At 62.4% G+C, this 113334-nt stretch carries 113 protein-coding genes, 1 tRNA gene and 4 pseudogenes (1 of these 118 cut by a window edge); 56 read left to right on the top strand and 62 right to left on the bottom strand.

Annotated elements, in window-relative coordinates; translation table 11 throughout:
- The 8 genes from EB230_RS02625 to EB230_RS02660 all read right to left on the bottom strand — a co-directional run.
- On the bottom strand, positions 1–704 hold the start of the coding sequence (locus EB230_RS02625; RefSeq protein WP_246738900.1) for a sugar ABC transporter ATP-binding protein. Its footprint begins 799 nt before the window's first position; the window shows 704 of its 1503 coding nt (coding positions 1–704); it begins with the start codon at positions 702–704; the stop codon falls past the left edge of the window.
- Positions 705–772: 68 nt separating this feature from the next.
- Entirely contained in the window at positions 773–1840 is a 1068-nt protein-coding gene (locus tag EB230_RS02630; RefSeq protein WP_172347449.1) for a substrate-binding domain-containing protein, read from the bottom strand.
- Positions 1841–1906: 66 nt separating this feature from the next.
- Entirely contained in the window at positions 1907–2971 is a 1065-nt protein-coding gene (locus tag EB230_RS02635) for a substrate-binding domain-containing protein (RefSeq protein ID WP_246738901.1), read from the bottom strand.
- A gap of 261 nt (positions 2972–3232) precedes the next feature.
- Positions 3233–4003, bottom strand: coding sequence for a GntR family transcriptional regulator (locus tag EB230_RS02640; RefSeq protein WP_172371235.1), 771 nt, complete (start codon positions 4001–4003; stop codon positions 3233–3235).
- Positions 4004–4085: 82 nt separating this feature from the next.
- Positions 4086–4814 (bottom strand): E3 binding domain-containing protein, encoded by a 729-nt coding sequence (locus EB230_RS02645; RefSeq protein WP_172371237.1) that lies wholly within the window; start codon positions 4812–4814, stop codon positions 4086–4088.
- Entirely contained in the window at positions 4811–5821 is a 1011-nt protein-coding gene (locus EB230_RS02650) for a C-terminal binding protein (protein WP_172371239.1), read from the bottom strand. The genes EB230_RS02645 and EB230_RS02650 overlap by 4 nt, the downstream gene beginning before the upstream one ends.
- A 35-nt stretch (positions 5822–5856) precedes the next feature.
- On the bottom strand, positions 5857–8250 hold the full coding sequence (locus EB230_RS02655) for a thiamine pyrophosphate-dependent enzyme (RefSeq protein WP_246738902.1): 2394 nt from the start codon (positions 8248–8250) through the stop codon (positions 5857–5859).
- 138 nt (positions 8251–8388) lie between these two features.
- Positions 8389–9609, bottom strand: coding sequence for a mandelate racemase/muconate lactonizing enzyme family protein (locus tag EB230_RS02660; protein WP_172371242.1), 1221 nt, complete (start codon positions 9607–9609; stop codon positions 8389–8391).
- 117 nt (positions 9610–9726) lie between these two features.
- Between EB230_RS02660 and EB230_RS02665 the strand changes: the two genes are divergently transcribed.
- The 4 genes from EB230_RS02665 to EB230_RS02680 are packed head-to-tail and all read left to right on the top strand — an operon-like array spanning position 9727 to position 13557.
- Positions 9727–10521: an SDR family oxidoreductase gene (locus EB230_RS02665; RefSeq protein WP_172371244.1), complete on the top strand. Its 795-nt coding sequence runs from the start codon at positions 9727–9729 to the stop codon at positions 10519–10521.
- A 4-nt stretch (positions 10522–10525) separates the two neighbouring features.
- Positions 10526–11374, top strand: coding sequence for a transketolase (locus EB230_RS02670; protein ID WP_172371246.1), 849 nt, complete (start codon positions 10526–10528; stop codon positions 11372–11374).
- On the top strand, positions 11371–12360 hold the full coding sequence (locus EB230_RS02675) for a transketolase C-terminal domain-containing protein (protein ID WP_172371248.1): 990 nt from the start codon (positions 11371–11373) through the stop codon (positions 12358–12360). The genes EB230_RS02670 and EB230_RS02675 overlap by 4 nt, the downstream gene beginning before the upstream one ends.
- Before the next feature lie 9 nt (positions 12361–12369).
- Entirely contained in the window at positions 12370–13557 is a 1188-nt protein-coding gene (locus tag EB230_RS02680) for a mandelate racemase/muconate lactonizing enzyme family protein (protein ID WP_172371250.1), read from the top strand.
- Here the strand turns inward: EB230_RS02680 and EB230_RS02685 are convergent, their stop codons facing one another.
- The 6 genes from EB230_RS02685 to EB230_RS02710 all read right to left on the bottom strand — a co-directional run bounded on the left by EB230_RS02685 (position 13558) and on the right by EB230_RS02710 (position 19896).
- Complete coding sequence (locus EB230_RS02685; RefSeq protein ID WP_056570285.1) at positions 13558–14589, bottom strand: LacI family DNA-binding transcriptional regulator; 1032 nt, start codon at positions 14587–14589, stop codon at positions 13558–13560.
- Positions 14590–14718: 129 nt separating this feature from the next.
- Positions 14719–15330, bottom strand: coding sequence for an SDR family oxidoreductase (locus EB230_RS02690; RefSeq protein ID WP_244494013.1), 612 nt, complete (start codon positions 15328–15330; stop codon positions 14719–14721).
- The gene (locus EB230_RS02695) at positions 15327–16106 is read right to left on the bottom strand and encodes an SDR family NAD(P)-dependent oxidoreductase (protein ID WP_056568737.1); all 780 of its coding nucleotides are present in this window, start codon (positions 16104–16106) and stop codon (positions 15327–15329) included. The genes EB230_RS02690 and EB230_RS02695 overlap by 4 nt, the downstream gene beginning before the upstream one ends.
- A gap of 84 nt (positions 16107–16190) precedes the next feature.
- Positions 16191–17186 carry an ABC transporter permease gene (locus tag EB230_RS02700; RefSeq protein WP_056568735.1) on the bottom strand — a complete coding sequence of 332 codons (996 nt, stop codon included), beginning with the start codon at positions 17184–17186 and terminating at the stop codon, positions 16191–16193.
- 92 nt (positions 17187–17278) lie between these two features.
- Entirely contained in the window at positions 17279–18817 is a 1539-nt protein-coding gene (locus EB230_RS02705) for a sugar ABC transporter ATP-binding protein (RefSeq protein ID WP_056570283.1), read from the bottom strand.
- 116 nt (positions 18818–18933) lie between these two features.
- Complete coding sequence (locus tag EB230_RS02710; RefSeq protein WP_056568732.1) at positions 18934–19896, bottom strand: sugar-binding protein; 963 nt, start codon at positions 19894–19896, stop codon at positions 18934–18936.
- A gap of 607 nt (positions 19897–20503) precedes the next feature.
- Here EB230_RS02710 and EB230_RS02715 point away from each other — a divergent pair.
- Entirely contained in the window at positions 20504–21607 is a 1104-nt protein-coding gene (locus EB230_RS02715; protein ID WP_056568730.1) for a LacI family DNA-binding transcriptional regulator, read from the top strand.
- Between the two features lie 15 nt (positions 21608–21622).
- Here EB230_RS02715 and EB230_RS02720 read toward each other — a convergent pair whose 3' ends face one another.
- The 9 genes from EB230_RS02720 to EB230_RS02760 all read right to left on the bottom strand — a co-directional run bounded on the left by EB230_RS02720 (position 21623) and on the right by EB230_RS02760 (position 30778).
- Positions 21623–22705 carry an amino acid ABC transporter permease gene (locus EB230_RS02720; protein WP_056568726.1) on the bottom strand — a complete coding sequence of 361 codons (1083 nt, stop codon included), beginning with the start codon at positions 22703–22705 and terminating at the stop codon, positions 21623–21625.
- Positions 22702–23892, bottom strand: coding sequence for an ABC transporter permease subunit (locus tag EB230_RS02725; protein ID WP_056568723.1), 1191 nt, complete (start codon positions 23890–23892; stop codon positions 22702–22704). The genes EB230_RS02720 and EB230_RS02725 overlap by 4 nt, the downstream gene beginning before the upstream one ends.
- A 15-nt stretch (positions 23893–23907) precedes the next feature.
- Positions 23908–24942 (bottom strand): amino acid ABC transporter substrate-binding protein, encoded by a 1035-nt coding sequence (locus EB230_RS02730; RefSeq protein ID WP_056568720.1) that lies wholly within the window; start codon positions 24940–24942, stop codon positions 23908–23910.
- A gap of 222 nt (positions 24943–25164) precedes the next feature.
- Positions 25165–25488 carry a hypothetical protein gene (locus EB230_RS02735; protein WP_056568717.1) on the bottom strand — a complete coding sequence of 108 codons (324 nt, stop codon included), beginning with the start codon at positions 25486–25488 and terminating at the stop codon, positions 25165–25167.
- Positions 25485–26276 carry an ABC transporter ATP-binding protein gene (locus EB230_RS02740; protein WP_056568714.1) on the bottom strand — a complete coding sequence of 264 codons (792 nt, stop codon included), beginning with the start codon at positions 26274–26276 and terminating at the stop codon, positions 25485–25487. The genes EB230_RS02735 and EB230_RS02740 overlap by 4 nt, the downstream gene beginning before the upstream one ends.
- Positions 26270–27271 (bottom strand): ABC transporter permease subunit, encoded by a 1002-nt coding sequence (locus tag EB230_RS02745; protein WP_056568711.1) that lies wholly within the window; start codon positions 27269–27271, stop codon positions 26270–26272. The genes EB230_RS02740 and EB230_RS02745 overlap by 7 nt, the downstream gene beginning before the upstream one ends.
- 13 nt (positions 27272–27284) lie before the next feature.
- Positions 27285–28313, bottom strand: a complete 1029-nt coding sequence (locus EB230_RS02750) for an ABC transporter substrate-binding protein (protein ID WP_056568708.1) — start codon at positions 28311–28313, stop codon at positions 27285–27287.
- A gap of 57 nt (positions 28314–28370) precedes the next feature.
- The gene (locus tag EB230_RS02755) at positions 28371–29696 is read right to left on the bottom strand and encodes a PLP-dependent transferase (protein ID WP_172371252.1); all 1326 of its coding nucleotides are present in this window, start codon (positions 29694–29696) and stop codon (positions 28371–28373) included.
- A gap of 29 nt (positions 29697–29725) precedes the next feature.
- Positions 29726–30778 carry a 2-oxoglutarate and iron-dependent oxygenase domain-containing protein gene (locus EB230_RS02760; RefSeq protein ID WP_056568702.1) on the bottom strand — a complete coding sequence of 351 codons (1053 nt, stop codon included), beginning with the start codon at positions 30776–30778 and terminating at the stop codon, positions 29726–29728.
- Positions 30779–31088: 310 nt separating this feature from the next.
- On the opposite strand from EB230_RS02760, the gene EB230_RS02765 reads away from it, so the two are divergent.
- Positions 31089–31691: a hypothetical protein gene (locus EB230_RS02765; RefSeq protein WP_172371254.1), complete on the top strand. Its 603-nt coding sequence runs from the start codon at positions 31089–31091 to the stop codon at positions 31689–31691.
- A gap of 105 nt (positions 31692–31796) precedes the next feature.
- On the opposite strand, the pseudogene EB230_RS32530 reads toward EB230_RS02765, so the two are convergent.
- The 3 genes and pseudogenes from EB230_RS32530 to EB230_RS02775 all read right to left on the bottom strand — a co-directional run.
- Positions 31797–31949: pseudogene (locus tag EB230_RS32530) on the bottom strand (AraC family transcriptional regulator N-terminal domain-containing protein); the annotation flags it as partial.
- Entirely contained in the window at positions 31950–32162 is a 213-nt protein-coding gene (locus EB230_RS02770; RefSeq protein WP_056568696.1) for an alkylphosphonate utilization protein, read from the bottom strand.
- Entirely contained in the window at positions 32159–32368 is a 210-nt protein-coding gene (locus tag EB230_RS02775; protein WP_081294961.1) for a hypothetical protein, read from the bottom strand. Before EB230_RS02775 ends, EB230_RS02770 begins: the two co-directional genes overlap by 4 nt.
- Before the next feature lie 97 nt (positions 32369–32465).
- Here EB230_RS02775 and EB230_RS02780 point away from each other — a divergent pair, with 97 nt between their 5' ends.
- Together EB230_RS02780 and EB230_RS02785 are read left to right on the top strand one after the other, a co-directional pair.
- Entirely contained in the window at positions 32466–32738 is a 273-nt protein-coding gene (locus tag EB230_RS02780; protein WP_056568693.1) for a helix-turn-helix transcriptional regulator, read from the top strand.
- Positions 32739–32874: 136 nt separating this feature from the next.
- Positions 32875–33615: pseudogene (locus tag EB230_RS02785) on the top strand (YoaK family protein); the annotation flags it as partial.
- 100 nt (positions 33616–33715) lie between these two features.
- On the opposite strand, the gene EB230_RS02790 reads toward EB230_RS02785, so the two are convergent.
- Positions 33716–34459 (bottom strand): fused MFS/spermidine synthase, encoded by a 744-nt coding sequence (locus tag EB230_RS02790; protein WP_056568690.1) that lies wholly within the window; start codon positions 34457–34459, stop codon positions 33716–33718.
- 289 nt (positions 34460–34748) lie between these two features.
- Between EB230_RS02790 and EB230_RS02795 the strand changes: the two genes are divergently transcribed.
- Genes EB230_RS02795 through EB230_RS02825 form a run of 7 tightly spaced genes read left to right on the top strand, consistent with a single transcriptional unit; the run spans position 34749 to position 42234 of the window.
- On the top strand, positions 34749–35063 hold the full coding sequence (locus EB230_RS02795; RefSeq protein ID WP_056568687.1) for a helix-turn-helix transcriptional regulator: 315 nt from the start codon (positions 34749–34751) through the stop codon (positions 35061–35063).
- Entirely contained in the window at positions 35063–37081 is a 2019-nt protein-coding gene (gene hyfB, locus EB230_RS02800) for a hydrogenase 4 subunit B (RefSeq protein ID WP_172374969.1), read from the top strand. Before EB230_RS02795 ends, hyfB begins: the two co-directional genes overlap by 1 nt.
- A complete protein-coding gene (locus EB230_RS02805) occupies positions 37072–38028 on the top strand; it encodes an NADH-quinone oxidoreductase subunit H (RefSeq protein WP_056568683.1) in 957 nt (318 codons plus the stop codon). The genes hyfB and EB230_RS02805 overlap by 10 nt, the downstream gene beginning before the upstream one ends.
- Positions 38028–38690, top strand: coding sequence for a hypothetical protein (locus EB230_RS02810; protein WP_056568680.1), 663 nt, complete (start codon positions 38028–38030; stop codon positions 38688–38690). Before EB230_RS02805 ends, EB230_RS02810 begins: the two co-directional genes overlap by 1 nt.
- Positions 38687–40138, top strand: a complete 1452-nt coding sequence (locus EB230_RS02815) for a hydrogenase 4 subunit F (protein WP_172371256.1) — start codon at positions 38687–38689, stop codon at positions 40136–40138. Before EB230_RS02810 ends, EB230_RS02815 begins: the two co-directional genes overlap by 4 nt.
- 19 nt (positions 40139–40157) lie before the next feature.
- Positions 40158–41675, top strand: coding sequence for an NADH-quinone oxidoreductase subunit C (locus EB230_RS02820; RefSeq protein WP_172371258.1), 1518 nt, complete (start codon positions 40158–40160; stop codon positions 41673–41675).
- A 19-nt stretch (positions 41676–41694) separates the two neighbouring features.
- Entirely contained in the window at positions 41695–42234 is a 540-nt protein-coding gene (locus tag EB230_RS02825; protein WP_056568671.1) for an NADH-quinone oxidoreductase subunit B family protein, read from the top strand.
- 146 nt (positions 42235–42380) lie between these two features.
- Here EB230_RS02825 and EB230_RS02830 read toward each other — a convergent pair whose 3' ends face one another.
- From EB230_RS02830 to EB230_RS02860, 7 genes and pseudogenes are all read right to left on the bottom strand, one after another.
- Positions 42381–42842 carry a nuclear transport factor 2 family protein gene (locus EB230_RS02830; RefSeq protein WP_172371260.1) on the bottom strand — a complete coding sequence of 154 codons (462 nt, stop codon included), beginning with the start codon at positions 42840–42842 and terminating at the stop codon, positions 42381–42383.
- A 120-nt stretch (positions 42843–42962) separates the two neighbouring features.
- A pseudogene (locus tag EB230_RS02835) lies at positions 42963–43232 on the bottom strand (hypothetical protein); the annotation flags it as partial.
- Positions 43198–43425, bottom strand: a complete 228-nt coding sequence (locus EB230_RS32535) for a LysR family transcriptional regulator (RefSeq protein WP_172371262.1) — start codon at positions 43423–43425, stop codon at positions 43198–43200. The pseudogene EB230_RS02835 and the gene EB230_RS32535, both read right to left, overlap by 35 nt.
- A 227-nt stretch (positions 43426–43652) precedes the next feature.
- The gene (locus tag EB230_RS02845; protein ID WP_172371264.1) at positions 43653–44498 is read right to left on the bottom strand and encodes a DUF3313 domain-containing protein; all 846 of its coding nucleotides are present in this window, start codon (positions 44496–44498) and stop codon (positions 43653–43655) included.
- Between the two features lie 165 nt (positions 44499–44663).
- Positions 44664–45293 carry an isoprenylcysteine carboxylmethyltransferase family protein gene (locus tag EB230_RS02850; RefSeq protein WP_172371266.1) on the bottom strand — a complete coding sequence of 210 codons (630 nt, stop codon included), beginning with the start codon at positions 45291–45293 and terminating at the stop codon, positions 44664–44666.
- Positions 45294–45396: 103 nt separating this feature from the next.
- Positions 45397–46686, bottom strand: coding sequence for an ATP-binding protein (locus EB230_RS02855; protein WP_056568655.1), 1290 nt, complete (start codon positions 46684–46686; stop codon positions 45397–45399).
- 1 nt (position 46687) lies between these two features.
- Positions 46688–47374 carry a response regulator gene (locus tag EB230_RS02860; protein ID WP_172371268.1) on the bottom strand — a complete coding sequence of 229 codons (687 nt, stop codon included), beginning with the start codon at positions 47372–47374 and terminating at the stop codon, positions 46688–46690.
- A 920-nt stretch (positions 47375–48294) separates the two neighbouring features.
- On the opposite strand from EB230_RS02860, the gene EB230_RS02865 reads away from it, so the two are divergent.
- The 3 genes and pseudogenes from EB230_RS02865 to EB230_RS02875 all read left to right on the top strand — a co-directional run.
- Positions 48295–49308: a phosphatase PAP2 family protein gene (locus tag EB230_RS02865; protein ID WP_244494012.1), complete on the top strand. Its 1014-nt coding sequence runs from the start codon at positions 48295–48297 to the stop codon at positions 49306–49308.
- Positions 49309–49390: 82 nt separating this feature from the next.
- Positions 49391–50476 (top strand): phosphatase PAP2 family protein, encoded by a 1086-nt coding sequence (locus EB230_RS02870; RefSeq protein ID WP_172371279.1) that lies wholly within the window; start codon positions 49391–49393, stop codon positions 50474–50476.
- 556 nt (positions 50477–51032) lie between these two features.
- Positions 51033–51768 (top strand): annotated as a pseudogene (locus EB230_RS02875) (integrase arm-type DNA-binding domain-containing protein); the annotation flags it as partial.
- A gap of 208 nt (positions 51769–51976) precedes the next feature.
- Here the strand turns inward: EB230_RS02875 and EB230_RS02880 are convergent.
- Genes EB230_RS02880 through EB230_RS02895 form a run of 4 tightly spaced genes read right to left on the bottom strand, consistent with a single transcriptional unit; the run spans position 51977 to position 54581 of the window.
- Positions 51977–52396, bottom strand: coding sequence for a hypothetical protein (locus EB230_RS02880; protein ID WP_172371281.1), 420 nt, complete (start codon positions 52394–52396; stop codon positions 51977–51979).
- Positions 52397–52452: 56 nt separating this feature from the next.
- On the bottom strand, positions 52453–53448 hold the full coding sequence (locus EB230_RS02885; protein WP_246738903.1) for an HAD family hydrolase: 996 nt from the start codon (positions 53446–53448) through the stop codon (positions 52453–52455).
- Between the two features lie 12 nt (positions 53449–53460).
- Positions 53461–53793 (bottom strand): hypothetical protein, encoded by a 333-nt coding sequence (locus EB230_RS02890; protein ID WP_155772471.1) that lies wholly within the window; start codon positions 53791–53793, stop codon positions 53461–53463.
- Positions 53790–54581, bottom strand: a complete 792-nt coding sequence (locus EB230_RS02895) for a DUF2092 domain-containing protein (RefSeq protein WP_172371285.1) — start codon at positions 54579–54581, stop codon at positions 53790–53792. The genes EB230_RS02890 and EB230_RS02895 overlap by 4 nt, the downstream gene beginning before the upstream one ends.
- A 504-nt stretch (positions 54582–55085) precedes the next feature.
- Here EB230_RS02895 and EB230_RS02900 point away from each other — a divergent pair.
- The 9 genes from EB230_RS02900 to EB230_RS02940 all read left to right on the top strand — a co-directional run bounded on the left by EB230_RS02900 (position 55086) and on the right by EB230_RS02940 (position 63126).
- Positions 55086–55295, top strand: coding sequence for a hypothetical protein (locus EB230_RS02900; RefSeq protein ID WP_244494010.1), 210 nt, complete (start codon positions 55086–55088; stop codon positions 55293–55295).
- Positions 55296–55430: 135 nt separating this feature from the next.
- Positions 55431–56291, top strand: a complete 861-nt coding sequence (locus EB230_RS02905) for a hypothetical protein (protein ID WP_172371287.1) — start codon at positions 55431–55433, stop codon at positions 56289–56291.
- A gap of 85 nt (positions 56292–56376) precedes the next feature.
- Positions 56377–57285: a transporter gene (locus EB230_RS02910; RefSeq protein WP_056568633.1), complete on the top strand. Its 909-nt coding sequence runs from the start codon at positions 56377–56379 to the stop codon at positions 57283–57285.
- 27 nt (positions 57286–57312) lie between these two features.
- On the top strand, positions 57313–58524 hold the full coding sequence (locus EB230_RS02915; protein ID WP_056568631.1) for an alpha/beta hydrolase: 1212 nt from the start codon (positions 57313–57315) through the stop codon (positions 58522–58524).
- Between the two features lie 138 nt (positions 58525–58662).
- Entirely contained in the window at positions 58663–59142 is a 480-nt protein-coding gene (locus EB230_RS02920) for a DUF202 domain-containing protein (RefSeq protein WP_246738905.1), read from the top strand.
- Positions 59143–59209: 67 nt separating this feature from the next.
- Positions 59210–60739, top strand: coding sequence for an arylsulfatase (locus EB230_RS02925; RefSeq protein WP_056568625.1), 1530 nt, complete (start codon positions 59210–59212; stop codon positions 60737–60739).
- 87 nt (positions 60740–60826) lie between these two features.
- Entirely contained in the window at positions 60827–61696 is an 870-nt protein-coding gene (locus EB230_RS02930; protein WP_056568622.1) for a hypothetical protein, read from the top strand.
- Between the two features lie 132 nt (positions 61697–61828).
- On the top strand, positions 61829–62752 hold the full coding sequence (locus EB230_RS02935) for a formylglycine-generating enzyme family protein (protein ID WP_172374973.1): 924 nt from the start codon (positions 61829–61831) through the stop codon (positions 62750–62752).
- Positions 62749–63126, top strand: coding sequence for a DUF1622 domain-containing protein (locus tag EB230_RS02940; protein ID WP_065005423.1), 378 nt, complete (start codon positions 62749–62751; stop codon positions 63124–63126). Before EB230_RS02935 ends, EB230_RS02940 begins: the two co-directional genes overlap by 4 nt.
- Positions 63127–63139: 13 nt before the next feature.
- Here the strand turns inward: EB230_RS02940 and EB230_RS02945 are convergent, their stop codons facing one another.
- A complete protein-coding gene (locus tag EB230_RS02945) occupies positions 63140–64876 on the bottom strand; it encodes a hypothetical protein (RefSeq protein ID WP_172371289.1) in 1737 nt (578 codons plus the stop codon).
- 311 nt (positions 64877–65187) lie between these two features.
- Between EB230_RS02945 and EB230_RS02950 the strand changes: the two genes are divergently transcribed.
- The gene (locus tag EB230_RS02950; protein WP_172371291.1) at positions 65188–66246 is read left to right on the top strand and encodes a helix-turn-helix transcriptional regulator; all 1059 of its coding nucleotides are present in this window, start codon (positions 65188–65190) and stop codon (positions 66244–66246) included.
- A gap of 411 nt (positions 66247–66657) precedes the next feature.
- On the opposite strand, the gene EB230_RS02955 is transcribed toward EB230_RS02950, so the two are convergent.
- From EB230_RS02955 to EB230_RS02965, 3 genes are all read right to left on the bottom strand, one after another.
- Positions 66658–66734 (bottom strand) — tRNA-Arg (locus EB230_RS02955).
- Between the two features lie 276 nt (positions 66735–67010).
- On the bottom strand, positions 67011–67940 hold the full coding sequence (locus tag EB230_RS02960) for a DUF1003 domain-containing protein (protein ID WP_172371293.1): 930 nt from the start codon (positions 67938–67940) through the stop codon (positions 67011–67013).
- 410 nt (positions 67941–68350) lie between these two features.
- On the bottom strand, positions 68351–69244 hold the full coding sequence (locus tag EB230_RS02965; RefSeq protein ID WP_172371295.1) for a D-alanyl-D-alanine carboxypeptidase family protein: 894 nt from the start codon (positions 69242–69244) through the stop codon (positions 68351–68353).
- A gap of 321 nt (positions 69245–69565) precedes the next feature.
- On the opposite strand from EB230_RS02965, the gene EB230_RS02970 reads away from it, so the two are divergent.
- The 3 genes from EB230_RS02970 (at position 69566) to EB230_RS33045 (ending at position 71776) form a co-directional block, all read left to right on the top strand.
- On the top strand, positions 69566–70666 hold the full coding sequence (locus tag EB230_RS02970; protein WP_172371297.1) for a hypothetical protein: 1101 nt from the start codon (positions 69566–69568) through the stop codon (positions 70664–70666).
- Positions 70667–70762: 96 nt separating this feature from the next.
- A complete protein-coding gene (locus tag EB230_RS02975) occupies positions 70763–71374 on the top strand; it encodes a nucleoside triphosphate hydrolase (RefSeq protein WP_056568602.1) in 612 nt (203 codons plus the stop codon).
- A gap of 93 nt (positions 71375–71467) precedes the next feature.
- A complete protein-coding gene (locus EB230_RS33045) occupies positions 71468–71776 on the top strand; it encodes a hypothetical protein (RefSeq protein WP_056568599.1) in 309 nt (102 codons plus the stop codon).
- Between the two features lie 67 nt (positions 71777–71843).
- On the opposite strand, the gene EB230_RS02985 is transcribed toward EB230_RS33045, so the two are convergent.
- The 3 genes from EB230_RS02985 to EB230_RS02995 form a co-directional block, all read right to left on the bottom strand.
- Positions 71844–72548 (bottom strand): glutathione S-transferase N-terminal domain-containing protein, encoded by a 705-nt coding sequence (locus EB230_RS02985; RefSeq protein WP_056568596.1) that lies wholly within the window; start codon positions 72546–72548, stop codon positions 71844–71846.
- Positions 72549–72748: 200 nt separating this feature from the next.
- Complete coding sequence (locus tag EB230_RS02990) at positions 72749–73957, bottom strand: beta-ketoacyl-[acyl-carrier-protein] synthase family protein (protein ID WP_056568593.1); 1209 nt, start codon at positions 73955–73957, stop codon at positions 72749–72751.
- A gap of 4 nt (positions 73958–73961) precedes the next feature.
- Entirely contained in the window at positions 73962–74216 is a 255-nt protein-coding gene (locus EB230_RS02995) for an acyl carrier protein (protein ID WP_056568590.1), read from the bottom strand.
- 202 nt (positions 74217–74418) lie between these two features.
- On the opposite strand from EB230_RS02995, the gene EB230_RS03000 reads away from it, so the two are divergent.
- From EB230_RS03000 to EB230_RS03020, 5 genes are read left to right on the top strand one after another with little or no spacing between them, the layout of a single operon-like run.
- Positions 74419–75261, top strand: coding sequence for an urease accessory protein UreD (locus EB230_RS03000; protein ID WP_056568587.1), 843 nt, complete (start codon positions 74419–74421; stop codon positions 75259–75261).
- A 13-nt stretch (positions 75262–75274) separates the two neighbouring features.
- Positions 75275–75577 (top strand): urease subunit gamma, encoded by a 303-nt coding sequence (locus tag EB230_RS03005; protein WP_056568583.1) that lies wholly within the window; start codon positions 75275–75277, stop codon positions 75575–75577.
- Between the two features lie 14 nt (positions 75578–75591).
- On the top strand, positions 75592–75846 hold the full coding sequence (locus tag EB230_RS03010) for a DUF1272 domain-containing protein (RefSeq protein ID WP_056568580.1): 255 nt from the start codon (positions 75592–75594) through the stop codon (positions 75844–75846).
- A 34-nt stretch (positions 75847–75880) separates the two neighbouring features.
- Entirely contained in the window at positions 75881–76468 is a 588-nt protein-coding gene (locus EB230_RS03015; protein WP_065005425.1) for a HupE/UreJ family protein, read from the top strand.
- 5 nt (positions 76469–76473) lie between these two features.
- Positions 76474–76779, top strand: coding sequence for an urease subunit beta (locus EB230_RS03020; protein WP_056568575.1), 306 nt, complete (start codon positions 76474–76476; stop codon positions 76777–76779).
- A gap of 98 nt (positions 76780–76877) precedes the next feature.
- Here the strand turns inward: EB230_RS03020 and EB230_RS03025 are convergent, their stop codons facing one another.
- On the bottom strand, positions 76878–77372 hold the full coding sequence (locus EB230_RS03025) for a hypothetical protein (RefSeq protein WP_056568572.1): 495 nt from the start codon (positions 77370–77372) through the stop codon (positions 76878–76880).
- A 114-nt stretch (positions 77373–77486) separates the two neighbouring features.
- Positions 77487–77876, bottom strand: coding sequence for a hypothetical protein (locus tag EB230_RS03030; protein ID WP_081295057.1), 390 nt, complete (start codon positions 77874–77876; stop codon positions 77487–77489).
- A 164-nt stretch (positions 77877–78040) separates the two neighbouring features.
- Between EB230_RS03030 and ureC the strand changes: the two genes are divergently transcribed.
- From ureC to EB230_RS03070, 8 genes are all read left to right on the top strand, one after another.
- On the top strand, positions 78041–79756 hold the full coding sequence (gene ureC, locus EB230_RS03035) for an urease subunit alpha (protein WP_162258913.1): 1716 nt from the start codon (positions 78041–78043) through the stop codon (positions 79754–79756).
- Between the two features lie 95 nt (positions 79757–79851).
- Positions 79852–80445 (top strand): hypothetical protein, encoded by a 594-nt coding sequence (locus tag EB230_RS03040; protein ID WP_056568563.1) that lies wholly within the window; start codon positions 79852–79854, stop codon positions 80443–80445.
- 44 nt (positions 80446–80489) lie between these two features.
- A complete protein-coding gene (locus EB230_RS03045; RefSeq protein WP_056568558.1) occupies positions 80490–81125 on the top strand; it encodes a glutathione S-transferase family protein in 636 nt (211 codons plus the stop codon).
- 69 nt (positions 81126–81194) lie between these two features.
- Positions 81195–81791 (top strand): urease accessory protein UreE, encoded by a 597-nt coding sequence (gene ureE / locus EB230_RS03050; protein ID WP_065005426.1) that lies wholly within the window; start codon positions 81195–81197, stop codon positions 81789–81791.
- On the top strand, positions 81784–82455 hold the full coding sequence (locus EB230_RS03055; protein ID WP_056568549.1) for an urease accessory protein UreF: 672 nt from the start codon (positions 81784–81786) through the stop codon (positions 82453–82455). Before ureE ends, EB230_RS03055 begins: the two co-directional genes overlap by 8 nt.
- Positions 82452–82892, top strand: coding sequence for a DUF3995 domain-containing protein (locus tag EB230_RS03060; protein ID WP_056568546.1), 441 nt, complete (start codon positions 82452–82454; stop codon positions 82890–82892). Before EB230_RS03055 ends, EB230_RS03060 begins: the two co-directional genes overlap by 4 nt.
- Positions 82889–83530: an urease accessory protein UreG gene (gene ureG / locus EB230_RS03065; RefSeq protein ID WP_056568543.1), complete on the top strand. Its 642-nt coding sequence runs from the start codon at positions 82889–82891 to the stop codon at positions 83528–83530. Before EB230_RS03060 ends, ureG begins: the two co-directional genes overlap by 4 nt.
- 86 nt (positions 83531–83616) lie before the next feature.
- Positions 83617–84384: a class II aldolase and adducin N-terminal domain-containing protein gene (locus EB230_RS03070; RefSeq protein WP_056568541.1), complete on the top strand. Its 768-nt coding sequence runs from the start codon at positions 83617–83619 to the stop codon at positions 84382–84384.
- Here the strand turns inward: EB230_RS03070 and EB230_RS03075 are convergent.
- Positions 84381–85013 (bottom strand): HAD family phosphatase, encoded by a 633-nt coding sequence (locus EB230_RS03075; protein ID WP_056568538.1) that lies wholly within the window; start codon positions 85011–85013, stop codon positions 84381–84383. The genes EB230_RS03070 and EB230_RS03075 overlap by 4 nt on opposite strands.
- A gap of 245 nt (positions 85014–85258) precedes the next feature.
- Here EB230_RS03075 and EB230_RS03080 point away from each other — a divergent pair, with 245 nt between their 5' ends.
- Positions 85259–86218: a sugar-binding transcriptional regulator gene (locus tag EB230_RS03080; RefSeq protein WP_056568536.1), complete on the top strand. Its 960-nt coding sequence runs from the start codon at positions 85259–85261 to the stop codon at positions 86216–86218.
- 69 nt (positions 86219–86287) lie between these two features.
- Here the strand turns inward: EB230_RS03080 and EB230_RS03085 are convergent, their stop codons facing one another.
- Positions 86288–86473 carry a hypothetical protein gene (locus tag EB230_RS03085; RefSeq protein WP_172374975.1) on the bottom strand — a complete coding sequence of 62 codons (186 nt, stop codon included), beginning with the start codon at positions 86471–86473 and terminating at the stop codon, positions 86288–86290.
- 110 nt (positions 86474–86583) lie between these two features.
- Here EB230_RS03085 and gcvA point away from each other — a divergent pair, with 110 nt between their 5' ends.
- The 9 genes from gcvA (at position 86584) to EB230_RS03130 (ending at position 96609) form a co-directional block, all read left to right on the top strand.
- The gene (gcvA, locus tag EB230_RS03090) at positions 86584–87489 is read left to right on the top strand and encodes a transcriptional regulator GcvA (RefSeq protein ID WP_172371301.1); all 906 of its coding nucleotides are present in this window, start codon (positions 86584–86586) and stop codon (positions 87487–87489) included.
- Positions 87490–87710: 221 nt separating this feature from the next.
- The gene (locus EB230_RS03095) at positions 87711–89021 is read left to right on the top strand and encodes a sugar ABC transporter substrate-binding protein (protein WP_056568529.1); all 1311 of its coding nucleotides are present in this window, start codon (positions 87711–87713) and stop codon (positions 89019–89021) included.
- A gap of 123 nt (positions 89022–89144) precedes the next feature.
- A complete protein-coding gene (locus EB230_RS03100) occupies positions 89145–90017 on the top strand; it encodes a sugar ABC transporter permease (RefSeq protein ID WP_056568526.1) in 873 nt (290 codons plus the stop codon).
- An 11-nt stretch (positions 90018–90028) separates the two neighbouring features.
- The gene (locus EB230_RS03105) at positions 90029–90853 is read left to right on the top strand and encodes a carbohydrate ABC transporter permease (protein ID WP_172371303.1); all 825 of its coding nucleotides are present in this window, start codon (positions 90029–90031) and stop codon (positions 90851–90853) included.
- A gap of 70 nt (positions 90854–90923) precedes the next feature.
- Positions 90924–91928, top strand: a complete 1005-nt coding sequence (locus EB230_RS03110; RefSeq protein ID WP_056568520.1) for an ABC transporter ATP-binding protein — start codon at positions 90924–90926, stop codon at positions 91926–91928.
- Positions 91925–92695, top strand: coding sequence for an L-iditol 2-dehydrogenase (locus EB230_RS03115; protein WP_172371305.1), 771 nt, complete (start codon positions 91925–91927; stop codon positions 92693–92695). Before EB230_RS03110 ends, EB230_RS03115 begins: the two co-directional genes overlap by 4 nt.
- A gap of 153 nt (positions 92696–92848) precedes the next feature.
- The gene (locus tag EB230_RS03120) at positions 92849–94327 is read left to right on the top strand and encodes a mannitol dehydrogenase family protein (RefSeq protein WP_056568514.1); all 1479 of its coding nucleotides are present in this window, start codon (positions 92849–92851) and stop codon (positions 94325–94327) included.
- Positions 94328–94342: 15 nt separating this feature from the next.
- The gene (locus EB230_RS03125; protein WP_056568510.1) at positions 94343–95026 is read left to right on the top strand and encodes an HAD-IA family hydrolase; all 684 of its coding nucleotides are present in this window, start codon (positions 94343–94345) and stop codon (positions 95024–95026) included.
- Positions 95023–96609: an FGGY-family carbohydrate kinase gene (locus EB230_RS03130; RefSeq protein ID WP_056568507.1), complete on the top strand. Its 1587-nt coding sequence runs from the start codon at positions 95023–95025 to the stop codon at positions 96607–96609. The genes EB230_RS03125 and EB230_RS03130 overlap by 4 nt, the downstream gene beginning before the upstream one ends.
- Before the next feature lie 8 nt (positions 96610–96617).
- On the opposite strand, the gene ugpC is transcribed toward EB230_RS03130, so the two are convergent.
- The 7 genes from ugpC to EB230_RS03165 all read right to left on the bottom strand — a co-directional run bounded on the left by ugpC (position 96618) and on the right by EB230_RS03165 (position 104331).
- Entirely contained in the window at positions 96618–97703 is a 1086-nt protein-coding gene (gene ugpC, locus EB230_RS03135) for a sn-glycerol-3-phosphate ABC transporter ATP-binding protein UgpC (RefSeq protein WP_056568504.1), read from the bottom strand.
- 2 nt (positions 97704–97705) lie between these two features.
- A complete protein-coding gene (locus EB230_RS03140) occupies positions 97706–98752 on the bottom strand; it encodes an NAD(P)-dependent alcohol dehydrogenase (protein ID WP_056568502.1) in 1047 nt (348 codons plus the stop codon).
- 16 nt (positions 98753–98768) lie between these two features.
- The gene (locus EB230_RS03145) at positions 98769–99581 is read right to left on the bottom strand and encodes a carbohydrate ABC transporter permease (protein ID WP_056568500.1); all 813 of its coding nucleotides are present in this window, start codon (positions 99579–99581) and stop codon (positions 98769–98771) included.
- Positions 99578–100444, bottom strand: coding sequence for a sugar ABC transporter permease (locus tag EB230_RS03150; RefSeq protein ID WP_056568498.1), 867 nt, complete (start codon positions 100442–100444; stop codon positions 99578–99580). Before EB230_RS03150 ends, EB230_RS03145 begins: the two co-directional genes overlap by 4 nt.
- A 130-nt stretch (positions 100445–100574) precedes the next feature.
- Complete coding sequence (locus EB230_RS03155; RefSeq protein WP_246738906.1) at positions 100575–101807, bottom strand: extracellular solute-binding protein; 1233 nt, start codon at positions 101805–101807, stop codon at positions 100575–100577.
- Positions 101808–102090: 283 nt separating this feature from the next.
- Positions 102091–103008, bottom strand: coding sequence for an AraC family transcriptional regulator (locus EB230_RS03160; protein ID WP_056568493.1), 918 nt, complete (start codon positions 103006–103008; stop codon positions 102091–102093).
- 129 nt (positions 103009–103137) lie between these two features.
- Positions 103138–104331 (bottom strand): M48 family metalloprotease, encoded by a 1194-nt coding sequence (locus EB230_RS03165; RefSeq protein WP_155772476.1) that lies wholly within the window; start codon positions 104329–104331, stop codon positions 103138–103140.
- Positions 104332–104612: 281 nt separating this feature from the next.
- Between EB230_RS03165 and EB230_RS03170 the strand changes: the two genes are divergently transcribed.
- Positions 104613–106016 (top strand): MATE family efflux transporter, encoded by a 1404-nt coding sequence (locus tag EB230_RS03170; protein ID WP_056568490.1) that lies wholly within the window; start codon positions 104613–104615, stop codon positions 106014–106016.
- A 294-nt stretch (positions 106017–106310) separates the two neighbouring features.
- Here the strand turns inward: EB230_RS03170 and EB230_RS03175 are convergent, their stop codons facing one another.
- Both EB230_RS03175 and EB230_RS03180 read right to left on the bottom strand, forming a co-directional pair.
- Entirely contained in the window at positions 106311–106697 is a 387-nt protein-coding gene (locus EB230_RS03175) for a response regulator (RefSeq protein ID WP_056568488.1), read from the bottom strand.
- A 161-nt stretch (positions 106698–106858) separates the two neighbouring features.
- On the bottom strand, positions 106859–108577 hold the full coding sequence (locus EB230_RS03180; protein ID WP_056568486.1) for a GGDEF domain-containing phosphodiesterase: 1719 nt from the start codon (positions 108575–108577) through the stop codon (positions 106859–106861).
- 185 nt (positions 108578–108762) lie between these two features.
- On the opposite strand from EB230_RS03180, the gene EB230_RS32450 reads away from it, so the two are divergent.
- Positions 108763–109614 carry an MEDS domain-containing protein gene (locus EB230_RS32450; protein ID WP_056568484.1) on the top strand — a complete coding sequence of 284 codons (852 nt, stop codon included), beginning with the start codon at positions 108763–108765 and terminating at the stop codon, positions 109612–109614.
- 354 nt (positions 109615–109968) lie between these two features.
- Here EB230_RS32450 and EB230_RS03190 read toward each other — a convergent pair whose 3' ends face one another.
- The 4 genes from EB230_RS03190 to speB form a co-directional block, all read right to left on the bottom strand.
- Complete coding sequence (locus EB230_RS03190; RefSeq protein ID WP_056568482.1) at positions 109969–110613, bottom strand: amino acid ABC transporter permease; 645 nt, start codon at positions 110611–110613, stop codon at positions 109969–109971.
- Complete coding sequence (locus EB230_RS03195; RefSeq protein ID WP_056568479.1) at positions 110610–111266, bottom strand: amino acid ABC transporter permease; 657 nt, start codon at positions 111264–111266, stop codon at positions 110610–110612. The genes EB230_RS03190 and EB230_RS03195 overlap by 4 nt, the downstream gene beginning before the upstream one ends.
- A gap of 6 nt (positions 111267–111272) precedes the next feature.
- A complete protein-coding gene (locus EB230_RS03200) occupies positions 111273–112082 on the bottom strand; it encodes a transporter substrate-binding domain-containing protein (RefSeq protein ID WP_056570265.1) in 810 nt (269 codons plus the stop codon).
- Between the two features lie 82 nt (positions 112083–112164).
- Entirely contained in the window at positions 112165–113226 is a 1062-nt protein-coding gene (gene speB, locus EB230_RS03205) for an agmatinase (RefSeq protein ID WP_056568477.1), read from the bottom strand.
- Positions 113227–113334 lie beyond the last annotated feature (108 nt).

Genomic DNA, 113334 nt, shown 5'->3' on the forward strand with positions numbered 1-113334 from the left:
GTGACGATCTCGTTGTCGGAGACGGCATTGGCTTCATGCGCGGCCACTGTGCTGCCATTGCGGAAGATGGTCAGCCGGTCGGCGATGGCGCGCACCTCGGCCATGCGATGCGAGATGAAGATAACCAACCGGCCTTCGGCGGCCAGTTGCCGGGTGAGCTTCAGCAGCCATTCGGCTTCACGCGCCGGCAAAGCCGAGGTCGCCTCGTCGAGGATCAGGATGCGCGGCGCCTTGGCCAGGCCCTTGGCGATCTCGACGATCTGCCTTTCGGCCAGCGTCAGCCGCCGCAGTTCCTGGTCGGGGCGGAGTGCCGGGAAATTGTATTTTTCCAGCAGCGCCAACGTCTTGCGGCGCATCTCCGCGCGGTTGACCGTGCGCAGCAGCGTCCTTGGCTCGTGGCGGAACCAGATGTTCTGTTCCACGCTGAGATCGGGGATCAGCGACAATTCCTGGAAGACCGCGGCAATGCCAAGGGCCTGCGCGGCGTCCGGATCGGCCGGGCGATAATCCTGGCCATCGACCAGGATCGAGCCGCCATCGTGCCGTACGGCGCCCGACAGGATCTGGATGAAGGTGCTTTTGCCCGCGCCGTTCTCGCCGAGCAGCGCGTGCACCTCGCCGGCGCGGGCGCTGAATGTCGCCTCGCTCAGCGCGACGATGCCGCCATAGCGTTTGGACAGGCCGTTGACGGTGACGAGGTCCATGAATGCGCCTTCGAAAAGCTCTCCCGACATCTTGCGATGCCGGGAGACAGGGTCGTGGTCACGGGATGTTACTTGGTACCGGCAGCTTCCGCAGCGGTGATCTCGACCCAGTCGGGCGTAATCGGCAGCGTCAGGCCGGGCGCCTGGTCGGGGAACGCATTTTCGCCAATCGCGATCTTGATCATCTTGGTGCCGGGATAGAGCTTGGACTCGAAGGGATCGGTGGTGACGAAGTCTCCCTTGACCGAGACGGAGCGCTCGGCCGGCTTCTTGCCGGTGTCGAGAATGTCGACCGCGAGCTTGATCGCTTCCGAAGAGAGATAGGCCGGGTTGGAACCCAGGATGCACTTGGCGCCTTGCGTCTGCGCGCAGGTGACGGCAGCGACATTGTAGGAGAAGCCGACGACCGGGACGATCGGCCGGCCGGCATCCTTCAACGCCTGGATGGCACCGGAGCCATAGCCTTGCGTCATGATGCCGTCGATCTTCGGATTGGCGGCAAGCAGGGCCGCGACACCGGACTGTTCCGGTCCGAGCGCATAATTGCCGTTGTAATAGCCGACGACCTTGATGTCGGGATATTTGGCCAGAACCTTCTCATAGCCCTGCTGGAGCTGCGCCGAGATAGGCGCACCGGCGAGGCCGCGGTCGAGGATGATGTTGCCCTTGCCGCCAAGCTGCGCGGCCATCCATTCGGCCATGACGGAGGGGATGCGATCCCAGTCGGAAGCGACGGCGAGCGCGCAAGGCTCGGTCACCACCTGGTCGAAGGAGATGACGACGATGCCGGCATCGCAGGCCTTCTTGATGGTCGGGTTCAAGGCCGAGTCCGAACCGGCGTCGACGAGGATGGCGTCCGGCTTCTGGCGGATGATGTTGTTCAGCGAATTGATCTGCGCCTGGACGGTGTTCTCGACATTCTCGATCTTGAGGTCGACGCGGCCCTTGAGCGGCCCCTTGTTGACCGACACTGTAGCGACACGCTCCATTTGCTGGCGCCAATCATTGCCGACGAAATTGTTGGAGAGATAGATGGTATAGGGCTTCTTGTCCTCGGCGTGGCCGGCCTGTGTGCCCGCAGCCATCATGGTGACGGCAAGCGCTGCAAGGCCGATGTTACGGCTTGGTGATTTCATGATTTTCTCCTCCCATTTTTCGTTGCGAAATCGCGACGCCCAAAGTGGCGCCTTGCATCCACCAAATCAGGTTCCCGAAGCCTCCTTGGGCGTGATCTCGACCCAGTTCGGCGACACCGGCAAGGAAAGTCCCGGCGCAAGATCCGGAAATACGGTCTTGCCGAGCTCGATCTTCACCGCCGAGGAGTTCGGGGCGTATTTGGCATCGACCATATCCGTGGTCAGGCCGGGTGAATTGAACAGTACGGTGGTGTCGGCCGGCTTCTTGCCGGTGTCGAGAATGTCGACCGCGAGCTTGATCGCCTCGGCCGATAGCGACGGAGGATTGGCACCCAGCCAGCATTTGGCGCCCTTGGTCTGGGCGCACGTCACGCCGGTACCGTTGAAGGCGGCGGCGACGATCGGCACCATCGGCCGGTCGGCATTCTGCAGCGCCTTGATCGCACCGGTGCCGTAGCCCTGCGAAAAGATGCCGTCGACTTCCGGATGGGCGGCGAGCAGGCTGGCGACGCCCTCCTGTTCGGGCCCCGCGGCATAATTGCCGTTGAAATAACCGACGATCTCGATGCCGGGATACTTCTTCAGCACGGCACCAAAATTCTTCTCGAACTGTTCCGAGATCGGCGCGCCGGCGAGGCCGCGATCCATGAAAACCTTGCCCTTGCCGCCGAGGATGGAGGCCATCCATTCGGCCTGGTTGTTGGCCATGATATCGAAATCGGAATGCAGCTTGTAGGCGCATTCGGCCGAAACGGTCTGGTCGAAGCTGACAACGATGATGCCGGCGTCGCAGGCCTTCTTGATGGTCGGATTGAGCGCCTCGGCCGAGGACGCATCGATGAGGATGGCGGCCGGTTTCTGGCGGATAATGTTGTTCAGCGAATTGATCTGCGCCTGAACGGTGTTCTCGGCGTTTTCGATCTTGAGGTCGACGCGGCCCTTCAACGGCCCCTTGTCGACGGCGACATTGGCGACGCGCTCCATCTGCTGGCGCCAGTCATTGCCGACGAAATTGTTCGAGAGATAGATGACGTAAGGCTTTTGGGTTGCGGTATGGCCGGGCATGGCGCCCATCGAGACTGCGAACCCGGCCAGCGCCACGAAACAGGCGCTCAAGCTCCTTAAATTCATGGTCTTCCTCCCAGTGTTTCCTGTCCAGCCGGTGATGGACTGCGCCATCTTGATCGGATGAAGATGAAAATTGATACCGGTACCAATTGCGAATGTCAATTTGACCGACCTTCCCCGAGGCTGCGTCCGCGAGCCGAATTCGCCAGATTTCCTCCCTTGCGACTTCTCCCGTGGCCGGCACTTCAGCCTAGCTATCATGCTATTATAATTTTATGAGCCTGTCTATGCGAACTCGGCGGAAAATACGGCTTCCGGCGCACTTCAGGACAGGTCGTTGGGCGCGTCGTAGGTGATGCTGAAAATGTCGGCGGGATGGCGGGCAACGGAGAATTCGATGCTGCGCTGGTCCGCCGACTGGTAAAGCATCTCCACCGTCAGCACCGGGCTGCCGAGCGTGATGCCGAGGTCGGCGGCAACCACCTCGTCGGCGATCTCGGCGCGCACCGTGACATGCGCCACGTCGAGCCGCAGGCCGAGATGTTTCTGCACCGAACGGAAGATCAGCACGTCGGAAAAGTCTTCCCGCTTCAGGCGCGCGCCAATGTCGGGCGGGAAAAAGGTGGTGATCTGCGCCTTGCGCTGTTCGCCGATCGACAGCACGCTGCGCAGACAGTAGCCCGCCTCGTCCTTGCCCATGCCGAAATGGCGCTGGAGCACGGGCGAGACCTCCTTGCGATAGGATTTCACCGTCAGTTGCGCATCCTTGGTGAAGGCCGCCATGTCGGCGAAGTTCTTGAACTTCCAGCTCAGATTGACCGACGGATTGCGGGCCGCGACCACCGCCGGCTTGGCTGAGCGTTTCCGGATCAGCCCGTCGGCCTCGAGATCGCGCAGCGCCTGGCGAACCGTGATCAGGCTGACGCCGAAATGCTCGGCAATGGTCGCTTCCTTCGGCAGTTCGCCGCCGACCGGGAAGGTGCCGTTGCCGATCGGTTCGCGCAATATATCGGCAAGCTGGCGGTAGAGCGGCCCATTGGCGCGGCCGAGTGTCCGCCTGGGAAGACTGTCGATGGTGGGAGCGGAATGATCCATGAGCCTCGTCGCGCCTGTGTCGAAGCTTTTATAATAGCTTCCTTATCCGGAGGCTAGGCAAGGCTGTTGACGATCACCCGCCTCAGACAAAGAGCCGAAGCGGCTGTTCGATCGCCGATTTCAGGGTCGCGAGCCAGGTGGCGGCGGTGGGCTCATCAACGCTTGCCGCATCCACCATCAGCAGGCATTCGGCATGATCGCTCGCCGTGTCGAGCGAGACGGCCAGCCGCATCGCGCGGCCTGGCAGGAGCGGCATCACGACCGGCCTTATGTCGCTGGTGGGCAGCAGCCGCAGGGATAGCACCGCCGGTTTGTCCGCCTCATCATGAGTGCCGGCCAATGCTGCAAGCCGCATTGCACGCAGAGATGTCAGGGACATTTCGGGGGCCATGGCGAACACGGTTTGCCGGCCTGCCAGCTCCAGCGCCACGGATACGTCGTCGATCTTGGCGGCGTCCGGTATCTCGGCAAACATTCGGCCGGCGGCGCGCAGCAGCACGTCGTCGACATCGAATGTACGTCCCGAATTCTTCAGCGCCGCCAACAGGTCCCGCAGGGCGCCGAGCGCAATGGAGGTTGCGAAAGCAGCGACACGAGGCGCGGCGACTGGAGGCGCTGCCGCGGGTGCGGCGACCCCGGGCGAAGCGGCCGGGGCGCCTGCCGAAACGAAGCCAAGCACATCGGCCGCCAGGATGCGTCCACCCGGCCCGCTGCCGCGGAGCGTTTCCAGCGGCAGGCTTCGCTCGCGCGCCAGCCGGCGCGCATAGGGCGAAACAGCCAGACGTGCGGATTGCGCCACCGCGATGTTCATTTCAGATACTCTGAATTCACGCAGTTGGTCAGCCGTCCCTCGGCGAGATAGGCGTGCACCACCTCGATCGATTTCAGCCGGAGGTCGCGCATCGATGCCGGACTGTAGAAGGCGGCATGCGGAGTGACGATGAGGCGATTGGCGATCCACGCTTCGCGGCGACGCCATGCCGCCAGCAGCGGATGGTCGAGATCGCCGGGTTCGTTCGGCAGGACGTCGAGTCCCGCGCCGGCGACGGTGCCCTTGCGCATGGCGGCCTCCAGCGCGTCGAGATCGACGATCGGGCCGCGCGCCGTGTTGACCAGGACAAGGCCGGGCTTGGCGGCGGCGAATGCGGCCGCGCCGAGCAGCTTGCGGGTTTCCTCGCTCAGCGGCGCGTGGACGCTCACCACATCCGCGCGCGCCATCAGTTCGGCCAGCGAGTTGACCCGCTCGTAACCGGTCGAGAGGTCGACGCCGGACAGGAGATGCGGGTCGTAAAACACCACCTTCATGTCGAAGGCGGCGGCGCGGCGCGCGGTGGCGAGCCCGATGCGGCCGAGACCGACAATGCCGAAGGTGGCGCCCTTGTGCCGGCGCACCAGCGGCGCCTTGGAGAAATGCCAGCCCTCGGCACCATTGCCGGACAGCTCGGCGCCATAGGCAGAGGTGCCGCGCGTCAGCGCCAGCATCAGGCCGATGGCGTGATCGGCGACCTCGGTCGTGCCATAGTCCGGCACATTGCAGGCCGGGATCTTGCACGTCCCCCAGCCCACCGTGTCGATGTTGTCGAAGCCGACGCCGGAGCGCACCGCGATCCGCGCCTTGGGAAAGGCCGATGGCGCGGCGGCGACATTGTGGGTCGGCGAATAGTTGATGACGGCATCGACCGTCTGGCAGACGGCCGGATCCAGCGTGGCCGCCTTGTCGTTGGTCGAGCGGGCGAGGATGAACTCGATGTCGGGATAATGCTCGCGCTCGAGTTCGGCTTCGTCGGCGGCTTGCCAGTTGGCGCACAGGATCTTCATGCTGGCCCTTCGGGTTTCATGTTTGGGTAGAGGTTCTATTTCTTGATGCCGCCGATGCGGCCGCCCATCGGCACCACGGCGCCGACCGGCTGATCGATTGCGGCAAGCGTTCCGCTGATCGGTGCCTCGATCTCGACCACGGCCTTGTCGGTCTCGATCTCGGCGATCAGTTCGCCCTCCTTGACCGTTTCGCCAACCGCCTTCAGCCATTTGATGACCGTGCCCTCGCTGACGGTGAGGTCGCCGAACGGCATCGTTATCGGTTCGTCGTCGCCGAGGGCAGCGGCCGTCCGGGTCGGTGGCGCGGGCGATGCGGCCTTGACCGGAGCCGGCGCGGATCTAGCCGGCGCGGCACTCTTCAGGCCGACCGTGTACCAATGATCGGGAACCGGCGGCCTGCCTGCGATGACGTCACGTGCGCCCTGGACGATGCGGGCGCTGTCCACCAGCATGGCGCGCTCCAGCACCGGGGCGAAGGGGTGCGAGGTCGGCGCGGTGTGCAGCCTTCCCGGCGGGGCGTCGAGTTCGTCGAAGGCGAGCTCGTTGATCGCCTGGGCGATCTCGCCGCCAAGGCCGCACATCGCCCAGGCCTCGTCGACGATGAGCAGGCGGTGGGTCTTGCGGACACTGGCCACGATCGTGTCGATGTCGAGCGGCATGATGGTGCGCGGGTCGATCACCTCGGCCTCGATGCCTTCGGCGGCCAGCGCTTCCGCTGCCTCGAGCGCGCGCTGCACCATCTGGCCGGCGGCAACGATGGTGATGTCGGTGCCGCCCAGGGCGATGCGCGCGACGCCGAACGGGACAAAATGCTCGCCGACCGGCACCTCGCCCTTTGAGGCGAACAGCGCCTTGGGTTCCAGCATGATGACCGGGTCGCCAGCCCTGAGCGCCGTCTTCATCAGGCCCTTGGCGTCGGCCGGTGTCGAGGGCACGCACACGATGAGGCCCGGCATATGGGCGAAGACCGGATGATAGATGCCGCTGTGATGCGGGCCGGAACTGCGCAGCGCGCCCGCGCCGACGCGCACCACCATCGGCGCACTCATCACGCCGCTGGTCATGTAGCGCAGCTTCGCCGCTTGCAGGAAAATCTGGCCGGCGGTCTCGAAAGCGAAGTCGGCGAACATCAGGTCCGACACGGTACGCGCGCCGGTGGCCGAGGCGCCGACTGCGGCGGCGGTGAAACCCTGTTCGGAAATCGGCGTGTCGACCATGCGATCAGCGCCGAATTCATGCCAGAGGTTTTTGGTGTGGGCAAAACTGCCGCCACGCTCGCCGGTGCCTTCGCCGAAATAGAGGATCGCCGGATTGGCGCGCATCTCCTCGGCAATGCCGTCGCGCACCGCTTCCAGCCAGCCTTGCGTGCGGGTCTCGCCGACGGCGCGCGGCTGCAGGGCGGCGGGCGGGTTGATCGGATCGGCGAAGACATGCAGGCGCACCGTCGCCGGATCGGGCTCGGGCGAGTTGCGGGCGAAGTTCAGCGCCTCTTCGACCACCTTCTCGATCCGCGCTTCGATGGCGGCCAGCGCCTCGGCATCGGCGATGCCGTAGTCCTCGACCAGTTTCTTGCGGAACATGTCGATCGGATCGCGCTTGATCCAGGCGTCGAGCTCCTCTTGCGTGCGATACGTGCCGATGACCGGATCGCCTTCGTGATGGCCGACGGTGCGGTAGGTCTTGGCCTCGATCAGCGTCGGACCCTTGCCGGAACGGGCGCGCTCGGTGGCCTCCTTCATCGCCAGCCAGACGGCGAAGACATCGTTGCCGTCGACAGCCACGCCGGGCATGCCATAGGAAGCGGCCTTGGTGGCGATCTCGGGATTGAGCGTGATGGAGTTGAGGGGCGTCGCGGTGGCGTAGAGATTGTTCTCGCAGATGAAGACAGCCGGCGCCCGCTGCACGGCGGCAAAATTGAGCGCCTCGTGGAAGCCGCCATGGTTGGCGGCGCCGTCGCCGAAGAAGGCGACGCCGATATCGTCGCGGCCTTGCTGGCGAGCGCTCATGCCGATGCCGACGGCATGGCCGATGCCGGCGGCGACGATGCCGTTGGTGCCGAACAGGCCGACCGAACGATCGTAGAGATGCATTGTGCCGCCGCGGCCACCGCAAATACCGTCGGCCTTGCCGAACAGTTCGGCCATGACGCGGCCGGGATCGGCGCCCTTGGCCAGGGCATGACCATGGCCGCGATGGGTCGATGTGACCCAGTCGGTTGGCCTGAGGTGGGCGCAGACGCCGACGCCGGTCGCCTCTTCGCCGATGTAGAGATGCAGGAAGCCAGGTGTTTCGCCTTTGCGGCAAGCGATCTGGGCGATGCTTTCGAAACGGCGCAACAGCACCATGCGTTCGAACAGATCGAGCAGGATCTTCCGGTCGGGGAGGTTTGGCGCACCCCTCGACTCCTCGCGTGCGCGCGCCGCAGACATTGCCACCAAAGCCTCCCTGAATCCATCTGACGCCGGGCGGCATAGCGCCGGCGGCGGGCTTGTTCGCCGCCCGCTTCGGTGCATCATAGATTATAATAGCATAATGTCTACTGGCTCCAGGCTGAGCCGTGTGGAGTGCTAGATTCTTGTCATGCGCACCGTGGCGTCCGGGCGTTGGAACAGCTCCGGGCGCAGGCTGAGACCGAGCCCAGGCCCATCGAGCGGCGCGACATGGCCGTCCTTGACCGGCGGAATGTCGGCGACGATTTCGGTGTACCAGCCGGTGAAATAGGCGCGCACCGCTTCCTGGTAGTTGACGTTCGGCAAGGTGGCCGACAGCGCGCAGCTGGCGGCATAGACGATCGGCCCGGTGCAATCGTGCAAGGTGACAGGCAGTTCGCTGGCTTCGGCCATGTTGGCGATCTTGCGCGCTTCGGAGAGGCCGCCGCACCAGGCGAGGTCGATCATGATCACGCTGGCCGCGCGCTTGTCGATCAGCTGCTTGAACATCTGCCGCGAGGCGAGCCGCTCGCTGGCGGCAATGGGAATCGAGGTGTGGCGGGCAAGCTCGGCCATGGCGTCGAGTTCGTTGTAGCGGATCGGCTCCTCCAGCCAGGCGACGTCATAGGCTTTCAGCGCCTCCGCGATGCGCAGCACGGGCGGCAAGGTCCACAGCCCATGCAGCTCGACCATGATTTCCATGTCGCGGCCGACAGCGTCGCGGATTTTCTGGAACGGCTCCAGCGCCTTGTCGAGATCGGCAAGCGAGATGCGGGTGCCGTTCGACGCCTCCGCGGCGATGTCGAACGGCCATATCTTCATCGCGCCAATGCCTTCGGATTTCAGGCTTCTGGCGAGATCGCCGGCATTGTAGCGCCAGGCCAGCAGGTCCTCGTACGGGCCCTCGTTCGAATCGCCTGATTTGAGCGACCAGTCCTCGCCGCGCTCGAACAAGGCGTTCTTCTTCGTGGCGCGGACATGTTTGTAGCCGGCGCAAGTGTTGTAGATGGGCACGTTTCTGTGGGTGCGGCCGCCAAGCAGCCGCCAGACCGGTTCGCCAAGCGCCTGGCCATAAATGTCCCAGAGCGCGATGTTGACGGCGGAATTGCCGCGCACCTCGGCGCCGGAATCCCGTGCGCCGACATAGACGCTGCCGAGCGTGCGGTCGTGCAGTTCGATGTCGCGCGGATCCTTGCCCAGCAGATAGGATGCAACATTGTCGTGGATGTAGGACGCGACGGGCCCCGGCGCCCAGAAGGTCTCTCCGGTGCCAATGAGACCGGCATCGGTGTGGACGCGCAGCCAGAACAGGAATGGAAACTCGGCCAGCTGCAGCGTTTCGAGCGCGACGACTTTCATCTTTTCCTCCCATTGCGGCGGACCATGCGGTCGACGGGACAATAGCACATCGCCGTTGACAGCCATTTATGGTACCGGTATCAATCCCGTCAAGATGGCCACTGGGAGGGGGTTCGTTTGCCTGCCAAAGATCAAGACACGGCGCGGCGCAGAGCACTGGTCACCGGTGCCGCAGGCGGCCTCGGCCGCGAGGTGGCGATCCAGTTGGCCCGGCGAAACTGTGTGGTCGCGGTCACCGACATCAATGGCGAGGGACTGGCCGAGACCATCGGGCGGATCGGCGAAACAGGCTCGGAAAGCGAAAGCATTGTCAGCGATTTCACCAGGGAGGGCGCACCGGAGGCCGCGGTCGAAAAAGTGGTCGCGCGCTGGGGCGGCATCGACATCCTCGTCAACAATGCCGGCTATGGCGTGATCGAGCCGTTCCTCGATGCCACCTACAGGGCCTGGACGCGCACGCTGGCGCTCAACGTCACGGCACTCGCCATGGCCTGCAAGGCGGCGGGGCGGGTGATGCGCGAGCAGCGCTCGGGGCGCATCATCAACATCACCTCGCCGGGCTCGCGCATGGCGCTGCCCGATTACACGGCCTACACGGCGAGCAAGGCCGGCGTCGATTCCATCACCCGGGCCGCGGCCGTGGCGCTGGCGCCCTATGGTGTGTTGGTCAACAGCCTGGCGCCGGGCATGATGGACACGGAAATGCAGCGCTCGACCGAGGTGGATCTCGCCCGCGCCAATGGCCGCAACGATCTGCAGGCCTTCCTCGACGAGCGCACCCGCCGCATTCCGCTCGGCCGCCGCGCCGAGATCTCGGAGGTCGCTGAGGCCGTCGTCTGGCTCTGCCTCGATGCACCCCGATACATGACCGCCGAGCGGCTCAACATGTCGGGCGGGCTCGACAAGGACTGATCACATGCTGCGAAACTCCCCTCCCGACAGCGCCGATATCGGCGCGCTAGAACGCAAGGCGACACGGCTGCGCCGGCACATGCTGACCATGGCGCGCGGCCAGGGCCAGGGCTATATCGGCCAGGGTCTCGGCATCGCCGATATGCTGGCCGCGCTGTATTTCCACGAACTGCGCTACGATCCGCATAATCCGGCATGGCCCGATCGCGACCGCTTCCTGCTCTCGACCGGGCATTATTCCATCGCGCTGTGGGCCGCATTGGCCGAGGCCGGCATCATCCCGGTCGAGGAGTTGATCACCTACGGCGCCGACAACAGCCGGCTGGAAATGTCGACGCTCGACACCACGCCCGGTGTCGAAGTGATCGGCGGCTCGCTCGGCCATGGCCTGGGACAAGGGGTCGGCCAGGCGCTGGGTTTGCGCGTCGACCGCTCCGACGCACGCGTCTTCGTCGAGCTTTCCGACGGCGAGATGCAGGAAGGCTCGACCTGGGAGGCGGCGATGTCGGCCAGCCATTTCAGGCTCGACGGGCTGGTGGCGCTGGTCGATTGCAACGGCATCCAGGCCGACGGGCCCGTGGTGCTCGACATGGAGCCGGTGGCCGACAAATGGCGCGCCTTCGGCTGGCAGACATCGGAGATCGACGGCAACGACATGAGGATGATGGTCGGTGCGCTGGCGGATGCGAGGAATCGCAACGGCAAGCCGAAGGCGATCGTGTTGCGCACGCTTCCGGGGAAGGGGGTGCCGCGCATCGAAACCTCGGAGAAATCGCACTTCTTCCGCATCGACGTGGCGCAATGGGACGGCATCATCGCCGAGTTCGAAAAGACCGTGGGGGCAGCCCAATGAGCGGCGCGGCGACGGAGGCCGGACGTACGCTGGCCATGGGCCAGGACGAAGCCGTTGGCGGCGGCCGACGGAGCGTGGAGGCGCCTTTCGGCAAGGCTTTGGCGCGGCTTGGCCAGAGTCGTCCAGACATTGTCGGACTGACCGCCGATCTCGGTAAGTATACCGACATCTTGCCGTTCCGCGACGCCTTCCCGGACCGCTTCTTCAATGTCGGCATGGCCGAGCAAAACCTGGTCGCGGTGGCCGCCGGGCTGGCCCGCACCGGCAAGGTGCCGTTCGCCACCACCTATGGCGTGTTCGCGACGCGGCGCGCCTATGATTTCGTTGCCATCGCGCTCGCCCACTCCAACCTCGACGTCAAGATCGTCGCGGGCCTCCCGGGGCTGACCACCGGCTATGGCGGCACGCATCAGGCGATCGAGGACCTGGCCTTGATGCGCATGATCCCCGGCCTGACCATCATCGACCCCTGCGACGCGACCGAGATCGAAGCAGCGACCGAGGCGATCGCGGAGCATGGGGGTCCGGTCTACATGCGGCTGTTGCGTGGCAGCGTGCCGGTGGTGTTCGAGCCTGGCTACATCTTCGAGATCGGCAAGGCGCGCCGCCTTCGCCAAGGTTCCGATGTCGGCATCATCTCGACCGGCTTCATGACCGAGCGGGCGCTGGATGCGGCGGATGCGTTGGGCAAACAAGGCATCTCGGCCGGCGTGCTGCATGTGCCGACGATCAAGCCATTCGATGCCGGGGCAGTGGCCGAATTTGCCGCTGGTTTCAACCATATCGTCACGGCGGAAAACCATGTCGTGGTCGGCGGCCTGGCGAGCCTTGTCGTCGAGACCTTGTTCGATGCCGGCATTGCGAAGAAAGTCACCCGCATCGGCCTACCCGACCGCTATATCGAATGCGGCGCGGTGCCGACCTTGCAGGCGAAATACGGGCTGACGACCGGCGCCATCGTCACAACAATTGCCGCGTTGAACTAGGACTGCCGCATGAAGATCACCGAGATCGAGACCTTTGCCGTCGGCGCCGGCTGGAAGAACTGGCTCTTCGTCAAGGTGCACACGGACAAGGGCATTCATGGCATCGGCGAAGGCACGCTGAACGGCTTCATCAAGACCACCGAGGCCGGTGTGCACGAACTCAAGCACCTCGCCATCGGCCAGGATCCGCGCCGCATCAACGCGCTGGCCAAGCGCATGCTGGATAGCGTCTCGCTAGACGGCGGCCATATCCACCGCACGGTGATCGCGGCGGTCGAGGTCGCCTGCTGGGACATTCTGGGCAAGAGCCTCGGCGTGCCGATCCACCAGTTGCTCGGCGGCCAGGTGCGCGACAGCGTGCTCGGCTACGCCAATGGCTGGTACCGAACCGAGCGCACGCCCGAGGCCTTTCTGGAAGCCGCCAAGGCGGTTCTGGCCAAGGGCTTCAAAGCGTTCAAGCTCGACCCGTTCGGCACCGCGCAAGGCTTTATCTCGCGCGAGGAACTGGACCTCTCTTACGACATTTGCCGAACGCTGCGTGATCGCTTGCCCAAGGACACTGGAATTCTGATCGACGTGCATGCCCGCTTCACCGAGATCGCGGCGCTGCAGGCAGCGCGGAAGTTTGCTGACCTCGACATCTACTGGTGGGAGGAGCCGACCTCGCGCGACCGGCAGGAGACCGTGCACGAAGTGGCGCATCGCTCGCCGATCCCGGTTGCGACCGGCGAGATGTACGACACGGTCGGGCAGTTCTACACGCTGGCCGCCGGCGGCGGCGTCAACATCTTCCAGCCCGAGCCGATGTCGCTCGGCGGCATTGCGCCATCGATGCAGGTGGCCAATCTGGCGCTCGCGCATGGCAGCCACATCGCGCCGCACCAGAGCGGTGGGCCGGTGGCGACGGTGGTGTGTCTGCAACTGGCGGCGGCGGTGCCGAACTTCCTCATCCAGGAGCATTTCGACGCCTTCAACGACCCGTGGACGCGCGACCTCGTGACCTGGCACCCGACCGTCAATCCGGACAATGGCCACCTTTCGCTGCCGGACGCACCGGGGCTCGGCATCGATCTCAACATCGATGCTATCGAGGATCACCCCTACGATCCGAATGCCTATCTCAACGTCCATGCCGAGGGCTGGGAGAAGCGGCTCGGGCGACGGGAAGAGACGGGGAAACCGAAGCGAAAAGGCTGATCAAGCGCTTTCGCGGTCGACGATCTCGAAGCCGAGGCTGGTGATGGTCGGCACCTTGGTGTCTCCGCCAAGCCTCGCCAGCAATTGCCGCACCGCGCGGCGGCCCATCTCGTAGCGGTTGACCTTGACCGTGGTCAGAGGTGGATAAAGCTGCGCGGCCAGATCCATGTCGCCATAGCCGGCGATCGCGATCCTGCCCGGCACCGCCCAGCGCCGGCGGTGACATTCCTGGACGGCGCCGACAGCCAGCGTGTCGCTGGAAAAGAAGATGGCATCGATATCCCTGTGCCTGGAGGTCAGCGTCACCAATGCCTCGGCACCGCCCTGCGCGGTGATCGGCACTTCGACCTCCATATCGGCATGGTTCTTGAAACCGAGTTCGGTGAGTGCGGCGTGATAGCCGGTGCGGCGCTGCTGCAAACGGTCATTGCCATGGATCGGCGTCGAGACGAAGCCGATGCGCTTGTAGCCCTTGGCCGCCAGATGCATGGTCATGGCATAGGCGGTCTCGAAGTTGGAGACGCCGACCACCATGTCTATCGGCTTGCGGCCCTTGATCTCGGATATCTCGACCACCGGTGCGCCGCTGCTCTTCAGAAGCGCCCGTGCCGCCTCGCTTTGCACGAAGCTTTGCAGGATCATGCCGACCGGGCGCCAGCCGAGCAGATTGCGGATCGATTTTTCCTCCGCCTCCTGCGTGAATTCACCCTGCACCAGAAGCATCGAGTAGCCGCTCTCATGGCATTCGTCGGACATGCCTTGCACCTGTTCGGCAATGCCTGAATTGATCAGCGCCGGCACCACCGTGCCGATCATGCGGCCATTGCCGCGCATGCTTGAGGCCAGCCGGTTGGGCACGAAGCCGGCCTGCTCGATCGCTTCGAGCACTCTGATGCGTGTCTCCGGCGACACCATGTCGGGATTGGACAGCGCGCGCGACACCGTCATCGGCGCGACGCCGACACGCTTGGCGATCTCACGGACGCCAAGGCGTTGCGGTTTTTTTCCGCCCGCCGGCGGCTTGTCGACCATCACCATGCTCCAAAAGAGCGCGACCCACCAAGGCAATGTCCTATGGATCACACCGTAGGCGCCTTTCATAGCGGGTGTGGTGGACGGTTTCCAGCAGCGGGTCCGGCGAGGACGGCAAGCATCAGCAATTCAGAAATTGCGGCCATAGCCTGCCGTCCACCCTCCGTCGACGCCCAGCATCTGGCCCGTCGTGTAGGTGTTGAGCGGATCGCAGAAGAACAGCACGGCCGCGACCGCCTCCTCGATGCGGCCGGCGCGGCCGACCGGTGTGTGGCTGAGCATCGCCTTGTCGCCCGAGACCATGGTTTCAGCCTCGACCGCGCCGAAGCCGACGGCATTGACCAGCACCTTCGGCCCGAACTCCATGGCCAGCGTACGCATGCCGGCCAGGATCGAGGCATTCTCCATGGAGAAGCGCGGATGGCGACGCATCGGCATGCCGGCGGTGGCCGAGATCAGGAAGACAATGCGCCCGCTGCCGCGCTCGGTCATGGCCACGGCCGCCTTGCGGGCATCGGCATACAAGGTGGGGGGATCTTCGGCCGTCGTTCCCGGACGCAGCGGGCATGAAACAAGAAGGATGTCGGGGGGCAGCATGCCAACGGGCCGTGCCCGCACCCCTTCGACAATGCGGCCGCCATTGGCACGCAAGGTGGCAAGTGCCGCTTCGACAAGCGGATTGCCTGGGCCTTCCAGCGCTATGGTCGCGCCGGCGAGATCGATTTCCATCGCGTCACTCACATCATGTATCCCGCCGTCCAGCCGCCATCGACGGCCAGGACCTGGCCGTTGACGTAGCTCGCGGCGGGCGAGGCCAGGAACAGCACCGCCTCGGCGATCTCTTGCGGTTCAGCCGGGCGCCCGAGCGGGACATGGGCGAGGAACTCCTGCGTGCGGCCGGCGAACTTGCCGTCGTCGCCGTAAAACAGCTTGGCCGTCAGCGCCGTCATCACCGAGCCCGGTGCGATGGCGTTGGTCAGGATGCCCTTGCCTCCGAGTTCGATCGCCATCGACCGCGTCAGGTGGATGATGCCGGCCTTGGCGGCGACGAACGGGCTCTGCAGGCGCATGGCGGCAAGGCCGACGACCGAGGCGATGTTGACGATACGCCCGCCGTTGCCGGCGGCGAGCATCGGCGCAAGTGCCGCCCGGCTCATGATATAGAGGCCGTCAAGATCGATGCCGGTGATGCGGTCCCATTCCTCGGGCGGGAATTCATCCAGGGTGACGCGGTGCGCCAGCGTGTTGACGCCGGCATTGTTGATGAGGATGTCGAGGCGGCCGTAGCGCTGCATGATCGCGGCGATCGCACTGTCGACCGAGGCGGCATCACGGATGTCCGTGACGCAGGCCATGGCGTTGCTCAAACCGGCCGCTACCTGGCTTGCGCCCTCGCCGTTGATGTCGGCGACGACGACGGCGGCGCCGTTGTCGGACAGGCGTCCGGCGATGGAACCGCCGATGGCGCCCGCGGCCCCGGTGACCAGCGCTACCTTGCCTCGCAAATCGCAGCGCATGTCCCGTCCGCCCCCGAGCAATATCGGGTTATGCTATTATAATATTTGCAGGGCGTGGACAAGCAGTTGAGTCATGGCAAGTGCTTATTCCGCCGGCGCACCGGCGACATTCTTGCGAGCGGCCTCCACCATCAGCCGCCGGGCGCGGAACACGCCCCATTGCTGATCGACCAGCACGCCGATGAGAATGACCCCGCCCATCACCGCGAAGTTGAGGGAAGACGGGATGCCGAGCAGATTGACAAGGTTCTGCAGCTCCTGCAGCAGCACGGTGCCCAGCACGACGCCGATCAGCGAGCCCTCGCCGCCACGCAGCGAGAAACCGCCAAGCACAGCCGCGGCGATGGCGTAGAGTTCGTAGAACTGGCCATGGCTGGCGGGTGAAATCGAGCGCGTGTACATGGCGAAGTAGATCGCCGACAAGGCGGTCAGCACGCCGCAGATGACATAGGCGGCCATCACGATCCGGCCGGTGCGGATGCCTGAATATTTCGCCGCCTCCTCGTTCTTGCCGATGGCATAGAGATAGCGGCCGAACACCGAGCGGTGCAGCACCACCCACATGACGATGGCGATGATGACCAGGGCGAAGAAGGAGTTCGGCACGCCCCAGGAGCGGCCGGCGGTGAGAAATTCGAGGTCAGGGAAATTCTGGCCGAAGGCGAAGCCGGCCGTGCCGTCGGCGGTGTAGAAGCGCGCGACGCCGCGATAGATCAGCAAGCCGCACAGCGTCACGACAAAGGGTTGCAATTTCAGCCGCGTAATCAGCCAGCCATGCGCCAAGCCGATGATCGCGCCGAGCACAAGGATGAGCACGAAGGCAACAGGCCATCCCATGCCGCGCACGGCGATGAAGTCGATGAACAGCGTGCCCAGCAGCGCGACCAGCGAGCCGACCGACAGCTCGATGCCGCCGGTGATGATGACGAAGGCCTGGCCGATCGAAAGGATGCCGAACAGACCGATCAGGTTCGAGGTGTTGGCAAGGTTGATCGGCAACAGGAAGCGCGGATTGATGATGGCGACGATCGCCCCGACCACCAGGATCAGGATCAGCAGGCCGAGATCTTTCTTGCTCATCGTCGTCTCCGCTTACGGCCAGAGCGCGTCGCGCGCTCCGGCTCCTTGGTCTATGCGTGTCGTTGCCGCAAACTCGCTTCTGCGCGACAGCATTAGTTTGCCGGCTTCCCCACAGCCAGCAGCAGCACGTTTTCCTGGCTGAACTGGTCCTTGTCGAGAATGCCAGAGATCTGGCCCTCATGCATGACGGCGATGCGGTCGGACACGCCGATCACCTCCTCCATGTCGCTGGAGATCATCAGCACGGCGACGCCGGCATCGGCGAGCGCCCGCATCAGCCCGTAGATTTCCGCCTTCGCGCCGATGTCGATGCCCCGCGTCGGCTCATCGAGGATCATCACCTTCGGGTTCATGGCCAGCCACTTGCCGAGCACCACCTTCTGCTGATTGCCGCCCGACAGCGTGCCGGTGCGCGTCTGCACCGAGGGCGCCTTGATGCCGAGATCCTTCTTCTGCTTCTCGGCGGTGGCGTGCTCCGCACTGGCCGACACCAGCGAGCGCCTGGCATGCGCCGGCAGATTGGGCAGCGAGATGTTCTGCGCGATCGACAGGTCGAGCAGGATACCGGTCAGCTTGCGGTCTTCCGGCACCAGGAAGATGCCGTGCGCGACGGCGTCGGCCGCGGAGCCGAGCACAAGCGGCTTTCCGTCGAGCTCCAGCGTGCCGCCAAGGCTGCCGTCAATGCCGAAGAATACGCGTGCCAGCTCGGTGCGGCCGGAGCCGACCAGGCCGGCAAGGCCGAGGATCTCGCCGCGCCTGACATCGAGGTCGACCGGACGGCCGGGATAGGTGGGCGTGCGGACGGCCTTGGCAGCGAGGGCGACGGCGCCGGGGGCACGCGCGGCCTCGGAAGCTTTCTCGCGCTCCTTCAGCATGCGGCCGATCATCAGCTTGACCATCTGGTCGTGGTTGATGTCGCGCTTGCCCAGCGTGCCGGCCAGCATGCCGTCGCGCAACACGACGACGCGGTCGGCGACGCGCTCGACCTCGTGCAGGCGGTGCGAAATGAAGATGACGCTGATGCCGTCGGCCTTCAGCGCCTTGATGACGTCGAGCAATTTGTCGGTTTCGGCGATCGGCAGGCTCGATGTCGGCTCGTCCAGGATGACCAGCCTTGCCTTGATCGAGAGCGCCTTGGCGATCTCGACCATTTGCTGTTGCGCGAGCGACAGGTCGGCGACCTGCGTGTCGGCGGAAAAATTGGCGCCGACGCGCTTGAGCAACGGCGCCACCATGGCGCGCAACCTGGCGCGGTCGACGAGCTTGAGCGGTCCGGCGCGCAGCGGTTCGCGGCCAAAGAAGATGTTGGCGGCGACATCGAGGTTGTCGAACAGGTTGAGTTCCTGGTGGACGAAGGCGATGCCCGAGCCAAGGCTGCCTTCGACGCTGAGCCCCTTGTGGGCGGTGCCATCGACCGTGATCGTGCCGGTGTCCGGCGTGGTGACGCCGCCGAGGATCTTCATCAAGGTCGACTTGCCGGCGCCGTTCTCGCCGACGAGGCCGATAACCTCGCCCGGCCTGACCTCCATCGAGAAGCCATCGAGCGCGACGACGCCCGGATAGGTCTTGCGCACGTTCTCGAGACTGAGGAACGGGGTGATTGCCGCGATGGATGTGTCGGAATAATTCATCATGCCTGACAGCGATTGGCGGGCCGACCTTTCAGCAGACTGACGATCCCGGCAGGGTTCGTCAATGCGGGCGGCCGGCTCAACCGAAGCTGAGCCGGCCGAACTGCTTCTTGGCCTCAGTTTCCAGCCATCGCCTTCAGGTTGGCGGCATAGGCGTCGACATCATCCTTGCCGATGATCTTGGTCGGGATGATGATCAGCGCATTGGCCGGGATGCCCGACTTGTCGCCCTTGAGATAGGCCGCCATCAGCTTCATGCCCTGATAGGCCCATTCGAAAGGCTGCTGCACGACGGTGGCGGCAATGGTGCCTTCCTTGACGCCGCCCAGCGTGATCGGATCGTCATCGAAACCGACGACCGTGATCTGGCCGAGCTTGCCGGCGTCGCGCAGCGCTTCATAGATGCGCGGCGTGTTGTAGGAATAGAAGCCGACCATGCAGGTGACGTCGGGGCTGGCAACCAGCGCGTCCTCGACATTCTTCTTGGCGCGGGCCTGGTCGATATCGTCGCCACGCACGTCGTCAAGCGTGATCTTGGTGCCGGCCAGCCCATCCTTGAAGCCCTGGATGCGCTCCTTGGCATTGTCGGCACCGAGCAGGCCGACGAAGCCGAGGCACTTGCCGCCATTGGGCATCGCCTTCTTGGCGATATCGGCGGCCTGCTTGCCGGCGTCGACATTGGACGAGCCGATATAGGCGACACGCTTGGTCTGCGGAGCGTCACTGTCGGTGGTGAACAGCGCTGTTTCCGAGGCGATCTTGTTCAAGCCATCGGTCGAGGTCTTCGGGTCAACCGCCGATACCATGATGCCCTTGACACCGGCCGTGACCAGATCGTCCATCAGGCGCTGCTGGATGGCGACCGAGGACTGCTCGGGATATTTGAGCTCAAGTTTATAGTCAGGCAGTTCGCCTTGCGCCTTCTTGACGCCGGCTTCGGCCGCTTTCCAGAAATCGGAAGCGCCGTTGACGACGAAGGCCAGCGTCGGCTTGTCGTCGGCGCGCGCGATGGCTGTCGCCGTCAGGCCGACAACCAGGGCCGCGGCGGCCACGGATGCATTGCGTATCAAGGATTTCATGTTCAACCTCCCGTTTTGGTCCAGCCATCCGGCTGACCGGTCTTGCTCACTAGAATTGCCTTGCTCACCTGAATTTGCCGTTTGCGGCTCGGACGCCCCTCCTCCTCAGGGGTTCCCGGCACTGAAAGAATGGCGTCGTTCCAGCCACGGCCACGGACTTTAGAGACTCATCCATCATTCGTAAATAGTCCGATTTGTCTGACATATCACATGTCCGAGAAAGGGCTTGCGGAGGCAATATCCGCTCGCCATCGGGCCAGTCACGCACGCTTTCCCGCCGCGCCGGAACCCAACGGGGCCGGACGCAACGGATTGACGTTACAGCGCATTTTTGTATTAGTAAACACTATTAGTTTTAGCCACATTCAGACACGTCGTAGTGACATCGCGGACGATGTACCGCCACGCCGATGCCTTGGCAAAATCACGAGACAAGCCTTGCAGCTCTTGCGTTCCATCGATATGCGGAAGCTGATGACCGATGGACCACGAGGTCATTAATAGATATAAACAGTGCGACGATTTCTATAAATCGGCACCGCAGCACCATCTTGTCGATCCGGCAGGCCGCCGCTAGACAGGACGGGGGATTGGGGACACCAATGCGATGAGCGAGACGACGGATCCGGCCAGCGAGACGGCGAGACGCCGCAAGGCGCCGGCAAAGCCCAAGGGGCGGGTCACCATGACCGACATCGCCAGGGCCGCCGGCTGTTCGCAGGCGACCGTCTCCTTCGTGCTCAACAATTCGCCCGGCATCAGGCTGTCGCAGCAGACCCGCGAGCGGGTGATCGAGGCTGCCCGTGCGCTGGGCTACAGCGCCCCCGCCTTCTCGGCACTGCGCAAGCCTGTTGCCGCCTTCGACGGGCTTGACGGGGTGATCGGCTTTGCCGTCGACCAGCTCGCCACCAGCCCGGAGGCGGTGGTCGCCATCGAGGGCGCGCGCCAGGCCTCGTGGAATGCCGGCAACGTACTCCTGGTGGCGCAGACCATGGGCGACGCCGTGATGGAGCCCCGCGCCATACAGGCGCTGACCAGGCGGGGCATTTCGGCGCTGATCTACATGACCATCTTCACCCGCGAGATCACGGCGCCCGACTTCCTCTACAGCCTCGACATCCCGGTGATCCTGCTCAACTGCTACACGTCGGACTATGCCTTCCCCGCCGTGGTGCCTTCCGAGATCGCCGGCGGCCAGAGTTCGACCCGGCATCTGATCAGCCACGGCCACCGCCGCATCGCCACCATCACCGGTGAGCCGTGGATGCAGGCCGCACAGGACCGGCTGAAGGGCTACCGCCGCGCGCTCGCCACCGCCGACATCCCGTTCGACCCGGAGTTGGTGGTCGAGGGCGACTGGTCGGCAAGCGCCGGCTATGCCGCGACGGTAAAGCTCTTGGCACTGAAGGACCGTCCAACCGCCATCTTCTGCCAGAACGACCGCACCGCGATCGGCTGCTACGAGGCACTCAAGGAAGCCGGCCTGCACATTCCGCAGGACATCTCCGTGGTCGGCTATGACGACGAGGAAATCGCCCGGCATTTGTTCCCGCCGCTGACCACCTCGATCCTGCCGCACATGGCGATGGGCCAATGGGCGATCGAGCAGCTCGAGGCACCCTTGCCGCCCGGGCAGGGGCGGTATCCCATCACCAAGCTGGAGTGCCCGCTGGTGGAACGGGAGAGCGTGCGGGCCGTCGCGGGCGGTTAACGCCAGGAGACCGGCTCAGTGGCGTTGCGACCGGCGCATATATTTCTCCAGCCACAGGCTGTAGCGTGACCCGCCGAAGCACAGCAGGAAGTAGATCAGCGCGGCGAGCAGATACGCCTCGTCGTAGTAGCCCAGCCATTGCGGGTCGGTGGCCGAGGCGCGCGCGGCGTTGAGTAGATCGAAGATGCCGATGACGGCGAGCAGGGACGTCGCCAACAGGAAGCCGATCGCCAGGTTGACCATGCCGGGAATGACCAGGCGCAGCGCCTGCGGCAGCACGACAAGCCGCATCGTGCGCCAGTAGCCGAGGCCAAGCGCGGTCGCCGCTTCGTACTGGCCTGGCGGGATCGCCTGCAGGCCGCCGCGAATGACTTCCGCGACATAGGCCGACCAGAACAGCGTGATCATGATCATGGCGCGCACATTCTTGTCGATCATCTGGCCATTGGGGATGGCCATCGGCAGGATGAGCATCGCCACGTAGAGGATGGCCACCATCGGCGTGCCGCGCATCACTTCGATGAAGACGATGGCCAGCATGCGCAGGCCGCCCATGCCGGAGCGCCGGGCCAGCGCCAGCAGGATCGCCAGCGGCGTGGCGAGACCGAAGCAGACCGACCACACGAACAGCGTTACCGCCAACCCACCCCACTGGTTGGATGGGACGGTAGGTGGAACCAGCGAGCCGGACATCAGCATCCAGCTGGCGGCAATCACGACGCACCAGGCGGCGAGCAATCCCTTGCGCCAGAAGCGCGGCTGCGCGGTGACGACCAGCAACCCCAGCAGCAGCACCATGACGATCAGCGGGCGCCATTGCAGCGCCGGCGGGTAGAAGGCGAACAGGATGAAGCGGAATTTTGCCCCGACGAACGCCCAGCAGGCGCCAGAGGCCGCCGCGCAGTCAGCCGAGGTGCCCGTCCATGTCGCGTCGAATATGCCCCAGCGCAGCAGCGGCGGTATGATCCAGGCCAGCAGTGCGACCGTGACCACGGTGATGACCGAATTCAGCGGCGTTCCGAAAAGCCCCACCTTCAATGTCCGCAGCGTCGTCGACGATCGCCATGTTCTGAGATCAAGAGCATCGGAGAGGCTCATATCCTTGCGCCCTTGAGCGAGACACGCTTGTTGTAGAGGTTCATGGCCGCCGAGACGGAGAGGTTGATCGCCAGATAGATGCCGATCAGCAGGGTCAGCGCTTCCAGCGACTGTCCGGTCGTGTTGGCTGTGGTGTTGATGATGCTGACCAGATCAGGGTAGCCGATGGCGACGGCAAGGCTGGAATCCTTGGTCAGGTCGAGGTAGCTGGACGTGGTCAGCGGCGTGATGACGCGCAAGGCCTGCGGCAACACGACAAGGCGCATGATCTGGCCGTTGTGCAGGCCAAGCGCCCTCGAGGCCTCCCACTGGCCGCGATCGACGGACTGGATCCCGGCCCGCACGATCTCGGCGATGGCGGCCGAGAATTTCACCACCAGGCCGGTCAAAAGGGCGGCGAATTCCGGTGTCAGATTGTAACCGCCACGGATGTTGAAGCCGGCCAGCGCCGGTATCTCCCAGGCCGCGCCGGCACCGGTCAGCGGGAAGGCTAGCGCAACGGCGCCCAACAGCAGTGCCGTTGCCAGGCCCAACCGCCTGGCGGACAGACCGCCACCTCGCCATGCCCTCAGAACGAAGATCAGGTACGCGGCGGCGAGGCCGCCAAGCAGCCAGAGCGTCGGTACCGACACGTTGTGGAAGCCGAGCCCCGGCACGAAGACGCCGCGATTGGTGAGGAAGAAGCTGCCGAAGGCCGAAAGCGCCTGCCGTGGCGAGGGAAAGGATTTTGCCAGCGAAATCCAGAAGAACAGCTGCAGCAGAAGCGGCGTGTTGCGGACGATCTCGACATACCACCGCACCAGCCCCGCCAGCAGAAGATTGCCGGAGAGCCCGGCAACGCCGAGGACAACGCCGAGGATCGTGGCCAGCACGCAGCCAAGCGCCGCCGCTTTGATCGTGTTCAAAAGCCCGGCCAGGATGGCGCGCGCATAAGGGTCGCCGGCCTTGAAAGCAATCGGCGCCTCGCCGATCTCGAAACTCGCCGGCCGGCTGAGGAAGTCGAAGCCCGGCGTGATGCCGATGCGCGCCATCGTCTCGGCCGTGTTGTGGCCAAGCAGCCAGAACAGCGCGACGACCGCGGTGATGACGGCGACCTGCGTCAGCGGATAGCTGCCCCACCACAGGGATATCCTGCGCAGAATGCCGGGTCCGCCAGGACCCGGCACGGGTTCGTCAATCAAGGACATTGGTCGGCGAAGGCCTTAGCGGAACGGCGGCGAGTAGAGCAGGCCACCATTGGTCCACAGGCTGTTGTAACCACGCTCCCAGCCGAGGGGCTTCAGGTTGCGGTCGTAGATTTCGCCGTAATTGCCGACGGTCTTGATGATGTTGTAGGCCCATTTCGGATCGAGGCCGATGGCTTGCGCGAGTGAGGGATCTACGCCGAGGAAGCGCTGGATGGCCGGATCCGGCGACTTGAGGAAGTCGTCGATGTTCTTGCTGGTGATGCCCCATTCCTCGGCCTGGATGGTGGCATTGACCGTCCAGTTGACGATTTCCAGCCAGCGGTCATCGCCGCCGGCGATCGCCGGTGCGAGCGGCTCCTTCGACAGACGCTCGGGCAGGATGATGTAGTCGTCAGGCTTCTTCAGCTGCGTGCGCTTGCCGACCAGGTCGGACGAGTCCTGCGTGATGGCGTCGACACGTCCCGACTCCAGCGCGTTGATGAACTCGCTGGTGTCCTCGATCGTCACCGGGGTGAACTTCTTGCCGGTCTTGCGGAAGAAATCGGCGATGTTCAATTCGCCGGTCGTGCCGCTCTGGACGCCGATCGTGGCGCCGTCGAGGTCGGCGGCCTTGGTCACGCCAAGGTCCTTGCGCACCAGGATGCCTTGCCCGTCATAGAAGACGGTCGGGCCGAAATGGAAGCCGAGCTGGAAAGCGCGCGTGATCGTCACCGTCACGCCCGACAGCAGGATGTCGAATTCGCCCGACTGAAGCGCCGGCAGGCGCTGCTGCGGCGAGGAATTGGTGAACTCCACCTTCTCTGGATCGCCGAAGACGGTGATCGCCAGGGCGCGGCCGTAGTCGGCGAAGAATCCCTGCCAACGGCCATTGCTGTCCGGCGAGAAGAAGCCGGGTGTGGTGCCGACGCCGACCTTGATGGAGCCACGCGCCTTGATCTTTTCGAGGGTCGGGCCAGCGTGGGTCGATGTCGAGAACAGTCCCACCGCGACCATGAGCGTTGTGGCTAGCGCCGTCCTCCAACGGGCACCGGACCGCGTTGTTGTCGTCATGTATGTCACTCCTGCGATTTTGTTGCCATCAGCCGCTGGCGGAACGTCCCCCGCCCTGTTCGACTGGCCCGAAGTTAACTCTATAATTTTTGTAGACTAAGGAACGGCAATCCAATTTTTTGCCTGCCGGGAAAGCAGTTTGCTTCGAAAATAGACATTGGCGGCGAATGCGCACCGGCTGCCTGCGAACGGATCATCGCGGGAAAGACGCGCTCGAACTGCTTATTTTCCCTGTCCCGGATTTTGCATGAAGCTGCCCAGCAGAAGCGCGAGACTGGAAACGATTGCTCCGGCCCACAGCAGTTCCGGCGAGTAGCGCTTGATGCCGAGGAAGTGCCAGCTCTTGCACAGCGACATGGCGAGCGAACAGCGGTCCGACGTCCGCAGCAGGCATGGCAGCGTGCGTTCAACCGGAAAGCCGGTGTTCGACATGACCTGCGCATAGACGATCGCCCACCAGACAAGGGCGACGAGCGTCAGCGCAATTCCCACCGCCTCCAGCCAGCGCAGCGAAACCGATTTTCGAACCGAAGCCTTCTCGCTCATGCGGAGAACCCGAGTATCTCCAGGATGTGCTGGCGCTGGGCGACGATGCGCGGATCGTCGCGCCGCCGCGGATAGGGCAGGTCGACCACGACCTCCGCCTTGATGCGCGCCGGGCGCTCGGTCAGCACAATGACGCGCTCGCTGAGCAGCAACGCCTCCTCGACATCGTGCGTGACGAGGATGACCGTGTAGCCGGCCTCGCGCCAGAGCGACAAAAGCTCTTCCTGCATGGTCAGCCGGGTGAGCGAATCCAGCCGTCCCAACGGCTCGTCGAGCAGCAGCAGGCGCGGGTCGTTGACCAGGGCACGCGCCAGTGCGGCGCGTTGCGCCATGCCGCCGGACAGCTGATGCGGAAAGGCCGATGCGAAGGCATCCAGCTTGACCAGGCGAAGCGCGTCGTCGATCCGCTTCTGGCTGCCGGCCAGCACGCCGCGCGCTTCCGGCCCAATGGCTACATTGTCGCGGACGGTCCGCCACGGAAACAAGGTCGGATCCTGGAACACAAGCACCCGCGACGGATCCGGCCGAGCGACGATTGTCGCGTCCGTCAGCACGTCGCCGCTTGTCGGCCTTTCCAGCCCTGCGGCCAGCCGCAGCAAGGTCGACTTGCCGCAGCCGGATGGGCCAAGAAGCGCCACGAATTCACCCGGTGCCACGGCCAGGTCGATCTGCCGCAGTACCGGCAAGGGCTGCCTATCGAGATCGTATTGATGCGAGACACCCCGAAAATCGACGGCGAGACCGGCGGCGTTCTCGGATGCGGCGCGAACTGCGGCGGCTGCTACCATTGCACCACCCCCTTCTGCCAGCCGAGCAGCCGGTCGCGCACGACGAACAGCAGCTTGACCAGGCCCGAGCAGAGCAACGCCATGATGATCAGCATGGCGTAGACATTGGCATAGGCCGAATAGGCGGTCTGGAACTGCAGGTACCAGCCCAGGCCGTATTTGGCGCCGAGCATTTCGGCCACCACCAGAACGGCGAACGAATAATAGAGTCCCATGAACAGGCCGACGAAGACGTGCGGCAAAGCGGCGGGTATCGCCACGCGCAGCACGAGATAACGGGTGCTGGCGCCCAGGGTGCGCGCCACGTCGTAGAAGGCACGGCTGACCGAGTTGACACCGGAGGCGGTCAGGATCGCGACCGGTATTCCGGATGCAAGGGCGACCAGGAACAGGCTGGCCTGGAACGTCGTCGGGAACAGGAAGAACGTCGCCGGGATCCAGGCGCTTGCCGGTACCGGACCGATCAGCTTCAGGATGGGCATGCCCCAGTAGGCAAAGCGCTTCGACCAGCCGAGCGCCACGCCGCCGATGAAACCGAGGACGATGCCGCTGAAGAAGCCGATCGTCCACAGCCGCGCGGTATAGGCGATGCAGATGAGGATGCGCTGCCAGTCAACGATATAGACATGCAGCAGACCATGGGGCGGCGAGAAGAACGGCTTCGGCAGCCAGCCGAGCTTGGCCGTGATCAGCTCCCAGGCCGCGAACCAGAGGCCGAGCGCGATCAGCCACGGGCCATAGTGGATCAATCCCCGGCCGAAGCCGCCGAGCTTTTCGGCGCCGAAGGCGAGGCCGGCCAGCACGACCGCCCCCGCGACCAGCAGCGCGACAAAGACGTCGCGGCTGCCCCACGGCACGACATCGGGGAATGCCACTGTCACAATGGCGGCGAGCAGCCAGGCCGCGGCCGCGTAGAGCCCCTGTTTCCACACGGGACCGGCAAAGGCGGACGAAACGCTTTTACCGGTTGCATCCTTGTCGACCGCTGCACTCATCACGCGGGTTCCGTCAGGCGAGAATGTCGACCGTCACCCGCTGGGCGAGTTCCGCCGGATCGGTGGTTGGATCGAGCACCTTGATCAGCGCCAGATCGGCTGCGGCATTCTTGACCTGACCCTGCAGGTCCTTCCCGACCGGGTGATTGTGCAGCACCCAGGAGGCGATCTCGTCGCGGATATTCTCGAACGGGAAACCGGGGTTGAGATTGTCGACGAACCACTTGGCGACTTCGTCCGGATGCGCCGCGGCGTATTCGTGGATCTCGATATCGGCCTCGGCCAGCCGCCGGATGGCATCCTTGTTGGCATCGAGGAAGGCCGAATTGACACCGAGCACGCAACAGACCGCGCCCTCGAAGGCTCCGGTTTGCGTGTTGGCGACCTCCACCAGATCGAACTTCTTCTTATGGGCATAGGCCCATGGATCGAGATGCGCCAGCGCGTCGGCCTGGCCTTTGCCCACCGTCTCGCCGACGAGGTCGAACGGCACGTTGGTCCAGTTGACGTCGTTGTTGGGGTCGAGGCCGGCCTTGGCGAGTGCGACCTGGAAGGAGTGCTTCGGCGGACTGGCGACATCATAGGAGACGATGGTCTTGCCCTTCAGGCCCTCGAGCGTGGTGACGCCCGAAGCCTTCGACGCCAGCAGCCTGGTGCAGCCGCCATGCGAGCCGACGAAGAGCTTGACGTCCAGCCCCTGCTCCAGCGGCTTGACCCAGTCATAGAGCAGGCCAGCGCCGGCATCCGTCTTGTTGGTGGCGATCGACTGGATCAGCGTCTGGCCACTGGCGCCCTGATAGTAGAGATCGATGTCGAGATCGTGCTTGGCGTAGATGCCCTTCGACAGAGCAAATGCGATCGGCGAATGGCAGGCCGCGAATTCGGTCCATGACAAACGCACCTTGGTCGCATTGCCGGCGATGGCGTAGCTCGTCGGCCTCGCGAGCAAGCCCACCGCCGCTGCGCCGACGCCAAGCGCGCCAGCGGCGCGCAGCACGCCGCGCCGCGAAATTCCCGATATTGTCTTCCTGCCTGTGGTCATGATCCCCTCCTGTGATGGGCTGAAGCTGAAGCCGGCAAACTGTCACCGGCGGAATGCCTATGCGGCCTTGAGCTCACGATCCCCGGCGACCTGGTCGAGCGCCTGTTCGAGGTCGCGGATGATGTCGTCGGGATGTTCGATGCCGATGGAGAGCCTGACGTAGCCGGGGGTCACGCCGGTGGCGAGCTGCTCTTCCGGAGACAGCTGCGAGTGGGTCGTGGTCGACGGATGGATGGCCAGGGAGCGCGCGTCGCCGATGTTGGCGACGTGGTAGAGCAGCTTCAATCCGTTGATGAAGGACCGTCCCGCCTCGCGGCCGTCCTTCAGTTCGAAGCCGACCAACGCGCCGTAGCTGCCTTGCCGGAAATAGGCATCGGCGCGCCGCTTGCTCTCGCCTGTCTGGTAGCGCGGGAAGATGACATTGCCGACCTTCGGATGTCCGCGCAGATATTCCGCCACCTTCACGGCGTTCTCATTGTGCTGGCGGATGCGCAGCGGCAGCGTCTCAAGGCCCTGCAACAGCTGGAAGGCATTGAACGGGCTGATCGCGGCGCCGACGTCGCGCAGGAGCACGGTGCGAATGCGAAGCACATAGGCCACCGGACCGAGCGGCTTGGCCGCCTCGACCCAGACCTTGCCGTGATAGCTCGGATCGGGCTGGTTCAGCGTCGGGAAGCGCTCGGCATGGTCTTCCCAGGGAAAATTGCCGCCATCGATGACGATGCCGCCGATCGAGGTGCCATGGCCGCCAATGTATTTTGTCGCCGAATAGACGACGACCGCGGCGCCATGATCAAATGGCCGGATGCTGAGGGGTGCCGCGGTGTTGTCGACGATCAGCGGCACGCCGAGCGAGCGGCCGATGTCGGCCACTTCCTTGATCGGGAAGACCTGCAGCTTCGGGTTGGGCAGCGATTCCGCATAGTAGGCGCGGGTGCGTCCGTCGGTGGCGCGGCGGAAGTTTTCGGGATCTGACGGATCGACGAAGCGGACCTCGACCCCCAGATGCTTCAGCGTGGCGGCAAACAACGCCCAGGTGCCGCCATAGAGATCTGTGGCCGAGACGATGTTGTCACCCGCGCCGGCAAGGTTCAGCACCGAATAGGCCGAGGCCGCCTGGCCGGAGGAGAGCAGCAGGGCCGCCGCACCGCCTTCCAGCGCCGCGATACGGGTCTCCAAGGCGTCCTGGGTCGGGTTCGAGACGCGCGTATAGATGTGGCCGATCTCATCGAGCGCGAAAAGGCGGTCGGCATGGCCGGTGTCCTGGAACTGATAGGACGTGGTCTGGTAAATGGGCACGGCGACCGCACCGTTGGTGGGATCGGCGCGCCACGAACCGCCATGGAGGGCGAGGGTCTCGGGGGAGAGATTTTCGAGCGTCATGGATCGTTCCTCCTGTGCTATTGGTGCCGTCAGGCAAAGGGCGCGACTTCGGCGCGAGCCTGAGTGGCAATGAGATCGGCATGGTGGCGGCGCGCGACATCGGGATGCGAGCGCAGCCGGCTTTTCAGCGCGTTCTGCCCGGAGTTGCGGTAGAGCGGATTCTGGGGGTCACGGGTAACGCCGCTCGCCTGCGCCTTGAGGTGCGGCGCAAGATCAAGCAGCGGGATCTCGGCATCGAAGGGAGCACCAAGGAAGAAGGCGACCGACAGCCGGTCGGTGCCGGCCGGCGGCGTCACGACCCGGTGCACGGTGGCCTTCAGATAACCATCCGTCGCCATTTCCAGCAACTCGCCAATGTTGACGACAAAGGTGCCGGCGCGCGGCTCGGCGTCGATCCAGCCGCCTTCGGCGGCTTCGACCTGCAGGCCTTTCTGCTTTTCCTGCAGCAGAAGCGTCAGGAAGCCGCTGTCCTTGTGGGCGCCGACGCCCTGCTCGCTTTCGGTCGAGTCCCGGCCGGGATAGCGAATGATCTTGATGAGGTGGTTCGGCGTGCCGGCGTAGATGGTTTCGAACGCGTTCTCGTCCTGCTCCAGGACAATGGCGAATGCCTTCAGCAGGCGCGTCGAAAGATCGGTGAGGCGATCCTGCCATTCCAGCAGCAGCGGCTTGAGCTCCGGCAAGGCGCTCGGCCACTGGTTCGGCCCCTGCAGGCGCGTCCAGGCCGGCAGATTGCCATCGCGCACCAGCGCCGGCGCTTCCGAGCCGATGTCGATCTGTTCGCGCCAGTCCCTCTCGCCCTTGGTCAGTTCCTGGCCGACGCGGTTGTAGCCGCGGAAATGCGGCGAGTTCACCATTTCGATCTGGAGCTTGTCTTCGTCCGGCAAGGCGAAGAAACGTCGGGAGGCGTGGAGCACATCGTCGATAAGCGATTGCGGGATGCCATGTCCGGTCAGGTAGAAGAAGCCGACATCGCGTGCCGCGCGCCGCAACCCCTCGATGAATTCCTTGCGGGAAACCGGGTCGGCTTCGTATCGGGAAAAATCCAGCACCGGGATTGTTCTCTTGTCGGCAGTACTGCTCATTTCGACCCTCTCGTTTGGTGGTCGAAGCGTCGCACCGCGGACCGCGGAAACAAAGAAAACGCCATCCCTTTCCGAGACAGGCGGGGAAATTGACGTATCGTTCCCGAGGGGCCGGCGGCCAATTTTTGTTAATTCTATAAAAATAGTAGATTTTGATTTGCGATCTGTATGAGGCCTATGCCTCCTGCTTGACCGCTGCATCGGTATGCAGACCCTGACGACCTCCATCAGGCGCGCGTATAGGGGCACCATCATTCCGGCACGGGGCCGGGCAGTTTGCGGCTGGCCAATTGTCGTCCATACTCCAGCCATGACGCGTCCAGGCTTGCGCTGTGTGCGGGTGTGTGCGGCTTTGCTGGCCGCGACCTGTCCGCGCGCCCTGGCCGATGGCGCAAAAATCCTCGAAGCCGGCGCCTACTCATTCTCGGATGAACTGGGCGGTTTCAGGATCCTGTCGGCCACGGGCACCGGAACGCGCACCGATCCGATCGTGGTGACCGAGGAACTGGAGACCGCCGACCCGGTGACGCTGACCATACGCGCCGTAAGGCCGATCCAGCCTTTCGGAACGACGGGCAACTACGCGACCGGCTATCTGCCGCTGAAGATCGTCACTCGCAACAACAGCGGCGATGCCTGGATCGAATTCGGCTTCGAGCTGCAATCGATCATGGACAGGCCGAGCGACTATGGCGACGGGCTGTCCTTCGACCAGGCGCAGCGCGAGGACAAGATGATCAAGTCCGACAGCTTCGCCGAATTCAAACGCGACTTCGAACCCTATGACCGGCTGCTGTTCCGCAAAGGCAAGGTCGACCCGCTCGAAACCGCCTCGTTCTCGTTCCTGGTGACGGATTTCTCGCCGAAGGACCGGTTTTATCTCGTGGAGGAGCCGCGTGTGCCTTCGTCTTGAGGGCCATATCGGCCGCTCGAAAGCCCTTGGACGCAATTCCCCGGGAAAGCGTTACGCGCTTCTCCCGGGAAAACCGTTCACACTTTTCGAGGCTTTACACGATCCGCCGGAGGTGCCTGCCTGCTGCAGGGCCGCGATCATCGGACCGCCTTGTGGGCCGACCGGTATCCGGTAGTGCAGCTCGCGCACGACGCCTGACCCCAGAACGGCAAGCTCGACAGGATCGCGCAACATCCGCGGCAGGCGTAGCACCACATCCTACGCCTTTTTCAGGAACTCTGTCCGCAGAACCAGGTTCTTGACCTTCTCGGCCCGACACTCGACCTCATCCTCGTTGCCCGTGAGATGGATGTTCTTGATCAGCGTTCCGCGTTTCAGGGTAACGGACGTTCCCTTGACCTTGAGATCCTTGATGAGCGTGACGGAATCTCCTTCGCTCAGCGGAGTGCCGTTGCTGTCCTTGACCTTCATGATTTCGCTTCCTGCCTTTGTGCATTCAACCCGTTGAGGAGATCGGCCAGTTCCTCGGCATCGTGCTGATTCATTCCAACGATGGTTCGGCTGCCCATCTCCGCGGGCCGACCGGTCCAAGCATCATTGACGGCCCAGGTGCCTGTCGGCTCCTGAAAAGGTTCGTAGCGTTGAGTCATGCGGACACGATAATTGCCGAGCTCCATCGTGCCAAGGGCCGATTAATATTTTTTCGCTTTGTATTGATGTTTAATACGTCAATGATACCATGTTGAGTATCATTTCTCATACGCTGATGCCCCTATGATCACAGCTTCCCAGCTTCGTGCCGCCCGAGCCCTTCTCGACATCGACCAGAAAACCCTGGCGGAAATGGCGAGCGTCTCGCTGCCGACGATCCAACGAATGGAAGCCAGCCAGGGCAATGTGCGAGGCGTTGTCGATAGCTTGATGAAGGTGATCAACGCGCTCAACCGCGCCGGCGTCGAGCTTCTCAGCGAACATGTGCGTAGCAACGATGGCGGCCGTGGTGTCAGGTTTCGCCATCCAGACACGCTGCCGGGCAAACCAGACTAGGCCCTGCAAAGCACGGCGTCGACGCCACGCATTCACCGCCCCCTTTGTCTTTCCTTCTCCAGAAACACTCAATGAGCCTTTCCCGGCACATCAGCTTGCGGTCCTGCTTTTCCGCTTGGAAAGGCAAGGTTCGCTCATGATCCTGTATCTGCGCCGGTTGACCGGAAAGGAACGAAACGAAAGAACCGATCGGCATCTCGCCCGCTTCCTGACGTTCATCGCGGGAGCCGCCAACGCCGGCGGCTTCCTGGCGGTTCAGCAGTACACGTCCCACATGTCCGGCATCGTTTCGTCGATGGCGGACCATCTGGCGCTCGGCGACGTCGGACTGGCGCTTTCCGGGTTGGGGGCCTTGTTGTCGTTTGTCGCAGGCGCGGCCTGTTCGGCAATCCTGGTCAACTGGGGAAGGCGGCAGGGCCTACAGGGCGAGTACGCATTCCCGCTTGTCCTGGAAGCGATCCTGCTGATCTGTTTCGGTCTGCTCGGCGGCCATCTTGCGCGTCATGAAGCGCTGTTCGTGCCAATGACGGTGATGCTGCTTTGCTTCATCATGGGATTACAGAACGCCATCATCACCAAGCTATCGGAAGCCAGAATCCGGACGACGCATGTCACGGGCCTGGTGACGGACATGGGCATCGAACTCGGCAAGCTGCTTTACTGGAATATCTCAGGCAATGACTCGGACAGACTGTTCGTGAAGGCAGACCGGAGAAAGCTGAGACTGCTTGCGTCGCTCGTGGCATTGTTCTTCATCGGTGGCGTCATCGGCGCTGTGGGTTTCAAACACATCGGCTTTGCGGCGACATTGTTTCTCGCCGCCATTCTCCTTGTGCTGGCCTCGATGCCGGTCCTGGAAGATGTGTCTATCCGCATGAAGCGGCTCTGGCAGTAGCTCGACGGGGCTGGCGCAATTCCCTGGGAAAAGCGCTACGCGCCTCCCCGGGAAAACCGTTCACACTTTTCCTCCAATTGCTCTAGGCCCGTCGTGGCACATGCCAAGGCCTGAACGCCTGGAGCCCAAGCTCCTGTTCGATCTCCTCGGCTCCGACTGACGGCGGCATCATCAGCACCGGCTGGACGAGGTCCCGTACCTTGCCCGCCATGACGAGTGCGTTGCGATCCTGAGCGCCGCGGATATCGAGCAGTTTCACATCCGCCCAGATATTGGCGAGCTTTGCAGCAACGCGATCCGGCATGATGTCGAGGTCATGACAGGCATGAACGTTGCCGATCAGAATACCGGAAGAATTCTTGAGACGCGTCTGCGCCAAGCCGAAGAATGTCTCGGCGCACAAATGATCCGGGATGCGCCGCCCCGAATATGCGTCCAGAACGATAGCGTCGTAGCGGTGACGGCCAGCGCGCAAGAAATCCCTCCCGTCGGAGATGCAGCAGTGAACTCCAGGAGGTAACCCAAAGTATTTCCGGGCGATCTGGAAAGCCTTTGGATTGATGTCGACGACCGTAACACGCACGCCAACCCTATCCAGCATCGTGCCCAGGCTGCCACCGCCACAACCGATCATCAGGACATCGGACACCCGCGCCTGCGCGAGGAGACCAAAGATGGCGTGTATGTAGGGCACGACACTGACGCCGTTCGGATCGCATTCGCTTTGATAGCAGCCACCTTGGCGATAGATGAACGAACCGGAGTCCTTGGCCCGCAGAACCTCGATGCTGCCGAAATCGGTATGATATTTCGCAACCCGGATCATGACCCTGTCATCACAGCCAATTCCTAAATCCGCCGCTCGGCTGGTTTTCCGTCCGTTGGCCCCTTCATGCGGAGCCTAGTGGTTCGCCCGTCATCTTGCAGCGCGCCGCGCTTCGCAGTCGCAGGGCAACCAATCGGCGAGGCTCAGCGCCTCCCAACTCGCATCTCCCGGTTTTCTACAACTTCAAGATAGATGCGTCACGCATCATTATTTGAATACTCTGCATTTTAATATACGCTGCAGCGCTTAGAGATAATACGTCAAAGCTGATCGAAAAGGGGATGCGACCGTGATAACTGCTCCACAGTTGCGTGCCGCAAGGGCGCTCCTTGGCATCGACCAGCGCAGGCTTGCCGAATTGTCCGGCCTTTCGGTGCCGACAATTCAACGTATGGAAGCCAGCGAGTCGATTATCCGGGGCAATGTGGATTCCCTGATGAAGCTGATCGGCGCGCTTGACCTCGCCGGCGTCGAGTTGATTTCTGAAGGCGCCTCCAGCCAAATCGGCGGGCGTGGCGTGCGGCTGAAAGCAGATTTCGATCCCGCCAGAATTCTGGGCGGGGTCGATACGGACGCCAAGGTCCCCGTGAGGAGTGTGGCGTGATTTCGGGGGCCGCGGTCCTCCTGTGGGGCGTTGCCGCGCTCCTGGGAACCGCGGTGCTTGCGATTGCGTCAAGCCGCGCATCGGGCTCGGGAACACGCCTGATCTACAGCCTGACGCTAGGCATATCGGTGGCCGTGCTCCTGGTTCTCGCGAACCGTATCGCCGATGATCCCCTAAACCCGTCGACCGCCGCGCTGCCGCTTGGGTTGCCATGGATTGGCGCCCATTTCCGCTTGGACGCGCTCTCGACCCTTTTCCTCGTCGTCGTCAATTTCGGCGGCGCCATGGCCAGTCTTTACGGCCTCGGCTACGGCAGGCATGAGTCCGCGCCGCATCGGGTGCTGCCGTTCTTCCCCGCCTTCCTCGCCGGGATGAATCTGGTCGTGCTGGCGGACGACGCCTTCACCTTCCTGCTTTCCTGGGAATTCATGTCGCTGGCTTCCTGGGCGCTCGTCATGGCGCACCATCGCGAGCAGGACAATGCGAGAGCGGGCTACATCTATCTCGTGATGGCGAGCTTCGGCACGCTCGCGCTGCTGCTTGCGTTCAGCCTGCTGGCCGGCCCGAACGGAAACTACACGTTCGAAGCGATGCGTCCCGCCGCCTCCACCCCGCTCGTCGCTGCTTTCGTCCTGGCCCTGATGCTTTTGGGAGCCGGCTCCAAGGCTGGCCTGGTACCGCTGCACGTGTGGCTGCCACTCGCTCACCCGGCCGCGCCAAGCCACGTCTCGGCTCTGATGAGCGGCGTCATGACGAAGGTCGCCATCTACGGCTTCATACGCGTCATTTTCGACCTGCTCGGCGAGCCGGCATGGTGGTCGGGCGTTGTGGTGCTTTTCCTGGGCGGCCTGACGGCCGTTCTCGGCATTCTCTGCGCCTTGATGGAAAAGGACCTGAAGCGGCTTCTTGCCTATAGCACCATCGAAAACGTCGGCGTCATCTTCATCAGCCTTGGCCTTGCCCTGGCCTTCAAGGCGAACGCCATGCCGTCGGCCGCGGCGCTGGCGCTCACCGCCGCGCTGTTTCACGTCCTCAACCATTCCTTTTTCAAGAGCCTGCTGTTTTTCGGCGCGGGCGCGGTACTGACGGCAACCGGCGAGCGGGACATGGAGAAACTGGGCGGTCTCATCCACCGTATGCCGTTGACCAGTTTTGCCTTTCTCGTCGGCTGCGTGGCGATCTCGGCGCTTCCGCCCTTCAACGGCTTCGTCTCCGAATGGCTGGCCTTCCAGGCCGTATTGCAAAGTCCCGATCTCCCACAATGGGGGCTGAAGGTCATGGTGCCCGCCGTTGGCGGTTTACTGGCGCTCTCGGCGGCCTTGGCCGCTGCCTGCTTCGTGAAAGCGTTCGGGATTACATTCCTCGGCCGGCCACGCTCGGCCGCAGTGGAACCGGCGCATGAGGTCGACCGCTACTCGCTAGCGGCAATGTTCACCCTGGCGGCTCTTTGTCTCCTGGCCGGCATTCTGCCCGGCTTTGTCATAGATGGCCTTTCCCCCGTGACGCTTTCGCTCATCGGCAGCCGCATGCCGGTGCAGATGGCGCAACCTTGGCTTTCGATCGCGCCAATCGCCGAGAGCCGCAGTTCCTACAACGGCCTGCTGGTGTTTGTATTCATCGTCATTTCCGCATCCGCCGCGGTCTATGTCATCCATCGCTTCGCCTCGCACGCACTCCGTCGCGGTCCCGCCTGGGGTTGTGGCTTCGCGGATGCCGTCCCAGGCTCGCAGTACACGAGCGTCAGCTTCGCACAGCCTGTCCGCCGGGTCTTCGGCGCATTCGTGTTCCGCGCGACTGAAAGGGTCGAAGTGCCGGCACCCGGCGATACCGGTCCGGCCCGCTTCAATCTGGAAATCCATGACGTGATCTGGGAGACGCTCTATCAGCCCATAGGCAAGGCCCTCGACTTTGCGACCGACCACCTGAACCATCTGCAGTTCCTGACGATCAGGCGCTACCTGACCCTTGTATTTCTCTTTCTCATTGTCCTGCTTTTGGTGCTCGCACTATGGCCCTGATCCTTGAGTTGGCCATTCAGGGCGCGCAGATGTGGCTGGTGCTTTTGCTGGCACCGCTCCTGACCGGCTTCGTCCGCAAGGTGAAGGCAAGGCTGTTGCGGCGCCAGGGCCCGCCTCTCATCCAGCCCTATCGCGATCTCTTGCGGCTCATGCGCAAGGAGGTCGTTCTGGCCGACAATGCATCCTGGCTGTTTCGCGTCATACCCTACCTGATCTTCGCCTTCACCTGGGTCGCCGCCGCGCTCATACCGACATTCGCCACCGGCCTCGAGTTCAGTTGGACCGCCGATCTCATAGCGATCGTGGCGCTGCTTGGAAGCGCAAGGTTCTTCCTTGCGCTGGCGGCGATGGACGTCGGCACGAGCTTTGGCGGCATCGGCGCCAGCCGCGAGGTGATGATCGCTTCCCTGGCCGAGCCCGCCATGCTTCTGATCGTGTTCAGCCTGGCACTCGTTGCCGGAGCGACGCAACTGTCCACGGTGGCGGCTTTCATGGGCTCGCCGCAGGTTGGCCTGCGGGTATCGCTCGGAATGTCACTGATCGCTCTCGTCATGGTGGCAATCGCGGAAAATGCCCGTGTGCCGGTGGACAACCCGGCGACGCATCTGGAGCTGACCATGATCCACGAGGCGATGGTCCTGGAATATTCTGGTCGCCATCTGGCGATGATCGATTTCGCGGCCTTCCTGAAGCTTCTGCTCTACGTCTCGCTGATTTCCTGTGTCTTCGTTCCCTGGGGGCTCGTGACCGCCGGGGCGGGGCCCTGGGCCTATGTTCTGGGCGTCATTTTCTATATCTGCAAGCTTGCCGCGAGCGGCGTTCTCCTCGCCTTGTTCGAGACTGCCATCGCCAAGATGCGTGTCTTCCGCGTCCCGGATTTCCTCGGAGCAGCGCTCATGCTGGCCCTGCTTGCTACGCTCCTGCGGTTCGTCTCGAGGAGCCTCTGATGAACGGCCTCACCTTCGACATCGCTCATCTGCTGGCCGGTGGCCTGGTGCTGGTCAGTTTCATGATGCTCTACCAGGATCGCCTCTTTGCACTGATCAACGTTTTTGCGATTCATGCCATCGTACTCGCCCTGTCGGTGGCTTGGCAGGCCTACATTCAGGACGCGCATCATCTCTACGTCACGGCGGCGATAGCCCTCATTTTCAAGGCGATCGTCATTCCCGTCGGGCTTCATCGCATCATTCAGCGGCTCGGCATCCATCGCGATATCGAGACGGCGGTCGGGATCGGTTCGACCATGCTCGCGGGAATAGGGCTGGTGACCCTGTCCATGGTGCTGATGCTGAGGGTCACCCCCTACGCCGCCCCCCTCGCCCGCGAGGACCTGGCCTTCGCGCTGTCCATAATACTGCTGGGACTCCTGGTGATGGTCACCCGGCGGAATGCCGTCAGCCAGGTGGTGGGATTCATGTCGCTCGAGAACGGCCTGGTCCTTGCCGCCACGGGCGCCAAGGGCATGCCGCTGGTCGTCGAGATCAGTGTCGCCTTCTCGATCCTCATCGCCTTCATCGTCATCGGCGTCTTCCTGTTCCGCATCCGCGAGAGGTTCGACTCGGTCGATGTCGGCGCGCTCGACGACTACAGGGGAGAACATCGTTGACCGCGTTTTCCCTCGATGCGGTGGCCGCCATTTTGCTGATACCAGTCGTCGCGGCCGCGCTTCTGGCGGCGCTGCCGAATTATCGGATAACGGCTGGCCTCAATGTCGCCGCGAGCTTGCTGACCTTGCTCGCCGCGGTATCGCTTCTCTTCACGGATCGGCCGCAGCCCGGTCAGTATTTGCTCGTCGACGATCTCAATATCGTTTTCATCGTGCTCAACACGTTCGTCGGCTTCACGACCAGCGTGTTCAGCGCCTCCTACATTGCGCACGAACTGGATACGGGACGGCTGACGGCGACGAATTTGCGATTCTATCACGCAATGTACCAGATCATGATGTTCGGCATGAATCTGGCATTCGTGTCGAACAATATCGGGTTGATGTGGGTGGCCGTGGAACTTGCCACGCTGACCACCGTGCTCATGGTCGGCATCTATCGCACGCACGAGGCGCTGGAGGCGGCCTGGAAGTATTTCATACTCGGCAGCGTCGGCATTGCGCTTGCCCTCTTCGGCACCATCCTCGTCTACATGGCCGCGCAGCCGATTGTCGGCGAAGGCACGAATGCCATGGTCTGGACAGTGCTTGTCGAGCACGCGGCGCGCTTCGACCCGGCGTTGCTGAACGTCGCCTTCGTCTTCCTGCTGCTCGGCTATGGGACGAAGGTTGGTCTTGCGCCCTTGCATGCCTGGCTGCCCGACGCGCACGCGGAAGGCCCGACGCCGATTTCAGCGGTGTTGTCGGGACTGCTCCTCAATGTCGCGCTCTATGCGGTGCTGCGCTTCAAGCTGCTGCTCGCGGCCAGCCCGGACGCGATCGCGCCTGGGCCACTGATGATCACGATGGGGCTCACCTCCCTCATCTTCGCGGCCTTCATGCTCTACCGCCGCCGCGACATCAAACGTCTGTTCGCGTACTCCTCCATCGAGCACATGGGCATCATCGTGTTCGCTTTCGGCATGGGTGGCCCGCTCGCCAATTTTGCCGGGCTGCTGCACATGGTCATGCACAGCCTGACCAAGTCGGCGATCTTTTTCACGGTCGGCCACATCGCCCAGATCAAGGGAACACAGAACATCGCCGAGATCCGGGGGCTGACGGAAACGCATCCGGGGCTGGGCTGGGCGCTTGTCATCGGCGTCGTTGCCATTGCCGGCCTGCCTCCGCTCGGCATCTTCATGAGCGAATTCCTGGTCGTGAGTTCGACATTCGCAAGGCACCCCCTTCTGGCGATTCCCCTGGTATTCGGGATTCTGCTGGCTTTCGGTGCCCTGCTGCTTCGGTTGACCGGCATCGCTTTCGACGAACCGCGAGGCAGCACCGCGCCCGCCGAGGCGTCCTACGTTCCGATGTATTCCCACCTGGCGCTTGTGTTTGCCGCCGGCATCTATCTGCCACCACCGCTGGTCATATGGTTCCAGCATGTCGCCAACCTTCTGGGATGAAGCGTACGGGAGAAGAAACATGCCCGCACTGACCGACCTCATCCTTGCCGCCGAGGGTGTCGACAACCATCTCCCGTGGCCGCGCGCGGTGGTGACTTCGAAAGAATGGAGCTTTGCCGTCGAGCAACTGGCCGAGGGCCACTGGAGCCTGCTCGGGCTTTGGGGCGAGCCAGGCACCGTCCACATGGCACTGCTCGACGAGGCCGTCGGGGACATCGGCGTTGTCAGCCTGCTGTGTCCGGATGGCCGCTACCCGTCGGTCGGCCTGCTGCATCCGCCGGCACTCCGCCTTGAACGTGCGGTCGCGGACCTGTTCGGCCTCTTGCCGCAAGGCGCGCCCGATACGCGACGGTGGCTTGATCATGGCCACTGGGGCGTCAGCTTTCCGTTGAGTGCCCGCGTCCAGACCGCCGCTGCGGCGGCGCCCCCCTACCAATTCCTGCCTGTGGAGGGGGAAAGCCTGCATCAGATCCCGGTCGGGCCCGTGCATGCCGGCATCATCGAGCCAGGGCATTTTCGATTTACAGCGAGCGGCGAAACCGTTGTTCGGCTGGAGGAACGGCTAGGCTACACGCACAAGGGCATGGAAGGCTTGATGGCTGGGTCCGATATCGACCTTGCCGCCAAGCTGGCGGGCAGGACCTCTGGCGACAGTACCGTGGCATACGCCCTCGCTTTTTGCCGCGCGGTCGAAGCGGCCCTGGGTATCGAGGTTCCCGCGCGCTCGGTCTGGCTGCGAGCGCTCATGGCCGAGCTGGAGCGTCTGGCCAACCATCTGGGCGACATCGGCGCTATCTGCAACGACGCCGCCTTCGCACTCATGCACGCCCACTGCGGCGTCCTGCGCGAGCGCGTATTGCGGGCAAGCGATGCCGCCTTCGGCCATCGTTTGATGCGCGACCGCGTCGTGCCTGGAGGAGTGGCGATCGACCTGAACGACGAGGGGACGACAGCGATCCGGTCCCTGATCGCGGAGATCAGGCAGCGGTTTCCGGCGCTGGTGGAGCTCTACGACAACACCGCTTCGCTGCAGGATCGGACAGTCGCAACTGGGCGGCTGAGGGTGGAGCTCGCTCGGCAATATCGCGCCGGAGGGTATGTCGGCCGGGCCTCCGGCCGGGACTTCGACGCGCGACGCAGTCTGGCCTATCCTCCGTATGACGCGCTCAACTTCAATGTGCCTCTCCTCCAGGAAGGCGACGTGAACGCCCGTGTCTGGATTCGCATTCACGAGGTCGAACAGAGCTTGTCCCTGGTCGAGCAAATCCTGCGCCAGCTGCCGGGCGGACCGATCCGTGTCGACTTTGCACGGACAGGCGGCCCGCATGAAGGCATGGCGCTCGTCGAGGGTTTCCGGGGCGACATTCTGGCCTGGCTGCGCATTGGTAAAAGCGGCCTGATCGAGCGCTGTCACCTGCGCGATCCGTCATGGTTTCAATGGCCGCTGCTGGAAGCGGCCATCGAAGGCAACATCGTCGCCGACTTCCCGCTATGCAACAAGTCGTTCAACTGCTCGTATTCTGGACACGACCTCTAAGGGTCCAAGGCAAGCCATCATGCGCAAGCTCCTCTTTGAAAGCCTGATACGCCCGCCGCTGACCGAGCGTCCGCCGCGGGTAAGCGACGCGGCTGTTGACGAGCTCGCACGCGCCCTCAATGGGGTTGCTCACAGAAGATTGGGGCGAAGCCTGTCGATCCGGGCAGTCGATGCCGGTTCCTGCAACGGTTGCGAACTCGAGATGCACGCGCTCAACAACGCTTTCTACGATATCGAGCGTTTTGGAATCCGGTTCGTCGCATCGCCGCGCCATGCCGATGTCCTGCTTGTCACCGGGCCGGTGACCAAGAACATGCGCGACGCCTTGAAGCGGACCTACGACGCGACTCCCAACCCCAAATGGGTGGTCGCGCTCGGCGATTGCGCCCTAAACGGCGGCTGTTTCGCCGGCAGCTACGCCGTGGTGGGCGGAGTGTCGGAGGCGTTGCCAGTCGATCTGCACATTCCAGGCTGCCCGCCACCGCCCATCGAGATTCTGAAAGGCCTGCTCGCCTTGCTTGAGGGCGTGAATTCAAGGGCCGCTATTGCCCGAGCTTGACTATCGATGAGGGAGGCCTCTTCCGGACTTGAAGACCGGCACGGAGCCGAGAGCCCGGGCACCGCCGCGGCCGAGCGGCGACATGGAAAAGCCCAGTGAGGCATAGGAAGGGACATCTGGTCTTTGTCGCCCGGTCAGCCATGATCTTATCCGGCATGGCTGGCACCGTCCTCAGGATCGAACATCGAGAGGCCGGCAACGCCTGTGCTTACCGGCACCTCGTTCTGCAACGAGTCCCAGTGCTCGGCGAGTTTGCCGCCCTCGACCCGGAAGATACCAACCCCAATCCGAGGCTCGTCAGCCCAGCCGCGGATACGGCCATGGATGGCGACCAGATCACCCTCGGCGACGATCAGGCCCGGCTGGTAATAGACGGAAGGTGACAGAGTCTCGACGATAGCCTGCACCCCATCGCGACCCCGCGGAATGTTCGGATTGTGCTGGAGGTCGTCGTCGGCGTAGAGGCTTCCAACCGCCGAGACGTCGTGACGCTGGAACAGCGACGTCATCGCATCCAGCACCAGCGCCCTGTTGCTGTGAGGGCGGTCATCGGCGGTGCGATCCGTAGGCCGCGTGTCCGATAGGCAAACCTGCATCGACATCTTCATAGTCCTCTCCCCAAGGCGGTAAATGGCCAGGCTTGGTCGCGGGTGGCAGTGGTGGGCATGGCCGCCGCCCTACATGGACGGCGGCCATGCTGGAAAGGGATGACGCCGGCCGGCGAGCGGTCAGCCGCTCGTGATCCCGCCCGGCAGAGACCAGCCGGCGGCGCTTGGAGCCGGCGTGTTGAACAGTTGTTGTTCCCAAAGGAAGGCGATGCCACTGCCGGCCGCATGCTGCACAAGCAGCTCCGAAAGCTCGGCGGCATGCTCTGTCCGTGCCCAGTCGCGCTGCCATTCCGAAGCCACCGCCAGCCACGTCACCATATTCGCGCCGGCCGCGATCATGCGCTGGATGGCGACCTCATGGGCCTCGACCGAAGTGCCGCCGGATGCATCGCGACGCGACCATGCCTCGCCCCGAGGTGGAGGGGATGAAGAGCGGGTCCCCCAGCAACTGCCGCAGCCGCATCAGACGCGCCGACTGTGTGATGTTCAATCGCGTCGCGGCATGGGTGACGTTCTTGCCTTTGAGCAGGGCACCGAATGTCAACAGTAACCCGACATCGAATTCAGCGAGCAAGTGGTTCAATCAGCGTCCCATCATCTTGAATGCGGCAGGCTCAAATAGGCACCGGATCACCCCATTTTGTCGATAGGACCTCCAGCTGTGATGACTTGAACTGCAAGATTGAATGCGCCGGACAAACAGCAGCATCAACCTCCCACTCGGCTGCACATCCAGAAGCAGTCCGTCATCCTGATCTAGATTGCTCTAAGCGCAGCAGAGCGCCGCTTCTCGACATATGTTCTCGGTCGCTATTGGGAGACTGCGGCGCCCTTGTCGGTCCAGGTGGGCGGCAGGCCAAATCGGGCGGCGACCATTCCCGGAATGCCGGGAGCCGTTCCGAACGCCTTGCAGGCATCATATTTCGGATCACCGCCGAGCGAGGCCCGCACCCTTTGCATCGATGGTATCGCCGGCATTCCCTTGAACGGGTCCTTGCCTTTGACCAACATGCGGCTGAAGTCGGCGGCGAAAGCCGAAGAGAGGGAGTACGCATCCCCGACGGCCGACACTCGAGCTCTCGTCGTGATCATGTTCGCACCGCGAGACCAGAGCATGGATGCTTTCTGCGAACCATCCTTGTCGACCGCCTCGGCCTCGATGGCCAGACCGCCGAGGCCGATCGGAAGGCGCGGGATCGGAACCCCGAGCCCCGCCGCCGTGCCGCCGAGCGACGCGACGATGGAACCCGCGGCTGCCGCACGATTTGTCGCAACGATGTCGGTGACCGTCGCGTGGACGACGAGGTCCGCCGGCAGGCTCGCGGCCACGATCCTGAAGCGGTCTCCAAGGTCGGTGCAAAGCGCCCGGTCGATCGCGTTGGTGACGAGCGCCAGGTCCTTGGGATCGAAGCCACCACTGCCGATCTGCGTCGAGGTCGGCACAATGCGCACGGTCTGTGCGGCGAGCACCGGTGCCGAGTCCACACGTAATCTTGCTTTCGTGAGGGTGCCGCCCGATGGGCTCATTCCGGCGTAGGAACCCAGCGACGCGCCCTCGCGCAAGGGCACGCTCGTGCAAGCGGACAACCATGAGAATAGAGCCACGCACAGCATTGCCCGCGACCGCATTTCACGTTGCCGAAGCTTCAAGATCATTGTCAAATCATCTGAACCGGGATCATGGGTTCAGGGTTACCGGCCCCAGCGTTAACGGCGGTAAAGGCAGTGTAAAGTTCGGTAAAACATCGCAAGCCGCCGTCTTCGCTCGCCTGGGCAACCGCCAGGCTCGACGAAACCCGTTTCACCGGCGGGCAGCTTCCATCAAAAGAGGTGGAGCACGGGCTTAAGGAGATTTGCGAATTGCAGCGACTCGATCAACTCGGAGCCGGGGATTGCCAATAGAAAGCAACAACCGTCGATAGCAGTACGCTTCAGCACGGCTGGGTCGAACGTCGGGAGCAACCGATGCTCCACGTCGCCGGCGCCTCGTCCAAAGCGAGGGAAGAAGGCGGGAACCTCGCGGCAATATTTCCGGTAGGCATCGCCGAAAAATCCTACCAGAACAGTCGATTCGCGGGCTGAGACATAGGCGAATACCAGATACCCAAACAAAAAGTAGAAGGCCCCGATCGCGAGCGACCCAAAAGTCAAGCCTATGCCGGCAAGACCCAGGGAAGAAAAGAAGTACAACGGATTGCGGGTGTATTTGTAAGGGCCGTTCGTGATGAGTTCCAGATTCTTGCGTCCGCCTATGTACAGCGATGCCCAGCACCGCCCGGCGACACATATGATGATAAATGTGGGCCCCATAAATTCGATGGCTTGGCGAGGAAGAGTCTCCGGCGGCCAAGCGCTCTGCACCAATAGGATCGGCATCAGAAGCAACGGGGCGGCCAGCCAGAGGAACCGCATCCTCTTGCCCTGCTGAAACACCGCCGTGGTCACCGACATTGGTCCGCTTTCTCGCATTTGAAGAACCGGGGTCACCGCTCAGCTTTAGCGATGCCAGCGTTAATGGCCGTAAAGGCAGTGTAAAGATGGGTAAAACTTGCGATCAGCCTCGATCATTCGACGGACTGAACATCGCCGGCTGCCGGGGAATCTCCAGCATGATGGCCAAGCCGCCGACGTCCGGCAGCGACGCGTATACTCGCCCTCCATGGCACTCGATAGCCTGTCTGGCAATCGCAAGGCCAAGGCCGTACCCGCCTCTCGGCGCCGCGTCATTCCCGCGGGAGAATGGCCGGAAGATTCGTTCGAGTTCGTCACGCTTGACGCCCGGCCCCTGATCCGCGACGCACACCTTGAGGAGGTCGTCCGTCGTCTCGCATTTCACGGTGATCTGCGAATGTTCGGCGGTGTATTTGATGGCGTTGCGAATGACGTTTTCCAGCGCCCGGTAGATCAGCTCGCCTTCGACCTCGGCAAGAAAGCTGGCGTCGATATTGGTGGTGATCGAAACCTCGTGGGCCTGGGCTTCAAACGCCGCGTCGCCAAGGATTTCGTTCAGAAGATCGATGACGTCCAGCCTCTGTGTCTTCAATGGGAGACGGGAACCGGCCGTCAGCCTGGCGAGGGTCAGCACTTCGCCGACAAGCGCATCGAGCCGTTCGACCTCCCGATCCATGCGGTCCAGCATGGCGTCGAGTTTCGCCGGACTCTGCCGAAGGACACCCCCGACAGCCTGCAGACGCGACAGCGGGGAGCGCAGTTCATGCGACACGTCGTGGAAAAGTCTCTGCTGTGCATCCTGCAGTTCCTGCAGCCGCGCGGCGCTGGAATCGAAATCGTGCGCGAGCGCCGAGACCTCGTCCTTGCGACCTGCCATCTTGTGCCCGATGCGGATGTCGAAATGGCCATGGGCGAGCGCGCTCAGGCCGTCGCGCAGGTGCACGACGGGACGAATGAGATATCGGGCGAGCGCGGCCGCCGATATCGCGCTCGAAATCAGAATACCGAACCCCGGTACGAACGGACCAAGCTTGTCGAGAATGACACTATATTGCTGGGGCACCGAGATTCGGTAGCAAATCCCGTCCTTCAGGACGGTTCTTGTCTCCGCCGTGCTCCTGTCGCTGCATGCGCCGGATTCCGCGATCCTGGAGATCATAAGACCGACCGGTACCGTGTCCTCGCTTATGCGGGCAAGGCGTCGAGCGGCATCTTCACCGTCCTTGAGCAGTACGTTTTCAATCAGTTCGAGGACGACCTCCTGCTTCTGATGTGCCAGTCTCGAAGCGGAAGGAAGCGTTTCAAAGAAGTCGAGTGTCAGGATAATGACCGCGACGGACGCGGCAAGCGTCAGCCAGGTTATCACGAAGAACTTCTTAAACAGTCGGGGCATGTCAATCCAAAAGAAGTTGATAGCCCTGACCGCGAACAGACTTTATCCGTGACTGTCCATCTTCCCTGAGGCCGAGCTTCTGACGCACGCTGCTGATATGGACGTCGATGCGGCGATCGAACGGGGTCAGCGGCTTTCCAAAAGCCCGTTTTGAGATGTCCTGCTTCGATATCAACTGGCCGGCATTGCGAGCGAGAACCTCGAGCAGGCTGAACTCCGTGCCGGTAAGCTCCAGCGGCTTCCCCTCCCATTCGGCGGTTCTGTTGCCTGGTTGAACCACCAGCCGCCCGGCTCTCAGCGTGTCGGTGGCCGCGCCGGCCGCAGGCTGGTTCGCACGACGAAGAATCGCGCGCACCCTGGCCGCGAGTTCTCCTGGAGAGCAGGGTTTCGTCACATAATCGTCGGCACCGAGGTTCAGGCCGGATATCCGGTCGATGTCATCGCCTCTCGCCGTCAGCATCAGCACGGGAACCTGGCTCAGCTTCCTGATCCTTCGCAGGATCTCGATCCCGTTCATTCGGGGCATCATGATATCGAGCACGATCAGGTCCACGGCATTGCGCGCGGCCGCGGCAATGGCTGTGCCGCCGTCCGCGCCTGCCGCGACGTCATACCCTTCTTCGACCAGGTATTCCTGCAGCAGCGTCGTCAACTCGACATCGTCGTCGATGAGGAGGACCTTGTTCATCACATTCCGTCCGTCATTGATGCCGGTCACCCATAAGGCACAAACACCCGCCAGCGACGCGATTTTACCCAGCTTAACACAATTTGACGGCGCTTAACGTCCGCGCGACTATGCATGGACAGGCGACACCGGTCGCGTTCAACCAACGCTGGGATCTTCCGCCTTTATGTGGCTGCAGATTCAAGGCGGACGCGCGCGCCCAACCTTCAGGACAGGTCGCGTGCTTTTCAGGCCTGCTCGACGGCATTTTCTGGGACAGACGAAGGGGACAGAGCACAGACCACGCTGCTGGCTGATCAGGCCGCTCTGACAATGGTAGCTTCGCGCCCAATGCCGGCCGTCGCGGTCAGTCTTGCCACCTCCCGAAAGCAGACATGCTCGAACCCCGCAGGAGGTTGGTTGCACCAGAACCTTTTGCCCCCATTTCTGCCGATAGGGGTATGCACGCGAGGTCAAGGCAAGCCGGGCTATGTTTTGACCGCCGTGCCCGTCCCAGCACTTGGCTGCTTGCGCTGCCCGCCAAAGTGATCGAGACCAGTCGCGGATACATGGCCGGCCAAACCTTCGGCAAGAGGCTGTTCTCGTATCTTTTCCGGATTGCGGTTGATCCATAACAGTGGCAGCCCAACTTCTTCCTTTTGCTGCCATCTCTCCCGTCTAAACATGGCAGCGCCGGGACGTAGAAAATGACTGCGGGGAGCGGCAGTGCGGGAGCATCGATGCCTCATCGTCGCCAAGCGCATCTCGACTGCGCGCATTGCGATCGAGTTAAAGTAATCTATCAGTAATATTGACGTAGTATCGACAAACTACTTTATGCAAAACGTCATATTAGATACTGTTAAATTATGATGATCTTAAATTCCGAAGTCTGCCAGTACAGCCCGTCCGCAAAATGGTCGGTGAGATTGGCATTCTGCGTGAGCATCTATGTGCTCGCCGCATTCTTCCTTGATCCGCAATCGTTCGTGGCTCTAAGTCAGATCTACGCCGAAAAATTCCTCGTCGCCATTCCGATATTGTTGGTTGGAGGCGTTGGCAGCGCAGCTCTCATTTTCGGCCGCCAGGCACCGACGCGCTACGCCGTTGAACTGCTTCGAACGCGATGGCGGGGTTGCGTGCCGGTGCTGCTGTTCTTCCTCGTCGGCATGACCGCGTTTTCCACCTACAAGAGCGCGATTCCGAAAATCGTTCCGTTCTATACCGATCCATGGCTTGCCGACCTGGATGAGTGGATACACGGAGCGGCGCCATGGGAATTGGCGCATCGCCTCGATCACGATCTATGGGCGTTCTTTGTCTTCAAGAACTACGATGTGCTTTGGTATGCGCTGTGGTTTGGAACGGTTCTCTCCGTGGCTATGTGGTCGGATCGGATCGCACGGATTCGCTATCTCTGGGCGCTTGCGTTGACCATCTCGATCGTCGGTACACTGCTCGCACTTCTCCTGTCGTCCGCTGGTCCCATCTACTACGATTATTTCGTCGGTAGTGACCGCTTCGACGAACTAAGGGTGGCCATGTCGGCTCTGGAGTCCAGCGTCATCGTCCGAGAATACGCCGATTATCTTTTGACCTTGCACACGACAGGAAATGCAGGTTTGGGGGGCGGCATCTCGGCCATGCCCAGCCTGCACGTCGCCCTTGCCACCCTGAACGCCTATTTCCTTTCCTCCCTCAACCGCTGGCTTGGCGTTCTTGGTTGGATCTTCGCTGCCTTGATCATGTACGGGTCAGTGTACACTGGATGGCACTACGCGGTGGACGGCTACATCTCGATCGTAGTGGTATCGGTGATCTGGTGGGGGACTGGACGCCTAGTGCGCGAGCAGCATCATCTGACCCTCCCATGGATGGACACCGCCGTGTCCGAACCGTCGACCTCCGCGCTCTTGAAGAATGACCGCATCACTCCTGGGATGGACGCCTCGTAGCGAAAATTCCCCTACATACTGTTCCTCTGAATATACGTGCCCGGCCAACGCGAAACCTGTTCGAACGCTCGATATAGTTCTCATGGCTTCTTCCGAAATCACGCGAGACCTTGCGCCAGAAAAGCAGCTTCCGGCATGGCTCGCTTACGCGAGGCGCTGCAACGCGATGCTCTGCGCAGTGATCTTTGCGTTCGTCTTTCTGACTTTTGTGGTCGCAACAATCAGCGGCGATTCGATCCTGCCCCATGTCTTCGAATATGCCGAGCGGGTCGTGCGAGCCTTTCTGTTGTTGAGTTCCGCCCTTGTCATCTGGGCTTGCTCAGGCGCGATCGTACAGGGTCGTCACGGATCACCAGTCAGCCTCGCGACGGCTCGCATGAGAAACCTGGTTACGTCGAACACGCTTACACGGTTTCTCTACGCCAGCGCCATATTGGTTCTCTTCATGGCCGCCTTCCTCTACAACAAGATGTTGATCCCGGTTGTGGCCCCTTTCCAATGGGACGAGACCTTCTCGCGTTGGGATGCAGGTCTTTTGGGCGGGTACCAGGCCTGGCAGATCATCCAGCCGGTTGTCGGCGTACCGTGGATGACCGTGCTCTTGGACGTGGCATATTCATCATGGGTGCCGGTAGTCTTCCTGTTCTGGGGCGGGCTGTTCGCCAGTCCGCGCGTGCCGGAGCCGATACGTGTCCGCTATTGGTGGGCGACGATCATGTCCTGGCTCCTGATAGGCTTGGTGATGGCAACAATGTTCTCTTCCGCGGGACCTTGTTACTTCTCGGAAATCGTACCGGGCACGCCCTCGCCCTATGGCGATCTCATGCACTATCTCGACGGGGTGGATGCGGACTATTCTTTGTCTTCATCCTTGACCAAGGATTTTCTTTGGCAGGTCCATATCGGCACGTTCGACCTGCCCGGAGGCATCTCGGCCATGCCCAGTATGCACAACGCGCAGGCGGCTTTGTTTGCGGCGGTCGCGTACTCCCTCGACCGCAGGCTCGGCCATGTCATGCTGGCCTACGCCGTGTTGATCTTTCTCGGCTCGATTCATCTTGGATGGCACTATGCCGTGGATGGGATTGTCGGTGTTGTCGCGGCGCTCGCCATTTGGATTGCATGCGCAAAGGTGGCTAGGAGCGAACGGAAGTGTTCTGTTGAATAGCGGCCCTCACACCGAGAGGCGAAGCAGCAGATCGATAAGGGGCGGCCGCGCGCCGAGGGACTTGCTGGGCCGTTGAGACGGTGCGCCTTATCCAACCCTGATAGGCAGTTTGCAAGGTTAAATCAAAGCGCTGCCCTTTTGGGCATTGGTTGACCCTACAGGCAGCGCGAGCAATGCCGATTCCACGAAAAAGCCGTATCGCATGCGATGCCGGCAACGGGAAAATGTGCTCTTGGCGCGTCCCGCGTATCGAAAAACTGGCTTCGTGCTTACGCGAACCTAAGCGCATCCGGTGCGGTGGATTGCGTGAAGCCAAGTAGTCAACTGATATTCAAGGGAAAACTGGCGCACCCGACAGGATTCGAACCTGTGACCTCTGCCTTCGGAGAATGGATAGTGGCTTTCGCCGAAACTATCCGATTCTATCCGAATGCGCGCTATGCCTCTGAAATCACAAAACAAATTTGAAATCATTCTGCGCCGACGGTACGACGGGACGGCTCAAACCCCTCCCTGTCGTGCTTACGCGGGGATTCTGTCAAGGAGACACCCTAGCATGGCGAAGCTGACCAAACGAACCGTCGATGCCACCAAAATAAAATCGTCGGACTATGTGATATGGGACGAAGACCTGCCTGGCTTTGGCTTGCGTGTCTTTGCTTCGGGCAAGCGCAGCTACGTTGTACAGTATCGCACTGCTGGCCGCTCACGTCGGCCTGCACGGAGTTTGGACGCCTGAGGAAGCCAGGCGCGAGGCGAAAGTCCTCCTCGGCCAAGTCGCAAGGGGCGGCAACCCCGCCGAGGAGCGCAAGCTCGATCGCGAGGCGATCACGGTCAAGGAACTCTGCACCCGCTACCTCGAAGATCTCAAGAATGGCCTCGTGCTCGGCAAACGAGGACGGCCCAAGAAGGCGACGACAATCTCCACCGATGTCGGGCGCGTCGAGCGCCACATCGTTCCGCTGCTCGGCAGTCGAAGGGTGCGGGATTTGGCCAAGTCCGACATCACGCAAGCCATGAAGGACATCATGGCGGGCAAGACGCGCGCGAACGTCAAGACGGGCAAGCTGCGTGGGCGCGCGATCGTGCGCGGTGGAGCCGGTACAGCGGCTCGAACGATAGGGCTCTTCGGCGGCATTCTCAGCTATGCGGTCGAACTCGGCATCATCGATCAGAATCCGGTGCATGGCGTTCGCAAGCCGAAGGACAGGGTCAACGCTCGCCGTCTCAGCGAGCAGGAGTATCGCACCCTCGGTGATATTCTGAAGAAGGCGGTCGACGATGGGCAATACGCGACAACAGCCAAGTGGTCCAGGGTTGTGCGAAGGCTCGCTTGCAGCGCCATCGTGATTGCAAGCAAATCCGCGGTTTGACCCTGGGACAACGTGACGTTTATGGGACGGCGATTTGCCTGCAACCACTTTACGGACCGCGCCTTGTCGCTTTCGGTCGCGGGACATTTTTCGTGGGTTGGCTTCTTACCCAAAATCGACCGTCATTTCAAAATTCGCACTTGTAGTAGATGACGGAAACCTCTGGAAATTGAGGGTCGAAGCGCTCGAAATGAGTCTTGTCGATGACGCGGAACGATGCCGAGAAACTGCGGAAAAGAATAGCATCCGAGCAACTCAACAGCGCAGAGAAATGATCCCCATTCTGTGATATCTTCTCCGCAGTGCAACTGGAATTCGGTCCGAGGACCCTGCTGCCGGAGACGATGATTCCGGTTGTCAGCGTAGAACTACGGTCCTTGTATTCAAACCCCTTGCCTCGCTTCTTGAAGTTGTCTTCACATCCCGTCCCGTTCATCGTCCATGCGCCTTGCAGTGCCTCCATCGAGGCCGCGGCCACATGGGTCACTCCTCCGGCAAGCATGACGATTGCGGCCATTGCGCCACGAAACGGTTTTCCGATCATCATTCTCCACCTAGCGTATTTAGCTCTCGTGCATTGAATTCCCGACGAGGCCCGTGCGTTCAAGACGGGAAAACCACTTTCCAGTCCTGCTTCATGTCAACGACGACCCAATGGCCGTTGGCGGCTTCGCTTAGCGCCTTGTCCAACTTTCCGACCGGAGAGTCGCGATCGTAGGCATATTCGCGGTCACCGTCGGTGTGATGCACGATCCCCGTAAACCGCGCACCGCTTCCGGCGGCGGTCCACTGCAGCATCTGCAGATCGCCGTCGGAATTGCCGAACGCGAAGATGGGTCTGCGACCGATGAATTTGTGGATGCCAACAGGTTTCCCGGGACCGTCATCGACGAAGTCGATTTTGGCGTCCTTGATCAAAGCCGGTCGGCCATCTGCACCTACGACGTATCTGGTCAGTCCCGACGAACCGACGATCCTCTCCGGCGGGATGCCGTAAACCGCTTCCATCCAGGGACGCATGAAGTCGATACCGCCGCCCGAGACCACGAAAATCTTGAATTCGTTTTGGCGCAGGAACTCGAGCAGTTCCAACATCGGCTGGAAAACAAGCTCGGTATAGCCGCGATGGAACCGGGGATGCTTGGCCGTCCTGGTCCAATCGACGACAGCGCGATCAAACTGGTCGGTCGTCATGCCCGCGTGCGTCACTGCCACAATTTCGAATATCCCTTTCTCGCCCGAGCGAACCAGGCCAGCCAGATCGTTAGAAATCACTGACTTGAAAGGTTCCTGCGTCTGCCACTGGGGATGGTCAGGCGCGAGCAGCTTCACCCGATCCAATGCGAAGGCGAGTTGAGAATAGATTGGCTGTTCGCACCACAGGGTTCCGTCGTTGTCGAAAACCGCGATACGTTCGTCCGCGATGACAAAATCACGGGCGGACGGCGTCGTGACTTTGCCGACAAAGTCGAGGATCGAAGTTTTGACTGGCCCCTCATGCCACGAGGCGAGAGGTCCTGCTTGCGCGCGCACGGGCAGGACGGCGGAAAGCGGCAGGCCGGCAGCCAGTATGCCGGCGAGCACCGAGCGTCTGTCCATGATCGGGCTCATCTACCGAACGACGACTTCGACGTACACACCGCCCGATCTCGCATAATAGATGCCACCGCAATTGTAGTAGTAGTGCCCGTAGTAGAGACCGTAGACGCAGGCGGGGGGCAGCACGGCGATTTGCCGAGCGATGACGCGCCGTTCTGTCCGACGAACCGTGCGGCGCGCGACACCGGCATAGGATAGTGGCGTCAACGGACGACCGATCCTTGCTTGGGCGGTCGAAACCGGGTTTAGAACCCCGAGAAAAGCGAGGTCGGAAACGGGTCCGATTTCAGCGCACAGGAAACCACCAAAAATCGATGCCGTCAGGAGCTTGCCGAACCTGGTCATTGCTGGTCTCCGTCGTCTTCAGGGCTTGGAACCTCATCGATCTGCGCGATGTCGCCCAGGTCGACCTTCTTGGCGCCCGCCGGCGCCTTGAACTTGAAGTCGTTTGCCGCCACCGCGGACCCGAATTTCCAATCCCTGGTCTCAAGGGTGTATTGCGGGGCCTGCGACAGGTGTTTGCTGGTGATGACATACCGTCGTGGAACTGGCTGATCGCCAGTCTGGATCCATATCTGCCAGTCAACGTCATGAGAGCGGAAGGCGAGATACTCGCACTCGACGCCGTCGATGTAGGCGCTCGAAATATGCCGGGCGTCGGTGACCCCGTCCATAAGCGTATCGAACACGTTTGACGCCAACATATCGGCTCCTGGCGGATCAATGCCGGCACTCGAAAGTTGCTCACCTAGGTCGTCGAGAGTGCCCTTGGCTTCCACCTGGCTATAGACATTCAGGTTCTTGCCGAGGATCGACAAGGTCGTGCCGTCGAAGACTGTTTCCATGTCCGCAAAGCCGCCAATTCTCGACACGCTGATCTTGTCTGGCCTTTCAACATCGACCTTGCCGGAGCTTGCGAACTGAAGCTTTTCGAAATCGCGTGTGACGGCTTCCACGGAAGAGTCATAGCTGAACGAGAAGGTCTTCTGCTTGGCCATGTAGTCCGACATGGCCTTGAGCAAATCCTTTGCATCGTCGGCCATCGCGTTGCCGATCGGAAGGACTGTCAGGGCGCTGGCAAGAAGCCAACCGCAAGGACGGATGAGGGTTTTGGATATGACCTGTCTTGGCATCGCGAACTCCAGCGGTTTGGTGTGTCGCGCCGGCGAGGACTCCGACTGCGGAGCCGATCGCTGCGGCAGCTGCGCGTGTGACGGACTAACAAGGCAGGAAGCCCGCTAGACTGCCGAGCACATCTGAAAATCAGAGTAGGAATTGCACTCTGAGGCACAAGACTCCGCTGCCGTACATACCGATACGAAACGGTAACAGGCAGCGCTTCCTGCCGATGGGCTTCGCGGAACGTTTACGCTGATGACGGCGGTCCCTCACTGTGCCGGATAAGGCGGTTCAAACGCCGAGATCGTGACCTGAACGGCGCCTGGAGAACTCGGCTGTAACAGTAAAGTGCTGGCGTGCCTCTGCCGCTGCGACGATGATTATAGAAACGTGCTCCCTCCGCCGGCTTCTCATTTCTCAAGCGACATGACCGGAGTTGCCGTTGTTTGTTCATCCGGTTTGAAACTATGGCCATGCCTTCGGAACACGACCATGATCGTCGAGGCTTGATAAGGCTCATGCTGAAGATGCCGGCCTTGCGCGGCGCACTTCAAATCCGCAGCGCGACGAATGCCAATCTGCTCGGTTTGTGCGGCGCCTACGAGGATGCCAGCGCAGCGTTGGAGCGGTTGAGGAAGGAAACGACGAACTCGAATCGTGCCGCGATAGAGGAATACGAAGAGCTGTGTACCGAACTGGAAAACGATATCATCCGCATGTGCCAGTGATCAGTCAGGGACATCATGGCGGCGTGAGTAAGCCTTGCCTCTGTAACTGTAACGTACTTCGCATCCAGGCATTCCGATTCAATGGTGTGATGCGCCGAAAGCTTCCGGCGCGCAGCAGAGGGGTCGTGACCGGGGATGTTGATGGGGCACACTCGCTCTGGCGAAGCGCCAACTCCGCTGGCTGGCAATTTCCGGCCCCAGGGGCCGGGAGCTGCGGCTACAACGTCAGGCTCAAATTGCCGCATCCTCGCCATTGCCTTTGCTATTGCGCTACCCATTGCCGGCGGCGCCGAGGCCCAGGAGGCAAAGGATACGTCCGGGACGAACCCTGCCGTTCTGACACGGACCCTTTCGTTCTCGAACGAGTATCGATTCCTGCCGGGGGACGAATACTACGACATCACCAACATCCGTTACACCGAGCCGTTTTTCGACGGAAAGGCTTCGGTTCGCCTGACCTTGCCGCTTGATGCAACCAGTCTGACCGGCGACGACGAATTCGGCCTCGGCGACATGTCCGCGAAGCTCAGCTGGATCCCATATCTAAGCAGGCGGCAGGCGTTTATCCTCAGCACCGAGATCTACGCGCCGACCGCCTCCGAGGACGTGCTCGGCACCGGCAAATGGGTCGCGGCACCCGGATTGACCTGGGCTTATTTTGCCAGCCCGGAGGTCATCATCGCGCCAGCTTACATCCAAAGTTTTTCATTCGCCGGCGACAGCGCCCGGGCCAACGTCAATCGCGGCGATTTCGATCTTTACGTCGTCTACAAGCCGCACGCCAAACGCTGGTGGCTGACGTCGGACTTGACCGCAAGTTACGATTTCGAGGCCAAGACAGAACCCATGTCCTGGGAGGTCGCCCTGGGCTTCAATCTTGGCAAGCTCACGAACGGCGGCGCGATCAACGGCTACATCAGGCCAGGTGTCGGTATCGGCAACGACCGACCCTACGACTTCAACATGGAGGTCGGCGTTTCGCTGGTCAATTTTTAGCGACCAATGCGACCTCGGTGCAGAAAGGGAGACAATGACTAAAGCAAGATCACCTGCCTGGCTGATAACCGCGACAGCTGCTCTTGTGGCATTCGCTCCCGCCAGGCAAGCAAATGCCACCGAGGCCGTCGCGGGCCGCTATATCCCTGGCGCCTTCGCGGGCCCTGGCGCCGGCATTGTGCCGCCCACGCCGGGAGCAGCCTATTGGGCAATGTCGAACATTTATTACCACGGCGAAGCAAGTGGTGAGGTGCCCTTCGGCAAGGGTTCCGTCGCGGCGGGCCTCACAGGTGATACCTATGCAGCGATCCTTGCGGGGGTCTATGTGCCCGAGTTGCACTTGCCGGGAAACTGGACTTACGCCGTCCAGCTTGCCGTCCCGCTGGGCCGAACGGCGGCCTCCGCCGAGGTCGGCCCCTTCGGGACGGACCAGCACGTCACCGGACTTGGCGACATCGCTTTCGCACCGCTCGTGTTCGGCTGGCACAACGATGCCATGAATACGTGGCTATCGGCGTCTCTGACCATCACCGCACCTACAGGTGAATGGAAGGAGGGGGACCTCGCCTTCATCGGCATGAACTACTGGACATTCACGCCGGCGATCGGATTCACCTATCTTGTCCCGCAACATGGGCTGGATCTCTCGGCCAAATTCGGCGTGGACATCAACACCAAGAACCAGGACACCGATTACTATAGCGGCGCGATGGCCCATCTCGATCTCTCGGTCACAAAGGCCGTGACCGAGAACCTGTCCGTGGGTGCGATCGCAGGCTTCCTGGACCAGATCGAAAATGACCGTAGCACGTTCGCCGACGCCCATGGCGGTTTCAGGGGCAGTTCGATCGCCGTCGGGCCGCTGGTTAAATACAAGGCCAGGTTCGGCGAGAAAACCGAGGTCGATTTAACCTTGAGATGGGCTCATGAGGTCGAGGTCGAGCACCGCATGAAGGGCGACGCGGTGTTCTTCGACATTTCCGGGAAATTTTGAGCGGCGGGACACACCAGGTGCTACTCAATGTGCAACTGGGTTAGCAACATTGTCGCGGCTTTATGCCTGCTCACGCTGACGGCGTGCGGAGGGGGACCGGAAGGCGTGCTGGCGCCGATAGCCGCCAATACGCTGTCACCGTCAGCGTCTGACGTGACGATGTTGGTGGCGACCAGCCGCAAACCTTCCGGCGATCCTGCAACGTTGTTCACGGGCGAGCGCAGTCCGACACTCTCCTTGACCGATCTGACAATTTCAATTCCGCCAGGCCGTGCGTCCGGCACGGTCGAGTGGCCGAAAAAGCTGCCACCCAATCCCCAAAAGGACTTTGCAGTCGTTGCCGCGAAAAACCTCTCGGTCCCTCAGGCGGGCGACTGGCTGCATGCTCACAATGCGAACGGTCATGTGCTCGTCTTCGTTCATGGCTTCAACAACCGCTACGAGGATTCCGTTTTTCGGTTTGCGCAATTCGTCCATGACTCCGGGGCGAAGGTTACCCCGATTCTCTTCACATGGCCGTCGCGCGCGAGCGTCCTGGACTACAATTACGACAAGGAAAGCACCAACTTTTCCCGCACTGCCTTCGAGCGGGCATTGAAGGCTTTGGCCGATGATCGCAGCGTGACGGACATAACCGTCATGGCCCATTCCATGGGAACCTGGCTCGCCATGGAGGGGCTAAGGCAAATGGCACTGCAGGATGGTCGGGTCTCGCCGAAGATCAGGAACGTAATTCTTGCATCTCCCGACCTTGATGTGGATGTCTTCGGGCGCCAGTGGACCGAACTCGGACTCGAAAAGCCGAAATTTACGATCATGATCTCTCGCGACGATAGGGCGCTTGCGATCTCACGTCTGATTTCAGGCGATGTCGACCGGGTAGGCCAGATTGATCCGTCAAAGGAGCCCTACAAGTCGAAGCTTCAGGCTGCGGGAATAACGGTCATCGACTTGACCAACGTAAAGACGAACGATCGCTTGAATCACAGCAAGTTCGCCGAGAGTCCTCAAATCGTGGCGTTGCTGGGAGCTCAACTGGCCTCCGGTCAAATCCTGACGGACTCTCGAGTAGGCCTTGGCGACGGACTGGGCATGGTGATTGCCGGCACGGTGGGAACGGTCGGCAAGGTCGCGGCAACGACGGTCAGTGCTCCCATCGCGATCGTGGAGGGAAAGAGAAATGCGCCGGCTCCCGATCAGCTCGGGACAATTCTAAAGGCCGATCCCGCAGCAGAGTGATTTCTCCTCCTGCGGCAGTCAATGCCGCCAGTTCAGCCCTCCGGACACGTATCGTTACGGTAACGTACTTCGAAATCCTGCGGCTGCATCCAAGAGTGCTGGTCGATCTCGACACTGCCCGGTTCGCAGGATCCTGCAATGAGCGTTGAACAAGTCACCGCACAATCACCGTCCGACCGCATCAACACCGAACTGTCGTCGCGCCGTACCGGCATGTCGTTCCAGCGCACCCGCATGAGCGCCGACCGCACCCTGATGTCTGTCATCCGTACGGCGCTGTCGCTGATCAGCTTCGGCTTCACGATCTTCCAGGTATTCCAGAAACTCAGAGACGCCGGCACACTCGCCCATGCCGCGGCCCCGCGTAATTTCGGCGTCACGTTGGTGCTGCTCGGCATCTTGATGCTCGTTGTCGGGATTATCTACCACATCCTGTTCATGGCCGGACTTCGTCATGAGCGTAAAGCCATGCGCGATGCCGGGCTGATCCATGGCGAAAGCGGCTATCCCGTTTCCTTCACGCTGCTCACAGCCGTGATCTTGCTCCTAATCGGTCTCGTGGCGATCAGCAGTATGATCTTCAACGTTGGACCATTCACCGACGGGACCGGCGGCTAACGGGTCGATCCGCGCTTCTCAATCACGTCATCGAATGAGCTTTGTTTTCAACCCGAGGAGTAACAGGATGGCCAAGGCACCGAAAACTGACAAACCAAATGTTCTGCTGATCTTCGCGGATGACATCGGCTGGTTCGATGTCGGTGCATATAATCGCGGGATAATGGGCTTGCCGACACCGAACATCGACCGCATTGCCAAGGATGGAGCGCTATTTACCGACTTCTACGGACAGGCGAGTTGCACGGCTGGTCGGGCGGCATTCATTACCGGGCAGATCCCTCTCCGCACAGGACTCACCACCGTCGGCATGCCTGGTGCACCGCAGGGACTGCAGCCTGAAGATCCGACCATTGCCGACCTGCTTAAACCGCTCGGCTACATGACCGCACAGACCGGCAAGAACCATCTTGGCGATCGCAACGAATTCCTGCCGACCGTGCATGGCTTCGACGAGTTCTACGGCAATCTCTACCACCTGAATGCTGAAGAGGAGCCAGAGCAGGCGGATTACCCAAAGGACAACGCACTTTTCGAGAAACTCTTCAAGCCGCGGGGAGTCCTCGAATGCAAGGCGACCGACAAGGACGATGCCACGGTTGATGAGCGTTTCGGGCGTGTCGGCAAGCAGACGATCAAGGATCACGGGCCCCTGAACACCAAGCTCATGCAGACGATCGAGAACACGCTCCTCGACAAGTCGTTGAATTTCATCGACCGCGCGCATGAAGCCGGGAAGCCATTCCTGCTCTGGCACAACACCACCAGAATGCACGTCTGGACCCATCTGTCGGAGCGGTGGGAAGGGAAGACCAAACTCGGCAGATACGCTGACGGGATGCAAGAGCTGGACTGGGTTGTTGGCCAATTGCTGCAGAAGCTCGACGATCTCGGTATTGCCGACAACACCATCGTCATTTTCTCTACCGACAACGGCGCCGAAAAATTCACATGGCCCGATGGTGGCACATCGCCCTTCCGCGGCGAAAAAGGCCTCGGCTGGGAGGGTGGTTTTCGTGTGCCGTTCCTGATCCGCTGGCCCGGAGGCGGTATAACAGGCAACCAGGTCCTGAACGGCATCGGGTCCCTTGAGGACGTGCTGCCGACGGTCCTTGCCGCAGCTGGGGTCCCCGATGTCAAGGAAAAGCTGCTCAACGGCTACGATGCCGGCAGCAAGCATTTCAAGGTGCATATCGACGGCTACAATCTGCTGCCGTACCTCAAGGGTGAAGTCGATGAGTCACCGAGGCACGAATTTATGTACTTCGGCGAGCGCAACCTGTTTGCCATTCGCTACAACAACTGGAAGGTCCACTTCGAATCGAAGGACGATTGGTTCGGCGGCGCCATGCTCAAGACCACGGTGCCAAGGCCTGTGAATCTTCGCAACGACCCGTTCGAACAACACATGGAAGCACCATTCTATCCCAACTACGCGGTCGCGAAACTTTGGACCGTGTTGCCGATAGCGGCGATTGTTCAAAAGAAGATGGCGACGTTCAAGGATTTTCCGGCTCGCCAGGCTCCGCCCGATGCGGACATGGATCAGTTCACGCGAGCGGTGCTGAAAGCCGCGGCTGAAGGCATTGGCAACTAGGTCATTCCGGTTGAAGGCGGGGCGGCATCGGACGTCGCCCCGCAGATCTTCGCGCCCGCCTGCTAACACTGCAGAAAGCCACCCCTGATGACCATTGCAGAACTCATCCCGATGGCGATCAACCTCAGTATGGCGTTGCTGGTGCTTGCGCTTGGGCTCCAGGCAACCTGGGCCGACGCGACTTCCCTTTTCCGTCAACCCAGCCTGCTCTTGCGTTCAATGGTTTCAATGAACGTGGTCATGCCCATCCTCGCCATTCTGATGGCGCTGGTATTCAATCTGCATCCTGCGGCCAAGATCGCCTTGGTCGCACTGGCCCTGTCGCCCGTACCGCCCGTCCTTCCCGGCAAGCAAAGGAAGGCTGGCGGGGGCACCTCCTATGTCGCCGGGCTGCTGGTAACCATGGCAATCCTCTCGATCCTCATTGTGCCGTTGGGCATATGGCTGATCAATCAGCCGCTGCAGCTTCAAACGAGTGTGCCTGCAGGCAAGATCATCTCCATCGTCGTCACCGGCATCCTCGTTCCGCTTCTTGCCGGCCTCCTGGTCCGGCAGTTTGCACCTGCGGTTGCGGAACGTGCAGCGCGCCCACTGTCCTTGTTTGCCACGGTGCTACTGGTCGTGGCCTTCATCCCGGTCCTGATCAAGATCTGGCCTTCCATGAGCGATATGGTGGGCAACGGCACGCTTGTCGCACTTGCCGTCTTCACTATCGTCGGCGTCGCAATCGGTCATACGCTCGGCGGACCGATTGCGGACAACAGGACCGCGCTTGCCCTCGCCACCGGCACACGTCATCCCGGGGTGGCGATGGCGATCGCCAGCGCAACCTTTCCCGAGGAAAAGGCGGTGGTCGCCGTGGTGATCTGGCATCTGCTCGTCGGTGCGATCGTCTGCGTCCCCTACGTGAAATGGCGCTCGCGGCTGCACGCAATCAGCGGCACAGAGGCAAGCTAACGATGGCACATACTCCTTTCCGTTCTCAGGGATTGGGGAACGTTCTTCATTCAGGCTGGAAATGAAGTGATGAATGACATTGCCCCAATCAACGCCAACAACGTCATTGCCGACGCCCCCCTATTCCGCAACATGGTTTGGATCCCGGGTGGTTCCTTCCTGATGGGCTCGGATAAATTCTATCCTGAGGAAGCGCCTGTCCACCGTGTGCGCGTGGATGGTTTCTGGATGGACCGATTTACCGTTACCAACGGCGACTTTGAGAACTTCGTCGCTGCGACCGGCTACGTGACCTTGGCTGAAAAACCCGCCAACCCGGACAATTATCCCGGCGCCTTGCCAGACATGCTCTCGCCGTCCTCGACGATGTTCAAGAAGCCGGCCGGACCGGTCGATATGCGCAACCATTACAACTGGTGGGTCTACGTGCGCGGCGCCAACTGGCGCCATCCAAGAGGCCCTGCCAGTTCCATCAGGAAGCTCGCCGATCATCCGGTGGTGCACGTCGCCTATGAGGATGTTCAAGCCTACGCAAGCTGGGCAAGCAAGGAACTGCCAACGGAAGCGGAATGGGAATTTGCCGCGCGCGGTGGAATCGACGGCGCCGACTACGCTTGGGGCGACGAATTCACGCCGGACGGCCGGCACATGGCCAACACCTGGCAGGGCGAGTTCCCTTATCGCAACACGCTGGAGGACGGATACGAGTACACCGCACCGGTTGGCTCGTTCCCGGCCAATGGCTACGGGCTCTTCGACATGGCCGGCAACGTCTGGCAGTGGACGACGGACTGGTACCAGGAACACGGCAGGATCGACAGTCCGTGTTGCACGGCTGACAATCCGCGCGGCGCTGCGCGTGAGGCAAGCTATGACCCCCGCCAGCCCGATGTGAAAATCCCGCGCAAGGTGACCAAGGGCGGTTCGCATCTCTGCGCGCCAAACTACTGCCGGCGCTATCGTCCCGCAGCGCGCATGGCACAGCCGGTCGACACGTCGATTTCACATCTTGGTTTTCGCTGCATCGTCCGTCTCAATGGGGGTGGCGACCCATGATCCTGGGACAATGGCTGAACCAGCTGGCTGAAGTCAGCGCCCCGATCATCGATCTTCTGGCCTTGGTCCTGATCCTTGCAGGGACGCTCGAGGCCTTCGTAAACGGCATAAGAGTGATGCTTAGCCACCCGGACGGCCACTACGCTATCCGCGCGGTGTGGATGCGTCATGCAAGATGGCTGATCGCCGGCCTCACGTTCCAGCTTGCCGCCGACATCATCGAGACTTCGGTCGCGCCGAGTTGGGACGATGTGGGCCGCCTGGCAGCTATTGCCGTGATCCGCACATTCCTCAATTTCTTCCTCGAGCGCGATCAGCGGGAAGCTCGCGAACTCCAGCAGGAAAGTGAAGCGAGAAAGATGGCTACGAGTTGACGATCGTTCCGCTCTATTGAAGGCGAAGGCCGGCGAGTTGGAGCCCTTGCGCAAGTTCCGCGGTCAACTGCGGATCAAGATGACGGCGGGACATATCGGAATGGAAATCCTGATCGAAATTGGGGCGTGCTTTGCGTATGTCGGAGATGATCGCTGAGGCATCTCCCTCCCGCCCCAAGCGTCCTAGCGTTGCCGTCAACAAAAGGTCGGTGAGATAGCACCCGTTGGCCTCGCGTTTCAGGCGGACCAAGGCGGCACTCAGTTGTCCTTGGCGATACGCGTCGAACGCCAGCGTCCACTCAGCGTCAGGCAACGGCAACCCGTCGGCCTTCAGGGCATCGTTGGCAAGCCTTACCCCTTCGTCTCGCTCGCCAGTAGAGTAAAGTATCCTGGCGAATGCAGCTGCCAGCGTGGCGTTGTAAGGGTTGAGCATCAATGCCCTGCGCCCAGCTGATATCGCGGCTTCGACGTGGCCTACACGAAACTCTGCCATCATCTTGGCCGTGAAGCTGCGGGAGGATTCCGGGGCCAACGCTGCTGCACGGGCGGCATGTTCGTGAGCGGCCGCAGTCAGATCGGTCGCCGCGTCCGGCTGATCGATTGACAGGAGTATCGAGGCCAGCATCGCATGAGCGTCCGCATCGTAGGGGCGCTGCGCCAATGTGCGCTCAAGGCAAATCCTCGCTTGTTCCAAGGCCTTCGGAGTCGGCATGCTCAAGGCTAGGCTGGCCCGCAAAACGCAACCGTTGCCCAGCGTCGGATGCTCCAAATCCTTGTTGGCTTCGAGGGTATTGATCGCGCCATCCAGCGAGGCAATGCGCGAAGCCAGCCGGGAAACGAGCCGTTCGTCCGGATTGGCGGACGCAGCGGCATCGACGCGAACGCGCTCGTTGTCGGATTGAAGTGCTTCGCCTGTCTGCTGGTCGACCACCTGCCACCAGACTGATTTCTCGACCGCATCCGAGCTGTATTTCAGCACCAGTCGGTAGCGGCTTCGGGGCGACGCAGCCGAGGCTTCGTCGGTCGTGCCTGAAGTATAAGCGTCAGGGGCCGACAGCCGCAGTGTGCTGAAGTCAGACAGAGCACTCATGAGCAGGTCACGTAGGGCGGTCGCTTCATGATCATTGGTACCGTCCAACTGTAGATCGACGGCCACAGTCGGCCTTTCAGAGATGGCCATCGTGTTCCAACTGCTGAGCAGGTTGAAACCCGCGAACAGCGCCACAACGAGCAAGGCAGCACCGGGAAGGCGTATCTCTTTCAGAATGCCAACTGCGCGCGCGACTGCCGTCGGTCGATTAGACTTGATCGGCGTTGTCCCCCCTAGAAGGGGATGCAGGATACCTGAGCGATCGCCAAGATCATCTTCGGCCCGACTTTGCCTTGCAAACATTGGCACATATCTGCCTTTCGGCAGTTCAATGCTGACCTCACGGCTCGACCCGTACAGTTCATAATAGCGGGACAGTGCAGACCGAAGGCGAGTGGCCTCGATTCGCACGATCGGGTCCGTGGAAGCGTCAAAGGACGAAGGGCGACCGAAGACGTCGACGGCTATGGAATATGCCTTGAGTGCACCCTCACGTCCGGCAAAAAGCTCTTCCGCAACGAAGCGAAGAAACTTCTTGTTTCGCTCCGAACACTGAAACTGCGGATCCGAAAGGACACGCTCAAGCTCCTCGCGGGCTTCGAAACAGCTGATTGCCAGATATTGGATCGATCGAACATCTACTTCGTGGTCTGTATTCACGACACGCCCCTTGGTTCGCCGACAGGTCTTGCGTGTTCATTTTCGATGTTTCAGCCTAAACGCCAAAGGGCCCCGTCGCTATGCGATTTGTGCCAATGGCCGACTTGCAATCCACCTGTTTAGGTAAAAGTGCAAATGTTGGTTTATTCCTGACGTGCTCGCCATGTGGAGAATGAGGCGTCCGAAGCCTTTCGCTCGGCCACAAACAAGTACACTTGATTTTTAACTTAACCATCGAGCCGTTTTCACCACACGTTTGCGTGGAAAAATGCTATATGTCGGCTGCGGGGGAGGGTCTTAGGGATCGTCCCATGTCGGATAGTTTGAGCGAACATTCAGCGGAGAGGCAGCGTTCCAACAGTTGCGAGGATGGCGGACTGGCCCTCCCTGGGGTCAGGCCGAACTCGGTCGCGCCGGAAGTCCACATCCTCAGGCTTCAAACCGCGGAAGACCTGCGTGAAGCGGTGCGTGGTGCGGATCTGAAAATCGTGCAATTGGCGTCGGGGAAATTCGACGGGCATTTGATGCATGCGCAAATTGGCTCGCTGTCTTTGAGCACCGGCGACTTCGGACCGGACATCCGGGCTCGTGGTGTGATGAACCAGGACATGGTTACGATCGGGATGATGCTGGAGAGCAGCGGTGAGGTCTCGCAATGGGACTTTGAGGTTGTTCCCGGCGACGTCATCGTGTTTCCCAAATCCGTCGAACAGGAGGGGCGATTTACAGGCCACTCGCGCTACGCGACGATCACTCTCAGCGAAGAGGCGCTTGCTGATTTTGCGGCGGGTGAGCCCATCCTGCAGGATCCAAAATTTTGGACCAAGATCTCCAGGTTTCACAGGTCGCCGTCCCTGCGCACGGGTGCATGCGGTGAGATAGCTGGCAAGATTGAAAAGCTGCGCGGCGGGGCAGGTCCCCACTGCGAGGCAGGCGTGAGTTACCTCAAACGGTCACTTATCGAGGCCTTCATATCAGGCATAGTCGATGAGGTATCCAGCGAGCGCTACGACAGGCTATTTTCGGGGGCGAAACTGGTTCGCGATGTCGAAGACTACGTTGACGGGGTGGAAATCGGCAGGCCGGTGCACATCTCGGAATTGTGTTCAGCACTCACCGTTTCGCGGCGCACCCTCCACCGTGCGTTTCAGCACTCGCTCGGGTTGGGTCCCGTAGCCTACCTGCGTCTAAGGCGTCTGGCTGACGTCCATCGGATGCTTACAGTGGCTGATGCTGCACCTGCCGGCGTTACACAAGCGGCGCTTGACTATGGATTTACCGACTTGGGACGGTTCGCCGCATTCTATAAGAGAATCTTTGGCGAGGTTCCTTCTGAGACACGCCACAAAGCGATGAGTTACCCTCGCTAGAAGTTCGACGGCGAGAAACACACGTCTGCGACTGGCCTCTTTGCCAAGGTCGACGTCTGTTGTGCAGCAGCGCGGATTGCACTGCGCCCTGTGGCGCCCTCAAGAACGCGCGATTGAACCTGATGCGGCACGGATGGTTCGAGATATCAATAAGCCGCCAGTCCGTTCACGGCCCCAAACCGGACTGTGGCGGAGCGCTGCCTTCATGGGCAGCAGTCAACCAACTGACACCTGTTCCATCATCCAGTTTGGCAGGTATCCGGGCTCATTTTTGCAATTTTGGCACGAGTTGGCGTCGTTTTGACGCCCCAGCCGGAACCTCAGCCTAGCTCTGCCGCTTACGCGTAAACTGACCGACGTCAAAACGACGGATCCGGCACGCATCTAAAGCATTGTTGTACATGGCAAAACTGGCGCACCCGACAGGATTCGAACCTGTGACCTCTGCCTTCGGAGGGCAGCGCTCTATCCAGCTGAGCTACGGGTGCTTCCCGGTGATCCGGAAAACGAACCGGCCGGTGAACCGGCAAGTCACGGCTTCTTAGCGGAAGCCGGCGCGCGCTTCAACGGGCAATTGGCAATTGGGCGGCGCGCCGAGATCGAGCATTGGACATGCCGGCCAGGCTCGCGCACTGTCGGTCTTTTGCAGGCTCGCTGCCCTTTTTGGGAGCTCATTCCCTCAAAAAGGTCCATTGGGCTCTGGAGCCGAGTCCATCGCTGGTCATTCGAGAGGCGAGGACTTTCGTCCGCCGCGGGAACAATGCCTACTGCCCCGCCTCACCCTTCACGGTCCGCCGTCTCACCCCGCGCACGGCCCGTTTCGCCTTCTTGGCACCGGTCAGCTCGTGCATGGCGTCGAGCTGCATCTGCTGCATTTCGGCGAGCCGCGTCCATTGGCGCGAGATGAGGTAATCGAGTTTTTCGTGCAGGTGGCGCACTTCGAGCTCGGCCTTGAGGTTGACGCGGTAGTCGTTGAAGGAGCGCAGGCGATCCTTGGTCTCCTGTCGCTTCTGGCTCATCATGATGATGGGCGCCTGGATGGCGGCAATGCAGGAGAGCAGGAGATTGAGCAGGATGAAGGGATAAGGGTCGAAGGCGCCGACGGTACCCTCGAACAGGTTGATGCCGATCCAGATCAAGAGCACGCTGGCGAAGGAGATCAGGAACCACCAGCTGCCGCCGAAGGCCGCCATGTTGTCGGAAACGCGGTCGGCAAAAGAGCGATGCTCCTCGAACTCCTCCTCCGAGTTTTCGGAAATCGTGTCTTGTCTCGCGATCGATTCCACCACCTGGCGGTCGAGCTCGGAGAATTCGCCGTGCTCCTGCTGCAGCAGTTCCTCCATGTAGCGCATGCGGTAGCGGCCGAGTTCCTCGCGGCTGATGCGGGCGCCCTTGGGCAGGTCCGGGTGGTCGGAACGGATGCGGTCGGCAAGGCTCGGGCGCAGATCGTCGATGCGCACCAGGTCGCGCTTGCGGAATTTGCGGCCCGAGATCGCCGACGGCTTCCGCTTCGGCTTTATGCGGGAGGAGCCGTGGCCGGCGGGTTCGGAGTCCGGCACTTCGGGCGTGTCGAAATGATCGTCCGAAACCTCGTGCGGATCCCCCGTCGTGATCGGCGCCTCGAAATACTCGCCGCCGCTGTCGTTCTCATTGTCCGCCGCCTTCTGCTCGGATGCCTTGGGAACGGTGCTCATGATGCTGGCTCCTGCTGTGGCGCTGATAGGGAGGATACGCCGAGGTGGCGGGGCATATCCACTGTCGGATTGCGCTGCCTATGCCATGGCTTCCAGACGATTGCGTGACAGTCGTGAAACAATAGCCGGCTGCGGGTCTTTTGTGGCGTTTAGCGGATTCATCGCGCTATCACGGACATTCGCGATTGGCCGAGGCGTCCCCAACTCGTCGTCCCTGGGCGAAGCGGCGTCGCGGAGACCCTGGTAACAATGCGGGGACGTTGACCGCAGGATGCAGCGGAGCGGAGTTTTGCACCGCAGCGGCGCTCGGAGGTCGCGGCATGGATCCGCGGGTCTGCGCCGCGTCGCTGCGCTCCTTGCTCCGCCCGTGGATGACGAAGTCGAGGGAGGCTCCTCTCCTCGCTGCTCACTTATTGCTGTTCGGCGAACATAAGCCTGGTCTTAGCGTCGGCCGTGGTCGGCGACAGGCTGCGCTGGATCAGCGCCTCGACATGGTCGTTGCGCTGGCGGGCTGAGTCGGCGCCCATAACCACCACGATCAGCTGGCGGCCGTCGGCATTGTAGGAGGTGACGATGTTGAAGCCGGAGGCCCTGATATAGCCGGTCTTGATGCCGTCGACGCCGCGCACCCGGCCGAGCATGTCGTTGTGGCCGCGCACGAGCTTGCCACGGAACATGAAATCGCTTTCGGAGAAATAGTGGAAATGCTGCGGGAAGCGCTGGCGCAGCGCCATGCCGAGCACCGCCATGTCGCGCGCCGTCGTCATCTGGCCGTCGTCGGGCAGGCCCGAGGCGTTGCGGAAGGTGGTGCTGGACATGCCGAGCGAACGCGCCTTGGAGGTCATCATGGCGGCGAACTGGTCCTCCGAGCCGCCAAGATATTCGCCGACCGCCACCGCCACGTCATTGGCGGATTTGACGACGATGGCGCGGATGGCGGAATCGACATCGATGCTCTCGCCGCGCCGGAAGCGCATCTTGGTCGGCGGCTGCGAGGCGGCATGATCGGAAACCGGGATCTGCGTTTCCTTGGTGACGCGGCCGGACTCCATTGCCTCGAACAGGAGGTAGAGCGTCATCATCTTGGTCAGCGAAGCCGGATAGCGTTGCGCCGTCGAGTTGACCTCGAACATCTGCTTGCCGGTCTTTGCGTCGACGACGATCGCGGCATATTTCTGCGGCGGCGCGGGCACGGCCAGCACGGAATCCGGCGGTGTCGTGGTCGAGCAGCCGGCGACCATCAGCAACAGGCCAAGGGCGACGAAAAGTCTCTGAAGGAGCGGAAAGGGACGCAGTTTGGACAAGGGCAAGACGTTCTGGCGATGCTGTTGCTGAGATAAGGCGAAGCTAACGTAACGCGATTGGTGCGTCCATTTGGTTAATGGCTGATAGTCCCAGGATTGTCGAGTTCGTCCTGCTCCTCGCCCCGCAATGAGCGGGAGAGAGCGGACTGCGCCGGCCACGACGGATGACCCAAACCTTCGTTAGGGAGCAGCGCCCTACGCCCTACAGAGGCCTTCGCGGGAGTACACGCGGCAGCAGCTGATGCGAAATGCCGATTGCGGTGCTTGCGCAACCGGCGCTGAAAGGGTTCTGTTCGCGGCTTCGGATTCGGTGAGAGCGCAATGACCATCAGCACGATCAAGGCCAAGGGTATTTCGGTTTCGCTCGATCTTACTGTCGGCCACATCGCCGACATGGTCGTCGATGTGGCCGGAAGGCAGCTTCGGCCACTCCACCGCGCCCCTTGGGTCGACGCGGGCGAGGCGCTGCCGAAGGACCTGCCGCAAGGCACGGTTCGCCTGTCCGGCGATTTTCTCTGCGCGCCGTTTTCGCGCAGCGACGTCGAGGAGGCGCCGCTGCATGGCTGGCCGGCCAACAGCGCCTGGGATGTCCTGGACAGCAACGCCACGCGGGATGGCTGGCGCGCCGTCTTCCGGCTGCGGCACAAGGTCATGGGCGCCAGCGTCGACAAGATTTTTACACTCATCGACGGCCATCCCTTCCTCTACCAGGAACATGTGTTTTCCGGCGGGTCGGGGGCGATATCCGTCGCCCATCACCCGATGACGGTGATGAAAGGCGGCGGACGGCTGGCCTTTTCGCCGAAGCGCTTTGCCGCGACATTAGCCGATCCGCTGGAGCCCGATCCCGCGCGGGGCCGCTACATGCTGGCCTATCCGGCGCGGTCGGCCGATCTCGGCCGGTTTCCCGCCGCCGGCGGCGGCACGCTCGACCTGGCGGAATACCGCATGGATGACCGGCGCGAGGATTTCGTCACCCTGGTCGAGGCCAATCATGGCGGGCCGGGCTGGACGGCACTGGCGCGCCAGGCCGAGGGCGACCTCGTGCTGGTGCTGAAGAACCCGGCCGAACTGCCGGTCACCATGCTGTGGCTCAGCAATGGCGGGCGCGACTACGCGCCCTGGAGCGGGCGCCATCTGGGCGTGCTCGGCATCGAGGACGGCCGCACGGCCGTCGGCCACGCCGCCTCGATCGGCGACAACTGGCTGAAGCGCGAGGGCGTGGCGACCGCCTTTGCGCTCGGCGAAGGTCGAAGCCTTTCGTTCCGCCATGTCATCGGCGCCATGCCCCTGTCCGGCGGCACCCCGCCAGGGGAGATCACCGCCGCCGGGGGTCGCATGCGGCTTGCCGCGGGCGGATCGGGCCGGGACGTGCCCTTCGACAGCGATTTCCTGCGCATCGGCCGCCCCGTCCCTGCCTGAGCAAGGATTGCGCGAGCGCGGGGTTTGAAATTTCCCTGAACTGCCGCCAAGATGCGGAAACATCGTGCGGACCATCCAGGCAAGTGGAGGCTTCCCATGTCCGAAATCGCCCACCTCGCCGCCACCATCTTCAAGCGCGCCGGCAAGGCGAAGCGCTTCATCGTCGCCATCGCCGGGCCGCCGGGGGCGGGAAAGTCGACATTGTCGGCCGGCCTGCATGACCTGTTGCCGGAAGGGGCGGTGGAAGTGGTGCCGATGGACGGCTTCCATTATGACGACATCGTGCTCAATGCGCGCGGCCTGCGCGCGCGAAAGGGGGCGCCGGAAACCTTCGACTTTGCCGGCTTCGAAGCCCTGCTGAAGCGTATCCGGGCCGGCGAACCCGACATCGCGATTCCCGTCTTCGACCGCAACATGGAATTGTCGCGCGCCGCGGCGGCGATCGTCGGCACGCAGACGAAATTCATCCTGGTCGAAGGCAACTACCTTCTGCTCGACGAAGAGCCGTGGTCACGGCTGGCGCCGCTGTTCGATTTCTCGATCTTCGTCGAGGTGCCGCGCAATGAACTCGAGCGGCGCCTGGTGGAGCGCTGGCACGGCCATGGCCGCTCCGACGAGGATGCGCGCGCCTGGATCGCCTCCAATGACATGCCCAACATCGAACGCGTGTTGGCCCGGCGCCGGGCCGCCGATCTGGTCATTGGTTAACACGCTTAATTTTCGGTATTTCTGGACGGGAACCTTAAGAGTTTCGCGTCGTTATCCCTCAGAACCCGTTTGTCCGGCGTAAGGGATTTTCCGATGGCAACCAAGGCAAAAAAACCCGCAAAGACGAGGCCCGCGAAGGCAACCCAAGCGAAAGCCGGTGCTGGCCCAGCGATTGCCGAACGCTCGAAAGACGCCAAGGGCGCTTTCGGCAAGGCAGCCCCCAGAAAGGTCGTACCGGCCGCGAAGACGGCCAGCGCGCGCCAACCCGCGCCGGCCAAATCTGGTGCTGTTCGCACGGCGGCGAATATTGCGGCCGGCGCGATGGTCGCCACCGCACGCGGTGCCGCCTCGCTTGCGGCTTCCGTGATCGGCAGGGGTGGTTCGAAGGCCAAGGCGAAGTAGGCTTGCGCCGCCTGAACACCACCTGCAAGGGAACATCCTTGCTCCCACATGATGCGATAGGCCTGTGTCAGGCCTTCGCCGGAATGGTCAGGCCCTTCTGCACTGCCGGCCTGGCCAGGCCGCGCTCCAGCCAAGCCGCCACATTGGCGAAATCGTCGAAGCCGACGAGTTCGCGCGCTTCATAGAAGCCGATCAGGTTGCGCACCCAGCCGAGCAGCGAAATGTCGGCGATGGTGTAATCGTTGCCCATGATCCATTTGCGGCCCTTGAGCCTGCCGTCGAGCACCCCGATCAGCCGCCGCGATTCGTCACGGTATCGCTCCAGTGGGCGCTTGTCGGCGATCTCGCGGCCGGCGAATTTGTGGAAGAAGCCGACCTGGCCGAACATCGGCCCGACTGAGGCCATCTGGAAGAAGACCCACTGGATCGTCTCGTAGCGCCGCGCCGCGTCCGCCGGTATGAGCAGGCCGGTCTTTTCGGCGAGATAGAGCAGGATGGCGCCGGATTCGAACAGGCCGATCGGCTTGCCGTCCGGACCGTCGGGATCGATGATCGCCGGGATCTTGCCATTGGGATTGAGCGACAGGAATTCCGGCGTCCAGCTTTCGTTCTTGCCGATGTTGATCAGATGCGGCTCATAGGGCAGGCCGATCTCTTCCAAGGCAATCGAGACCTTGACCCCGTTCGGCGTTGTCGCCGAGTAAAGCTGGATCTGGTCCGGATGCTTGGCCGGCCAACGGGTTGCGATCGGAAAGGCGGACAGGTCGGCCATCGAGAAACTCCTGAGCGGGGGGATTTGCGCCAAAGGCGCATGGTGTTGGCGGTGGCCAAGAATTAGGCGCACGGTCAGGCGGGATCAATATGGCGGCGACGGTTTCGCCATGCACGGACAGTCAACCGAATCGAACGCGGCGGGCATGGTGTGCGGCCGCCAAGGCGCTCACCACCCTCGGCAGGCCACTGCCCCCGTGATCAGATGGCCTTGAACGCCAGCACCGCGTTGGTGCCGCCGAAAGCAAAGCCGTTGCTGATCGCGACGCGCACCTTGCGCTCGCGCGCGACATTGGGCGTCACGTCGAGATCGCAATCGGGATCGGGTTCGCGGTAATTCGCGGTCGGCGGTACGATGCCCTCTCGGATAGCCATGACGCAGGCGATCATTTCCAGTCCGCCCGACGCGCCCAGGCAATGGGCATGCATCGACTTGGTCGATGAAACCGACAGCGAGCGCGCATGCTCGCCAAAGACACGCTTGATCGCGTTGGTCTCGATCTGGTCGTTGGCCTTGGTGCCGGTGCCGTGCGCGTTGAGATAGTCGATGTCCTCGGGATTCAGTCCGGCATCGGCCAGGCAGAAGCGCATTGCCGCTTCCGGTCCCTCGATGGTCGGAGCAACAATGTCCGAGGCATCGGCGGAGAGACCGGCGCCGGCGATTTCGGCGAGGATGGTGGCGCCGCGCGCCATGGCGTGATCGTAGCTTTCCAGAACCGCCATGCCGGCGCCTTCGCCGAGCACCAAGCCCTGGCGATCGGCCGAGAACGGCCGGCAGGTATCGGGCGATAGCACCCGCAATGCCTCCCAGCCCTTGAGCACGCCCCAGACCAGCGGCGCCTCGGTGCCGCCGGCCACCATGACGTCGGCGCGGCCGAGCCGGATCTGGTCGACCGCCGAGGCTATGGCGTGATTGGCCGACGAGCAGGCCGAGGTGACGCCGAAGACCGGCCCACGCAGGCCCAGGTGCATGCTGACCTGGCCCGCGGCGGCGCCGGGCATGACCCTGGGCACGGTGAAGATGCCGGCGCGATTCTTGCCCTCGATCAGGATGGCGCGATAGTTTTCCTCAACCGTCTCAAAGCCGCAGACGCCGATACCGACAATGGTTCCCATGCGATAGGTGTTGTCGGCATGCGTAGCCAATCCCGACTGTTGCAGGGCTTCGCGGGCGGCGAGCACCGCCAGCAGGCTGAAGCGGTCCATCGACACCAGCTGCTTGCGCTCGATGCCGTGATCGGGCAGCGCCTTGATCTCGCAGCCGGTCTTCACCTTCAGGTCGTGCAGGAAGGGATTGTCGATCGGACCTATCGCCGAGCGGCCGGCGCGCATCTCGCCCCAGATCGCCGGCACATCGGTGCCGAGCCCGCATAGCCCGCCAAGGCCGGTGATGACGACGCGTCTCAGCATTCGGTCAGGCTTTTTTCGCGATCAGCGCGCGAACGGCCTCGACCATGTCGCCAACATTCTTCAAATTGCTCCAGGCATCGACCGTGTTCATCTCGATCTCGATCCCATATTCCTCCTCAAGGTCGAAGATGATCTCGGTCAGCTCCAGCGAATGGATGCCGAGCGCCGTCAATTCGGTGTTGGTGGTGATTTCCTCGCCGCCAGGCTCGGCATGGGCCTTGATCTTCTCGATGATATCCGTTGCCAGTTGGTCAGCCATTCGGTTTCTTCCCCACTTTGTCGTTTCCCGACGCCAACTGAACAGCGCCTTCTTGTCCTCGATATCAGGCCGCGATCGTCGCCTTATACCCCCGCCAAGCATCGCTTGACCGTACCGAGGTGGCTCCCTCTATAGAAACGGAAACGCCATCAAGCAACAAGCTATATATCGACAAAACCGCCGCAGTGCTTAACCTGACGGCGTGGATACGATCGAATATACGAAGTTTTCGCCCGCTTTGGCACAGCGCGCCGCCGGCCTGGCACAACTGGGCTGCGCCAGCGCCGATGGCCGCACGCGGCTGCGGCGCCTCTATCAGGACGGCTCCGCCAAGATAAGGCTGCCGGCCGTTTCGGCCGATCCGCTGGAGGCGGTGCTGATCAACACCGCCGGCGGACTGACCGGTGGCGACCGCATCGGCTGGGATGTGGATGTGGGCGCGGATGCCTCGGCGTCGATAACGACCCAGGCCTGCGAGAAGGTCTATCGCGCCGCATCCGACCATGCGGAGGTACGGGTCAAGCTGACGGTCGGCGAAAACGGCCGCATCGCCTGGCTGCCGCAGGAAACCATCGTCTTCGACCGGGCAGCCTTCGCCCGCACGTTGGATGTCGAGCTTGCCGCCGGGGCGGAGGCGCTGCTGCTGGAGGCCACTCTCTTCGGCCGCCTGGCCATGGGCGAGCGCGCCACGCAAGGTATTTTTCGTGACCGCTGGCGTGTTCGCCAGGATGGCTTTCTCCTCCATGGCGAGGATTTCCGCGTCGGACCTGACATCGCGGCCCGGCTCGCCCGTCCGGCCGCCGCCGGCGGCGCGATCGCGGTGGCAACGCTGCTGCTGGTGTCGACACGGGCCGAGGCTCTGCTCGACCCGGTCCGCGAGATCATCGGAGACCAGGGCGGCGCCAGTTTCTGGAGCGTGAAGGCATCTGGCAAGCTTCTTGCGAGGCTTTACGCCGGGGATGGCTACCAACTGCGCCAGCGGCTGGTTCCGCTTGTCGGATTGCTCAACGGACGGGCGGGGCTGCCCAAATTATGGTCACTGTGATTCGGAAACCTGCATGAACCTGACGCCGAGGGAAAAGGACAAGCTGCTGATCGCCATGGCGGCGATCGTGGCACGCAAGCGGCTGGAGCGCGGCGTGAAGCTGAACCATCCGGAAGCGATCGCGCTGATCACCGACTTCGTCGTCGAAGGCGCCCGCGACGGGCGCCCGGTCGCCGAACTGATGGAGGCCGGCGCCCATATCGTCACCCGCGCGCAGGTGATGGAGGGCATCGCCGAGATGATCCACGACGTGCAGGTGGAGGCGACCTTTCCCGACGGCACCAAGCTTGTGACCGTGCACGAGCCCATCAGGTGAGGAGGGAAACCGGGATGCTTGAACTGCGCCCAAACTGCGAGTGCTGCGACAAGGACCTGCCGCCCGAAGCCGAGGATGCGCTGATCTGCACCTTCGAATGCACCTTCTGTGCCGATTGCGTGGAAACCGTGCTGGGCGGCGTCTGCCCCAATTGCCGCGGAAATTTTTCGGCGCGGCCGATCCGACCGACGGCGATGCTGAAGAAATATCCGGCTTCCGCCAAACGCGTCCTCAAGGCCGAGGGCTGCGGTCCTCGCAAGGCGGCGTGAACACCGTGACACTGGAAACGGAAGGCAAATCGAAATGATCCCTGCAAAACGACTGTCCCTCTCGGCGATCCTGTTTCTGGCGGCGGCAATGCCCGCCTACGCCCATGTCGGCGTCGGTACGACGTCGTCCTTCACGGCCGGCTTCATGCACCCCTTGTCCGGCCTTGACCATATGACCGTGATGATCGCCGTTGGCCTGTGGGCGGCACTCAAGGGCGGCAGAGCGAGCTGGGCGTGGCCGGCCGCCTTTGTCGGCGTCATGCTGGGCGGCGGCGCCCTTGGCATGGCGCATGTACCGATGCCCTTCGTCGAGCCGGGCATACTGGCCTCCGTCGTGGCGCTGGGACTGCTGGTGGCGCTGGCGGTCGATCTGCCCGTTTCGGCGGGCGTCGCCATTATCGGCCTGTTCGCGCTGTTCCACGGCCACGCCCATGGCACCGAAGTGCCCGAAAATGCCGGCGGGCTCGAGTACATGGCCGGCTTTGCCGTCGCCACCGTGATGCTCCATGCCGTCGGCATCGCCGCCGGCCTGAGCCTTGGCCTGAGGTTCCGCGGGCTGGCCCGCGTCGCGGGCGCTGCCTGCGCGGCGATCGGCGTCGGCCTCGCCTTCGGCGTCGTGTGAAGTCCATGATCCCTGGCGAAATCATCCCCGCCCAAGGCGACATCGAGCTCAACAAGGGTCTGCCGACCGTCACCTTGAAAGTCGCCAACAGCGGCGACCGGCCGATCCAGGTCGGTAGCCACTATCATTTCTTCGAAACCAACGAAGGACTGAAATTCGACCGCGAACAGGCGCGCGGCATGCGCCTCGACATTGCCGCCGGCACCGCCATGCGCTTCGAGCCAGGCCAGGAGCGCGACGTCACGCTGGTGCCGCTTGGCGGCAAACGCGAGGTCTATGGATTCCAGCAGAAGGTGATGGGCAAGCTGTGAGTTTTGTGGCGTCTCACGCGCGGCGCGAACGGATTCCAAGGAGGAAGCGCCATACGCGCTCCCCGGGAAAACCGCTTCAGACTTTTCCTGAAATTGCTCTAGTCCGACGGTTTGGCGGCCGCATAGATGACGATCTTCCCCGGATTGTCGAACTCGACGGCCAGAATGTCCTGCGCAAGCACGCGCCGCGAATCGATCGCGTTGTAGAGCAAGGCGTTGGCCTCGATCTCCTTGCGCAGTTCCGCGACATCATCCCGATGCTGCCGGACCTTGTTCTCGATGACCGCCGGCGGGCCGCCTTCGCTGCGCGCCGCGTCGGTCAGGAACACGATATCGACCTTGTCGAGCTTGGAGGTCTTGCGCACCGTGCTGATGTTTTCACGCGTGCGGTCGATCGCCGAGGTGACTTTGCCGATTTCAGCGGTGGCCTTGGCCTCTTCCGCGCTGACTTGGGAGCCGACGATCCGATCGACGGTCTCCGGGCTTTCAAGACCCTGCGCGTTCAGCGCGGCCTGAGGAAAGCTCGCTGCCAGAAACGCAGTCGCGGCTATGACATACAGCCATCGGCCATCGGGCAAGGTGGTGACGGTCATCGTTCGCTTTCGCAGTTTGTTCCAGCACTCAGGAAACGAAACGACTCCAGCCCTGCCACGGTTCCCCCCATGATGCGGCCGGCGGACCGAATCTCGGCCCGCCGAGCCATGCCGTCAGCTGGCCTTCTTGGTGATCAAGGTCAGCGCCCCATTGGGTTCCATGCTGGCCGCGACAACCTGCGCCGAGGTCATTCCCTTTGCCTCGAGGGCGGATTTCACCTTGGGTGTGGCATCGATCGAACTGCGCAGCTTCTGCAGGCCGGCGTCGCCACGCTGGGCGATCACCTGATTGACCTGCGTCTGGGTGTCTTTCGGCAGTTCTGTGATATCGACGATGTTGACGCTCTGGATCCCCGGCGCGGCCTGCTGACCGCCAGGGGCGGGAGTGGCCGCCTTGGGGGCAGGCGTGGCCGGAGCGGGTTGTTGCGCGGGCTGCTGCTGGGCACTGGCGGCACCGGCCAGCATCAGGCTGGCGGCGGCTGCAAGAACTATCGCTTTGCGCATGGATTTTCCTTCCATCGATTTGGCAAACGGTCGTTTGGGGGTGACGTGCTCACCTCAACCGCCAAATGGGATCAGAAGGTGTCGCCCACCGGGTCATTGCGTGACCATTGGATGGCGTCAATGTGCACCCCGGCCTCAACCATTCCAAATTTCGGGAGCAATCTCTGATGGCCAGAATCTCGCGTTCCACCTACGCCCAGATGTATGGCCCGACCGTCGGTGACAGGGTCAGGCTGGCCGATACCGAACTCTTCATCGAGGTTGAAAAGGACCTCACCATTCACGGTGAAGAAGTAAAATTCGGCGGCGGCAAGGTCATCCGCGACGGCATGGGCCAGAGCCAGGTGTCGCGGGCGCAGGGCGCGGTCGACACCGTCATCACCAACGCCCTGGTGGTCGATGCCACCGCCGGCATCCTCAAGGCCGATATTGGCCTGAAGGACGGCCGGATCGCCGCGATCGGCAAGGCCGGCAACCCGGACACGCAGGATGGCGTCACCATCATCATCGGCCCAGGCACGGAAATCATCGCCGGCGAGGGCAAGATCCTGACACCAGGCGGCTTCGACGCGCATATCCACTTCATCTGTCCGCAGCAGATCGAGGAAGCGCTGATGAGCGGCATCACCACCATGCTCGGCGGCGGCACCGGCCCAGCGCACGGCACGCTGGCCACCACCTGCACGCCGGGGCCGTGGCACATGGCCCGCATGATCCAGTCCTTCGACGCCTTCCCGATGAATATCGGTCTGTCGGGCAAGGGCAATGCCTCCTTGCCCGCCGCGCTGGAAGAGATGGTGCTCGCCGGCGCCTGCTCGCTGAAGCTGCATGAGGACTGGGGCACGACGCCGGCCGCCATCGATTGCTGCCTGTCGGTTGCCGACGATTACGACGTGCAGGTGATGATCCACACCGACACGCTCAACGAATCCGGCTTCGTCGAGAACACGGTGGCGGCGATCAAGGGGCGCACCATCCACGCCTTCCACACCGAGGGCGCGGGCGGCGGCCATGCCCCCGACATCATCAAGGTCTGCGGCCTGCCCAACGTCATCCCCTCCTCGACCAACCCGACCAGGCCTTACACCGTCAACACGCTGGCCGAGCATCTCGACATGCTGATGGTCTGCCATCATCTGTCGCCGTCGATCCCCGAGGATATCGCCTTCGCCGAAAGCCGCATCCGCAAGGAAACGATCGCGGCCGAGGATATCCTGCACGACATCGGCGCCTTCTCGATCATCTCGTCGGACAGTCAGGCCATGGGCCGCGTCGGCGAAGTCGCGATCCGGACCTGGCAGACCGCCGACAAGATGAAGCGCCAGCGTGGTTCGCTGCCGCAGGAGACAGGCAACAACGACAATTTCCGTGTCCGCCGCTACATCGCCAAATACACGATCAACCCGGCCATCGCGCATGGCCTGTCGAAAGAGATCGGCTCGATCGCCGTCGGCAAACGCGCCGACCTGGTGCTGTGGAACCCAGCCTTCTTCGGCGTCAAGCCGGACATGGTGCTGATCGGCGGCATGATCGCCGCCGCCCCGATGGGCGACCCCAACGCCTCGATCCCGACACCGCAGCCGATGCACTACCGGCCGATGTTCGGCGCCTATGGCAAGGCCAGGACCAACTCATCCGTGACCTTCGTTTCCAAGGCGGCACTCGAGTCCGGCCTGCATGGCCGGCTCGGCGTCGACAAGCAGTTCGTCGCCGTGGAAAACACCCGCGGCGGCATCGGCAAGCATTCGATGGTGCTCAACGACGCCACGCCGCATGTCGAGGTCGACCCCGAAACATACGAGGTCCGCGCCGACGGCGAATTGCTCACTTGCGAGCCGGCAACCGTGCTGCCAATGGCGCAACGGTATTTCCTGTTTTGATGCTGGATCGGCGACCGAACCGACGGGCGCGAAACCCATTGCGGCAGGTGCCGTGACACCGCAATATGCGGCTCAATGAAACCGCATGACTTGCCATGGCCACCGAAATAGCCTCCGCCCACGACATCTTCCCGCACATCCGCATCGTCATGGGCATGGTGATCGGACTTGGTGTCACCCGCCTGCTGTCGGGGGTGGCCCGTATCATCCAGCATCCCGGCCAGTACCGGCTCTATCCCGTGCATCTGGCCTGGGTCGCCTCGGTGCTTCTGATGCTGGTGCATTTCTGGTGGTGGGAGTTCGGCCTCTACGCCATCGAGGCATGGACCTTCGGCAAATACCTTTTCATCATCTTCTACGCGATCACGCTGTTCCTGCTCTGCGCGCTGCTGTTTCCGGATTCGATGCTGGACTACACAAGCTACGAGGATTTCTTCTATTCGCGCCGCGCCTGGTTCTTCGGCCTGCTGGCGGCCACCTATCTGCTCGACGTGATCGACACGTTGCTGAAAGGGCCCGAGCATTTCGCCCATTTCGGCAACGAATATCTGTTCCGCACGCCGATCTTCGTCGCACTCTGCATTGCCGCGATCCTGGTGCGCGACCGCCGCTTTCACACCGCCTTTGTCGCGGCGGCGCTGATCTATCAGATATCGTTCATCCTGCGGCTCTTCGACACGATCGTATGACCGCGAGGGATGGTCTAGAGTTGCCGCGAATGCAGGGGCCAACCATGTACAAGGCCGTCGGATCACAGGGCTCCCGGGTCAGCCGCGTCCTCTGGATGCTCGAGGAACTCGGGCAGCCCTATGAATTCGTCGAAGTCAAATTGCGCTCGCCGGAAGCCTATGCGCTCAACCCATCGGGCAAGGTGCCGATCCTCATCGACGGCGAGCTGACGGTGACGGATTCGGCGGCGATCTGCGTCTACCTGGCCGACAAACACGCCGACAAGGGCATGGGTGCCAATCCAGGTATCGCCGGCCGTGCCGAGATGGATTCCTGGATGCATTTTGCCCAGAGCGAGTTCGAGGCGCCGCTGTGGAACAAATTGCGCCACCGCTTCCTGCTGCCTAAGGAGGTTCGGGTCGATGTCGGCCCCGCTGCCGCCTACGATTTCGCTTCTGAAACCAAGGCGCTGGACCGCCGGCTTGGCGACAAGCCGTTTGCGCTCGGCGACCGGTTTTCCGCCGTCGACGTGCTGCTCGGCGACATGGGCGGCTGGGCCCGGGCTGGAAAATTCCCGATCGAGTCCGAGCGCGTCAACGCCTATTTCGACCGGGTGCTTTCGCGCCCTGCCCGCGCGCGGGCGCAAGCCAATGCATCGGCCCGAAAATCGGAATCGATTTCCGGAAAGCATGATGCATAGATTCAAAAATGTCAGAGCGTCCCTTGCGCGTCCAAGAGGACGCGCGGCGCTCCAATGCGGAGCCATGAAATGAAGCTCAACCTCAACACCGATTTCACCAAATTCCCGCGCGCCGTTTCGGTGCTGGCCGCCGGCGAGGCGGGGGACATCGTGCCGTCCGGGCGCGCCGTTCTGCCTCATGACGAACGGCATCTGCGCCGCCGCGCCATCGAACTGTCCGACGGCAGCAAGGTGCTGGTCGACCTTCCCGAGCCGGTTGCCCTGAACGACGGCGACCGGCTGGTGCTGGAGGATGGCCGCCATGTCGAGATCGTTGCCGCTCCGGAAGAGATCTATGATATCCGCGCCCGCGACGGCGTGCATCTGACCGAGCTTGCCTGGCACATCGGCAACCGACATCTCGCGGCGGGCATCGAGGCGGATCGCATCGTCATCCTGCGCGACCATGTCATCAAGGCGATGCTTGAAGGGCTTGGCGCCACGGTGCGCGAGGTTTCCGAGCCGTTCAAGCCGGTGCGCGGCGCCTATTCCGGCCATGGCGGCGCGCACAGTCACGATCACGGCCATGCCCACAGCCACGCGGAAGCGCATTCCCATTCACATGGCGAGACGCATTCCCATTCGCACAGCCATTCCCACGCCGGTCATCACCACGACCATGACTGACCAGCCTTCGAACATCGCCCTGCTGCGGCTGATGGCGTGGCTGTCGCCGGTCTTTCCAGTCGGCGGCTTTGCCTACAGCCACGGCCTCGAGCGCGCGGTGCATGACGGCCTGGTTTGCGATGCCACTGGCCTTGCCGGCTGGCTGGAAACACTGATCGAGATGGGCTCTGGCTGGAACGATGCAGTGCTGTTTTCCGAAAGCTGGCGCCGCGCCCGCAGCGCAGGCGACCTCGACGAAGTGGCTGCCCTGGCCGAGGCGCTCGCCGGCTCGCGGGAACGCCACGCCGAGACCATGCTGCAAGGCGCCGCCTTCCTAAAGGCCGCCGCCGCATGGCCCAATCCGGTGCTGGGGCGCTTGCCGGCCGAATGCGCCTACTGTGTCGCAGTCGGCGCCATTGCCGGCGGCAACGGAATTGCGCTTGATGATGCGCTGTCCGCCTTCCTGCAGGCCTTCTTCTCCAACCTTGTCCAGGCGGCGATCAGGCTCGGTGTCGTCGGCCAGAGCGAGGCCACCACGCTGCTGGCCGGCTTCGAGCCGCTGGCGCTCGCGACCGCCGGCCGCGCGTCGCGCTCGACATTGGATGATCTCGGCGGCTGCGCCTTCGTCTCCGACATCACGGCGATGAAGCACGAAACCCAGTATTCGCGGCTGTTCCGCTCATGATCATGCTTGCCCTCGCGCTGTCCTTCGTCCTGCTGCTGATCACGGCGCTGCATGTCTATTGGGGCATTGGCGGCATCTGGCCGGGCAGGGACGCGGCCTCCTGCGCCCGCGCCGTCGTCGGCTTTCGCGGTGTCGACGAAATGCCGACGCCCTTCGCCAGTTTCGCCGTGGCGGCGTGTCTCGGCCTGGCGACACTCTGGCCGCTGGCACTGATCGGCTTCTTTGCCTCGCCCTTCCCGAAAGAGGGCCTGGCCGCCACGTCGCTGCTCATCGGCCTGGTGTTCCTGGGCCGCGGCATTGCCGGCTTCACGCCGTGGTGGCGGCGGCTGGCGCCCGAGCAGCCTTTCGCCCGGCTCGACGTCCGGTACTATTCGCCGCTTTGCCTGTTGATCGGGCTTGGCTTCGCCATCCTTGCCATCACGGAGTTCCCAACATGACTCAAGCCAACGGTCCTCTTCGCATCGGCATTGGCGGCCCCGTCGGCTCCGGCAAGACGACGCTCACCGAAAAACTCTGCAAGGCGCTGCGCGACGAATTCTCCATCGCCGTGGTCACCAATGACATCTACACCAGGGAAGATGCCATGATGCTGGCCCGGCTGCAGGCCCTGCCCGAGGAGCGCATCGTCGGTGTCGAGACCGGCGGCTGCCCGCATACCGCCATTCGCGAGGACGCATCGATCAATTTGCAGGCCATAGCCGAGCTCAACCGGAAATTCCCCGATCTCGACATCATCTTCATCGAATCCGGCGGCGACAACCTTGCCGCCACCTTCTCGCCGGACCTTGCGGATCTGACGCTTTATGTCATCTCGGTCTGCCAGGGCGAGGAAATCCCGCGCAAGGGCGGGCCGGCGATCACCCGCTCGGACTTCCTGATCATCAACAAGAGCGATCTGGCGCCCTATGTGAACGTCAACCTCGACGTCATGGAGAGCGACGCCGGCCGCATGCGCGGCAAGCGCCCGTTCGGCTTCACCGACCTGTCGCGCGGCAAAGGGCTGCAGGAGGTCATCGATTTCATCGTCGAGCATGGCGGACTGAGGACCGGCACCGCCGCCAGCACGGCGGCCTGACAGGATCCGCATCTGCCTGCACCAACCAAAACCCGTTGCGAGCAGCCGTTGATCGCGGCATTCTCGCCAAAACCGGAGGATATTCGATGAGCATCGCCCGCCTGCAGAAGGAAACGCTGACCAACCTGCCCTTCTATGAGGAGCGCGTCGATCTCGCCTGTGCCTTTCGCTGGACAGCACGGCTCAACATGCACGAGGCGGTGGCCAACCATTTCTCGCTGGCGGTCAACGAGAACGGCACGCAGTTCCTGATGAACCCCAACCAGGTGCATTTCTCGCGCATCAAGGCGAGCGACCTGTTGATGATCGACGCCAACGATCCGGACACGCTGTCGGGCCCCAACGCGCCGGATCCGACGGCCTGGGGCCTGCACGGCGCCATTCATCGCAACGTGCCGCATGCGCGCTGCGTCATGCATGTCCATTCGATCCATGCCACGGTGCTGGCCTCGCTGGCCGATTCGACATTGCCGCCGATCGACCAGAATTCGGCGATGTTCTTCAACCGCCATGTCGTCGACGCGCATTATGGCGGGCTGGCCTTCGAGGAAGAGGGCGAGCGCTGCTCGCAGCTTCTCACCGACCCCAAGGTCAAGGTGATGGTGATGGGCAATCACGGCGTGCTGGTGATCGGCGACACGGTTGCCGACGCCTTCAACCGCATGTTCTATTTCGAGCGCGCGGCCGAGACCTACATCAAGGCGCTGTGGACCGGCCGGCCGCTGCGCACGCTGTCCCACGCCATCGCCGAGAAGACGGCCAGCGAAATGGACGACTATCCCGGCCAGGCCGAGCGCCATCTCGCCGAGCTGAAGGCGATCCTCGACGAGGAAGAGCCGGTTTACCGGAATTAGAGCCCGAGCTGAGCCCGCAATTCCTCGGCGCTGTTGATGACGGTGGCGCCGGGCGGTCCTTCCATCGGCTTTTCCGGCCAGAAGATCGTCTTCATGCCCGCCGCCAGCCCCGCCATGGCGCCCGGCCAGCTGTCGTCGACAGCGACCGCGTGCGCGGGATCGACATCGGCCAGATAGGCCGCGCGCAGGAAGGGCTCGGCATGCGGCTTGCCTTCGCGCACGTCGTTGCGACTGATCGTCTTCATGCCGGGATAAAAGAGGCCGACCGCGCGCAGATTGGCATCGACGATCAGCCGGTCGGAATTGGAGACCACGGCTTGCTGAACGCCGAGCGCCCGCAATTCATTGAACACTTCGATCGCGCCGGGACGCGGCCGCAAGCCCTCGACCAGCGGCAGGTAGTGCTCGTATTTGCGCACGATCCAGTCGTCGAAGGCCAAGTCCAGGCCGAACTCGTCGCGCATCATTTCATAGACCGGCCAGGCGGCGACGCCGAGGACACGCTCATGCAAGTCGGATGGCGGCGTGAGGCCGACATTGCGCATTGCCGCCACAAGGGCTGCCTCGTGCAACGGCTCGCTGTCGACCAGCGTGCCATCCATGTCCCAGAAAACCGCCTTCGGTGTCATGCAGAGCTCCTTTTGCGATCCCCTTAAAGGGTTTGCGCCGGGAGATAAACCGTCGGGATCACAGAAGCTGGCCGCGACCGGACCCGACGCCACCCTGCTTCCCGCATTGGAACATTGCCGCCGGGAAAAATCCCAACCGCGAAGGAGCAAGCAATTGCCCTTGCGATTGACAATTGCGCAGGAGGCCGTTCCCTGCGAAACTGGAAACGGCCGCTCCTGTGAGCAGCGGTTTCGGGAGGCAGGACGTGAATACCCGGCAGGATGGCGGCAGCAACAGGCTGGACGACGCGGCGCGCGCCGGCTGGCTCTATTATGTCGCCGGCAACACACAGGACCAGATTGCCACCACGCTCGGCATTTCGCGGCAGACGGCGCAGCGGCTGGTGTCGCTGGCGGTGTCGGAAGGCTTGATCAAGGTGCGCGTCGATCATCCGATCGCCAACTGCCTTGACCTCGCCGCACGACTGAGATCCCGCTTCGCGCTCGATCTGGTCGAGGTGGTGCCGAGCGATCCCAATTCGTCCTCCACCACCATCGGCATCGCCGAGGCGGCGGCCGCCGAGATCGAGCGGCGGCTGCGGTCGCCGACACCGATCGTCATGGGGATCGGCACCGGGCGCACGCTGAAGGCGGCCATCGAGCAATTGCCGCCCATGGAGTGCCCGCAGCACAAGGTGGTGTCCTTGACCGGCAACATCTCGCCGGACGGTTCGGCGGCCTTCTACAACGTCATCTTCACCATGGCCGACAGGGTCAAGGCGCGCTCCTTCCCGATGCCGCTGCCGGTCATCGCCTCCTCGCCGCAGGAGCGCGAGATGCTGCTCAACCAGCCGATGATCCAGCCGACGCTGGCGCTCGCCGCCGAGGCCGACGTCACTTTCATCGGCATCGGCGACCTCGGTCCGAAGGCACCCCTCTACGAGGACGGCTTCATCTCGGAAAGCGAGCTGAAAGCCCTGCAGAAAGCGGGCGGCATCGCAGAGATCGTCGGCTGGGTGTTCGACAGGGAAGGCCGCATGATCGAGGGCATCACCAACGACCGGGTGTCGTCGGCCTCGCTGCCGTCACGCGAAAAGTCGCTGGTCATTGCGCTCGCCATGGGTGAGCGCAAGCTGCCGGGGATCCTGGCGGCCGTGAACCGCCGATTGGTCAATGGGCTCATCACCGACGAGCGGACGGCGACAGCCCTGCTGGCCAGCCTCTGACCCCTCGGGGACTCGCTGCCGTTTGCCGGGTGCGGCAGGGGAGACTGTTCCGCGATAAAGCCGACAAGGCTATCTATGCCGCCCGAAAGGGTCGTTGCCGTCGAGGAACCCGAGGTCGCGCTGCAGATGCGGCGACAGGTCCCGGATGTCGAGATGCGCCTTCTTCCTGACCGCGAACCAGCCGAATCCGTCCGCGAGCCACGAAATCCAGCGATGATCTGGAGCGGGAGTGCATTTTTGTTGCGCCATGGTCATGATCGTCAACCTTCGCTATCCTCAACCCGAATGACCGGTTGATGCTGAATGTCGGTCTTGCCGGCCGCCTTTGCCAATCGAACGTCGATAAGAACCCATAAGGAGGCTTTATGCCTGACCTTGGCCCGCGACAGATTTCGCAACTCCCGCCGCTGCAGGCGATCCGTGTGTTCGAAGCGGTGGCGCGGCATCTTTCCTTCACCAAGGCCGCGGCGGAGCTCGCCATGACGCAAGCTGCCGTCAGCTATCAGATCAAGGTGCTGGAAGAGCGCGTCGGTGCACCGCTGTTCCTGCGCCGGCCGCGCCAGATCGAGCTGACCGAAGCCGGGCAGCGCCTGGCGCCGGCCGTCAGCGAGGCCTTCGCCATCCTTGGCCAGGCCTATGCGGCGGCACGTGGCGGCGCGGATGGGTTGCTGTGCGTCACCACCGTGCTGACCTTTGCCTCCAACTGGTTGGCGCACCATCTGGGTTCGTTCCAGATGGCCCATCCAGCCCTTGCCGTGCGGCTCGAAACATCGAGCCGGCTGACGGATTTCGCCCGCGAGGACGTCGACCTCGCCATCCGTTCGGGCGGCGGCAAATGGCCGGGCCTGGAGGCCCACAAGCTGCTCGATGCCGATTTCACCCCGATGCTAAGCCCGAAACTCGCGGCGAGCATCGGCGGGATCAAGGAGCCGGCGGACCTGCTGCGGCTGCCGATCCTCGATCCCGGCGACATCTGGTGGACACAATGGTTCGAGACGGCGGGCGTGCACTCGCACGACCTTGCCAAGCGGCCCGGCAGCAGCATGGGCGCCCAGGCCTATGAGGCCAACGCGGCCATATCAGGCCATGGCGTGGCGATCCTGACCCGGGCCCTGTTCAAGGCCGAACTTGCCGACGGTCGGCTGATCCAGCCCTTCGACCTGGTCGGCGACGATGGCCACGCCTACTGGCTGGTCTATCCCGAGGCCCGCCGCAACGTGCCGAAGATCCGCGCCTTTCGCGACTGGCTGCTTGCCGAGATCGCCTGCTGACAGGCGCTTCGCACCCGCCGCGAGCCTCCAGACCTTCCTGTCCCGTCGCCTGATATCCGGCCCAGGGGCGGTTCGTCGTCCCAGTTTCCATGCGTCCCTCGTGCGTCCGGTCCGTCGAGTGCTGCGCTGCAGCATCGAATCCGGCTTGACATAATTAAGACTTAGTGAGTAATTGCTCACAGCCAAGGCAAATGCTCATCTTGGTTCATGGGAGGAATTTGATGAAACTTCGCACGCTCACCCTGGGCTTGTTGTCGGCCAGCGCTCTCGCCTTCGCCGCACACGCCGAATCCATCACCATCGCCACCGTCAACAATGGCGATATGGTCCGCATGCAGAAGCTGACCGACGACTTCACCAAGGCAAACCCCGACATCCAGCTCAACTGGGTCACACTTGAAGAAAACGTGCTGCGCGAGCGCGTCACTACCGACATCGCCACCAAGGGCGGCCAGTATGACGTGATGACCATCGGCACCTACGAGGTTCCGATCTGGGCCAAGCAGAGCTGGCTGCTGCCGCTCGACAAGCTCGGCGACGACTATGACGCCAAGGACATCATTCCGGCCATCGCCGGCGGTCTTTCGGTCGACGGCAAGCTCTATGCCGCGCCCTTCTACGGCGAAAGCTCCTTCGTCATGTACCGCAAGGACCTGATGGAGAAGGCCGGACTGAAGATGCCCGACGCACCGACCTGGGACTTCATCAAGCAGGCCGCCGACAAGATGACCGACCGCGCCAATGGCGTGAACGGCGTGTGCCTGCGCGGCAAGGCCGGCTGGGGCGAGAACATGGCCTTCCTGACCGCCATGTCGAACTCCTTCGGCGCCCGCTGGTTCGACGAGAACTGGAAGCCGCAGTTCGACCAGCCGGAATGGAAGAAGACGCTGCAGTTCTATGTCGACCTGATGAAGGCCGATGGCCCCGAGGGGGCGTCCTCCAACGGCTTCAACGAAAACCTGGCGCTCTTCCAGCAGGGCAAGTGCGGCATGTGGATCGATGCCACCGTCGCGGCGTCCTTCGTCTCCGACCCGAAGAACTCGACCGTCGCCGACAAGGTCGGCTATGCGCTGGCGCCGGACAATGGGCTGGGCAAGCGCGGCAACTGGCTGTGGGCATGGTCGCTGGCCATTCCCGCCGGCACCAAGAAGGCCGACGCCGCCGAGAAATTCGTGTCCTGGGCGACCAGCAAGCACTATGCCGAGCTGGTCGCTTCGAAGGAAGGCTGGGCCAACGTTCCTCCGGGCACGCGCTCCTCGCTCTATGCCAATGCCGAGTACCAGAAGGCGGCTCCGTTCGCCAAGATGACGCTGGACTCCATCAATGCCGCCGACCCGACGCATCCGACCGTCAAGCCGGTGCCCTATGTCGGCGTCCAGTTCGTCGCCATCCCTGAGTTCCAGGGCCTTGGCACCACTGTAGGCCAGCTCTTCTCGGCGGCTCTTGCCGGCCAGTCGAGCGTCGACGATGCGCTGAAGCAGGCCCAGGACGCCGCCACCGCGGCGATGACCGAGGGCGGGTATATCAAGTAAGGCTCCTCCCGGTGCCGAATGCCGGTTGCCTCCTCGACCGGCAACGGCCGCCCGAGTTCCCAGCTCGGGCGGCCGCCTTCAACGCCTGTGAAAATTCAGTCTGACCATTGAAGGGTGACCGTCATGGCTACTCAGCAGACCCGTTCGCTTGCCCGTTTCATGATGGCGCCATCCGTTGTGCTGCTGTTCGTCTGGATGATCGTGCCGCTGGCACTCACGCTCTGGTTCTCCTTCCAGCAGTACAATCCGCTCAACCCGATCCGCGACGGATTCGTCGGTTTCTCCAACTACGCGCTGTTCTATTCCAACCCCGCCTTCCTGCAGTCGATTCTCAACACCCTGATCCTGGTGGTCAGTGTCCTGTTGATCACGGTGATCGGAGGCATCCTGCTGGCGCTCTTGATCGACCAGCCGATGTGGGGTCAGGGGATCGTGCGCATCCTCGTCATTTCGCCGTTCTTCGTCATGCCGCCGGTGGCCGCGCTGGTCTGGAAGAACATGATCATGCACCCGCAATATGGGGTGTTCGCCGACATAGCGCGCTTCTTCGGGATGCAACCGATCGACTGGTTCGGGCAGCATCCGCTGACGGCCATCATCATCATCGTCGCCTGGCAGTGGCTGCCTTTCGCGACACTGATCCTGTTGACCGCGCTGCAGTCTCTCGACGGCGAGCAGAAGGAAGCCGCCGAAATGGACGGCGCCGGCTTCATCAGCCGCTTCATCTATCTGACGCTGCCGCATATGTCGCGCGCCATCACCGTGGTCATCCTGATCCAGACGATCTTCCTGCTCTCGGTCTATGCCGAGATCCTCGTCACCACCAATGGCGGCCCCGGCTACGCCTCCACCAACCTGCCCTTCCTCGTCTACCAGAAGGCGCTGCTGGAGTTCAAAATCGGCCAGGCATCCGCGGGCGGTGTGATCGCCGTCATTCTCGCCAACATCGTCGCCTTCTTCGCCATGCGCGCGGTCGGCAAGAACCTCGACAAGTAAGGGAGGACAAGATGGCACGTGCAGTCACCACCCAGCACAAGACGATCGCGACGGTTGCCGCCTGGATCGTGGCCCTGCTGATCTTCTTCCCGATCCTCTACACGATCATCACCTCGTTCAAGTCGGAACAGGAGGCGATCCAGGGCTTCAACCTGATCCCGTCGGGAACGTTCGAGAGCTATACCGAGGTCCAGGCGCAGAGCGGCTACTTCAAGTTCTTCTTCAATTCGGTGCTGCTCTCGGTCGGCTCGACCATCCTCGCACTGCTGGTCGCCATTCCGGCGGCATGGTCGATGGCGTTCTCGCCAACCAAGCGGACCAAGGACATCCTGATGTGGATGCTGTCCACCAAGATGATGCCCGCGGTCGCCGTGCTGTTCCCGATCTACCTGATCTTCCGCAACCTCGGACTGCTCGACAGCCGCATCGGCCTGATGGTCATGCTGATGCTGATCAACCTGCCGATCGTGGTGTGGATGCTCTACACCTACTTCCGCGAGATCCCCGGCGAAATCCTGGAAGCGGCCCGGATGGACGGCGCCTCGCTGTGGAACGAGATCATCTATGTGCTGACCCCGATGGCCGTGCCCGGCATTGCCTCGACCATGCTCCTGAACATCATCCTGGCCTGGAACGAGGCGTTCTGGACGATCCGCCTGACCCCCACGGATGCTGCTCCGCTGACCGCCTTCATCAGTTCCTTCTCCAGCCCGCAAGGCCTGTTCTGGGCCAAGCTTTCGGCCGCCTCGACATTGGCGATCGCGCCGATCCTGATCATGGGCTGGTTCAGCCAGAAGCAGCTGGTGCGCGGCCTGACCTTCGGCGCGGTCAAATAGCGGGCGGCGCCGTGAAATAATACCGCCGCACGCAACGGACGACGGACAATAACCCCTCGGGGAGGAAACCATGGGAAACATCACGCTCAAGAACGTCTCCAAGTCCTTCGGGGCGACGTCAATCATCCCCGGCCTCGACCTGGTGATCGAGAATGGCGAGTTCGTCGTCTTCGTCGGCCCGTCGGGTTGCGGCAAGTCCACGCTGCTGCGGCTGATAGCCGGGCTGGAGGACACCAGCGGCGGCACCATCAACATCGACGGCCGTGACGTCACCGGCGAGGCGCCGGCCAAGCGCAAGCTGGCCATGGTGTTCCAGTCCTACGCGCTCTACCCGCATATGACCGTGGCCAAGAACATCGCCTTCCCGCTGAAGATGGCGGGCGAGGACCAGGCCACCATCGACAGGAAGGTGAAGGACGCGGCACGCGTCCTCAACCTCACCAACTACCTCGAACGCCGGCCGGGCCAGCTCTCCGGCGGCCAGCGCCAGCGCGTCGCCATCGGCCGGGCCATCGTGCGTCAGCCTTCGGCCTTCCTGTTCGACGAGCCGCTCTCCAACCTCGATGCCGCGTTGCGCGGCACCATGCGCCTGGAGATCAGCGAACTGCACCATCAGCTGAAGACCACCATGATCTATGTCACCCATGACCAGGTCGAAGCCATGACCATGGCCGACAAGATCGTCGTGCTGAACGCAGGCAACATCGAGCAGGTCGGCTCACCGATGGAGCTCTACAAGACCCCGAACAATCTGTTCGTCGCCGGCTTCATCGGCTCACCGAAGATGAACCTCATCGAGGGCGCGCCGGCGGCCAAATATGGCGCCAAGACCATCGGCATCAGGCCCGAGCATATGCAGATCTCGACCACGGCGGGCGAATGGAAGGCCACCGTCGGCGTTGCCGAGCATCTTGGCTCCGACACTTTCCTGCATGTCCAGGCCGAGGGCGTCGGTCCGCTGACGGTGCGCGCCGACGGCGAGCTGGCCGTCCATCACGGCGACACGATCTATCTCACCCCCGACAAGGCCAAGCTGCATCGCTTCGGCCCTGACGGCAAGGCGATGGCGAAGTGAGGCTGAAGGACAAATCGGCGCTGATCACGGGATCGGCGCGGGGCATCGGCAGGGCCTTCGCCGAAGCCTATGTGCGCGAGGGCGCCACGGTGGCGATTGCCGACATCAACCTCGAAGCGGCGCGGAAATCCGCCGCCGAGATCGGCGACAAGGCCTATGCGGTCAAACTCGACGTCACGGATCAGGCGTCGATCGACGCCGCGGTGAAGGCGGTGGAGAGCCGGGCCGGCGGCCTCGACATATTGATCAACAACGCCGCCCTGTTCGACCTGGCGCCGATCGTCGACATCTCCAGGGCGAGCTACGAGAAACTGTTCTCGGTCAATGTCGCCGGCACTTTGTTCATGCTGCAGGCTGCCGCCCGTTCGATGATCGCGCGGGGCAAGGGTGGCAGGATCATCAACATGGCGAGCCAGGCCGGACGGCGCGGCGAGGCACTGGTCGGCGTCTACTGCGCCACCAAGGCCGCCGTCATCTCGCTTACCCAGTCGGCGGGGCTCGACCTGATCAAGCACCGCATCAATGTCAACGCCATCGCGCCCGGCGTGGTCGATGGTGAGCACTGGGATCATGTCGATTCGCTGTTCGCCAAATACGAGAACCGCCCCAGGGGCGAGAAGAAGAAACTGGTCGGCGAGGCGGTGCCATACGGCCGCATGGGCACGGCCCAGGACCTTGCCGGCATGGCGATCTTCCTCGCCAGCGCCGATGCCGAATACATCGTCGCCCAGACCTACAATGTCGATGGCGGCCAGTGGATGAGTTGAGGGGGGCGGCCTCTGTTTCTCGTCCCTCCGCGAGGAGCAGAGGCCGACATCAGAGGCTGCATTGGCCTTCGCGGGCATGCCGCCCTTATCCTCTTCCGGCTGGGCCGGGAGAGGCGGAGTAACGAGGCCGGAGCCGGCCAAAGGGTAAAACAGATGACCGTGAAACTCTCTTCCGCCAATCTCGCGAACCTTCCCGCCAAGGTTGCGGGTCCGAAATATGACCGTGCCAAACTGAAGGCCGGCATCGTGCATTTCGGTGTCGGCAATTTTCACCGCTCGCACCAGGCCGTCTATCTCGACGATCTGTTCAATTCAGGTGTCGGCCATGACTGGGCCCTGGTCGGCGCCGGTGTGTTCGAGGGCGAGAAGATCGGCCGCGGCAAGCTCCAGGAGCAGGACTGGCTGACCACGGTCGTCGAGCAGGATGACGGCCATATGAGCGCCCGCGTCACCGGCGCCATGGTCGACTTCCTGACGCCGGGCGATGCCGCCGGCATCATAGCCAGGCTGGCCGATCCGGCGATCAAGATCGTGTCGCTGACCATCACCGAAGGCGGCTACTTCATCGACCCGGCCTCCGGCAAGTTCAACCCGGCTCATCCGGACATCGTCGCCGACGCCCAACCGGGCGCGACCCCGAAAACCGTGTTCGGCATCATCCTTGCCGGACTGATGCGGCGGCGCGCTGACGGCGTTGTGCCGTTCACCGTCATGTCCTGCGACAACATTCCCCATAACGGCCACGTCACCTCGGACGGCGTCATTGGGCTGGCCCGCCTGATCGACGAAGAGCTTGCCGGATGGGTGGGCGACAAGGTCGCCTTCCCAAACGCCATGGTTGACCGAATCACGCCGGCGACCACCGACCGCGAGCGCAAGATTCTGGCCGACGATTTCGGCCTGGAAGACAATTGGCCGGTGTTCTGCGAGCCCTTCAAACAATGGGTGCTGGAGGATCACTTCACGGCCGGCCGGCCGGCCCTGGAGAAGGTCGGTGTCCAGTTCGTCAAGGATGTGTCCCCCTACGAGCTGATGAAAATCCGGATCCTCAACGGCGGCCATGCCACCATTGCCTATCCCGCCGGGCTGATGGACATCCACTTCGTCCATGAGGCAATGCAGGAGCCGCTGGTACGCGGCTTTCTCGACAAGCTCGAGCATGACGAGATCATTCCGACGGTGCCGCCGGTTCCGGACACGGTGCTGGAGGACTATTACCAACTCATCGAGAAGCGCTTCTCCAATCCCAAGATCGGCGACACGGTGCGCCGGCTCTGCCTCGACGGCTCCAATCGCCAGCCGAAATTCATCATCCCGACCATCGCCGACCGACTCAAGACCGGCAAAGGCGTTGCCGGGCTGGCGCTGGAATCAGCCCTCTGGTGCCGCTACTGCTTCGGCACGACCGACAGCGGCGCCGTCATCGAACCCAACGACCCGAGCTGGGACCGGCTGCAGGCGACGGCAAAGGCGGCAAAGGATGCGCCCGCCGCCTGGCTGGCGATGGAAGACATCTATGGCGATGTCGGCCACGCAACGGCATTCGTCGAGGCCTTCAGCCACGCGCTCGGCATCCTGTGGGCCGATGGCGCCCGCGCCACGCTGACGCGCTATCTCGCCGGCAAGCTCTGAAAGCCATTCGACATCATGACGCCTGAACTGGTCATCTTCGACTGCGATGGCGTGCTGGTCGACAGCGAAGCGCTTTCCGTCTCGGCGCTGCTTGGCATGATCGAACTCGCCGGCGGCGATATCGGCGTTGATGCCGCGTATGAACATTTCCTCGGCAAGAGCATGAAAAGCGTGCGCGAGATGCTTGGCCGCGACTTCGGCCTGGAGATCACCGACCAGCACCTTACCGCCATGCGCGTCGACCTGATGCGGAAGTTCCGTGAGGAGCTGAAGCCGATCCCTGGCATCAAGGAGATGTTGCCCAGGCTTGGCCTGCCGTTCTGCGTCGCCTCTTCCGGCACGCTGGAACGCATTCGCTACGCGCTCGACGTCACCGGCCTGCTCGGACTGATGGAGCCGCATCTGTTCAGCGCCACGATGGTGGCCAAGGGAAAGCCGGCGCCCGATCTTTTCCTTCATGCCGCCACCACCATGCGAGCCCATCCGCGCAAATGCCTCGTCATCGAGGACAGTCCGGCCGGCGTCGCGGCGGCGCGCGCGGCCGGCATGCGCGTCTTTGCCTTCACCGGGGGCTCGCATGCCGGCAACCCCGCCTTGAAAGCGCGGCTTGCGTCGAGTGAACCGGACTTTATATTCGCTGACATGCTGCAATTGCCCGATCTGATTGCAGGCCTGGGAGCGAGAGTTAGAGCATCTTGACGAAACAGTTTGTTTGCGCGGTCGATGTCGGCACCGGGAGCGCTCGCGCGGGCATTCTCGACGCCAGTGGTACCTTGCTCGGCCGTGCCGATCGGCCGATCGCCATGAACCAGCCAAAACCCGATCATGCCGAGCATGATTCACGCGATATCTGGTCGGCCGTCTGCGCCGCCGTGCGTGCCGCCCGTGAAAAAGCCGGTGTGGCGGCGCACGAAATTGTCGGCATCTCCTTCGATGCCACCTGTTCTCTTGTGGTGCGCGACCGGCAGGGCGATCAGCTCAGCGTTTCGACTACCGGCGACAAGCGTTGGGACACTATCGTCTGGCTCGACCACCGCGCCATCGCCGAGGCCGACGAATGCACGGCGACCAGCCACGAGGTGCTCAACTATATTGGCGGCGTGATGTCGCCGGAGATGGCGACGCCGAAGCTGATGTGGCTCAAGCGCAACCTGCCAAGGACCTGGAATGAAGCCGGCTATCTATTTGACCTGGCCGACTTCCTGACCTGGCAGGCGACCGGGTCGCTGGCCCGCTCGCAATGCACGCTGACGGCGAAGTGGACCTATCTGGCGCATGAAGACACTGCGTGGCAGCGCGATTTCTTCGAAATCGTCGGCCTGGGCGATCTTTTCGAGCACGGCAATCTGCCGGAGCGCGCCAGTCCGGTCGGCGCCGACATCGGTCCGCTGACGGCGCAAGCGGCGGCTGAGCTCGGCCTGACGGAAAGCTGCCGGGTCGGCGCCGGGGTCATCGATGCCTATGCCGGCGCGCTTGGCGTGCTTGGCGGCTTTGCCGGCGATGAGCAGGATATCGGCCGCCACCTGGCGCTGATCGCCGGCACGTCGAGCTGCGTCATGGCGATGTCTCCCGATCCGCAGCCTTTCGCGGGTGTCTGGGGCCCCTATTACGGCGCGGCGCTGCCGAAGCTGTGGCTGTCGGAAGGCGGCCAGTCGGCCACCGGCGCCCTGCTCGACCACATCATCCGCTGGCACGGCGCCGGCGGCGAGCCCGACGCCGCGATGCACGCCAGGATCGCCAGCCGTGTCGCCGAACTGCGCGCCGCCGAAGGGGAGAACCTCGCCGCGCGGCTGCATGTGCTGCCGGACTTCCACGGCAACCGCTCGCCGCTGGCCGATCCGCATGCCGTGGGCGTCGTCAGCGGCCTGACGCTGGATTCCTCCTTCGACAGCCTGTGCAAGCTCTACTGGCGCACCGCCGTCGGCATCGCGCTCGGCGTGCGTCATGTGCTGGAGGCGCTGAACGAGAACGGCTATCTGATCGACACGCTGCATGTCACGGGCGGCCACACCAAGAACCCGCTGCTGATGGAGCTCTACGCCGATGCCACCGGCTGCACGGTGGTCGAACCGCTGGCCGACGAGGCGGTGCTGCTCGGCACCGGCATGGTCGCCGCTACCGCCGCCGGGCTTTTCCCCGACCTCAACGCCGCGTGTCTCGCCATGCAGCAGGGCGGCAAGAGGCGTGCCGCCAACCCGGCCGCCGGCGCCCGTTTCGATCGCGACTACCGGATCTTCCTGGAAATGCACCGGCAGCGGCAGGCGCTCGACGCGATACGGTAGATTTTGCGCTATTGCTTGCGCAGCGACGCGCCCGAAGCCGCGTCGAACAGATGGATGCTTTCTTCCTCGAATGTGTAGCGCACGGGGGCGTTCAGCGCCGGGCATTCACGTGCCGGAACCAGCGCGCTGATCTCCTTGCCGCCGGAACCGAATGTCACCAGCGCGTCATTGCCGTGGAATTCGATGAGATCGGCCGTGCCTTGCAATATACCGGCGGCACGGGCTCCGGCCGTCTTCAGGTCCGGAGGCCTGATGCCCAGCACGGCGCGGTCGCCATGTCGCAGGTGAAACTCCCGGCCCTCGACCGAAAGAACCGTTCCGGCACCGGTCAATATCCAGCCATTGCCGGAGCGGCCGACCGTGACTTCGATGAAATTCATGTTCGGCGTGCCGATGAAACCGGCGACGAACATGTTGCCGGGCCGCCGATAGATTTCCGCCGGAGAACCGATCTGCTCGATGACCCCGTCCTTGAGCAGCACGATGCGGTCGGCCAGCGTCATCGCCTCCAGCTGGTCATGGGTGACGTAGACGGTGGTGGTCTTCAACGACTGGTGCAGGCGCGCGATCTCGACGCGCATATGGTTGCGCAATTTGGCGTCGAGATTGGAAAGCGGCTCGTCGAACAGGAACACCTTTGGCGTCTTGATCATGGCCCGCGCAATCGCCACGCGCTGCTGCTGGCCGCCGGAAAGCTCGGCCGGCTTGCGGCCGAGATAGGGTTCGAGCCCAAGCGTCCGCGACACCGCTTCGACCCGCTTGCGGATATCGGCTGGCGGCACCTTCTGGCGCCGCAGCCCGAAGGCGATGTTGTCGAAGATCGTCATGTGCGGATAGAGCGCGTAGTTCTGGAACACCATGGCTATGCCGCGGTCGCCCGGATCGAGATCGTTGACCACCTTGCCGCCGATCGAGACCTCCCCGCCGCTGATGTCCTCCAGCCCCGCCAGCATGCGCAGCAAGGTCGACTTGCCGCAGCCGGACGGGCCGAGGAACACGACGAATTCGTGTTCCTCTATCGAGAGGTTGAGATCGCGGATCACCGTGGTGGCGCCATAGGCCTTGTCGACATGGGAGCAAACGATCGCGGACATGGTCAGCCCTTCTCGCCGCTGAGCAGGATCTGCAGCTTGACGTCCTGCGGGTTGCCCTCGGCAGCCCGCTCGAATGCCTTGATGCTGTCGGAGAAATCATAGGTGCCGGTGATCAGCGGCTTGAGGTCGACCTTGCCGGAAGCGATCAGCTGCAAGGCGCGGTCGAAGATGTTGGCATAGCGGAACACCGTCTCGATGCGCACCTCCTTGGAGATCGCAGCCGGCACGTTGAGTGCGACCGGCTCCACCGGCAGGCCGACCAGCACCACCGCGCCGCCCGGCCGAACGACATTGAACAGGTCGGCAAAGGCCTTCGGATTGCCGCTGGCCTCGAAGACGATATCGGCACCCCAATTGCCGGTCGCGGCGGCAACGGCATCGGCCAGCGACTCCTTGCCGATATTGACCGGCACGACGCCGGCATACTGCACGGCGATCGCCAGCTTGGGCGCGGAAAAGTCGGAGATCAGCACTTTCGAACAGCCGCCGGCAAGGGCGGCAAGCGCGATCATGATGCCGATCGGGCCGCAGCCGACGACGACGGCGACATCGCCCGGAACGATCCTGGCACGGCTTGCCGCCTGCATGCCGATGGCGAAGGGTTCAACCATCGCACCCTCGGCGAAGGAGACATTGTCGGGCAGTTTGTAGGTGAAGGCGGCCGGATGCACGGCGTAGGGCGCGAGCACGCCATGCACCGGCGGCGTCGCCCAGAAGCGTACGTCCGGGTCGACATTGTAGATGCCGAGCTTTGTCGCGCGCGACGACAGGTTCGGCACGCCCGGTTCCATGCAGACGCGGTCGCCGACCTTGAACGTCTCGACATTGGAGCCAATCTCGACGACCGTCCCCGCGGCCTCGTGGCCGAGCACCATCGGCGCGCGGACGACGTAGCTGCCGATCGCGCCATGCGTGTAATAGTGCACGTCGCTACCGCAGACGCCGACCGTGTGGATGGCTATCCTGACGTCGTCCGGCCCGACATCGAGCGGCAACGCGATCTCGCGCAGCGACAGTTCGCCTTTTTTCTCAAGCACCAGTGCCCGCATCGGGGAAATCCTCACATCAAGTCTTTTTTTGCCGGAAAACGGAATTCAGGAAGCCGCTGAGCACGCCGAGGAACAGCAGCGGGGGCAGCGACAGGAGCACGACCGAGGCGTTCAGAATGCCCCACGGCACATTCATGCCCTGCTGGGAGAGTTCCGAGGCGACGATCGGCAAGGTCTTGGCGTTGGAACTCGACAGCATCAGCGCGATCAGGAATTCGTTCCAGACCAGCACGAAGCTGAAGGCGACCGCCCCTGCCAGGGAGCGGGCGGCGACGGGCAAGGCAATGCGCCAGAACACCGAATAGGCACCGTAGCCGTCGACGAAGGCTGCTTCCTCGATCTCCTTCGGCACGCCTTGGAAGGCGGGGATGGCGAGCCACATGATCACCGAGATGGTGAGCAGCGAGTAGGTGATGATCAGCGCCGGCAAAGTATCGTAGAGACCGACCTGCAGCCAGATCACCATCAGCGGAATGGCCACCGCGACCGGCGGCAGGAAGCGCAGCGACAGCACGAAGAACTGGATGTCGCCGGCCCATCGGTTGGGGTAGCGCGCCACCGCGTAGGCCGCCGGCAGGCCGAGCACGACGCCGATCAGCACGGCCGAGCCGCAGGCGACGACGGAGTTGTAGAGCCCGGTGAGCACGCTGTCGCGGCCGAGGATATAGCTGATGTTGGCCGATGTCGGCGTGAACACCAGGCGCGGCACGCGGGTGATGATGTCGACATTGTTCTTGAGCGCGTTGAGCGCCGTCCACAGCAGCGGAAACACGGCCAGGAATCCTGCCAGCGCCAATATCGCCTTGCCGATCAATCTGCCGGGCTTCATGCCTGCACCCGCTTCCACAGCATGGTGAAGGTGATGACGGTGGCGATCATCATCAGCACGGCCATGGCCGAGGCGTAGGAGACCTTGCCGGACTCGATGAAGCCTTGCGAGAAGGCGTACATGTCGAGCGTTTCGGTAGCCACGCCCGGTCCGCCGCGGGTCATCACGTAGATCAGGTCGAAGGAACGCAGTGATTCGATCATCTTCACGAACATCAGGCTGATCAACGGCGCCTTCAGCATCGGCAAGGTAACATAGGCGTGGATCTGCCAGCGTTTGGCGTGGTCGAGCCGCGCCGCCTCGATCGGCTGCGGCGGCAGGGTTTCGAGCAGCTTCAGCACGATGACGGCGAAGAACAATCCCCACTGCCAGACATCGACCGAAGCGACGGCGAACAAGGCCGTCGCCGGCTTCGACAACGGATCGAAGATCAGCCCGCCGGTGATGAGCCTGTAGGGATAGGTGGCGATGCCGTAGAGCGGATGGTAGGCGAACTTCCAGACGAAGGCAGCCGAGACGCGCGGCAAAAGCACCGGGATGATGAACAGCAGGCAGTAGACATTGCGCAGGCGTGGGCTGGCGACCTCGAACATCAGCACCCCGAGCCCGATCGCCACCACCATCGTCGCGACGACGGTGACGATCTCCCATTTCACCGACACCCAGACCGCGTTGAGGAAGCGGCGGTCGAGAAACAAGTCATAAAAGTTCGAAAGCCAGACCCAGGAATAATCGGGTGTGCTCAACTCGCGGTTCTGCAAGGCGATGACAATGGCGTAGAGCGTCGGCACCATCGACAGCACCAGCAGGATGGCGATGGTCGGAACGACGAAGGTGACAGGGAGCGACGTGCGTCGAGCCATTGGCATCTATCCTCGCTTGCGTCTCGATCGTGTCGGCATGACTTACTCGTTGGGCAAAGTTCCCGCGGCGCGCAGGTCCCGGCATTGCGGACAATGCCGCGGACCGCGCGCCACGGGCGGGAGGATCGCTCTATTTCTTCTTCGCCAGATCGTTGGCATAGGCCTCGAGCTCGTTGAGGCCGCCCTTGATGTCGGTGCGGGTGCCCGTGACCAGTTCCTCGAGGATGATGCCCCAACGGTCGCCGAGATCGGGCCAGCGCGGATCCTGCCAGAAGTTCACCGCCGTGACCTTGCCGGTCTCGGCTAGCGCCTGACCGAGATCGGCGCCGTAGATATCGGCGAATTCCTTGCTGGATAGGATGCTGGTGCGGTTCAGCTCGCCGAACTGGTGGGCGTCGAGCCGGCGCTTCTCGTTTTCCTTCGAGGTTGCCCAGGCGATGACCAGGCCGGCGCATTTCTTCGAAGCGTCGTCGGCATTGGCCTTCGCCGCGATGGCAAGGCCATGGCCGTAACCGCCGCCGGGCAGTGGCGAGGGCGGCGGCAGGAAGCCGATCTTGCCGACCACCTGCGAGGTCTTCGGATCGACCGCCATGCCCGACAGCGGTGTCGATTCGACGAGGATGGCGACCTGGCCGGAGAGGAAGGCGCCGGTCGATTCATCCCAGCTGCCGGTCTGCGTGCCGGGGGCCGAGTCCTTGAAGAGTTTCAGATAGGTTTCGGTCGCCTTGACGGCGGCGTCCGAATTGAAGACCGGCTTGCCGCCATCAAACCACTGACCGCCATAGGCCTTGAAGAAGGGCATCCAGCGCCAGACATTGGCGCCCGAACCGCGTGCGCCGCGCAGCGCGATGCCATACATGCCCTTGTCCGGATTGGTTAGCTTTGGCACATCGGCGATCAGCTCGTCGAGTGTCTTCGGCGGCTGGATGCCGGCGGCCTCCAGCACGTCCTTGCGGTAGACCATCAGGTCGCCGCCGCCAGTCAGCGGTGCGAACCAGACCTTGCCGTCATAGGTCGCGACCTTCTGGCGGCCGGGATCGAAGTCGGCGTAGTCATAGTCAGCCGGATAATAGTCGGTCAGCGGCACGATCCATTTCGACGAGGCGAACAGAGCGACATTGGCTTCGTCGACGTAGTAGACGTTGTAGTTGCCGACGGTGGACGCATCGGCGCGCGATTTCGCGCGGCGGTCGTTTTCGTTCAGATAGTCGATCTGGAAGCCGGCGCCGGCGAGCTTCTCGAACTCGGCCTTGGAGTCCTCCAGAAGCGTCAGGCCGTCGCGTGGCTGCGCCAGCACCTTGACCGGCGCCGTGCAGACCGGCGCCTGCGCCAATGCGATGGTTGATACGGTAGCGGAAAGCATGAAAGCTGCGCCCAAGCCCGCAGCGAGCCGAATTGGTTTCATTGATTTTTCTCCTCCAGGAACACTCGCGGGAAGCGGACATCCTCGGGGTCTGCGATCCTCACCATCGCCCGAGCGACAAGCCACCCATCGCCAAAATGAGGAGTTCAGCCGGACCAAGCTAGAAGCCCCGTTGCAGCAAACATGTACTTTTATGCATTGTGCAGCGCAAAAAATGGCGCCTCGGAACAAAGTCCGTCACACGAGTATCGATCGCATCCGAACCGTCGATTTCAGGGCGTGGTTATGCGCGCATCGTCAACCGTTGTCGCGACAGCTTGCGGTAGGATGACGGCGTCATCTTGTGCTTGCGCAGGAAGGCGCGGTTGAAGTTCGAGATGTTCATGTAGCCGACCTGGAAACAGATGTCGGTGATGGCAACATCGGTATCCGCCAGCAGCTTGCAGGCCTGCCAGAGCCTGAGCTTGGCAAGGTGGTCGCTGAAGGAGTTGCCGGTGTTTTTCTGGAAGAAGCGCGAAAATGTGCTCTCCGTCATTCCCGCGAGCTCGGCCACGTCGGGCAGCTTCAGATCCTCGGCGAAGTGCTGGAACAGATAGGTCAGCGTGCGCTGGATGATGTCGAGCGACGCGGCATCGAGAACCGGGGAGAAATCCGGCGAAGACAAGAGTTCGTACTCGTCGGTCCTGGCCAGGAGGTCGACGAGCTCGAGGAACAGGCAGAGGCGGGCGAGCCCATGCACCGTCCCCATCCGCTCCATCAGTTCGGCGCCCTCCAGCGCCGTGCGACCGTGAAAGACCATGCCGCGCAGCGACCGCTCCAGGAACGGCTCCAGTTCGCGCAGTTCGGGCAACAGGCCCGCCGAGCCGCGCAACCTCTGCGCGTCGAATTGCAGGACGATGTCGCGGCCTTCGATCAGCTCGCCCGGCTGCACCGCCGTCACCCAGTCATGCGGCAGGCCGCCGCCGACGATGGTCAGGTAGCCAGGCCCGAACTCGCCAATGTGATCGCCGACCAGGACCACGCCGGAGGATTTCCGCAGCAGGTGGATTTCGTACTCGGGGTGGAAATTCCAGACATTGCGCTCCCAGGGATAGTCGTCGAGCCGCCACAGAAAGCTGTCGCTGGCTTCGGTGACGATATGTTCGAAGGCTGGTGCTGTGCGAAGCGTGGCAACGGGGTTTTTTCTGCGCTTGAACTGCATTCATACCTCCCGGAACTCACCGGTTATGTATCTCCCGGCCAATCCTCAGCATATCGGGCCGGCAAGATAACAAGCAGCCGACTAGCTGCCTGTTTGCGCAGTTCATGCCCTGATAGGCTATGACTTGGGTCAGTAGTCGATACGATCTCGCCTCTCTTTACCACCTAGTCCATGCATGTAAACCGATCCATAAGCCGTAAGAACGTCGCTCCTACTAGATGCCTTTATTCTTTCAAGTATAATACTGGCCATTCTCCGGACTTCAAAAATGGCCATTCCAAGTTCGTGTCGCTTCGGAAGATCCTTATTCCCAAGGGTTTCGCGCAGATTTCTTAGCCTATCTAGGGGGGCCGGATGCGTTCTCGACACGGCAAAATTCGGGACATCGGAATGCTCAACAGCCATAAATTCGATAAGGTATAGATAAAGAAAAATATTAAAAGCAGCTACGGCTAACTTCGAACGATAATCGCGATTTGTTACCACTCTAATTGCGTGTAAATCTGCCTCATATTCAAAGGCGTGCTCATAAATAATTTGATCTTCATTGCGATCTGCCATCCTTAATTCTGCCACCGACGATAGATGACCAAGTAGAAAGTGAGCGTATTCGTGACCATAGGTAAACTCAACCATCGCATCAACGCTCTGTCGGATCGCTGCTTCAACTGGTTTTGGCAAAATCCCTCGCGGATCGATATCGAAATCCTGAGCCTCACTACCAACCATAACGCGAAGGCCTATTAAGCCTGCGTTTACGCAATCTTCTGGCAGAATTCCATAGCGGGTCCCGTGAAGGCAGATTGTCATGTAGTAATAGAAATATTTTAACGCCTCGGATACTATAACTACTTCGCCAAGAACCGATTTCAGGCAAATGGCGTTAGCTTCTATCAGCGGCACAAATCCGGATGGAACCGATCTTAAAGCTTTTCGATCTTTGTGCGGAATCTTCAATATGTAATTCCTATGGTATTTATTAAAAGTATCGTAGTATCCGGAGAGTGTCCATATACGGCCCCCTCTCTCAAATTTCTTTCGACGTTCAATCATGACACGATTTAGGCGGCTTGAATCGGCTATGGTAATTGCTCTAAGCCGAAGTAGATAGTCATGGGATGTTTTAAGTGACCTTAGCCGAATTATCTCTTTCTTTGCGCAAAAAGGAACAAGAAAATCCTCTTCTGGAGTTAGCTCCTCATCTCTCGGGCCGAAATCGGTGATATAGAAACTGCCCTCCTCATCTCCGACGATGACACCGTTGGCCGCGCGGCGCGATCCAGGAAACAGGATAAGCGCCTGCCTGATTTTCTCTTCGTCCATCCAGACGTAACTTTCGTAGTTGCTCCGCTTGAGGCGGTCGACCTGAAACCAAATGTGGTTACCAATCTAACTGTTCGTGCCCCTACGGCAATGCCGGCGCTAGTCTTTGCTGAGAGGTGCAAGTTTGCCATCTGGCTCAATCGGTACCCGCTCCTCCTCCCTTGCCTTCATGTCGCATTTCGTTCAATAGACGGCGCAAACGCCGTGAAACCATAGGTTTCGCGTTTGACATGCGGCTTCCGGCTTCTTGCCGACGTGCCGCGCCTGGAAAGAGCGGAACAATGTCTGCGATCGAAGCCGGCGCTCGCGCGCCGGAAAATCTTTGGCGTCAGGAAATCAAGGCGACGCTGGCGCTGGCCTGGCCGATGGTGCTGACCAATCTCGGCCAAACGGCGATGACGGCCACCGACGTCATGATGATGGGACGGCTCGGGCCGGATACGCTGGCGAGCGGCGCGCTTGGCGCCAACCTCTATTTCATGCCGCTGATCTTCGGCCTCGGCCTGATGCTGGCAACCTCGCCTATGATCGCAACCGAGCTTGGCCGTCGCCGCCATTCGGTGCGCGACCTGCGCCGCACCGTGCGCCAGGGCTTGTGGCTGGCGATCCTGATCTCGATCCCGATCTGGATCTTCCTGTGGCATGGCGAATCCATTCTGCTGGCGATGGGCCAGGAGCCTGCTTTGGCGCACCAGGCAGGCATCTACCTGCGCTGGCTGGAATGGGCGGTGCTGCCTTTCTATGGCTACATCGTGCTGCGCTCGTTCATCTCGGCGCTGGAACGCCCTGGTTGGGCTCTGGTCATCGTTTTCGTCGCAGTCGCCTGCAACGCGCTCTTCAACTGGGTGTTCATGTTCGGCAATCTCGGCTTTCCGGCAATGGGCATCTCCGGCTCGGGCCTTGCCACCTCGCTGTCCAGCACGCTGATGTTCGCCGGCATGGCAGCGGTGGTGATGCTGGAGAAGAGGTTCCGACGCTACCGCCTGTTCGGGCGCTTCTGGCGATCCGACTGGCAGCGTTTCAAGGGCCTGCTTCGGCTCGGCCTGCCGATCGCCGGCATCCTCGCCTTCGAGGTGACGATCTTCAACGCCGCGGCGCTGCTGATGGGCCTGATCGACGCGGATTCGCTGGCAGCGCACGCCATCGCCATCCAGATCGCCTCGATCTCCTTCATGGTGCCGCTTGGCCTCAACCAGGCGGTGACGGTGCGCGTCGGCCTCGCGCACGGCGCAGGCAATCCGGAAGGCGTCTCGCGTGCCGGCTGGACCGCCTTTGTCATCGGCGTCTCGTTCATGGCGCTGATGGGGCTGGTGATGATCCTGTGGCCGCATCCGCTGATCAGCGCCTTCATCGATCTGGCCAACCCGGCCAACGCCAGGGTGATCACGCTTGCCGTGTCGTTCCTGGCCTTCGCCGCCCTGTTCCAGGTCTTCGACGGCGCGCAAGCGGTCGCCGCCGGCATGCTGCGCGGCCTGCATGACACCAAGGTGCCGATGATCTACGCCGCGATCGGCTATTGGGGCGTGGGCCTGCCGCTTGGCGTGCTGCTCGCCTTCCATTTCGGCTTGCACGGCGTCGGCATCTGGATGGGCCTCTCGACAGGGCTGGCCGTGGTGGCGGCGCTGCTCCTGGCGCGCTGGCTGCGCCGCGACCGGATCGCGCCGTCGCTTGCCTTCGGGCATTGAAGCGGACGGCCGCCGGCTGCCTGGCTGCCGACATTGCGGCTCATTGGACGGAGCCTTCATGTCAGCCCACGAAACGTTCGCTTTGCGCCCCCAACTTGGACGTAGTGGACAATTTTGCTATTGCCCCAAAAGCAGACATCTAGCGCGACCACCTCGGAGGTCGCTTCCGCGCCAGGAAACTATCCCGATAGGCGGCTTGCGTTGTCGGCGGGAGAGCACTTCGTCCGACTTTAAGGTCGGCCCGCAAAGGGTACAATGTAACGGTGGGTGCGTGGCGTCATCGAGCGTAGGTAGTCAGCTATTGTCGGAATGCTGCTGATTCAGCAACGTCGACAAGGCCGCGATAATCTGCGGCAGGAAGAAGGGTTTGGTGATCATGACGCTTTCCGGAACACCCTCGGCACCCCAGTGGATGGCGCTATCGCCACTCATGTAGATCACGGGTATTGTCGGGTTGGCCCGGCGCAGATGCCGTGCAACCTCCCAACCGGATTTACCCGCCCCCAGGCGTATGTCGGTGACGAGGCCCTTGAACTTGACCGGCTCGGCGTCGAAGAACGCCATGGCCTGGGCCGCGTTTTGAGCCCCTACGACTTCAAAGCCAGCTTCTTCCAGGGCCGACTCGACGTCAAGCAGGATCAGATGCTCATCCTCGACGACCAGAACCGCGCCGTTGTTCATCTGGATGCTCCCCTTGGCCGTCCCACCCTACGGTTTCGACCCCGATTTAGTTCCATCTAATAATTCACGATGTGGGTCCGGGCTCGAGTCTTGAACGAATGCGCCAAACGGTCCGCGTTCAGAGCTTTGGTCACATCTCGACTGGCTGGCCGTGCGAGCCCTCAAATCAGCGATTCAAATCCTGCAGCGTCGACCGGCCGACCGAACAGAAATCCTTGCCCGAAATCGCAGTCCATCTCGCGCAACAGCGTGCGTTCCACCTCTGTCTCTATTCCCTCGGCGACGACATGAAAGCCGAGTTCCCTGGAAATCCTGATGATGGACTCGATGATGACCCGCTTGGATCGGCTTTGCGCCAGCCCTTTGACAAAACCGCGATCGATCTTGATCTCCGTGAGGGGGAAGTCTTCGAGGTAGCGCAGATTGGCGTAGCCGGTTCCGAAGTCATCGATGGACAGGCCGACGCCCAGTTCGCGCAGGTGTCTCATGATCGACAGCATTTCCGCGGAACTTTCGACCATCAGGCTCTCGGTGAGCTCAAGCTTGATCCATGCAGCATCGGCGCCACTGGCGGTAAGCACGTCGGAGACAAATTTCGGCATGTCACGAAGCTTGAACTCAAGCGGCGAGACATTGAACGAGAAGACTATCGGCACTTGTCGGTCCCTGTTCACGCGCGCGGCAAAGTCCGCGACGGTGCGAAGGCCACGGGCGCCGATGTCGAGTATAAGACCCGTGTCTTCGGCATGGCTGATGAACTTGTCCGGCGACTGCATCCCAAACAGGCCATGGTGCCATCGCAACAGGGCTTCTGCACCGACAACCGTTCCCGTGGCGAGGTCGACCTGCGGCTGGTAGTGAGAATCGAACTCGTCATGTTCCAGGGCCTGCTGCATTTCGCTGGTCATGCGCAGTCGGTTTCGCGCACGCCTATCGTCCTCGGAACTGAATGCGCAAATATCGAGGAACGCCGACGACTTCGACCGATGCAAAGCGGCACCGGCACGACGAACCAGCGTTATGGCGTCCGTCGTCTGGTTGCCAACGACATAGCCCGTCGCGAAACGGATCCTGATCGTTGCGCCCGCCACGAGATAACGCGGCGCCAGGGACTGCCGGATCATTTCGATTGCCGCTTGGGCCTCGTCGGCATGGCCAAGCGGCTGGGCGAGCGCAAACTCATTGGATCCCGTGCGGCAGACCAATGCAGCACCTGTGTTGGTCAGGCGTCGCGCAATCTGCACCAGCACCTGGTCGCCAACATCATATCCGTACCCTTCGTTGATGTCATGGAAACGAGCCATGTCGATCTTGACAAGCAGGATCGGCCGTTCCCCTTGACGCAGCAGGATGTCGACGTCCTCGACGAAGGCGTATCTGTTGAGAACACCGGTGAGCATGTCGGCGCGGGTGCTCTGGGCAATTTGCGCGGCGGCGACCCTGCTCGCCGTCACGTCCCGCATCAGTCCGATATAGTGCGTCGGCTCGCCACCAGCGATGCTCATAGGTGCGAGGCGGAGTTCGTTCCAGAACCAGCTACCGTCCTTGCGGAAGTTCTTCAGCGTGACGGCAACATCCTCACGCCGGGCGATGGCTTCGCGAATGGCCTGGATTTCGGGTTGAAGGCGATCGCTGCCTTGCAGGAAGCGGCAGTTTCTCCCGATCAGTTCGTCGCTGGAATAGCCGGTGATGTCCTGGAACGCGCGGTTGACGTAGACGAGCGCCATACCCTTTTCACGCAGATCGCTGATGGCCAAACCATCCCTGGATAGATCGGGCAGCCGGGCCGCGATCCCTTCCGGCACGCCATAGCGGCGCGGGTTCGCGACCGCGGTACTGCGGATCAGATTGCCGAACCCGGCCTTGAAAATCTCTGTCATGTTGGGGCCACGGCTGATAGTATCCGGAGATGCATGCCCCCATAGATGGCCAGCTATCGCGCATATTCTACTGGCACGATCAACAGGTTCCGTAACGGAATGGCCGACGTGGCGTGGGCCGCCGTCGGCTGCGACTGATTTAGTGGCTCAGTGACGTACTCGTGCACCCGGAAAGCGGCATCGACATGAACGATGAGTCTGCCCACGCGCTCCGCAAGTCCGGCATCCGCGTCATGGGCGAGATATCCTGGGGCACACACATCTGCGTCTTCTACGAAGCGGAAGAGGACCTGTTAGCCACCAACGCTTCCTATTTCGCGGCTGGCCTGGAGGACAACGAATTCTGCATCTGGGCGGTCTCCGATCCGATCGACGCAGAGACGGCGAAGGATGCGTTGCGGCAGTCCATTCCCGACATTGATGCACGCCTGGTGGCCGGCCAGATGGAGATGATCCCAGCCACTGACTGGTATCTTCCGGGTGGGGAGTTCGACATGCAGCACATCACCGGCGGCTGGGATGAGAAGCTGCGCGCAGCCCGGGAAAGAGGCTTCGCCGGGATGAGAGTGAGCGGCAACGCATTCTGGATAGGGACAAGCCACTGGAAGGAGTTTTGCCAGTACGAGCATGAACTCGACCGGTCACTGGCGGGCCAGAAGATGGTGGTGTTGTGCACTTATTCCCTGTCGAAAAGCAGGGCCGTTGACCTGCTCGATGTGGCGCGCGCCCACCAATTCACCATCACCCGGCGAAAGGGGGAATGGGAATTTCTAGAGACGCCGGAGCTTCAGGCCGCCAAGCAGGAGATCAGGAAGCTGAATGGCGCACTGGATGTCCTCGCGGACACCGGCCATGCCGCTTTCACAGCCCGCGAGCGTGTCGTGCTCGCCCAAATCGTCAGGGGTTATTCGAGCAAGGAGATTGCCCGCACCCTGGGAATTGCCCCGCGAACGGTCGAGTTCCACAGGGCCAATCTTCTCAAGAAAACCAACGCACGAAGCACGGTCCACCTCTTGCGCATAGTTCTTGGCGAGTAGCACAAGTCCTGATTGCTCCTGCGATGGGAAACTGGACCAGAGCCTGTGCTCAGCGCGGCCAGCGAGTGCCGTTTTGCCGGCGATGAAACAGCGCCATGCGGTGCGTCTCAGGGTATGTCCTATCGGCGAGCCGACATGGCCGACCGTGGATGATTGCCGATCGCCTCCAATTCAAGCCAATGCGTACGGGCGCCGAATGTCCGCTTTTGACATTCCGAACCTCAAAGCGGACCGTCCGCTTGCGACCCCAAAGTTGACGCACCCAACGTCATCCAATGACCCCAACAGGCATTCGAGCGCCTCCTATAGTTTTTTAGTCTCCGCCGATGTTCGCCAACACAGCATGCTCTCCACTCAATGAGCCGCCCGCTTTTCGAGCGATCGGGCATATTGCGTCAGCGGAAAGCACATGACGAAGAAGATCAGCGCCACCAGGCCATAGACCTTGAACGGTTCGAAAGTGGCGTTGTTGATGGCGTTCGAGGTCCGCACCAGTTCCTCGAAGCCGATGATCGAGGTCAGTGCCGTCGACTTGATCAGCTGCACCAGGAAACCGACCGTCGGGGCGCGGGTGATCGAGAAGGCTTGCGGCAGGATGATCAGCCTGAGTTCCTGCAGATAGTGCAGGCCGAGGCTGGCGCCGGCGTCCCATTGGCCCAAGGGCAGCGCGTCCACCCCCGAACGCCAGATCTCGGCCAGATAGGCGCTGGCGAAGAAGGTGAGGCCGAGCACCGCCGCGGTCCATGGCTCGATGCGCAGGCCGAGCATCGGCAAGCCGAAGAACATCAGGAACAGTTGCATCAGGAGCGGCGTTCCCTGGAAAAGGGCGATGTAGCCGGAAGCGAGGCGCCGGCTCCATGTGTTCTTGGAGATCCTGAAGAACAGCACGACCATTCCGACCAGCGCGCCGCCAACGAAGGCGGCCAACGACAGCAGCACCGTCCAGCGTGCGGCCAGCAGAAGATTGCGCACGATGTCCCAGAAGGTGAACTCGATCATGACACGCCAGCCCCGAGAGCGCGGCGCCCGCCGGTGACCAGGAGCCGGCGCAAGGCCATGGACAAAGCGAGATAGACCAATGTCACGACGAAATAGGTCTCGAAGGACCGGAAGGTCCGAGCCTGCAGCATGTCGGCCTCGTAGGTCAGCTCGCGCACCGCGATCTGCGACACCACGGCCGACTCCAGCATCATGATGACGATCTGGCTGGTGAGTGCCGGATAGATCACCTTGAGTGCCTGCGGCAGCACGATCTTGATGAACACCTGACGGGGCCTGAGCCCCAGGGCCAGCGCTGCTTCCGTCTGCCCGAGCGGCACCGCATCAAGTCCGGCGCCGACGATCTCGATCGTGTAGGCCGCCATGTTGAGCGTCATCGCCAGCATGGCGGCCAGGATCGGGTCGAGCCGGATCCCGAGACTCGGCAGCCCGAAGAAAATGAAGAACAGCTGCACCAGGAACGGTGTGTTGCGCATCACCTCGACGTACCAGGCGATGGCCCGGCGAAGCAGCGCGGGGCCGTTTCGCCGTCCGGCGGCGCCCAGGATGCTGAGCAGCGTTCCCGCCAGCGTGGTCACGGCGATCAGCAGGATCGTCGTGGCCGCGCCGTGCGCGATGTCGCCCACGGCACCTGGAAGCCAGCCGAAGGCCATGGGAACTCAATCCTTGAGGTTGTCGGGATTGAGCGGCGTCTTCAGCCAGGCCTTCGAGCTTTCGTCCAGCTTGCCGTCGGCCAGCATCTTGGCGATGGCGTCGTTGACCGCCTTCTTCAACCCGTCCTCATTCTTGTTGAGACCGATATGCGAAGGCGAGGTCAGGAGCTGGAACTTCTGCTCCGGCTTCAGCGCATCCTGCTTGGCCAGCACCTGCGCGCCGACATCGTTGCCGACGACCATCAGCTGGGTCTGGCCCGAGATGAAGGCCTGGATCACCGAATTGTAGTTGTCGAAGCGCTTGATGTCGGCCGAGGCGGGCGCGGCCTCGGTGAGCGAAGTGTCCTCGAGCGTGCCGCGATTGACGGCGATCGACTTGCCGGCAAGGTCTTCCTTGCCCTTGACCGACATCGCCGCCGGACCGATCACCGCGATGTAATAGGGCGCGTAGGCGGCGGCGAAATCGATGACCTGCTCGCGCTCCTTCGAGTAGCCGACGCTCATCAGGATGTCGACGCGATGGTCGTTCAGATAGGGGATGCGGTTCTGGCCGGTGACGGCGACCGGATTGAGCTTCACCTTGAGCGTGTCGGCGATGTATTGAGCCACATCCATGTCATAGCCCTTGAGGCTCATATCGGCGCTGGCCGAGGAGAAGGGCGGGAAATCCGCGAAGACGCCGACATTGATGGTGCCGGCCTTGGTGATATCGGCCAGCGCGTCGGCATTGGCCGCCTGCGTAACAAAGCCAAGACCGGCCGCACCCAGCATCAGGGCGGCGGCGATGGATGATTTCAGTGTCGAGTGGATTGTCATTGTCATTCCCCTTCTGGAAGCTTTTTTGATTGTTGGGTCAGCCGCCGGCTCCAGCGCGGCGGCCGCCTTTTCGTGAAGTCCGTCAGGCCCCCTTGCCCGTGATGGCCGGGCTGAACACCATCAGGCTCAGTATCTCGAACAGCACCTGGGCGCCGGCATGCGCGGTGTTGGTGGTGGCGTCATATTGCGGCGCCACCTCGACGACGTCGCCGCCGACGATGTTGAGGCCTTTGAGGCCGCGCAGCAGCTCGAGCACCTCGCGCGTCGTCAGCCCACCGACTTCCGGCGTGCCGGTGCCGGGCGCGAAGGCCGGATCGACGCTATCGATGTCGAACGACACATAGGTCGGGCCGTCGCCGACGATCTTGCGCGCCTTTTCGATGATGGCGGGGATACCGAGCCCGGTCACCTCCTCGGCGTGCACCACGGTCATACCGGACTCGTAGGTGAACTCCCACAGATATTCGGCCGAGCCGCGGATGCCGATCTGGATGGTGCGCGTCGGATCAAGCACGCCGTCGAGCACCGCGTTGCGGAACGGGCCGCCGTGGTGGAACTTGGTCATGTCGAACAGGCCACTGGTGTCGCAATGGGCGTCGATATGGATCAGGCCGACCGGCGCCTTCTTGCCGACAGCCTTGAGGATCGGATGGCTGATCGAATGGTCGCCGCCGACCGACAGCGGAATGACGCCGGCACCGACGATCTGGTTGGTGCGGCGCTCGATATCCTCATGGCTGATCTCCAGCCGGTAGCGGCTGCGGAATGGCGTGTCGCCGATGTCGGCCACCCTCAGCTCATGCGTGGGGGCGCATTCCAGCACGTGGTTGTAGGGGCCGATGCGCTCGATGGCGCGCAGCGCCCTCGGCCCGAAGCGCGAGCCTGGCCGGTTGGTGACGCCGAGGTCCATCGGCACGCCGATCATGGCCACCTGCAGGTCGCCGAAATCCGGGTTCTCCGCGGCGATTTCACGGTAGGGCGCGGCGAGGAAGGTCGGGATGCCGGAATAGGGCGCCAGCCTGGTGCCGCTCTTGGAGAAGATCTTGTCGGCGACCTTGCGGAACTTGGGATCGAACATCTCGCCGCCATGGCTCTCGCCATATTTGCGACGCAGCGCATCAAGCTTGCCGCGATCGTAGCCCATATCGGTTCCTCCTCGATTGGTGCAGCTTGACCAGTGGCGATCCCAGGCGAATTGACCGTCGTCCGGCCGGGTCGCTTGTCCCGCTGGCTGCCTGCAGATTTCAGGTCT

It is taken from the genome of Mesorhizobium sp. NZP2234 (genome assembly GCF_013170765.1).
In the GTDB taxonomy this organism is placed as follows: Bacteria; Pseudomonadota; Alphaproteobacteria; order Rhizobiales; family Rhizobiaceae; genus Mesorhizobium; species Mesorhizobium loti_D.

Coding starts and splice junctions, on each gene's coding strand:
- EB230_RS02630 (WP_172347449.1), bottom strand. CDS start 1,840: ATGAAATCACCAAGCCGTAACATCGGCCTTGCAGCGCTTGCCGTCACC.
- EB230_RS02635 (WP_246738901.1), bottom strand. CDS start 2,971: ATGAATTTAAGGAGCTTGAGCGCCTGTTTCGTGGCGCTGGCCGGGTTC.
- EB230_RS02640 (WP_172371235.1), bottom strand. CDS start 4,003: ATGGATCATTCCGCTCCCACCATCGACAGTCTTCCCAGGCGGACACTC.
- EB230_RS02645 (WP_172371237.1), bottom strand. CDS start 4,814: ATGAACATCGCGGTGGCGCAATCCGCACGTCTGGCTGTTTCGCCCTAT.
- EB230_RS02650 (WP_172371239.1), bottom strand. CDS start 5,821: ATGAAGATCCTGTGCGCCAACTGGCAAGCCGCCGACGAAGCCGAACTC.
- EB230_RS02655 (WP_246738902.1), bottom strand. CDS start 8,250: ATGTCTGCGGCGCGCGCACGCGAGGAGTCGAGGGGTGCGCCAAACCTC.
- EB230_RS02660 (WP_172371242.1), bottom strand. CDS start 9,609: ATGAAAGTCGTCGCGCTCGAAACGCTGCAGCTGGCCGAGTTTCCATTC.
- EB230_RS02670 (WP_172371246.1), top strand. CDS start 10,526: ATGCTGCGAAACTCCCCTCCCGACAGCGCCGATATCGGCGCGCTAGAA.
- EB230_RS02675 (WP_172371248.1), top strand. CDS start 11,371: ATGAGCGGCGCGGCGACGGAGGCCGGACGTACGCTGGCCATGGGCCAG.
- EB230_RS02680 (WP_172371250.1), top strand. CDS start 12,370: ATGAAGATCACCGAGATCGAGACCTTTGCCGTCGGCGCCGGCTGGAAG.
- EB230_RS02685 (WP_056570285.1), bottom strand. CDS start 14,589: ATGGTCGACAAGCCGCCGGCGGGCGGAAAAAAACCGCAACGCCTTGGC.
- EB230_RS02695 (WP_056568737.1), bottom strand. CDS start 16,106: ATGCGCTGCGATTTGCGAGGCAAGGTAGCGCTGGTCACCGGGGCCGCG.
- EB230_RS02700 (WP_056568735.1), bottom strand. CDS start 17,186: ATGAGCAAGAAAGATCTCGGCCTGCTGATCCTGATCCTGGTGGTCGGG.
- EB230_RS02705 (WP_056570283.1), bottom strand. CDS start 18,817: ATGAATTATTCCGACACATCCATCGCGGCAATCACCCCGTTCCTCAGT.
- EB230_RS02710 (WP_056568732.1), bottom strand. CDS start 19,896: ATGAAATCCTTGATACGCAATGCATCCGTGGCCGCCGCGGCCCTGGTT.
- EB230_RS02715 (WP_056568730.1), top strand. CDS start 20,504: ATGAGCGAGACGACGGATCCGGCCAGCGAGACGGCGAGACGCCGCAAG.
- EB230_RS02720 (WP_056568726.1), bottom strand. CDS start 22,705: ATGAGCCTCTCCGATGCTCTTGATCTCAGAACATGGCGATCGTCGACG.
- EB230_RS02725 (WP_056568723.1), bottom strand. CDS start 23,892: ATGTCCTTGATTGACGAACCCGTGCCGGGTCCTGGCGGACCCGGCATT.
- EB230_RS02730 (WP_056568720.1), bottom strand. CDS start 24,942: ATGACGACAACAACGCGGTCCGGTGCCCGTTGGAGGACGGCGCTAGCC.
- EB230_RS02735 (WP_056568717.1), bottom strand. CDS start 25,488: ATGAGCGAGAAGGCTTCGGTTCGAAAATCGGTTTCGCTGCGCTGGCTG.
- EB230_RS02740 (WP_056568714.1), bottom strand. CDS start 26,276: ATGGTAGCAGCCGCCGCAGTTCGCGCCGCATCCGAGAACGCCGCCGGT.
- EB230_RS02745 (WP_056568711.1), bottom strand. CDS start 27,271: ATGAGTGCAGCGGTCGACAAGGATGCAACCGGTAAAAGCGTTTCGTCC.
- EB230_RS02750 (WP_056568708.1), bottom strand. CDS start 28,313: ATGACCACAGGCAGGAAGACAATATCGGGAATTTCGCGGCGCGGCGTG.
- EB230_RS02755 (WP_172371252.1), bottom strand. CDS start 29,696: ATGACGCTCGAAAATCTCTCCCCCGAGACCCTCGCCCTCCATGGCGGT.
- EB230_RS02760 (WP_056568702.1), bottom strand. CDS start 30,778: ATGAGCAGTACTGCCGACAAGAGAACAATCCCGGTGCTGGATTTTTCC.
- EB230_RS02765 (WP_172371254.1), top strand. CDS start 31,089: ATGACGCGTCCAGGCTTGCGCTGTGTGCGGGTGTGTGCGGCTTTGCTG.
- EB230_RS02770 (WP_056568696.1), bottom strand. CDS start 32,162: ATGAAGGTCAAGGACAGCAACGGCACTCCGCTGAGCGAAGGAGATTCC.
- EB230_RS02775 (WP_081294961.1), bottom strand. CDS start 32,368: ATGGAGCTCGGCAATTATCGTGTCCGCATGACTCAACGCTACGAACCT.
- EB230_RS02780 (WP_056568693.1), top strand. CDS start 32,466: ATGATCACAGCTTCCCAGCTTCGTGCCGCCCGAGCCCTTCTCGACATC.
- EB230_RS02790 (WP_056568690.1), bottom strand. CDS start 34,459: ATGATCCGGGTTGCGAAATATCATACCGATTTCGGCAGCATCGAGGTT.
- EB230_RS02805 (WP_056568683.1), top strand. CDS start 37,072: ATGGCCCTGATCCTTGAGTTGGCCATTCAGGGCGCGCAGATGTGGCTG.
- EB230_RS02810 (WP_056568680.1), top strand. CDS start 38,028: ATGAACGGCCTCACCTTCGACATCGCTCATCTGCTGGCCGGTGGCCTG.
- EB230_RS02820 (WP_172371258.1), top strand. CDS start 40,158: ATGCCCGCACTGACCGACCTCATCCTTGCCGCCGAGGGTGTCGACAAC.
- EB230_RS02825 (WP_056568671.1), top strand. CDS start 41,695: ATGCGCAAGCTCCTCTTTGAAAGCCTGATACGCCCGCCGCTGACCGAG.
- EB230_RS02830 (WP_172371260.1), bottom strand. CDS start 42,842: ATGAAGATGTCGATGCAGGTTTGCCTATCGGACACGCGGCCTACGGAT.
- EB230_RS02845 (WP_172371264.1), bottom strand. CDS start 44,498: ATGATCTTGAAGCTTCGGCAACGTGAAATGCGGTCGCGGGCAATGCTG.
- EB230_RS02850 (WP_172371266.1), bottom strand. CDS start 45,293: ATGTCGGTGACCACGGCGGTGTTTCAGCAGGGCAAGAGGATGCGGTTC.
- EB230_RS02855 (WP_056568655.1), bottom strand. CDS start 46,686: ATGCCCCGACTGTTTAAGAAGTTCTTCGTGATAACCTGGCTGACGCTT.
- EB230_RS02860 (WP_172371268.1), bottom strand. CDS start 47,374: ATGAACAAGGTCCTCCTCATCGACGACGATGTCGAGTTGACGACGCTG.
- EB230_RS02870 (WP_172371279.1), top strand. CDS start 49,391: ATGGCTTCTTCCGAAATCACGCGAGACCTTGCGCCAGAAAAGCAGCTT.
- EB230_RS02880 (WP_172371281.1), bottom strand. CDS start 52,396: ATGATGATCGGAAAACCGTTTCGTGGCGCAATGGCCGCAATCGTCATG.
- EB230_RS02885 (WP_246738903.1), bottom strand. CDS start 53,448: ATGGACAGACGCTCGGTGCTCGCCGGCATACTGGCTGCCGGCCTGCCG.
- EB230_RS02890 (WP_155772471.1), bottom strand. CDS start 53,793: ATGACCAGGTTCGGCAAGCTCCTGACGGCATCGATTTTTGGTGGTTTC.
- EB230_RS02895 (WP_172371285.1), bottom strand. CDS start 54,581: ATGCCAAGACAGGTCATATCCAAAACCCTCATCCGTCCTTGCGGTTGG.
- EB230_RS02900 (WP_244494010.1), top strand. CDS start 55,086: ATGCTGAAGATGCCGGCCTTGCGCGGCGCACTTCAAATCCGCAGCGCG.
- EB230_RS02905 (WP_172371287.1), top strand. CDS start 55,431: ATGTTGATGGGGCACACTCGCTCTGGCGAAGCGCCAACTCCGCTGGCT.
- EB230_RS02915 (WP_056568631.1), top strand. CDS start 57,313: ATGTGCAACTGGGTTAGCAACATTGTCGCGGCTTTATGCCTGCTCACG.
- EB230_RS02920 (WP_246738905.1), top strand. CDS start 58,663: ATGAGCGTTGAACAAGTCACCGCACAATCACCGTCCGACCGCATCAAC.
- EB230_RS02925 (WP_056568625.1), top strand. CDS start 59,210: ATGGCCAAGGCACCGAAAACTGACAAACCAAATGTTCTGCTGATCTTC.
- EB230_RS02930 (WP_056568622.1), top strand. CDS start 60,827: ATGACCATTGCAGAACTCATCCCGATGGCGATCAACCTCAGTATGGCG.
- EB230_RS02935 (WP_172374973.1), top strand. CDS start 61,829: ATGGTTTGGATCCCGGGTGGTTCCTTCCTGATGGGCTCGGATAAATTC.
- EB230_RS02940 (WP_065005423.1), top strand. CDS start 62,749: ATGATCCTGGGACAATGGCTGAACCAGCTGGCTGAAGTCAGCGCCCCG.
- EB230_RS02950 (WP_172371291.1), top strand. CDS start 65,188: ATGTCGGATAGTTTGAGCGAACATTCAGCGGAGAGGCAGCGTTCCAAC.
- EB230_RS02960 (WP_172371293.1), bottom strand. CDS start 67,940: ATGAGCACCGTTCCCAAGGCATCCGAGCAGAAGGCGGCGGACAATGAG.
- EB230_RS02970 (WP_172371297.1), top strand. CDS start 69,566: ATGACCATCAGCACGATCAAGGCCAAGGGTATTTCGGTTTCGCTCGAT.
- EB230_RS02975 (WP_056568602.1), top strand. CDS start 70,763: ATGTCCGAAATCGCCCACCTCGCCGCCACCATCTTCAAGCGCGCCGGC.
- EB230_RS33045 (WP_056568599.1), top strand. CDS start 71,468: ATGGCAACCAAGGCAAAAAAACCCGCAAAGACGAGGCCCGCGAAGGCA.
- EB230_RS02985 (WP_056568596.1), bottom strand. CDS start 72,548: ATGGCCGACCTGTCCGCCTTTCCGATCGCAACCCGTTGGCCGGCCAAG.
- EB230_RS02990 (WP_056568593.1), bottom strand. CDS start 73,957: ATGCTGAGACGCGTCGTCATCACCGGCCTTGGCGGGCTATGCGGGCTC.
- EB230_RS02995 (WP_056568590.1), bottom strand. CDS start 74,216: ATGGCTGACCAACTGGCAACGGATATCATCGAGAAGATCAAGGCCCAT.
- EB230_RS03005 (WP_056568583.1), top strand. CDS start 75,275: ATGAACCTGACGCCGAGGGAAAAGGACAAGCTGCTGATCGCCATGGCG.
- EB230_RS03010 (WP_056568580.1), top strand. CDS start 75,592: ATGCTTGAACTGCGCCCAAACTGCGAGTGCTGCGACAAGGACCTGCCG.
- EB230_RS03015 (WP_065005425.1), top strand. CDS start 75,881: ATGATCCCTGCAAAACGACTGTCCCTCTCGGCGATCCTGTTTCTGGCG.
- EB230_RS03020 (WP_056568575.1), top strand. CDS start 76,474: ATGATCCCTGGCGAAATCATCCCCGCCCAAGGCGACATCGAGCTCAAC.
- EB230_RS03025 (WP_056568572.1), bottom strand. CDS start 77,372: ATGACCGTCACCACCTTGCCCGATGGCCGATGGCTGTATGTCATAGCC.
- EB230_RS03030 (WP_081295057.1), bottom strand. CDS start 77,876: ATGCGCAAAGCGATAGTTCTTGCAGCCGCCGCCAGCCTGATGCTGGCC.
- EB230_RS03040 (WP_056568563.1), top strand. CDS start 79,852: ATGGCCACCGAAATAGCCTCCGCCCACGACATCTTCCCGCACATCCGC.
- EB230_RS03045 (WP_056568558.1), top strand. CDS start 80,490: ATGTACAAGGCCGTCGGATCACAGGGCTCCCGGGTCAGCCGCGTCCTC.
- ureE (WP_065005426.1), top strand. CDS start 81,195: ATGAAGCTCAACCTCAACACCGATTTCACCAAATTCCCGCGCGCCGTT.
- EB230_RS03055 (WP_056568549.1), top strand. CDS start 81,784: ATGACTGACCAGCCTTCGAACATCGCCCTGCTGCGGCTGATGGCGTGG.
- EB230_RS03060 (WP_056568546.1), top strand. CDS start 82,452: ATGATCATGCTTGCCCTCGCGCTGTCCTTCGTCCTGCTGCTGATCACG.
- ureG (WP_056568543.1), top strand. CDS start 82,889: ATGACTCAAGCCAACGGTCCTCTTCGCATCGGCATTGGCGGCCCCGTC.
- EB230_RS03070 (WP_056568541.1), top strand. CDS start 83,617: ATGAGCATCGCCCGCCTGCAGAAGGAAACGCTGACCAACCTGCCCTTC.
- EB230_RS03075 (WP_056568538.1), bottom strand. CDS start 85,013: ATGACACCGAAGGCGGTTTTCTGGGACATGGATGGCACGCTGGTCGAC.
- EB230_RS03085 (WP_172374975.1), bottom strand. CDS start 86,473: ATGACCATGGCGCAACAAAAATGCACTCCCGCTCCAGATCATCGCTGG.
- gcvA (WP_172371301.1), top strand. CDS start 86,584: ATGCCTGACCTTGGCCCGCGACAGATTTCGCAACTCCCGCCGCTGCAG.
- EB230_RS03095 (WP_056568529.1), top strand. CDS start 87,711: ATGAAACTTCGCACGCTCACCCTGGGCTTGTTGTCGGCCAGCGCTCTC.
- EB230_RS03100 (WP_056568526.1), top strand. CDS start 89,145: ATGGCTACTCAGCAGACCCGTTCGCTTGCCCGTTTCATGATGGCGCCA.
- EB230_RS03105 (WP_172371303.1), top strand. CDS start 90,029: ATGGCACGTGCAGTCACCACCCAGCACAAGACGATCGCGACGGTTGCC.
- EB230_RS03110 (WP_056568520.1), top strand. CDS start 90,924: ATGGGAAACATCACGCTCAAGAACGTCTCCAAGTCCTTCGGGGCGACG.
- EB230_RS03120 (WP_056568514.1), top strand. CDS start 92,849: ATGACCGTGAAACTCTCTTCCGCCAATCTCGCGAACCTTCCCGCCAAG.
- EB230_RS03125 (WP_056568510.1), top strand. CDS start 94,343: ATGACGCCTGAACTGGTCATCTTCGACTGCGATGGCGTGCTGGTCGAC.
- ugpC (WP_056568504.1), bottom strand. CDS start 97,703: ATGTCCGCGATCGTTTGCTCCCATGTCGACAAGGCCTATGGCGCCACC.
- EB230_RS03140 (WP_056568502.1), bottom strand. CDS start 98,752: ATGCGGGCACTGGTGCTTGAGAAAAAAGGCGAACTGTCGCTGCGCGAG.
- EB230_RS03145 (WP_056568500.1), bottom strand. CDS start 99,581: ATGAAGCCCGGCAGATTGATCGGCAAGGCGATATTGGCGCTGGCAGGA.
- EB230_RS03150 (WP_056568498.1), bottom strand. CDS start 100,444: ATGGCTCGACGCACGTCGCTCCCTGTCACCTTCGTCGTTCCGACCATC.
- EB230_RS03155 (WP_246738906.1), bottom strand. CDS start 101,807: ATGCTTTCCGCTACCGTATCAACCATCGCATTGGCGCAGGCGCCGGTC.
- EB230_RS03160 (WP_056568493.1), bottom strand. CDS start 103,008: ATGCAGTTCAAGCGCAGAAAAAACCCCGTTGCCACGCTTCGCACAGCA.
- EB230_RS03165 (WP_155772476.1), bottom strand. CDS start 104,331: ATGGACGAAGAGAAAATCAGGCAGGCGCTTATCCTGTTTCCTGGATCG.
- EB230_RS03170 (WP_056568490.1), top strand. CDS start 104,613: ATGTCTGCGATCGAAGCCGGCGCTCGCGCGCCGGAAAATCTTTGGCGT.
- EB230_RS03175 (WP_056568488.1), bottom strand. CDS start 106,697: ATGAACAACGGCGCGGTTCTGGTCGTCGAGGATGAGCATCTGATCCTG.
- EB230_RS03180 (WP_056568486.1), bottom strand. CDS start 108,577: ATGACAGAGATTTTCAAGGCCGGGTTCGGCAATCTGATCCGCAGTACC.
- EB230_RS32450 (WP_056568484.1), top strand. CDS start 108,763: ATGAACGATGAGTCTGCCCACGCGCTCCGCAAGTCCGGCATCCGCGTC.
- EB230_RS03190 (WP_056568482.1), bottom strand. CDS start 110,613: ATGATCGAGTTCACCTTCTGGGACATCGTGCGCAATCTTCTGCTGGCC.
- EB230_RS03195 (WP_056568479.1), bottom strand. CDS start 111,266: ATGGCCTTCGGCTGGCTTCCAGGTGCCGTGGGCGACATCGCGCACGGC.
- EB230_RS03200 (WP_056570265.1), bottom strand. CDS start 112,082: ATGACAATCCACTCGACACTGAAATCATCCATCGCCGCCGCCCTGATG.
- speB (WP_056568477.1), bottom strand. CDS start 113,226: ATGGGCTACGATCGCGGCAAGCTTGATGCGCTGCGTCGCAAATATGGC.